Raw genomic sequence first — 106,278 nt, 5'->3', positions numbered from 1 at the left:
GATGCTAGAAAGTACCTGTTTGCGATAGTCTATTGAATAAGTCATCGTTTATTTCATTAAATGCAATTGTTAATAGGATTGTATCGGTTTTATTTGGATTAGACTATATAATATAACTGCAGGCGGAAACCGTGGCTTTGCACTTTATTTATCTTTTCTAACTCGGGACGGACCGATACTTTGACATGCACCTTGCTGTTTAAATACATGTGCTTTGGAGTCTTGGTTGATGACCTTATCACCGCTTAAACGTCGCTTAATTTATGTGACCGCCTTCGAAATTATCGCGATTATCTTATCTACCCTTATATTGATGAAACTCAGTCACAGTGATGCATCAGAATCCTTACCAATCGCCGTAATGATGTCGGTAGCAGCCGTCGTTTGGAACTTTATATATAATACCGCTTTTGAAGCGTGGGAACGTCGCAGGCGCATTGTACGTCGCACGTTATGGATACGCAGTGTTCATGCTTTTGGTTTTGAGGGTGGGCTGGTGTTAATCTGCTTGCCACTTTATATGATTTGGTACGATGTTGGTCTAGTAAAAGCCTTTATGATGGAAGTAGCGCTACTGCTGTTTTTCTTAGTTTATACGTTTACGTTTACTCTGATCTTTGACAAGATATTTACTTTACCTCATCATTCTAAACCCGCTACCGCTTCTTAATTAAAGGCATTGACAAAAAAAGGGCTACCATATTGGCAGCCCTTTTTTGATTGTATCGTTATTTAAGTTATTATTTACCTTGATATACAGGCTTACGCTTTGCTATAAAGGCGCTAACCCCTTCGATAAAGTCATCAGTTTTTGCCATTACTGTCTGTTGCTCTACTTCCGTATCTAACGCTGCGCTCAAACCAGCGAAGGCGTGTACGTTGAAGCTCTCCTTCATAGCAGCCAACGCCTTGCCTGGCAGTTGGCTCAATCGTAGCGCCAACGCTTGTACGGTAGCATCTAGCTCATCAGCACTCACCACGTTGTTTACCAGATTTAAGCGTGCCATATCTTCTGCTTTTAGCTTATCACCTAGCATTACAAGCTCAGTGGCTTTTGCTGCACCAACCAATTGGTTTAATAAGTAAATACCACCTGCATCTGGCACTAGGCCAATATTAACGAACGCTTGTACAAACTTCGCATTGTCTGCGGCAATTCGGAAGTCACAAGTAAGCGCCAAGTTCATGCCAGCACCTGCCACAGCACCTTCTAATTTGGCAATAATCGGCTTATGGATATGACGTAACTTTAAGCTGACTTCGCCTGCGCCTTCTACCATACCTCTTAATTTGTTTGAAACAATATCCTTGTCTAATCCTTCAGACAACATCTCTTTAATATCGCCGCCGCTTGAGAAATTACCACCAGCCCCTTGCAAAATAATCACCCGTACTTGATCATCTGCAGCCGCTTTATCCAGCGCTATCAAGACTTGGTTTTTTAAAGGTGTGCCAAAAGCGTTTAAGCTTTTTGGATCGTTAAAGGTAATGGTAGCAATGTGCTCTGCAACTTGATAATCGACGAGAGACTGTGACATTTGAGATTTCCTTATTTTAAATGACTGTTTTAATATTCTGTATCAATGACAATACTTTGAGATAAAGGTAAAAATGGTTCAATGCTGATTACTATAGCAGCTTGCTACGATTATAAAAGCATGTTTTGTGGGCGCTTAAGACACATCTACATACTGGTAAACTTTACTATTCTATTGTAAAAGCTGATGCTAGCTAATGAGACAAAACGACTGGCTCGTAAAAAGGCTATGACCTAAGGGGTTAATGGATTATGCTAATATGCCAGGTTGAGCGTAAAAGAGTCGTAAAAGACACAAGGGTACGCTCGAACTTTTCATTGATCAAACAAGGATGTGGTTATGCCAACTATCACTGTAAATAACGCTGATATTTATTACGAAGACAGCGCACCGAACGACACACAAAAGCCCGTTATCGTATTTGCTCACGGTCTATTGTGGAGCTCGCAGATGTATGACAAGCAAGTAGAGTATTTTCAAACAGACTATCGTTGTATTGCTTTTGATTTTCGCGGGCAAGGTCAGTCGCAGGTTACCAAATCTGGCTATGATATGGAGACGCTGACAGAAGATACGCTTGGCTTACTTGCAGCGCTTGGTATTGATAAATGTCACTTTGTTGGGCTATCTATGGGCGGGTTCGTGGCTCAACGTATTGCGCTCAAACGCCCTGAGTTGCTGTTGTCATTAACGCTGTTAGAAACCTCTGCTGACCCTGAAGATCCAAAAAACATCCCTCAGTATCGCAAGCTGGTCAAAGCGATTCGCTGGCTAGGTATGAAGCGTGTGAGTAATAAGGTGATGCCAATCATGTTTGGCAGTACGTTCTTGGCAGATAAGCTGCGTAAATCTGACCGTAAGCAGTGGCTAACAATGCTACAAAGCAATCGCAAGGGCGGTGTGGTCAAAGCAACAATGGGCGTTATTGAGCGTACAGGTACTTATGAGCAGTTGGGTGAGATTACAACGCCGACACTGATTGTGGTTGGTGATGAAGATGCTGCCACGCCTTATGCCAAATCTGAACGCATGCATTTTGCTATCGCTGGGTCCAAGCTTGCTATTATCAAAGGTGCGGGTCATACATCGACAGTAGAAGAGCCTGATCAAGTGAACCAAGTACTTCGTCAGTTTTTGGAAAGTTGTGCTTAATATAGATACTGTTCGAGAGCTTTAAAGCCTTATATCTATAGAAAGTCCTAAGCAAATATCTATATAAAAAAGCCGCTACCTGTATTTGATAGCGGCTTTTTGTATGGTGTAAGTTGTTAAATAGCAGACAGCCATTATCGGCAATGAAAGCTACATTCGTGAGCTGTACTGGCTATGTCCATCATCAATGGTTCCAAAGGCTTCTGCACGATTGACAATTTCAGTCGCCCAAGCACGGTGCGTCGCAGGCTCTAGCATCGTATTATTGTACTTAAATACTGCTTTGGCCTCAGTGTGAAGGATCGCTTGGGCTTCATCCAATGTACTCAATGGCACACAGTAAGCTTGCTGTACCAATGCAATTTGGCTTGGATGAATGACAGTTTTGCCCACCATCCCTAAGCTGACATCTCGGTTCAGCTCTTGCATAAACAGTGTCGGCTGATCCAAGTACTCAAATACTGGCGCGGTAAGATAAAAACCATGCGGCACAAAACAGCCCAGCATTTGATAAGCCAACGTACCGATAGGCGAGTCATAGACAATACTGTTTTTTGGGCGACGTAAGCGCAGTGCTGCGAATAAGTCATTACCGCCGATACGCAATGCAAAAACTGGTTGGCTAAACGCTTCTTTAAAAGCGATGGCAAGCTCCTGATTGTGATGCGGATTAAACAGCGCTGCGGTTTCGAGCGTCGGCATAAGTAGTTGATCTACTTTTAGGTTCTGACAAGCCATGCGCCAGTTAGATAAGCTATACATATCAACTTTTGGCATAACGAAACCATCGATAAGATCGATATGGGTATAGTCAGCCAGTTGCTGTAGCATCATCGGGCTACGTGGACGTATAAAAACCAGTGGACGCGTCGGATGCTGAGCATGAATCTTTGCTGATTTAGATGGCGCATTAATGCTATTCACATGCTCAGCCCAAGTATCCAGCAGGGTGCGCAAACGCTCAAGCGCCAACTCTACATCCTGCTGACTGACCGCATCCTCTAGACAGATAATAATACTATTAATCGTCGGTAGTTTGTCCCGCTTGATGACTTGCCAAATATCTTGGCGAGTCGCAGGCATGTATAAGCTAGCACCGAGCTGATATGGATGGTGCGTGTGCGGTTTGACCATCGCATGACGCTCAGTGATCAGATGCGCATAAGATTGGGTATCATTGTAAAGTTCTGACTCGGTTTTTAGCATATCTGACATAATTGGCATCATAAGTAGAGGGTATAAGAGAACGGAAAAGAAAGTATTTAATACCGTTAAATGTATTAAGTGTCTTGGGAGCGCTGCTTGATAAGCGTGATGGCTTGATAAGGCAGTATTTTATCACCTAATACACTGATAGTGATATTTCGTTGTGCACATAAATGGCGTAGCAGTACGGTATCAGGGTGCTCAGCAGTGGCGAGCAATATACGTTCGGGATCACGGCGTAATATGGCACGTGTTGCCTCGGCAATAGTCGGCTTAATACGGTTGCGATTGACGATATGATAATCTGCTGCCAGCGTCTCTATCAATGCAGCCGTCTGGTAGCGTGGCTGCTGGTAAGTCGGTAAACGTGCTGGAGTAGTAGCCAATGATCGTCTCACGGCATCGATACGCTCGATAAATGCCAAGCTATGATCTACCTCAATTAAATCATCATAAAAGACACTGCGATGCAGGCCTGATGACGGCTCTGTATACAAGCTACGTGAAATTAATCCCGATACGGTGCTATTCAACAAACCAGATGGGATTAACCAGTCTTCTTCACTTGCCGCCAGCCAAGCAACGCCAGCCGGATCAGCAAGGGTCAGTAACGGAATGACGTCAGCGCCTTGATGAAAAATGTTGGCAAAATTAAGATGAGTAGAATCACTAAACGTCTCTAGACTACGAGCCAACTCTTGATAAATAGCACCTTTACCTGTCCAACCATCGACGAATACAATCGGACTATTTGGATAAGCCTCCAGTAGCATTTGCAGGGCCACTGGATCAAGACCACGATCCCGAATGATACTGATGCCATAATGTACGCTTGGCAGGTGATAGCTACTGTCTGTATCCGACAGCGCACGCTGCAATAACACACCAATTGGCAGACCAGCTCGCACCAAACTGACCAAAACCAGTGGATGCTCATCACTCACGTCCTGCTGGAACAGCTGATGTAGCGTATGAGACAAATGAGCGATATCAGTCGCGGTCCTTGTTGACCCTTGCTCTAACGCCTGTATGTATAGCTGCTCATGCATTGCAGTAGGTGCTTGCTCTAAGGTCAGCATGTCAGAGTAATGGCGTTGTCCGCTTTGAATAAGCGCTTCTTTTTGACTGACTGGCACATCGGCAACCGCGTCCTTATCCACCATATCGAGTAGGACAGTGACATCGCTTGCAAGATAGCTGCCTGAGCCATAGTTTTTTAAATCGGCTCTTTTGGTCTGTATATTAGGTAAAGTCATAGTATGAATAATAGCACTCTTGATTATAACAGTGGATTTGCGTGGCTGTTGTTTAAGCTGATGGTTTAGCCTGACGATTTAGACGGGTATTGCTCATGCAATTGGCCATGATTGGGCATACCGTACCAGTCCAATAACTGCAAAAAAGGCAGATCAGCTAAGCTATCACCAAAGCCAAAACTGGGACGCTGATGGTCTAAATGATGCTCTAATAAAAACTGTACCGCATGACGCTTATGAACCGCATGGGGCAATATCGCTAGGTTATTGGCATTCACATGTACATAGAAATCTTGATCAAAATCACGTATCAGAGTGGGCAGTTTCTCAGCTAAATCTACGAGGGCTTGATGATCTTTCTGTGCATGTTTGATAGCCAGATAAATGGTGAGCTCTTCATCCGTAGAGCCATTGTTAAAGTTATCGATATGCGGTGTAAATACTAGGTGACTTTGCTCGCTTTGACTATGACTGGCAAACAATTGACTTAACTGATTAAGCTTATCTTGCAATGGCGCGAGTTTACTATACATATGCTGCTGCCACCTGCTCAGAAGTGCTCCGTCAGACGTTAAAATAATCGCTCCATGGGTCAATACTTGCCAGCTATCAAAGGGCAGCTTCACACGTTTTATTTCACTACGATCCCGTGCCGTTACTACGATTAATTCAGTGCTAGCAAGCAACCAATTAAAAAAGGTTGCTTGGCGCTGGCTCATAAAGCTTAGTGGTTCGTCTTGTTTATTGACTGTCGCACAAACTAGAGATTCAGGTTCAGTGGTGGGTAAATCCCAAGCGTCAATTTTACGTTGGGTTTGGAATAACGTGTCATCCAAATCCATCAAGGCATAAGGCTTGATGATATCTGAGTTGGCTTTAAAAAAGGAGGTAGTCATGGTGTCGTCCGTAAATAATAGGTTTGAAAGTTAGAGAGCAGTTTAAAGACTAGGGCTCACCACCAGCACGTTATCCAAACCTCGCCACATAGCATCCACACTATCAGCTGATGTTTCTATACACAACACAATCAAATCCCAATCACTAGGCTCAACGTTATAAGCAAAATTGGTCATACCAAGCCCGTAATTGTCGCTAAAGCTTAGCATCGTAGTAATCGCTCCACCAAGTGCAATCGGTGAGCGGGTTAAAGCGCTAAAATTAACCATGGAGGCTGTATCTTCGCTCAGATTTTTAGACTCTAATTCAAGCCATTCAGCCAATAGAAATGGCAACCAAACAAACTCATTGCTACCCAATACTAGGATTCTTTTTGGTAGCTGAGTAACATCAAAGTTTTCTTGATCATTAAAACGAGTAAATGCAGCCTGAAAACTCGAAAGATAGTTAGCAAACCCATCTGTACTGTCTAGCGTTGGAAATCTGCCCCAATTACCAGTATCACCGAGTGCCTGACTACCAGCGGCAGTAGTATCAACCGATGGCATTGTAATGGGTTCAGGATTGGGTGCATCTGTCCATTGCCAGGCACCAGACAGTAAATGATGGCGATGAAACTCAATACCAGCGAGACGATCGGCCATACGTGCAGGCTTAGCATCTGACTGTGGATTAGATGTTTCTTGATCTAATGACCAGTCGACCAATGTTGTCAGATGCACTTGCTCTAACTGGTTCAATCCTGCTTCACGTAGGGCCGTGACGACATTAACACAGGTATTACCCGTTGAGGCTTCATCATCGACCATAATTAGTGTTTTACTGGCCAGTAGCTGCGCTTGAGTAACGCTATCTTTGCTCTGATAAATCAAATGCTGACTGGCATGACTGTGATCTTCATAAAACGTCGTTAGCAAGGAGTCAGTACCATTTGTATCACTACTTTCATCGTGCTGTGCATGACGCGTAGAGTTCAATAGCAGAGCTTGAGGATAGCGCGTTTGTAGCGCTTGATGGACACCAGCAGATAGACCTACCGCGGTCTCTGCCATACCAATGACTAGAACTGGCTCAGGCAAGTGATTAGGTACTAAATCAGCCAAATCAGTAAATGCGTTTCGCATAGTGCTTGGCGCAACGGGAATATGACGACCTAGCACTTTTGAGACAAACAAAAACGCACGCTTTGGATTAATACGCTGTGCAAATCCAAGCAAATCTTCTAATTGATAATGGTCGCGTTGTTCTGCAACATTTTTATTAGTGGCTGATTTATTGGTGGCTGAGTTGATTTGATAAGTTAGATCTAGCGTACCACGGGGTAGGGTGATGGTCGTACTGTGTTGCTCATTTAACATTCATATTCCTTGGCGCTTTTATTTGTATGTCGTCGTAGATTTTTAACCCTGACAGCCAACCAGCCATAAGGCACTGCGACTTTGCTTGCTTAGCTGAGGTGTTGTAAGAGGCGTAGCACTGGTCAAATCAGTCGTGTTCTCCAAGCTGATGCCAGCGCTCGCCAGTAGGGCAGATAATAACTGAAATTTCACCGCATAGTTCATATTTTGTGCATGTTCATGAACCAGACTTGATGTGACCATACCGACCACCTCTCCAGTCGGCAATAATAAAGGACTACCACTAGATCCAGGCTGAATGGGTGCGGTGAATTGCGTATGACGGATATCGTTATTTAAACCTGTCAGTCCTGATATACAGCCTTGAGTGACTTGCAGTTGGCTACTCAGTCCTGATAACGGAAACCCCAGTGTGGTAATAGTCTCACCCAATATATCAACACATTGCTGCGCCAGTGGGAGGTGGCTAGGCAAAGGGTCGCTAACTCTAATAATAGCTGAGTCGCTTCCGATATCGCTGAGTACGACTTGTGCCTCGCGATCAGGCTGACCTTGCTGACGTATGCCAACCATCGCTGCTGACTCAATTACATGATAGCAGCTCAACAGATGATAGGGATCAATAGCAAACGCTGTTCCTGTCCAAGTCTCGCCTGCTTGTACATGACGGGGAGGGCGAGCTTCGTTATTTAGTTGAATACGCTGCTGCTGTTGCGCTTCTTGAATAAGCGTATGTGTGCTAGGCGGACGAACATTCAGACTAACCTGTACATGATGCTCAAGGCTTGCTAAGCCTTGTGTTGATGCCTCACCAAGTGCCCGACACTTGAACTGTCCATTACGCTGATATATTTCTAATATAATCGCTGCTTTGACATGCCGCTCGTTCGTTGTGAAGTTATAGCGAATATCTCCGTTGTTGAGCGTGAGGCTTACGTCGTTCAACTCTACCGCTGGCAAGTTTAGGCTTGGCTCATGATAAACATAAGCAATCAGTTGTAAGAAACTAACGCCAAGCGTATCAAATAGCTGGGGTAAATCTAACTGCCATGTACTTGGATTATCCTTGTTATCGAGCTGAGCCCAGTCTTTAGACTCATGTAAATAAGCAGGACTACAAACTGCTTTACGATAGGCATCTAATGGCAACCACAATAGTCCAAGCTGCTGTCCAAATCCCAATGGTTTAGTAGTAGAAAATGCGATCGCACACTTTGTATTTTCGATAACCGTATTGGCTCCTAGCACTAATTCGACTTGCTTCGACATCACATTTCCTTAGTTTATTTGCGCGATTATAATTATTTTTATTGTTTAATGATTTTATCTTTGAGACTAAAGTCTGACTATATAAAGGGTTTTGATTTTGTTTTAAACCTACCATTCCAAAAAGAAAAAACGCTAATGGATGTTTTAATAAACAATTAAGATTAATTGCATAATAGATATATCAAGATATATAGGTTTAAATAGTTTCAAAATCCCTTTTAATAATTAATTCCTTTTAGAAAATAATGATGAGGTTTTATAGTCTAGCCATTTGTCGGTTAATGTAGCCACTTATCGGACAAAGCCATGTAGTGTATTGCTACAAAACCAAATTCCAGTGATAATACAATCAAAATCTATTGCTATTTAGTAACTCTACTGTGACCAAGTGTTATCTGTAAAGTTTAAAAATAGTATTTGATTTAAACCTATTAATTCTAATCTTATTTTCAAGCTTATTGCTGTTTCTCGATTAATGAATTTCTAGTAGTTAGAGCACTTGTATGCTTAATAACTATAAAAATCGAAGTTTCATCTACTGAATATAGTTCATTTCTTATAATATAAAAGATATATAAAAACTGTCACATGGTTGATGTCTGCATATCTTTTATATTGTGAGAAAGCCAGTTGGTCGGACCTTTGAAACGTTATTCACATCAGTTTATCTAAATGGCTTGATATAAGAAAGCGTAGCAGTATTTTAAGAAAAGGAGTGCTCTGTGAAATTCTCTTGTGCATTAGAAACGTCTTCTGAACGTATTCGTCTGGTCAATGTTATTTCGCCGCTTATCAAAGCAGGTTATCAGCTGGTTTCCCAAAGACAAGAGGCTTCAGAGAATGGTGGTAATATCATTCATGTAATCGCAAGAAGCCTAGGCTCTAAAACGCAAGCAGATCTAATCGATGACTTGTCTTCAATTGAAGGCTGTACGCTTTTTAATCTAGAAATAGATGAAGAGGGCGGCTCGTCAGCTGCCCCTGCAAAAAAGACATTGGATGAAAAAAGCGTCTTATCAGCCATCGGTGCTTATTACCCTAAAATAGCAGATATTGTCAGCCAGTATGAGGATAGTTTACCTATTGAGCGACGTGTGACTGCATTGCAAGAGTTGGGTCGTAAGGTTGGCGGCGGTATTTACCAGCGTGATTATTCACTTGGTAGCCCACTAAAGATGCCTACTACGATCACTCGTGAGCTTGTGCCAGCACTAAAAGGTCTGTCTAAAGTTAAAGCAAAGAATAATGTGATCTATTTAATCAAATGTCCATTCTGTAAGTCGTCAGATCATACTCACTCAGGATGCCATTTTATTGTGGGCTATATAGAAGGCTTTTTGGCAAGCAACCCTGCTATAGATGTGGTTCAAGTTGAAGAGACTAACTGCGGCGCAGGCAGTACCAATATTTGTGAATTTACCATTGGGTAAGAAAAACTGCGTGTAGATAATTTCATGTCTATGCAAAAAAATCAACGAGCGAATGACGCACCATGTTGCAATAAAAGTAACGTTATTTGACTCAATTCTTATGATAGATAAAAGGCAAAAAAATGATGGAAGTTGAATATAACTTACTTTTGGTGTTGGTCTCATACGCCATTGCAGTATTTGGTTCTTATGTTGGCTTAAACCTTGCCATTCGAGTACCTTCTGCTAAGCCAGGAACGGATTTGTATTTTTGGGTAGCGCTATCATCGATTGCTATCGGTGGTGCGATTTGGTCTATGCATTATATCGGTATGATGGCTGTAGATATGAAGATGCCTGTGACTTATGACTTAGGGCTAACAATTGTCTCAATGCTACTCGCGATTTGTTTCGTTGCAGTTGGTATTGTTATCGTAGGTCGTGGTGAACCAAGCGTTGCTAAGTTAATCGGTGGCGGCGTACTTACTGGACTGGGTGTTGCAGCTATGCATTATACCGGTATGGCCTCTATGCAGATGGACGCTACCATGTCATACAATATACCGCTGCTTATCTTATCGATTGTGATTGCTATTGCAGCTGCTATCGCTGCGCTATGGTTGGCATTCAATCTACGTGGTACATTACAGCGTTTTGGTAGTGCCTTCATCATGGGTCTGGCAGTTTGTGGTATGCATTACACTGGGATAGCCGCGATGGAAATGACGATGACTGATCACTCAATGTCTATGGATTATACGCATGCAGGTGCCATATCTTCATCAATTATGATCTTCATCGGTTCAGCAATCGTATTGAGCTTACTATGGGTCATTGCTTCTAAAAATGCAACTAAGCAAGCGACACTAGCATTTGGCGAGTAATTTTAAACGCTCATTTTTAATACCAATTAAAAATGAAAATAAACAAGGGTTTTTAGATATTAATCTAAAAACCTTTTTTGTGTCTGTTCAAATCATCTGCTAACCACGTGTATGCGTAGCGGATTATTTATTCATCATCCTTTTCAATTTTGACACTCATCATAATAGAGCGTACTTGGCATGGTTCAATATGCTGAATATTGGTCTCTAAGTTAGGTCTCTCTGATAACCCCAACCAATAAGAAAATCCGACTTGCGTCAAATCAATCCCACTATGAGATGTATAACCAATACCACCTGATGGACGACTATTGATCTCAAGAACACGGTGCTGACCGCTATCATCAGCCTTAGTTTGTACACTGACGATGCCATCACAGCCAAAAGCCCTAATCAGTGGGATTACGACATCCATGACAGACTGCTCATAACCAACGTGTTGTATTTTCCCTGTTTTATGACGAGTAACAGCAGCTAGGACTTCACCATATTCACAGACCACATCGATAGAGTATTCTTGCCCTGATAAATAAGGCATAAGCAGCATGGGAATAGGGCGCTCATGTACCATTTGACTGTTAGTATAGGCATTTACAAATTGGGCTGTATTTATTTTTTTCTCTTCAGTGAAATATAAGTGCTCAAAGCTATCGTACTGCTCGTCATATTCTTTACCAGTGTCTAGTCGCCAAAACCCTTGTGCAAAAATACCGACGACAGGTTTCACGCATAGAGGTTGGTCACCATGCTCGGCTAATAAAGCCTCAAGCTCCGCCGTATTATTAAAACGCCATGCGTCTGCCACTGGAATGTTATGAGTGTGACAATGCTGCATAAAAGCAAATTTATCATCGATTGATTCTAGTGCTGTTACGCTGGTTGCGCCCGTCAATAAGCGAATACCAGCAGCGTCAAATTTCTCACGATGCAATTCATAATCAATACCATTGCGTCCAGTCAGCAGTACTTTTACGTTATGCTTTTGAGCTTGTTCCAATACGAACTGCCAGCGTGGTATAGCAGTTTCGCTAGTCGTCTGGACATCAGTATCTACGATCGAGTCAGATGGCTCGCGATAAATTATATCAGCAAATTCAAAAATCTCAGGTCTATCATGACGGTGTGAGGCAATAACTTGAAAAGGGTTGTTTGAAGAACTGCTTGATTTGCTCTTTAGACTTTGTAAGCTCTCTAACATATCACGCTGGCTAGATTGGCCTTCAGCTAACCACGCTGCTACTGGTATTGAAGGGTTACTATTGTCAGCAAGATTATTCATAATTCTCTCAGCGTTATCGTTAGGTGTAGGGGAATGGGCAAGTCAATATTGCTACTGCAAATCTAGTAGTAATATTAGCAAAGGTATACGGTTCAATAGGACGTATTATATACAAATGATATGCGTTATAAACGCCTCTAATAAAATAGTCACAGGGATTTGTAAGGATGACTTTAGCGCTTATATCGCGATTGTCTGGTTCAAAAAATTCATAATATCCATGCTACTATATGACGACAGTCAGCATAATAAATAATCCAAAGGACGTATGATGAGTCAAAACCAACCTCAAAAACTAATTGCAGGTGCCAATGCACCACTACCAACTGACAATATTAGCATTCGTATTTTAAGCCAAAATGCCATCGATTGTGCCGCTTATCGCCTGACTAATGACGGAAAAGTACGCGGTGATGGTGACATGATATTTTATGGTCAGACACGTAGCGATGATGGTAGCGTTAGCTTCCGTGGTCATGACAGTGATGGGTTTTTTGATGTCAATTTGTCTGCACAGCCTGCAAGTATCGAGAAAATTGCCCTAGCGTTCTCTAGTTCGCAAACATTGTCGCAAGTTGGCGATGTGGATATTCAAGTCTTACAGGGCAGTCAGGTGCTGATGACCTGTCAGCTGAGTAGTGCTGGACGTAACGAAAAAGCCATTATATTGGCTGAATGCTATCGCAGACAAGGAAGCTGGAAATTTCGTTTTATCGCCCAAGGATTTGAGGGAGGGTTAAAACCTTTGTCTGAACATTTCGGTGTTGAAATCGCTGATGACGCGCCTGCCCAAAATCATAACCCTGCACAAAGCCAACCTCAACCTATCAACACGCAGCGACCAATCAATACGCAAAAAGCAGGCAACACGTCTCAAGCTAACAACCCGCCACCGATTCCCGCTAACCCTTCGATTAACTTAAGTAAAATAACATTAACTAAAAATCAATCTAGCATTAATCTTAAAAAACGTGATGACTTTGGCAAAATTTCGGTCAATTTAGATTGGAACCAACGCCCCCAAAGTGATAAATCAACACCTAAGAAAGGCATACTGGGTGATTTGTTTAAGCAGCATCAATCAAGCGGTATCGATCTAGATGTTGGCGCTATGATTCATCTAAAAAATGGTGAAAAAACTTTGATTCAAGCGTTGGGCAATCGCTTTGGTAGCTTGCAATCAGCGCCTTATGTTTGTTTACGTGCGGATGATAGAACGGGGCAGGTAAGCGGCGGTGAATGGCTAGATATCAATGGTCAGCAATGGTCGCAGATTGAAGAAGTATTTATCTTTGCGTTTATTTACGAAGGCGCACCTAACTGGGAAAAAACCGATGGGGTTGTGACTATCCATGTGCCAGAGCAATCACCGATTGAGACACGTTTGACCGAAGGTGCTGGTAATCTACCAATGTGTGCCATTGCCCGTTTGGTCAATCAACAAGGCAGTATCAATGTTGAGCGTATCAACCAATACTTCAAAGGTCATCAAGAAATGGACAAAGCGTTTAACTGGGGCTTTAGTTGGAAACGTGGACGTAAATAGTATTCTTAATTATAAGTAATAAATATAAAAGAGCGGCCCAACTATTGATAGATGGGCCGTTCTTTTTTCAAATAAACTATTTAACTAGATTGGTAATAATCCAGTTAAAGTCTCAAGTCAATTATGCATGCGGTGTGATAGCAGGCATTAAGTCGTGGAAGGTGCGGCCAGAAGCTGTCTCGCCAATCGCATGCATTTTCCATTCATTATTGTGACGATAAACTTTTGCCATTACCATTGCTGTGTGTCCACCTTGGGCAGATAAGTTATAACGTGCTACTTCGCTATTGTTATTGGCATTAACGATACGGCAAAACGCATTTTCTACGGTCTCAAACGTTTGACCAGTAAAGCTGTTAACCGTGAATACCAATGAAACCACATTAGCAGGTACTCTTGAGAGATCGACGTTGATGACTTCATCATCGCCATCACCGTCGCCAGTACGGTTGTCACCAGTATGCACGATACTGCCGTCTTTCGATTTTAGCTGACTAAACCAAATGGCATCGACCGCTTGCTTATTAGCATCAAACATAATGCATGAAGCATCTAAATCGATAGAATCGCCGCCAGAACCGCCGCCGAATAATTTTCCTAAGAAGCCACCTTTTTTATCTTGTGGCCCTTGCGCAACATCCCAGCCTAGACCTAGTTTAACTTGAGTCAGCTCGCCACCAGCCTCTTTGCTTAGGGAGATTTTTTGACCTTTTTGAAGACTAACTGCCATGTGAGTATCCTTATAATAATTGTGGGTAAAACCGTTGAAAAATAACGCTAAAAAGTATTATAAATTGCGAAAGGTGTTATAAGATATTGTCTAAAAAGCCACCACCGCCGCCACGTCCGCCTGAGCTACTACCTAGGACGCTTTGTATCCAACCTTGATAACTGTCACGATTGCGTGAACAAATAATGACTTTGCCACTTCCGGAGAAGTTCAGAACCATACCTTCGCCACTAGTAACAGAGTTGATAATATTGCTCATGATGCCTTTTTTCTTACTGGTCGAAACTGACAACTTGTATTCAAGATTCGAGTCCCAGCAGACCACATGACCGTTATCAATAATGACGTCTTTGTCTGGTGTGACATCAATCTCAAACAACGAGCCAAAACCAGATACCACGACTTGACCTTGGCCTTGAGTCTGCATCACCATAAAGCCGCCTGTATCACCGAATACTGCACCGCCTAAATTGCGTTGAATATTGGCTCTGATATCGACGCCAGTTTGAGCCGCGACAAACGCACCATCACTCAATGTATACTGCTGCTTGCCAACTTCTATGATTTGCATATCACCATCGAGCGTGGGCGCAAGCAAACAGTCGCCTTCACCATTAACTGCCTCAATCTGCTGTTGAAACAACGATTCATCGTTTGCAAAGCGGCGCATCAGTGACTGCATCAGCCCACCTTGTAGCTTACCTTTCAGCTCAAGATTGGACTCCATCATCACCATTGCATTGGCTTCACAATAAATTGAATCGCCTTTTTTAAGATTACAATGTAAAAAAGGTTCAATAGTACCGATCAAACTGAATGTTGCGGCCATGGCTTGCAAATCCTTATTCTAATATCTTTGTTAAATGCTCTTAATATGTGCGTGTGCTTTTAGGTGCTTTATAGCTTTTAATGATAAGCCAATTAAATTTAAAGCCATCAAATGCGTTAAAGGGGCACACTTGATGGCTCATTAGATCATAACCAGACATCTGGTTATGTTAATTGGCTTGCTAAACGTTTACGTTGGTCTTAACGTTAAACATTTACGCCATAAGAGGCTGCTAATGGTCCAAGACCACCGCTGAAGCCTTGACCGACCGCACGGAATTTCCAATCACCGCTGTGACGATATAATTCACCGAAAATCATCGCTGTTTCAGTGCTGCCGTCTTCTGATAGGTCATAACGAGCGATTTCAGATTCGCCATTGTCGTTTACAACGCGAATATAAGCATCACCAACTTGACCGAAGTTTTGGTTACGTGCTTGGCCTTCATAGATGATGGCACAGATAGCTACTTTGTTGACGTCAGCTGGAATGCTCGCAAGATTGATTTTGATTTTCTCATCATCGCCATCGCCTTCGCCAGTACGGTTATCACCAGTATGCTCAACAGCGCCGTTGTCTGATTTTAGGTTATTGAAAAAGATAAAATCTTGGTCGTTACGGACTTTGCCTGCTTCGTTGATCAAAAAACCGATTGCATCTAAATCAAACTCTTGGCCGTCAGTGGCACGTGGATCCCAGCCTAGGCCGACTGTAATGTTAGTTAAACCTGGCGCTTCTTTTGATAAGTTTACGTTGCCGCCTTTTGTTAAGCTAATAGCCATACAAATATCCTTTGGATTAATAGTTAAGTGGATTGATTGATAAAAAATAAACTAAAAGTTGTGCAGTGACTGATACCTCAGAGCAAATAATAAAAACTTACCTGTACGCTATGCCCTGCATATCATTACGTTTTACTATACTAAGCGTTTGCTCACTAAGCAAGGCGTATTTTGTGCGCTTACTATATGCTTACTAAGGGACATAATACTTCTGTATCTTTGATAATTTCTAATCAACTTAGCAATAGTCGTTAAGATATTATTATGAAAAGTAATGTTTCATACAAAAAGGGATTTGGCACAAAGGTAGCTTAGATAAAACAATCGCTTTAAAAAGCATCGACTGACTATATAGGCTTAGAACAAACTAACTCATGGCTTAGGTATGCTTCGCAGCTAGTATGAGAGCATGGCATTATATAAAAAACCTATTTAGATAAATATACATGTATCTCTTATTCTGCAAAAACCGACCAGCCAGTTTTTTGTACGAAGCGCTCTAGTGCTTTTAGTCCAAGCTTAGAGTTACCTACATGATCAAGCCCTGGTGACCAGACAGCGATAGAACCTTTACCAGGTGCTATCGTCAAAATACCGCCACCAACACCACTTTTGCCTGGTAAGCCCACACGGTAAGCAAATTCGCCCGAGCCATCATAATGACCACACATCATCATCAATGAGTTAATACGGCGTGCTCTTTTTTCATTGATTACACGTACTCCTGAGTGCTTATCAACTCCGTTAGACACTAAATAAAGACCGGCACTGGCCAACTGTTGGCAGTTCATTGCAATTGAGCACTGATGAAAATACGTACCTAATACATTATCCACATCGTGTCTTAAACGACCAAAGGATTTCATAAAGTGCGCCAGAGAGGCATTTCGGTCCTTGTGCGCCATCTCAGAAGCCGCTACTTTATGATCAAAGCGAATTGACTCATCATCTGCAATGAGGTGGACAAACTGCAGAATTTCACCCAATGTTTCTTTGGGTTTATGCCCCATCATAATAGCATCCACCACGGCAATGGCACCAGCATTGATAAATGGGTTGCGCGGTCGGCCAGACTCATGCTCGAGCATCACAATTGAATTAAAGGGATCGCCAGATGGTTCGCGTCCGACGTGTGTCCAAAGTGTATCGCCTAGCTTGCCAAGACCAATGGTTAAGGTAAATACCTTAGAGATACTTTGGATGGAAAACAGTGTACTGGCATCACCTGCTGCATACATATGCCCATCAGGAGTCGCTACAGCTATACCGAACTGGTTCGGATCAACATGAGCCAATTGCGGGATATAATCTGCTACTTTGCCGCGATCAGTTTCTCTTGCCATCTCTGCGGCAATATCATCAAGAATTTTTTGCATATCGTTTATAGGGTCTTATTTCGACAAGTTATTTAAGGATGAGGATTTTAACTGAAGATAGGGCAATAGTAACAGGACAAACGTAATTTTAACCATTGATTGTCTCAATTGTTGGTTATTCCGATATTTTGGGACTTCGATATGACCTGATAGGGTGGCAAAAACAGTGTGACAAAAACAGTATGACAAAAACAGTATGACAAAAAAACAGGCCATACCTGATGATATGACCTGTTTAGATGTATAACTAGATACAGACTACACTGAGAACACGCCTTAGTTTAAGCTGGCTTTCTCAGCTTTACGATGCTGAAGTGATGCTAGCAGCGCCCAACCAATAAAGGCAATACCAATCAGACCAGTGATAATCTCTGGTACATGGAACTTCACTGACAATAGCATAATCAGTGCCAATGCGCCGATTGCATAATGCGCGCCGTGCTCAAGATAGATGAACTCGTCAAGCGTGCCTTTGTCTACCAAGAAGATAGTCATAGAACGTACAAACATCGCACCAATCGCAAGACCTAACATAATAACAATCACGTCATTAGTAATTGCAAATGCGCCAATCACACCATCGAAACTGAATGAAGCATCTAGGACTTCTAAGTATAGGAAACCAATGATACCGCCTTTCATAATGGCACTGGTCGCCGCAGCGCCCGAACCATTCTCTTCGTTTTCTAAGTCTTCTTCCAGGTCACCCTCAAGCATACCCGATACAACCTGTACGCCAAGATAAACCAAGATACCCCAAACACCTGCGATTAGAACAGCGCTTGACTGCTCTGCATTAGCCCACGATACCGCAATCATCAAGACGATAAGCGCTACAAATACGCTCATGGCATCGACTTTACCTAGCTTGGCTAAACGGCTCTCAAGCCAGTCAAACCAATGTACTTCTTTGTCATCAAAAATAAAGTTCAAGAACACCAATAGTAAGAAGATACCACCAAATGCTGAGATTTCCGCATGGTGTGCCATCAGTCTTGCTGAGTACTCTTCAGGGCTATATAAAGCCAAGTTAATGACTTCCATCATACCAAGGTCAGCAGTAACCGCGACGATGACAATAGGGAAGATCAATCGCATACCGAATACGGCGATTAGGATACCAACGGTTAAAAATATCTTTTTCCAAAATTCGTCCCAGCCCTTAAGGACTGAAGCATTGACCACCGCATTATCAAAAGATAATGAAATCTCCATGACGGCCAAAATAGCGGTAATAGAAAGAGTGGCTATCATGCCACCCATACCACCATGTGAATATCCCCACCATGCTGCTATTGCCAAAGCAATTGCGGTGAAGATAAAGTCTAAATAAAAATGTCTCATGACACATCCTGTATGGTTGCGTAAAGCTAAGGTCTACCTAGTATAGGCATGAACCGCAAAAAAGCGGTTATTACTAACCACTTTTTATGCATAATTTTAAACGAAACGTAAAGCATTACTAGTCATTTGGCCATTAAAAATTGTGACTATTTGCAACGATGGCGGTTTGCTATTTTGGACGTGATATCGGTGACTAATAACAGACTAAATACCAGTAAATAATGGTTTTAGATATCGACACCGTATTGCTGACACATCGCTTGCAAGCCGCCTGAATAGCCTTGACCAACAGCGCGGAATTTCCATTCGCCGTTGTGACGATATACTTCGCCAAACACCATCGCTGTCTCTACAGAGTAGTCTTCTGCTAGGTCAAAACGTACCACTTCAGTACCTGTTTCTTCATTAACGACACGGATAAAAGCGTTGGCTACCTGACCAAAGTTCTGGCTACGAGCAGCAGCGTCATGGATAGTCACTGTCACGACTACTTTATCTACGTCTGCAGGTACTTGAGTGAGATTTACTTTGATAACCTCATCATCACCGTCGCCTTCGCCAGTACGGTTGTCGCCAGTATGCTCGACAGCGCCATTGTCAGACTTCAGTTGATTATAGAAAATAAAGTCATGATCGCCGCGTACTTTACCCGCACCATTTAGCAGAAATACGCTAGCATCAAGGTCGAACTCAGCACCAGAAGTGGCACGCTCATCCCAACCAAGACCGATAAGTAGTTTGGTTAAATTTGGGTCAGTTTTCGTTAGCGATAAATTACCGCCTTTATTAAGTGATAAAGCCATGGTGTTATCCTTTTTATTAGATGTTAGTGGTTTTATAAGGTCATCGAAAAAAGGCGATGCTTACGCAATAACTGCGCAAATCCATCGCCTAGTAACGCTCTATCATAGCAACAAAAAATGACCCAATCAAAGCTGATTGGGCCATTGTTATATTTCATATACATTCGGCAAAAAACAGAAGTTTCAGATACTTATATTGCCCTTATAAATCTAAAACTTCGAATTATAGACTTTGACGATGACGAATCTCAAAGCTTTGATGAATCGGCTTTTTGATATTGAAATCAAAGCCAATGGTTTTTTGCGTGATATCAATGATGTCATAACGCTGAGTCAACTGCTCATCTAACTCAAAACGCGTAAAGTTGTTAGAGAAGTATAAGACGCCATCAGAGGTGAGGCGGTTCATGGCACGATTAATCAGTGCAGCATGGTCACGTTGCACATCAAAAGTACCTTGAAACTTCTTAGAGTTTGAGAAGGTCGGTGGATCAATAAAGATAACATCGAACTGTTCGGTATTGTCTTTAATCCACTCAAAGATATCGGCAGCAACGAATTGGTATTTATTGCGGCTAACGTCCAAACCGTTCAAGACAAAGTTTTGTTTACCCCAATCTAGATAGTTCTGTGACAAATCGACGCTAGTGACTTTTTTCGCACCAGCAAGCGCTGCATGCACACTTGCAGTACAAGTATAAGCGAACAAGTTAAGTACGGCTTTACCGCGGCTGTTGTCCTTGATACGAGCACGCATATTACGGTGATCGATAAACAGACCAGTATCTAAATAATCTGTAAAGTTGACATACAGATAGGCACCATCTTCGCGCGCAACATGAAACTTGCCACGTTTTTCTGTGGTGTTCTGCTTGCTGTACTGATCGTTGCCAGACTGACGGGCACGCGTTTTGATAAAGATCTGTTCACGGTTAATATCAAAGACTTCACGGATACCCATCAATGCCAAGTTAAAGCGCTTTTTTGCAGTCTCAGGTGGGATGGTCTTTGGCGGCGCATATTCTTGCACATGCGCATAATCACCGTATAAATCGATTGCGACTTTGAAATCAGGTAAATCAGCATCGTAAACACGAATGTTGCTTACATGGTCTTTTTTGGCCAGTTTCTTGAGTTTAGCAAGGTTTTTTTGCAGACGATTAATGAAGTCTTGACCCTCTTCTACTTCAATCTCGCGTTTCTCAAAACGACTAACAAGATTGCCCGTTTGTCCAGCGATAAGCGTTCCGTAGCGGAAATAGACGGTGATAGCACCATTATGACAGCGTAACGTTTTTGGTTCTTTAATTGGTAGAATATCTACTTGTTCAACATGAGAGGCCAATATGCCAAGCATCGGGTCAATGCCACTACCGGCAAAGCTGTCTTGCAAGATAAGCCCAATTGCTTGATACAACGGCTTAATCATTTCTTCATCACCCAAACGCTCACCATACGGTGGGTTGGTAATGACCAAAGGATTGCTCAATCGACCATCATTGACTAATGGCTTGAGCACGTTGCTGAGTTGGTCAAGCGCACGATGTTCGATATCGAGTAGCGGTAAAAGGTCTTGTAAACCTGCGGCAATAAGGTTTTTCTCTGTAGCAAGAATCGCACCACTATCAGCATCAAAGCCCAGCATAAGCGGCAATGTATCAGGCTGCTCGTTGGCAATCTCTAATGCTTCGCGGAAACGCGTTTGAGCATCATCGATCATCTCTTGCCATAGCGTCTCGTCATGATGCTGCCACTGGTAAAAGCCAAATTGATTGGCAGCTTTGTCGATACCCACAGCGTAGTCGCAATGCATCAATAGCGCTTCGATAAGGAACGTTCCAGAGCCGCACATTGGGTCAATTAACGCATTATAGAAAGGTGCGTCGCCAGCTTCATTTTTCTTGTGCCAACCAGCGCTATAGAGTAGGGCGGCTGCCAAGTTTTCTTTTAAAGGTGCTTCTGTCATGGCCACACGATAACCACGGCGATGCAAACTGGTACCAGATAAATCTAAATACAACTCAGCTTGCTTATCATTGATGGTTGCAAAAACAGAGAAGTCTGGGTTTTTGCTGTCGACGTTAGGACGGCTGTCGTAAACTTCGTTAAAGGTATCGGCAATTGCATCTTTGATACGTAGCATCGCAAACTGCTGACTGACAGCGACACGCTTATCGACAGACAGACGAATAGCAAAGGTTTGCTCTAGGCTAAATTGCTCAGTCCAATTGACCGATTTTGCCAAGCCGTATAGCTGCTCTGCAACGTCGTATTCTGCATTGATGTTTTTACGTTTAATCAGCATCAATACCCGCGAGGCCACGCGTGACCATAGGCAGATGGTATATAGCTCACGCAAGCCACCAGTTACGGCTAGACGGCCGGTACTTTTGATTTCGCTGTCAATGCCAAAACTGGTTAGCTCAGTTTGCAGTGGTGCCTCAAGCCCATCGGCACAGGTAATAATAAGATCAAGCGACAACTCTGGTGAAGCTGCTGTTAGAGATGCGGGCGCGGTTTGTTCGGTCATACGGGTACCTGTGGGCTAAATTGACAAAAAAGCAAATAATAAGATAATCGGTGTAACCGGCAATTTTACCATAATTCACAGTAGGATGGTTCAAAGTAGCCGTGTTTAAGATTTTAAGATGTGATAGCTAAATACGTAAAAATAAATTCTCTACTCACCCTTCGTCAGCGGTAATTCCTCTGGGACGATTTGAGTGGTGGTCGCAAAGGGTTTGGTTGCGATAGGGTAGTCAACATCCTTTGGCATCAGCAATCGCATATGCGGATAGGGCGTAGAAATGTTGGCAGCATCAAACGCAATTTTAATTTCTTCTTGCAGCACTTCTTTGATTTTGGGGATGCGGGCAACGGCTGCTGGTTTGACCCAAAAACGTACGATAAAGAACACCCCGTACTCGCCAATTTCTGCCACGGTCGCTGAGGTCTCAGGACGATTAAGCACCGCATCGGTATTGCTGAGTACTTGCAAAATTTCCTTACGAGCCGTCTCAATATCATCTTCGAACGCGATACGCACACGAATATCAAAACGGATAAAGTTTTTGGACGTCAGGTTAATCACCTCGGAGGAGGCAACGTTGGAGTTTGGGATAATGACAGTGATATTGTCTCGAGTGAGGATATGAGTGGTGCGCAACGCGATAAGTACTACGCGCCCTTCATTGTCATTGATATGAATCCAATCACCGACTTGAAAAGACTGCTCAAGCAGAATAGTGATACCAGCGATAAAATTGGCAAGCGTCGATTGAGCGGCAAAACCTACTGCCAAACCAACAATACCCAAGCCCGCTACTAACGATACAATGTCAAAACCAAATTGCGCCATGACGCTGGCAAGCCCGAGTACCAATAGTAGTACAGATAAAATATTTTTGAGTAGCTGCTCTATGGAAGCGTTGAGACCATAATGCTGTAGGACTCTGTGAATGATTTGTCCTGATGATGCCCAAAGTACGTAATAGATACCTGCCCAAGTGCTTGCCTTCGCGGTGGCTTTGATGGTCTCTGGTTCAAAGTTTATCTGACTCATAATCGCTATCAGACTGGCGACAATCCAGACATAGCGCAAAACTGAACGGATAATCTTAGTGCGGCGCTCATTTAGTCTAATTTTGGCGCGGCTTTGTCTAAGAATATAATTGGCCAACCAATAAAAAAATCCCAATACCGCAAGCAGTATTAGGATTTTGATGCCAGTGCTCGCCAATTCTACTGCTTGAGAGGACCAATTAAGTGACTCTTCATCTATAGAGCCGCCGAGAGCAAGATATAGGCTAGTATGTAAGTCGCGAACGATCTCTTCAAAAAAGTCGGTAACACTAGCGATTGGCATTTTTTCGTCCATGCAGGATGTGTTTGTACAAAAAATTATAAACGAATATCTATTTATAAATTACCTCAAGTCGTCAAGGTAATCAAATAAAGTAATGGTTAAGACTAGTTACTATTAATTTAAAGGCATTGCTGATTTGAGGAGTTAGCTAAATGGTCGATTAAGAACTATCCTTTTGGGTGTCTAAAGATTGGAAAGGTATCTCCATTTTGTACTGCACATCACGTAACGCCGTACGTAGTCCCTCTAGTATCGTCGGATGATAAAAAGGGGTGTCGAGCATATCTTTGATGCTCAGATCATTGGTAATTGCTGTAGCAAGTATATGACCGATATATTCAGCGTCAGGGCCGACCATACTAGCGCCCAAAATTCTGTCTGTCTTTTTGCAACCATAGATATGTAGTAAGCCGCAGTTGACACCCATCACACGGCTACGTCCTTGATTATCAAAGCTCACACTACCGATAACAAATTCGAGTTCTGAATCTTTTTGAATCTCTGGTAGCGACATACCAACATTGACGATTTGCGGTGAGCAAAATACGATAGAAAACGGAGTCGCAGGTGGGCGAATATAGGCCGCTTCTGTGTTCTCGCAGACCATACTGCCCGCACTATAGCCCTCATCGCTAGCCACATGCAGTAACGGAATATTAGCATTGGCATCACCAACGATATAGACGTTTAAGTTGCCAATTTGGCCTGTTTTTTTACTTAAATCTTTTGGACGGTTCTTATCGTCTAGCTCGACACCTAAGTTTTCAACACCTAGCTGCTTAATATTGTTGCGACGACCAGTAGCAACTAATACGTACTCGCCTTGCCATTGCTGAGACTCACCAGAGCTGTCTTCATATTTGATAAACGCACTTTTATTACCTTCATCTGCTTTTGTTCCTACATCGGTAATTTCGCTGCCTAGATGCATGGTTAATTCATGACTTAAGCAATCCATGGCCTTATTATTAATATCATCATCTTTTAGACCAGCCACTTGTTTGGCACGGTTTAGCAGCGTAACTTCCACACCCAAGCGTGTGAGTGCTTGCGCAAGCTCTAGACCAATAGCACCAGCACCAACGACAGCCATGGTTTTTGGCAAATCTTCAAGCTCAAAGACACTATCAGACGTGAGCATGGTATCACCAAGCTTATCCGCCCACCCATCAGGAATAAACGGCGAGCTACCGGTGGCGACAATGATTTGCTCAGCAACAATCAGCTCATCATTGACTTCGATTAGCCCTTGTTCATTAATAAGAGCACGACCGTCGATTTTCTTATGATCAGGCCAACTGTCTACTTGTTTTTTAATATAGCTGGCAAAATGACTGCGTTCGTCACGCACACGCTCCATGACTCGTTTACCATCTATTTGCGCGGTTGCATAAATACCAAACTCAGCAGAATGGTTGGCATCATGTGCGCGATCCGCCGCTGCAATTAGCAGCTTACTAGGCATACAGCCGACCGCAATACAGGTCGTGGTCCAAAACCCTTCATTAATAATGACTACGTCATCTTTGATTTTACTTGCTTGGCGAAAAGCGTTTTGACCTGCGGTACCCGCGCCGATAATAGCGACAGATACTTTACGCGTGACTTCTTTCGACGTATCGTCGGTGGTCGTGTCAGATTGTTTATTCATATTATTCTCTAATAGGGGCAAAGTTATATTCAGTAATGGACTGAATGCTTGGCTTATATTTTTTATTCGATTTTTATCGTTCTTATTATAAGTATTGATTTAACTATAACGTCAATAATACTGACTTAATTACGGAACCAGTAATTACGGCGCTAATATAGTCAGTAAGCGGCTGGTGTAGTCTTTGGCACGTAGGTTACGCTGTGCATGAGTCAGTTCACTGTTTTTATTGAATACAAATGCCGAACGTACAAGGCCTAGCGTAACTTTGCCGTACATATTTTTTTCTTTGATAACGTCAAAATACTGGCATAGCTTTTCATCAGCGTCACTGATGAGTGGAATCTGTAAGTCATATTTGTCGATAAACTTTTCATGAGATTCAACGCTATCACGAGAGACGCCGATGATATCGTAGCCCAATTCATCGAAGTCATGAAGGTGCGAGGTAAACTCTGTTGCCTGTGTGGTGCAGCCTGGCGTGTTGTCTTTGGGATAAAAATAGAGAATAAGGCCTTTATCGGTATTGGCGACCATTTCTTTTAGATTGATTTCATCATGAATAAAGTTACCAGCAAGTTTGCGTACTATGGTTACTGGAAAATCAGGTAGGTGAATGGTTTCTGTTGTTGGCTTGGCCATTGTAAAATCCTTATTAGTTTTAGTTATGTGTATTGGCTTAATGATGGTTCTATTTATAGTGTTCTTATTATAGGCAGATTAGTAGAAATAAATAATCAGTTTTACACTTTGCCCATTCATTGGCAACAAAAAAGACTGGCAATGGCCAGTCTTTTGTATATCAAACGATTAGAGATTAAGCAGGTTTTTGCGGCTTCTTCAAATCCAAACCAACGGTGCACTGCTGCAAATCTTTTTGCATCGCTTTCACATATGGCAGGCCAGATGGATCTTTCTTGTCTTGTGCGTAGCTTTCGATTTCCCACATTTGACCGATAGTCATGTTGCTGCGCACACCAATAGTACAGTTACATAGTTTGGTTGCGTTGCTTTTGTCAGCGACTTTGTATTTGACTGCGCCATTGACACATGAATTGATATTGTCTTGCTTAATGTCAGCAGCGTTGGCTTGTGGCATGGCAAACAGGGCCGCTAAGGCTAGGGGTAGTACTGGCAACAACTTCATAAATTTCCTCTTACGGGTAGCGTCAATTTTTTATCTTTTGCTCAATGCAAAGTCAACTCATCAATATATGAGTGACCGATATCGTCAGGTACATCTTTCGATAAATATAATCGTTCATACGATAGCAAGTATGTCGATTAGAATACAAGAACGACGTGCTGTGTTAATGCAAGCGAATGTTGCGCGAATGTTGATGGGTGTCACCATTCCACGCAATATTTAGCGTTGATACATAGTCGGTTCGATATGATTTAAACATAAGGAAGGATAGTGGAATAAGCGCGCCTTATACTGTATCCAGTCTATATAGGACCGACTAAAATTAATTAAGACTGATAATGAGTAGGGTCGGTTACGCCAGCTTGGGCAAAGCCCTGACGACGCAGTGCGCAGCTATCACAAACACCGCAAGCAAGACCATTGGCATCTGCACGATAACAAGAAATCGTCTGGCCGTAATCGACACCTAATGACAGACCAAGCTCAATAGTTTGGGCTTTTGATAATTGCTGCAATGGCGTTTGAATCGATAAGCGATGACCAGTAACGCCCGCTTTTGTCGCGAGATTGGCCATATGTTCAAAGGCAGCTATATACTCTGGGCGACAATCAGGATAGCCAGAATAGTCAACTGAGCTGACACCGATGACAATATGATTTGCATCAGCGACTTCGGCGACTGCTAACGCGTACGATAAGAATATTGTGTTGCGCGCAGGCACGTAGGTATTAGGAATAGCGTCGTTATCGATTTCGTCGCGCTTTTTGCTAGGGAATTTGTCCGAATCACCGTCTGGCACGATCATACTGTGGTCTGTTAATGATGAGCCACCCAGTTGTGCGATATCAATATCGATGATTCTATGATTGACGCCTGCTGTCTCAGCGATGGTCTTTGCGGCCACAAGTTCACTATTATGACGCTGACCATAGTTAAAGCTGACTGCTGTCACTGATGCATAGCGTGCTTTTGCCCAATATAAGCAAGTCACCGAATCGAGACCGCCAGATAAAAGGACAACCGCATTTTGGCTTTTGGTAAGGGCAGCTAAATCAGCATCTGATACTTGATTGGGGGTGTTTTGCAAAGTAACGTTAGTCATAGTGATATCTATTATTGGTTTACGAAAACGGCTATTTTAGCAAAAATACGTCTACTACAGAACCACGAAGCGACCAATCACCCGTCACTAAGCTGCTAAAGCAAATTTAAACAGCATCGTAATAAAATAAAGTCGGTATTACTGTCATCTTTTCAATCTGTTAGCAATATTTGTTATAATCGCAGCTTTTAAAGTATCAGTCACATAACATTGGTGATAATGCTTTAAAAGCCTTATCGCAAATCGCTTTATAGTAAAACCACCCTTATAAAGATATTGAGTAACTTATGACCGCAGCAACCTTATTTACGCCAAATATTCCTTCTCAAGCTGATGATGTATCTGATGCAACGAGCTTTGATACTCAGGCTTTAGACATCAGTACTGACAGTAGAGAGTACGATGACGTCTCTGAAGATGGCAATGATGAGGACATGATTGATGAGCAGTTTGCCGATGCGCAAGCACCTACCGAATCAGCGTACTTTCGTAAACTACAAAAGAAGCTGCGTCGCCAAGTCTCTTGGGCAATCCGCGATTTTAATATGATCGAAGATGGCGATGTGGTGATGGTCTGTGTTTCGGGTGGTAAAGACAGCTATACCTTACTCGATATTTTATTGCTGCTAAAACGCATTGCACCGATTCATTTTGATATCGTCGCTGTCAATCTTGATCAGAAGCAGCCAGGCTATCCGGAAGACATTTTACCTGCGTATCTAAACGAGCAGGGCATTGCCCACTATATTTTAGAAAAAGACACATATAGCATCGTCAAAAGTGTGGTGCCAGAAGGCAAGACTTACTGCTCTGCGTGCTCTCGTCTGCGCCGCGGCTCACTATATGGCTTTGCTAAACAAATTGGCGCGACTAAGATTGCCCTTGGCCATCATCGTGACGATATGCTAGCGACCTTCTTTTTGAATTTATTCCATGGTGGTGCGCTCAAATCCATGCCGCCCAAACTGCTGAGTGATGACAAGCAAAATATGCTGATTCGCCCATTGGCTTATGTCGAAGAAAAAGACATCATTGAGTACGCCAAATTAAAAGAATTTCCCATCATTCCTTGTAACCTGTGTGGTAGCCAGACCAATCTACAACGCGCCATCATCAACGATATGCTCCGTGAATGGGATGATGCTCATCCGCAGCGTTTGGCTTCTATCTTTAAGGCCATGCAAAACGTCGCGCCATCACAGTTAGCTGATCGTGAATTGTTTGATTTTGAAACACTCAGTCTTGATCGCGATAATGATGAGCGTTTATTTGAAGGCGACAATATTCAAGCTGGTCAGACAGATAGTTTGGCTGAGATTGGTTTACCTGTATCGCCAAGGACGCAAACGTTCAATCCTAAGTTCGCTAGTGATAAGCCTTATTCAACAGAGACGGATAAAGCCGCACAAAACGAGCGTAAAGCACAGAAAATTCCAACGATTAACCCTGTGATTTAGTAGTTTATGAATTAGGGCTATATTAAATAGCTCAAAAAAAACCAGCCAATCTCTGACGAGTGGCTGGTTTTTTCACGTCTAAGTGCTACTAACAGTATTAACTCTTAGCAAAAACTGGTAGTGGGTCAAAGCTGACCTTTGAACGAGGCAGTTTTGCGACATCTTGCATACGCCAATCATCTTTACCGTCGTTGCTAACCTGTAGGTAATACTTGGCTTTTACAGGATCAATATCGACTTGTGCACTGTATTTATTGCCCTCAACATGCTTAAGGACAACATCGCGGTCTTTTTTGATATCCGTTGCATGAGAAATAGAAAGTTCCAACGTATCAGGATAAGTAAGTGGTGTGCCGTTTAGCAGCTTGCCTGACTGGACGCTTTGCTCAGGGTAGTTAAGATAAAACACAATATCGCCATTTTCTGCAAACTGCATTTGTCCATGCAAGTCTAAGTCATACGTGAGCTTATCACGGGATACATCATGATAGAGCGTTTTGCCATCCATATACCAGTCGTCACGTACCACGCTATCACGGATCTGGTAAGAGTAATAAACAAACCAAATACAAGCGATCACGACCGCAGCAGGCATGCCAATCACAAAGATAACGACCATGTAATTTTTATACCATGGCTGCTTATCTTGATGTTTAAAGTTCGGTGCTGGAGTAGACATAAAATACCTATGCATCAGATACGCATTCAATAGATAGCCGTTCATTAGACATCTATAAATGGTATCAACGGATAATTTGGCGGCTAAGCGCTACCAGTTTAATGGTAAAAAATTTATTCGATAGTCTTTAGCTAGAATAGTTATTTAACTACTTGAACTAGCTAGACTACCGAATGAGATACATAAAACTAAATAATGGATAAGTCAGTAATTTACTGACCTTGGGTCGTAAAGATATTTTGCTTACTTACCTTATACTTGCCATTTTCGCTGCTCACATTTAGCGTGACAGGCGTTTGGCCAAACTCTATCACATCAGGATCACCATAAATACTGACTGGCATATCAAAGCTTTCGCCAGCTTCTAATGGTACATCATTAAAGCGCAGCTCTAAACTCAACCCTTTTTGCGGTGCTAGTGTTATCGTGTAGGTATGAGCATCCTGCGTCTTATTGGTTAGCTTGACGATATAGCTGTTTTCGATCATGCCTTGATTATTGATAGACGACAACTGATTACGGTCACGGCGGATATCAATCTCTAAGGGCACGCGATCGGTCAGCGCATATATAACACCGCCACATAGCACAGCTAATAACGTCAAATAAGCAAATAATCGTGGGCGTAGTACGCGGCTTGGCTCTTTTTCTGCTAACTGACGTTCGGTCGTATAACGAATCAGTCCACGCGGATAGCCGACCTTGTCCATCACTTCGTTACAGGCATCAATACAAGCTGCACACTGGATACAGCCAACTTGCAAACCATCACGAATATCGATACCAGTAGGGCAGACCTGCACACACATGGTACATTCAATGCAATCGCCTAAGTGCTCTGGATTTGTGCCTTTTTTACGGGCACCGCGTGGCTCACCGCGTTCATAATCATAAGATACGATCAATGTGTCTTTATCAAACATCACACTCTGAAAGCGGCCATAAGGACAAATCTGTACACACATCTGCTCACGCATGTAGCCTGCATTGGCATAAGTAGCGAAGGTGAAGATAAACATTGAAACCCATACCCACGTTGGCCAGTCAGGGAATGGAATTACTCCTATTGACTGCCAGCTATGATATAGAGAGTCTGTTCCCGCCACATAACTAACAAAGGTCGCTGCTGTAATCACAGAAAGCAAAAACCAAATTGAATAAACAACCGTACGCTTGAATACCTTGCTCGCACTTAATGGTGCTTTATCAAACTTGATGCGTTTATTACGATCGCCAATTACCCATTTTTCAACATATTGGTATAGATGGGTCCATATCGTTTGAGGACAGGCGTAACCACACCAAACGCGTCCTGCATATACCGTCACCATAAACAGCGTAAACGCGGCAATAATGGCAAATGCAGCAATAAAGTAAAAATCTTGCGTCAAAAACGTCATGCCAAAAATATAGTAATGCTGCGATGGCACATCAAACCATATCGCTTGTCTATCATTATAGCGCAGCCATGGCAAAAGTAAAAAAGCCGCCAAAAGAGCATACATCGTGATGACACGAATATTTTGATAAAAACCTGTTACAAACCTCGGATGCACACGATGCTTGGTTGCATCAAGATCGACTTGTTGTACAGGAATTTTATTGGGTTGTTGTGCTGACATAAACGTGCCTCTTTAAAAAAAGAATCAGTCTGCTGGCATGATGAACAAACACCTCTAGCGTCGAGGTATATGAGTGTATGATGTTATCAATGTCAGTAAATAGCGGATAAAAAATTCGATAAAAAACTTTCTAATCTGCTTACCAAATGATCGATTGTAAATATAGTCGGTTCAACATAACCTTGATACAGGCAAGGGGAGTAAAGGTACTACAAGTAGTAGGCTAAACAAGCCTGTATCTGATTTATGCGAAATTGACTATCGTGTTATGTGATTGAGTCAGAGCGATATAAAGCCATGACCAATAGACTATTTTAAAAAATAGCTATTCTAACATTCTCCCTACTAATAATGGGGTGATAATCGTAAAAAGCAACGAATATATGAGAACGATTTCTAGTGTTGATAGCCACTCATCATTGTCATTTCTAAATAAAAAACAATACCGCTATACGCAAAAGGGAGAACTGCAATAACAGTTCTCCCTTCATTAAATCTCGTCCATATTCAGTACAGTAACAACGTATTAGTTAGCAGTTGCTTCTTCAGTTGCTACAGGCTGAGTAGCAGCAGTAACTGGTGCTGCTTCAGGTGATTTGCCTGTTTTATCTGATAGTGAGTAGATATAAGCAGCAAGTAGCATGATACGCTCGTTACCTAGCTTAGTTTCCCACTGAGGCATAACGCCAGCACGGCCATAACGTAATGTATTACGTACAGTCTCACGCTCACCGCCATATAACCAGATATTGTCAGTCAAGTTCGGTGCACCTGCTGAAATCATACCTTTACCGCTTTCAGAGTGACAAAGTGCACACTGCTGCTTAAAGATAGCTTCGCCTTGATTAACCAAAGTTTGGTCAAGTTCACCGTTACTCTTACTACCGTTGTTTGGAGATAGTGACAATACATACTCAGATGCTGCACGTACACCGTCTTCGCCGATCTGATCGCGCCAAGCAGGCATACCACCGATACGACCATTGTGTAGCGTGGTCAGAATATTGCTAGCTTCGCCGCCGTATAACCAATCATTGTCTGTTAGGTTGGGGTAGCCTGTCGCGCCTTTAGCGTTAGAGCCATGACATACAGAACAGTTCTGTAGGAACAAGCGGCTACCAACTTTTAAAGCATTTGGATTTTCAGACAGTTTTTCGACATAAGGAGCAAGTTCTGCAACTTTTTCGTCAATTTTAGTCTGTAGATCTGCTGGCGGGTTTTCGCTACGACGCATGGTCGCTTGTAACTCGTTTAGCGTACCAAGTGTCGTAGTCGCGCCTGCAGCGTCTGCTTTTACCAAAATGCTTTTTTCAAAGTTATCAGTAAATACTTTGTTGTTCTGTTCAAGTTCACTGAACAACTCGTTTTTAGAGGTCCAAGGTACCGTTTCGCCATCGACTTCTACTGTGGCAATACCGTCCCAATGCTTAGGGAACATGGCTGGGAAAAACACCCAGTAAGCGATGCCCCAGACGATTGAGCCAAAAAATATCACTAACCACCACTTGGGCAGGGGTTTGTCGTATTCTCGGATGCCATCATATTCATGACCTGTTGTACCGTCTTCTTCTACTTCTGGCTTGTACTTTAGAACCATCAAAAGGACGCCAAGAATAAATAGCCAACAAGCAAAACTAAATACAGTGATCCAAGAACTCCAAAAAAATGTCATCGTTTATCCTTATTGCGCTGCTCTTCAGACAGAGATCTAATATCCTCGTCATCAAGCGCAAGTTGTGCATCTTCTTCGAAGCGTTTTTTGTTTTTTGGCGAATACGCCCACCATGCAACGCCTACAAAGGCAACAAAGGCAGAAACGGTCGCAATTGTTTGTAATTCACCAATACCCATTAGCGCTGTCCTTCCATTGCGGTACCTAACTGCTGTAGATAGGCGACCAAAGCGTCAAGCTCAGTAGCGCCAAGCACTGCATCTGGAGCGCCTTCAATATCTTCTTCAGTATAAGGAACACCGAAGCGATCGCGGAATAGACGCATTTTAGCTTGAATGTTTTCGCCATCTACTTCGTTAGTCGCTAACCAAGGGAAACCTGGCATAACTGACTCAGGCACTAGCGAACGTGGATTGATCAAATGTTGCTTTTGCCAATCTTCAGAATAACGGCCACCAACACGTGCTAAATCTGGTCCAGTACGTTTCGATCCCCATAAGAATGGATGATCCCACGTCGACTCAGCGGCACGTGAGTATGGTCCATAACGTTCAACTTCTGCACGTAATGGGCGAACCATTTGAGTATGACAAACGTGACATCCTTCACGGATATAAATATCACGACCTTCAAATTCAAGCGCTGTCCAAGGCTCCATAGCAGGAAGGGGAGCGTTCACCCCACCTTCTTCAGGACCCTTGTTGTCATAGATCAATGGCACGATTTCAACTAGCGTTGCAAAACTAATAGCAATCACGATACCAATGACTAACAAGCCTGTATTTTTTTCAATAATTTCATGCGGTGTACCAGCCATGATCGCTCCTTATACGTTAGCTGTCGAAGGTTTTTCGACACTAGGTTCATGATCCGTTGGATCAGCGACATCTACAGGCTTACCTTCTGGCATTTTGAGTGTTTTATAGCAGTTATAAGCCATAACAAACATACCCGATACATATAAGAAGCCACCAAATGCACGGCCAATATATGGGAAATGCGAGAATTCAACAGTATCAACGAAGCTATATACCAAAGTACCGTCTGGGTTAGTAGCCAGCCACATCATGCCTTGGCCAATACCTGAGATCCACATAGACACGATATAGAAAATCGTTCCTGCAGTCGCAAGCCAAAAATGCGTGGTGATTAAGCTGATAGAGTACATCTTCGGTTTGTTATAAATACGTGGTAGCAGTACGTATAGCGAACCAATGGTAATCATACCAACCCAGCCAAGTGCGCCTGAGTGTACGTGACCAACTGTCCAATCAGTATTATGTGATAGCGCATTCACTGTTTTGATAGACATCATTGGGCCTTCGAACGTCGACATCGCGTAGAACGACAATGCAACAATCATAAAGCGAATGATTGGATCGGTACGCAGCTTATCCCAACTACCTGATAGCGTTAGTACACCGTTAATCATACCACCCCAAGATGGTGCGAATAGGATGATTGAGAAGACCATAGCAAGAGACTGCGTCCAATCAGGAAGCGCTGAATAATGCAAATGGTGACCACCGGCCCACATATATGAAGCAATCAATGCCCAAAAGTGAACGATAGACAAACGATAAGAATAGATAGGACGACCAATCTGTACAGGAACGAAATAATACATCATTCCAAGGAAGGCTGCCGTTAAGTAAAAACCTACCGCATTATGCCCGTACCACCACTGCACCATCGCATCAGTTGCACCGCCAAATAGCGAATAAGATTTGAACGCGCTAACTGGAATCGCCATGCTGTTTACGATGTGTAGTAATGCAATCGTAATGATGAAAGCGGCAAAGAACCAGTTAGCCACATAGATATGTGAGGTTTTACGTTTGATGAGCGTACCAAAAAATACAATGGCATAAGAGATCCATACCAAGGCAATTAGGATATCGATCGGCCACTCAAGCTCAGCGTATTCTTTAGTTGAGGTCAAACCTAGAGGAAGGGTAATAACGGCGGATACGATAACCGCTTGCCAACCCCAAAAGGTAAACCAAGCCAAATATGGCGCAAATAAACGCGTCTTACAGGTACGCTGAACGATGTAGTAAGACGTTGCGAACAGGGCAGAGCCACCGAACGCAAAAATCACCGCATTGGTATGCAGTGGTCTTAAACGACTAAAGGTCAGCCATGGAATGTCAAAGTTGAGTGCTGGCCATGCTAACTGTGAAGCAATGAACACACCAAGACTCATGCCGACGATGCCCCAAACGACAGCCATGATCGTAAAAAATCTTACGATAGTAATTTCATACTCACGGTCAACTGGGGCGACTGCTGTGTTTTGTAAACTCATTGGATGATTCCTTTACAGCCCGAATTATCAACAGAATTAACCAACAATCTATGTTGTCTGCACTATAAACACTCTCAAATTTGTATTTATACTAGCGCCAACACATGTTGTTTTTTGGCTTATTTAGCGCAATGACGTCATTAACTATCGATTTAGGCCCTTACTGTCTATTAGTTAATACTAATAAATAGAAATAGGCATTTCGTACATCTTACTTAAGGTCAATCGATAGTAGGATTGTTAATAGATCATCAAGGTAAATAAGAAGACGCGCCGTTTTGAGCATCAAACATCTCATAAGGCTAAATATGTATCTTAATTATTACGAAAAAATCTGTACTAATGAAGATAGATACCCATATCTATAGGGCTATTAAAACGCATTGACCATAGATGTATGCTAGCGGCGGCTGACAAAAAACACGATTATGTAATGTTTGGTTAAAACTCCCGACTCTGTTTAAGGGTATTGTAACGCAATCCTAATTAAATATCATCAGAACTATGCGCCAAAATACAAACTCTTTGGTATAAATGTTAGCGAGCAACTTATTATTGCTGTGCTACTCCTCTATTTTATACACAATTTTGTCACTATTCTAGATGCTCATTTTGATTGAATAGGGGAGACGCTCGCTAAACATAAGCGTAGACCTGCAAAGAAGTTTTGTAACAATAACATTGCTGAGCCGATAAATAGGTTTTACTTCTTATCAAGTCGCCCTTTATAATGAGGCTGAACGTCATTAATGGCTATGCATCGCATAGGTCTATTGATAGCAATCATTTTAATAACTCTAATAGTTAGGCCAAGAGTGCCTCAAGGGATATTGGTCTGACAGAATATCAATTAAGGATAATATAATATGGCAGTTTTTTTGACAGATGAATGGTTTGAGCAAGTAGAAAAAATGGGCAACGAAGCAGGTGAGTTAAACTTACCGCCAGTACTTGCCAATATGGTCGTCAACTTAAAAGTGGCTGAAGCTGATAAAACTATCGAAGCCAATTTTGCAAATGGTTTGCTGCATCGCGGCTTAAACGATAATGCAACAACGACACTGCTACTAGATCGCGATATTCTACAGTCTATCATCACTGATTTTGATACCAATCAAATCATGGGTGCGTTTATGAGTGGCAAAATCCGTGTCGAAGGTGATATGTCACAGTTGATGGCCGTACAGACTGCACGTCCAAGCGCAGAGCAAAAAGAGCTATACACTCGCATCAAATCAATGACGACGATGGCTTAATCGTATATTTGTACGATTTTTACGTTACGTTTTTGCGTTGTAAGAATCCATAAGACACAAAAAAGCCCCTAATTCATATTAGGGGCTTTTTCATTGGGTAATTACATAAGTAGCAGCATGAAAGCTGTAGAAAGTCTTTCAAAAAGACTAGCTAGCTTTTGATTGCTGCGTCGCATTTGATTGGTTTTCTTTGTATATTGCTGCTTGCAGCCATACGTTTGCTTGGACGTAGTCATGTACTTTGATGCTATTGGTTTCAGCAGTGTTGAGCGCACCGATACGCACTACAAAAGGATCTGCGTCTTGCTCACGTAGCGTCACTACGTCAAACAATATGATAGATTTACCATTGAAGACGGTTTCTTGCTTGCCAAGGACTTGACCTTGACACCAAGCCTCGTCTTCTTGTCCTAGCGTATCACCAAACAAGTAAGCGCACATATGGCCTAAGTTAATCTCGACAGGTGCCATTTGTTCTTTGGTTTCAGGTTTCCATTCGCTGATTTGCTCTTGTAGGTCATCAGGGATTTTTCCGTCATTTGCCGCCACGATGTCGTTAAAGGCACGGTGATAACGGATAGACTCTTGGTCTTCGACCATGATGACTTCGTTTTGCTCGCTTGGCTTAATTTCATGCGCCCAAGCACTAAAGTTGACATAGTAAGAGGTGTCGCGTTGATAGAGATGACGGTTGGTCGTATAAAGTTGATCAAACGCATAAATAATGCTGCCATCAGCAGTACGTAAACGTAACACGGCATCGTGCGAGTTATCATTGGCGATGACACGCTCAATTTTGCAGTTCAATCCGTAAGGACTATCGACACAGGGATAAGCATTGATAAAGCATTCTGGCTTGCCATCTTTCATCGCCAGCACTTGATTAATATGGCATGGCTGATCTTCTGATAAAAGCAGGCAGCTGTCTTTTGCACTGACGTTATTGTTCAGGCCTTTAGGCATCGCGGCGACTTCGATCATTTTTTGTAGCCATTCAGGCACATCATGACTCATATCATCGGTCAGAATACGCCAGTGATCGGCGTGACCTGCAGACTGCTCATCGGTCAACGTGATCTTGGTGGGAGATTGAATGTTTTTGTATTGATAATTTATGGTCATGAAAATACTCAAAATTAAGTCAGCGTGAGGTTTGTATCTAATACTATATTTGCTTGTGTACCATCCAACATTTTAAATGATTGGTTTATGATGGTCAGCAGCCTAGCTAGTAAAAGATCAGAAACCTCAATGAGGGGTTAATGACAATTGTCTTTAGCATATAATATATAGGTATTGGTACAGCTAATAGCAAGCCCCCTATAAAAAATAATAACAAAACCCAGTTTTTTGGTAAAAAATACTCTCAGGTGTTGCTAATGACTGGCACATATCAGCTAGTTTGTGTCAAACTAGCTCCCTTTTGACAGCTGTTATTGGCTCGTCTGACACCCTGTTTTTGTGTTTGATTTATATGTGAGCAGTAGCAACTGTATGATGCATTTACTACTGCTCGTTATGCAACCTATATAAAGTCGCACGTAGATAAGATAAAGAGTTTGAATATGTTTCGTCCTTTAGCGTTATTTATCGGCTTACGATATACCCGAGCAGAACGTAGTAATGGCTTTATCTCCTTTATATCACTCATCTCGATGATTGGTCTGACGCTTGGGGTTGCCGTATTGATTACGGTGCTATCAGTGATGAACGGCTTTGACCGTGAACTGAAAACCCGTATTTTGGGAATGGTACCGCAGGCTACTGTGGTCTCATCAGAAATTATTGGCGACTGGGAACAGCTCGCTGATCAGATCAAAGAAGACCCAGAAGTGGCAGCTGTGGCACCATTCATTCAATTGCAAGGGATGCTGACATCAAATGGTCAGGTCGCAGGTATCATGGTGACAGGCGTCGAGCCTGAATACGAAAAAAACGTCTCCATCATCAACGAGCATATGATTGAAGGTAGTATTGACACCCTGAAGAGTGGTGATTTCAGTATCGTGTTGGGCGAGGAGATGGTGCAGTCTTTAGGTCTGCAAATAGGGGATAAAGTGACGCTGGTATTGCCAGAGGCGTCACCATCACCAGCAGGTGTGATACCGCGATTTAAGCGATTTACTCTGACAGGTATCTTTACGATCAGCCCAGAAGTAGACAGTCTCATGGCGTTTATCCCGATGGGAGATGCGGCAAAGTTACTGCGTTTACCAGAAGGCGCACAGGGCGTACGCATGAAGCTTAACGATATCTTTACTGCGCCGATAGCTGCGGAAAAAGCGGCTGCTATCGCACCTGAAAAGCTATATCCAAATGACTGGACACAAACTCATGGCAATCTGTTTGGGGCAATTCAAATGGAAAAAGCCATGGTCGGCCTATTGCTATTTTTGATTATCTTAGTTGCCGCTTTTAACATTGTTTCAAGTCTGGTCATGCTAGTGACCGATAAAAAAGCAGATATCGCAATCTTAAAAACCTTTGGTGCCTCTCCTCGTTTGATTACGCAAGTCTTTATGGTCCAAGGTGTGGTCATCGGTGTTATCGGTACTATCGCTGGTACGATACTGGGTGTGATATTTGCACTTACGGTCAGCGATATTTTAGGCTTTATTAACCAAGCCTTTGGTCTAAACCTATTTGATGCGTATTTTGTCAATTATTTGCCATCGCAGTTGCGTTTGTTAGATGTGGTATTAATCACAGGTGCATCGTTTGTACTGAGCTTTTTGGCAACGATTTATCCAGCACGCCGAGCGGCTAAGATTCAGCCTGCTCAAACGCTACGCTATGAGTAATCGCAAACGCCTAAATATCGAAATAAATACCGAAATAAATAAAATAAAGGAAGCGCTATGTCTGCCATTTTAGAGGCGACCAATATCAATAAGATATATGATGAAGGCGCGGTCAGTACACAAGTATTGACTGGTCTTGATCTGACTGTTCATGCGGGTGAGCGCATCGCTATCGTTGGAACCAGTGGTTCAGGTAAAAGTACGTTGCTGCATTTGCTTGGTGGTCTAGATACGCCAACCAGTGGTGAGGTTTGGTTGCATGGTCAGCTATTAAATAGCATGAATGAAACTGAGCGAGGTGCAATGCGAAATAAGCATTTGGGCTTTATTTATCAGTTTCATCACCTGTTGGCAGAGTTTACAGCAATCGAAAACGTAGCCATGCCGTTGCTCATGCGTCCAGAAGTATCAACGACTGATGCTCGTAAGCAGGCAGTTGAGATTCTAGAAAATGTCGGTCTTGAGCATCGTCTGATGCATAGACCAGGTGAACTATCAGGTGGCGAGCGTCAACGTGTAGCGATTGCACGCGCGCTAGTGACCAAGCCATCGCTTATTTTGGCGGACGAGCCAACAGGTAACTTGGACTATGATAATGCGCAGAGCGTTTTTGGTCTGTTGTCAGAGCTACAAAGCACCATGCAAACGGCGCTACTTATGGTGACGCATGATCGCAATTTAGCGGCGCTTGCTGACCGTCAGTTGTTGCTACGCAATGGGCATTGGGAACAGTATTAATAGTTTTGTGTATTAGGTCGAAAAACTGACTGAAACGCATCTATTGGCGTCTGTCATGAATGTGGTGGCTGTCATATTGAAGAGTTATTGTTGTATTATTAAGAAAATATATCATAGAAACTAGCGATTAAGCGGTTGTGAGCCAGCCGCCTTATCTATTTTATAAGGATGCGTAAAATGCGTGAAGATGATAATCCAATTGCGGCTTTTGGCAGTGCAGAAGAGGGTGATGAGCCGTTAAAGCCTTACATCGATCCAACTTTGTTCGAAACGCTCGATAGACAGGCGCAAACTGAGCTACTAACACCTGTATTTGATGCCATTACTTTAGCTGGGGTTGATTATGACCTAAAAGTTCAAGACAGCGCGACAGGTAAGCGTTATACGCTCTGCAAAAATGATGAAGTCATTGAGATTGTACCGATGGATAGCAATTTCACTGACAAAGTTTTGAATGCTATAGAGAACAGTAAAGAAGAATAAGCTTTGCTAGCTAAGCTTAGCTAGGGCGTAAGCGTTATAGCTATATAACAAAGATAAATTGCATTATAACTTGTCAGATTCGTCAGAAAGTTTTTGCTGACGTTTCTGCCAGCTCGCTACGGTCTTATAACGCCAAATGGCCTTAAATGCCAAACCGCAAATAAGACTGGTGACTACGGCCAAAATCGTTAATCCGATACAAAATGCAGCAAGTGATACTGTACCGCGATAAGTAATGAACGGATTGGCACCATTTGATAATGCCCATAAGCTAAAATCAGCAATCATTCTACCGATGAATCGCAAGCTAATCACAGGTGCATCAATGATTTTTGCGCCGATATAGTATCCAGCATAAAAGATGGGCAAGCTAGTGACTGGGTTGGTAATCCATGTCAAACCAAGCGCCATAGGGACATTGGCACGAAAAATAAGCGAGCCAATAAGTGCCAGTAACATCTGTCCTGGCAGCGGAAAAAATGCACTTAGTACACCGATATAGACAGCCTTATTTAGGCTGTGTCGATTGAAATGCCATAACCTTGGATCAGCCAAGTGCGGTGCAAACAGCTTTAAAGTGCGACTTTCTAAGATTTTCTCTGGTGTAGGAAGTAGGTCTTTTAGACGTTTTTGGGGCACAGGATCGCCTTTAATCATTAACTACAGTCTACTCAATGGTATTGAGAAGCTGGTATAAAGTAATATATGGTGAGTAGGATAAAGGTTAGAACACACAGAATGGTGGTGTCAGATAGTTACCACCTAATACGTTGCCTCAGTATAGGGTAATATAAATATAAATGCTATTGCATCGCGTGTCATTTGCTATAGTAAGTAACCATATTTGGCCGAATAATATTTAAGTCATCAAGCAAGGAGTGCTGGTGTACTGGTTGATTGGTAGCCTAATAATTATAGTTATGATGGGCGTATTGGCAGTCGCAGATAATGTGATAATGCCAACTGACTTATCCTTGCTAGATATGATTGATCCATCCAATCTGTCGTTGGCGCTGATTGTATTTGCTACGTTTCTGTTGGCTTCTGCTCAACTCAACATACCCTCGATAGACAGCCACAGCGCTGATAACAGTACCTCTAACGACGTATCTTGTCATACTAAACTTCCTTTCCGAATTATTAGACACTTGGTCTTAGCTTTGTTAGCGACTGCGTTAGTGATAGGCAGCGCATTGCAAGCTTTGGTTACTCATCAACGAGCAGAAACCACTGAAATAACTCTCCCGATGCGGGTACAAGCGCTCGTGCGTATCGAAGGGTTGAGTGACAGTGTTTATGATGCCGCTACAGATAGCAATTATAGACAAGTAGCAGTGATAACGAATATCGCCCCGTTAGTCGCTGAGCTAACGCCTCAAGAGTTAGTAACTAAAACATCCGACTACTTACATGCGAATAAAAATAGCCTAAGCATCAATCACGATGTTAATCTCAATGAAGTTATTCTCAAGGTTAGCGAACACAGAATCTTACTTAACGCCTATCCAAAAAAGTCTGCAAATGATAGCCAGTTTGCATCCTTAAACGATTTGCAGCCTGGAGATGAGGTATTCATGAGCCTAGCACTGGCACCGTTGACTACTTCTGAGCAAGCAGTCAATAACCCTACTGGTTTTGACAGTTATCGCTGGTTACGAGGTCGGCATATTGATGGCGTTGCAAATATTTTGGCCGTTAGTCCTATATTGGTAAACAGTAACGAAATCAGCAATGAAATCAGCGATAAAAAATATTCGAAGCAGTCGCTAGACTCTGATTCATATCTTCAGCGCTTTCGTACTCGTATTGATCAAGGGCGTTGGCGATTACGACAGCATTTCTATCAAGACTGGTCAGCGCAAACGACAGCAGAGCAACAAGCAAAAGCCGTGACATTAAGTCTGCTCACGGGTGATCGTAGCTTGATTAATCGTGATACTAAGGACTTATATCAACTGGCGGGCATCTCACATCTGCTCGCTATTTCAGGCACGCACGTACTGTTTTTAGCTATTGTATTGGCAGGCATAGTTGTACTGCTGTTTGATCGTAATTATTCAGCGATTTATCGTCGTATTCCGCGTTGGCAAGTGCGTTGGTGGGTAATGATTGGTGCCGCTTTTATTTATGCGCTATTTACTGGTTTTGACGTGCCTGCTGCTCGTACGGCTTGGATGTTATTAGCGATTGGATTCGTCAGATTGATATTGCTTCCTATCAGTACGATGCGCGTGCTATTGGCTCTAGCTGTGTTGATGGCTTGGCGTGACCCTTACGTATTATGGCAGGCGGGATACTGGCTATCTTTTATTGCAGTGGCGTTATTACTCAAGTATGACGATAAGTCGTATCAGCATCAGACTACTGCTGTAACGAATTTATACAATGATAAGCCACGTACTCATATCAGTAACGCGCTATCTAACCGTGTTTGGCGAATGGTCAAGCATGTGTTTAAATTACAGTTTTGGCTGTTTCTTACTTTATTACCCGTTACGTTGCTTTTATTTGGTAAGGCGTCGTTATGGGGCCTTTTTATCAATTTATTTGCTATTGGGCTATTTGGTTGGGTGATTGTACCGCTCAATCTATTAGCAGGACTATGTTACCTTCTGGTGCCGAGTATTGCTGATATTCTTTGGGTAATTATTAGTACGATAGTTGGTCATCTACACGATTTGATGAGTTGGCTGACGTCATTGCCAGCGCTAACGGATGCGTGGCTCTATACACCAGTTAATATAGCAATACTATCGATGGCTTTGCTAAGTGCATTGCCTTGGCTGTTGCCACGAGGTTTACTCAGTCGTTGGTTGATGTTACCACCATTAACGTTGCTGATGATGACGGTGTATGCCAATCAGCAGTCGCTGGTAACTGTACCGACCCTATATATTCTACCAACGGGTGATTCGTATATAACGGTGGCATTGCTGCAATATCCTACCGTCAATGAAAACAGTACCAATTGGTTGTTCTTAGCTGATCATAGACCAGCATCTACACGAACGATGCCAAGCAGCCTAACAGCAGACAAATTATCTGAAACTTTAAAGCAGCAATTGGGTAGTTTATCTGTCGATAAGTTAGAGAGTATTGTCGTACAAAGCAGTAGTATTGGCCTGACTGATACGTTAATTCCTGACGATAAGAATATTGCTAATACCAAAAATCCTGAATTACTACCGACGACCGTTGCTCAATTAAATGACCGCTTAACCATTAGCCAATATTGGCAAGCAGGGCGTTCTGATCGTTGGTCTACATTTCAGCAAGCCTATAAAATAATTAGGCAATCTGAAAATACGCCTACTATCAGTGCCCAACGTTGTGAGCAAGGCAAAACATGGCAGTCGGCCAACGATGAGTTGTCAGTACAGGCCATCACTGGTTGGACCAAGATAGGTGACACTAGCATTTGGGATTGTACGATTGCTCTTGATACTAATCTGCCTATACGCGTTCTGAGATACAATGCGGCAGACCCACTCAATTCGTTACCTGTCAATTCATCTGTCAGCCCTCAAGCACAAGTAGCATCTAACCAGTTAACTGGCAAACAGTCAGAGTCTTTCCAGTCGCGTTTGATTTTAAATGCTGACACTCATCAACGCGTTTGGCAACTGTGGTCATTACTATGTTCAGTTGAATCGAATAATGATGACATGCTATTCAAAAATACACGTTGGCTTGGTCATAGTACCTCGCAAATTACAGCTGATGCCATAAGTCGTCAAAGAGTCGATGAAGTTATAACCTATGATAATAAACCCTTAGACGCGGCATTATTGCTAAACAACTAAATCGCTAAATAACATTGATAGCACTCCCAATGCCGAAACTACTAACCCTCAAGAATAATGCTGATATTACCAGCGTTACAATATAGTGATATTTCACAGTTATACTATTGAACCATGGTCGAAATACAACCATACTTAGCACCCCATGAATACCGATGACTGATTTGGTAGAGAAACCATTATTTCTAGTGGTATCTGTAAATCTCATCTTTTTATTGTTTAGCTTGTTTCTGACTTAGGAAGTTATATGCCCAACTGGCCACCAGACCCTAACAAACGTCCTGATAATTCGCCACATCAGCCAACACAAATGCAGCAACCAAACGCGCCGAGTGGACAAGAATGGAAGGTGCTAGAAAACACCTTATTGGCTAGTGTGGTCGAGCAGCGCCGCGCTCGTCGCTGGAGTATTTTCTTTAAATTATTAACCTTTGGTTATATTTTATTGATATTTTTGACCCTAGGTCGTGGGTGCAGTAGCGCGCCAACAGGTATGGATGCCGTAGATACTAGCTCGCCGCATTTAGCTGTGGTGGAGTTACAAGGCGTGATCAGTAGTGATGACGTGGCCAACGCCTACGATGTCAATGATGCGCTAAGAAGTGCTTTTGCAAATAGTAACTCCAAAGCCGTTGCGCTAGATATTAACTCCCCTGGTGGTTCACCGGTACAGTCTGATGAGATTTGGCAGACCATGATGGACTTACGCCAAGAGTACCCAGACAAAAAGCTTTATGCGGTGATTGGTGATATCGGTGCTTCAGGTGCTTATTATATTGCGTCTGCCGCAGATGAGATTTATGTCAATCCGTCAAGTTTAGTTGGTTCTATCGGTGTCATTATGCCAAGTTACAATGTCAAAGGCCTAATGGACAAGGTCGGCGTAGAAGATCGTACTATCACTGCGGGTGAGTACAAAGACATCTTGAGTTTGTCGCGTCCATTGACTGACTACGAAGAAAAACATGTCGAAGGTGTGCTTGCTAATACGCACAAGCATTTCATCAATGCCGTCAAAGAAGGCCGCGGTGATCGCTTGAAAAATCCTGAACAAAACAAACTGTTTTCAGGACTATTTTGGACCGGTGAGCAATCTATCGAGTTAGGTTTGGCAGACAAAACGGGCAGTATCACAAGCCTCAGTAAACAATTGGATCTTGATACGATTATCAGCTATAGCCCTACCGATCCGTTCCAAATGTTTATGGATCGCTTTGCGGTACAATTGGGTGCAGGCATTGGCTCTAGCATGAGTCTTGATGGGTTTTTGCCCCAAGAAGAAGGTAATGCAAAAATGCGTTAAGCGTTTAATATTTTAGATATACTGTGTATGATTGTTGGGGCTGAGCATATAATTATGCTCAGCCTTAATTGTATATAGTGCTAAAAACTACCTTAATATGAAATACAGTTGAATTATTAAAAATAATATATAAACCATCCCACGAGAGCCTATTATGAGTGATGAAATCAATTTGCAGACCTTTGCTGCGCTACCTGTCTCCAAGATAACAAAAAAGCCTGTATTACATTTTGCCCATGCCAATGGCATGCCAAGTGCTGTCTATGAGCCGTTTTTTGCAGGATTGTCCGCATTTTTTACGATTGAATATATTGCCATGTTGGGTGATACGCCCGATTATCCAGTGGATAATCATTGGCGCAGTCTGACACAGCAGGTGATCGATAGCGTAAAAACCGCCTGCGAGAAGCATAGCGTCAGTCAGGTGGTGGGCGTGGGGCACTCACTTGGCGCCATGTGTACATTGCAAGCAGCGTACCGTGAGCCTAAGCTGTTTGCTCAAGTAGTGCTTATGGATCCGCCTTGGATCTATGGCAAAGTTAGCTTGTTATGGCATTTGGCAAAGACAGTAGATAAATTGCCTCTAACGAGTAAGCGTTTGATGGATAAATTGTCACCAGCGGGTATCTCTAAGCATCGCCGTGATGTGTGGGACAGCCGAGCAGAAGCGTACGAAAAAATGCGGCACAAAGGATTTTTTAAAAACTTTGATGAGCGCAGCTTCCAAGGATATATCGATCATGGCTTGCATGAGCGCGCGGATGGTAAAGTGACACTGGCCATTCCTAAAGCTAGTGAAGTGGAAGTATTCCGTACCAATCCTTCTTGGTATTGGTTGGCACCGAATCGTGGCCCCAAAGTGCCTGTTACCTTGATTATCGGTCAAGACAGTATCTTTTTAAAACGTCGGTTTCCCCAACAGATAAAGTCGCGCTTGGGTATCCCTTATGAGACTCATGAGGGTGGCCATATGTTCCCACTTGAGCACCCAGAGTCTGTATCGCAGCAGGTACTCGAACTGATTAAGCGGCAACTATCAAAATAAAAGCAACGCATCGTTATGTAGGCTTGTGTCTAATACAAGCTGACAGCGTATTTTTTAAGTGACATATATATGCCAAAAAACGTGATAGCTTTACCAGATATCGCAACCTCGCCTGAGCGTCCGCCGTTATTTTCACGCGTTGGTACATTTATGCTGACGGTAGGGATGGTGCTTGCGTTTTTTATCAGTCAATTGGTAGGCGTCTATAGCGCTGGCAAGCTGGTATTACCTGCGACCAAAAATGCTTCGATGGGCGATATCTTCTTTTTTGGCAGTAACGATGGAACAGTCGTGAGCTTATCAATACTCATAGGCTGCGTGCTGCTGATGACAACCAGTGTTCTCATTATTCGTATAAAAGGCGGGGAATGGCGACAGTATTTAGCATTAAAGCCGTTTTCATTTACGGTAGGTATGGGCATGCTAGGATTGCTGTTGATATTTATGATAGTCAGTCAGGCGCTGACTTATATGCTGGACATGACGCCGCTGGTATTTGTAGATCCGTTGTATCAGTCTGTTAGTTCAGTGTGGCTGCTGGTCTTTGCAATGGTCGTGGTTGCACCTATTTACGAAGAAGTGGTTTTTCGTGGCATATTATGGTCAGCCATCAAAGAGCAGTTCACCGCACCGTCATACTCTGTGCATCACGGTGCGATAGTAGCAAGTATCGTGACCAGTTTGATATTTGCCACTATCCATGTGCAGTATGGCATTTATGAAATCAGTACTATTGTGGTTTTGGCATTCATATTTTGCTATGCACGGATTAAGTCAGGCTCGCTATTACTGCCAATCGTACTGCACATTGTCAATAATGGTGCAGCGATGTGGCAGTATATTGTGCAAGCGGCGTAGATAAAATGCTGACCACAACGATGGCTGGCATGTAAATTCTATCGAGCCAGTTAGATATCAAAATTTGGCTACGTGTTAGAATTATGCATCAGGATTTAACGATAGCACTTCATCGGCCGCTCGCTTAATATCATCAATCGTAAGCTGAGGTTTGCCGCTCAATGCTTGACGCCACTTACGCGCGCCCATCAGACCTTGGAAAAGTCCCAAATAATGTCTTGTCATCGTAGGTAGTGCTTCGCCTTTTGCGAGTTGTTCTTCGAGATAGGGATAAAGCTGCGCTAAAATCTCCGAGCGCTTAGGTATTGTCTCAGGAGTTGCCTCATTCCATAAGCTATTGGCCTCTGCTAATAGATACGGATTGTGATAAAACGCCCGACCAATCATCACGCCATCGATATGTTGCAAATGCATTTTTATATCTTCAATTGTATCGATACCGCCATTGATTTCAATATCCAGCTCAGGGAAGTCCTGCTTTAGACGGTACACATCATCGTAACGTAGCGGTGGTATCTCACGGTTTTGCTTAGGGCTGAGCCCCTGCAACCATGCCGTACGCGCATGTACGATAAAGCGGGTACAACCTGCCGCTGCGACTGTCTGCACAAAGTCCACCATAAACTCATAACTATCAAAGTCATCGATGCCAATACGATGCTTGACCGTCACTGGAATATCGACTGCGGCTTGCATATGCTTGACCAAGTCAGCGACGGTCTGAGGTTCTGCCATCAGACAGGCACCTATCTTATTGTGCTGTACGCGATCTGAGGGGCAGCCAACATTGATATTGACCTCGTCATAGCCATATTGCTGAGCAAACTCTGCGCATTGTGTCATCTCACTGATATCTGCTCCGCCAAGCTGCAATACCAGTGGATGCTCAAGTGTGTCAAAGCGTAGGTGACGTGCGCGGTTACCGTGTATCAATGCACCGGTGCTAATCATTTCGGTATACAGGTACGTGTGCGGGTTAAATAGTCGCGCAAAGTAACGATAGTCTGTCGTTGTCCAATCAATCATTGGCGCAACAGAGAGGCGTTTGTTGGTCATATCAACCATGGTTATCAAGCCTTAATATCTGTGTCTTAAACAAATGGATAAGGTGCAATGAGATATCTCATTGCACCTTAGTTTTAAACATCGTTCGAATTAGTGACTGATCTATTATTTATAAAATAACATGATCAATCTTTTTGAATTCAGGCAAATTATAGAAATAAAGCCCCATAATAATACCGATAGAGCCCACAAAGGCAATATATAGCGCTGGCGAGAAACTGATGAGTGTCGTGGCGTAACCAAGACCAAAGGGTATCAGCACACCCACGATACCGTAGGTAATATTATAACAAAAAGAAATGCCGGTGAGACGTACATTGGTCGGAAATAGCTGCACTAAAATGGCAGGGATCATGCCCACGATACCGGCACAGAACCCTAGCAATGCATACATGATTAAGATATAGTCGCCACCCGCCTGCAGATGATAAAAGAACGCCAGTGTTTGAGCGATAAGTAAAACAGAACCAATGACCAAAATTTTACCAAAGTTCTCATGGGTCGAGATCATGCCATAAAAGACACAGCCAAGAACCATAAATACGATGCCCAAGCTATGAGAAAAGCTAAACAAATCACTGTCTAAAGTAAAGTTGATTTCTATTAGTTCTGGCAGTAGTAGGACAATGACAGAGGTGATACTAGATATCACTATAGTCAGTACCATACTGACAAAGATAGAGTGTTTGCAGCGCTTGAATAATACCGTAAATGGTCTACCTAGATTCTTACCAGTTTTTGGCTTATCTAACGCCAAGAAAAACGGAGTTTCTTTAACCAATCGCCATACCAACAATGGCAGACAGGTTAGTAAGGCGCCAACAAAAAACGGCAAACGCCAGCCATAATCAGTCAGCTGTACGGTGGTCATAAAGTCAGTCAGCCACAGAAAAAACGCATTAGAGAACAGTACACCTACCAAAAAGCTAGCCGTAACGTAGCTACAAGCCACTGACAAATACTGCCGAGGGACATGCTCCGCCACAAATACCCAAGATAGCGGTGCGTAAAGACCAAATGCCATACCTTGTATGATTCTCAGCAATATGAATAACGCAGGTGCAAGCGCACCCCACTGCGCATAAGTAGGCAGACACGCCATTGCGAGCAAGCTACCTGCCGTAACGATTATGCTCAGGAAAAAGGTCGGCTTTCGACCTTTGAGATCACCATAACGCCCGAACAGAATACCACCAAATGGCCGAGCCAAGTAACCAATGACAAACAGCCCCATTCCTTGCAGCTTAGCAACCGTAGGATCGTTATTAGCGGGAAAAATAGCAGCTGAGACAATGTCTGCAATGTACAAATAAATCAAGAAATCAAAAAAGATTACAGCGCTGATAAAGCTTACGAATATGACTGTATTTTTGTCTTTTTTAGACATCAGGGCGTATTGAGAACGAGTCGGCATAATAGATCACGCATCCACGGAGTAAAGTGGTCATTAAGACGATCATCGTTTAGATAATCGGCCATGATAAAAACCGGCAAATCAAAGTATATAAACAATGATTCGCCGGAACAGTAATTTTGTGTATTGTAATAAGAACTTTGATTACAGGATTTGGCTTTTAACAAAAGCAAAACTGCACATCCTGCAATTTTAGGGACTATTTAGAAAAGAGTTTACATATTACAGTAGCCAGTCAATGGGTAACCAAGACATAATAGTAAGCCAGATATGATCACTCATATCGACCCGTGGCTCTGACTCGTAAACGACTTCTTTGCCATCTTCCATGGTGTGCCACTCCAAGCTACCGTTGTCTAGCAGCTTAACTTCATAAGCTTGGTTTAGTAAATCATCACTCAGCGCCCCGTGCAGCTGTCTTGCCAACTCATCATCATTGATGATTACACCCATTTCAGTATTGATATTGGCAGACCGAGGGTCAACGTTGTAGGAGCCGATAAACACTTGATAGTCGTCTACCGCAAACGTTTTTGCATGTAGGCTGGTTGATGACTGACTGCGTGCACGCCAGAGTTTATTGTCACGTTTTTCTTCAGCTGCCGTTGATTTTAGCTCGTATATTTTTACGCCTGACCGCAGCAGGCTAGGGCGCCATTGACTATAACCAGAATGAACAGCGGTCACGTCGGTTGCATCAAATGAGTTGGTTAATATTTTGATATCAACGCCAGATTCGGCGAGCTTCACCAAAGTATCGACCCCATCTTTGGTCGGTACAAAATAAGAAGAAATAATCGTCAATTTCTTAGTTGGGCTACCAAGCAAGTTACGCAGTTGATGCACTAAGTTGGTCTCAGATGAGACGCTTTTGGACAGCTTGCCAACATCGTCACTCAAAAACTGCATGTCTGTCCAACGAAACGGCACGCGTTTGTTGATCAGATCAGTGTCTATCGTCGAGTCTTTGATGGCGGCTTTATAAACCGTCAAGCTACTGCCTTCGTTATTTTCCTCATCTATACCCAGCTTGTCTAATGCCTTCAAAAAATCAGGCGTGACGTCATCGTCGAACTTGGCTAAAGTTTCGATGTCAAACGACAGCGGCGATGACCAGTAACTGGCAAAGCTATCATCAATGTCTGCGACGACTTTACCAATCAGTAAAACATCCAAATCCGCAAACTGGCTGCTTTGATCGTTACTCAGGTACTCATTACCGATATTACGTCCGCCGATAATGGTAATCTGTTTATCAAACGTCATGCTTTTATTGTGCATACGGCGATTGATACGCGGCAAACCTGTGACGTAGTTCAATGTTGAAAACTTACGGTGCATTAATGGGTTGATGATACGCACCGCGATATTAGGGTGGCTCGCAAAACGTAATAGGTGCTGATCAAACTTTGCACTGTTATTAAAATCATCCAACAACAAACGCACGATCACACCGCGCTCAGCCGCTTCCCACAAGTCTTTTAATAGCAGTTGGCCAGCCTGATCATTATGCCAAATATAATACTGCGCATCGATATTGCGCGTGGCCATACCTGTTAACATACTACGGGCGGCAAACGCATTTGCCCCAGTGACGATCGGATGATAGCCTGACAAATCAGGATGAATTTCATTCTGCGCACTAACAGCGGCCACTAGATCAGTATTGTTGGTTGTAGTCGCTGTATTTTGCTCAATCTTTGGGCTGTCTTCTTGTTGGTATAAAGCATTGACTCGCGCTGATAATGCTTGACTCTCAGGCAGGTGAGGCTGTTTGGGTAGGCTCTGGCAAGCGCTCAGACCTAAAGTCAGCCCAAGTGTCAGACTCAACGATAAGCTGCTTGGTTCTATACTGAACATCGACATAACGAATTTACCTTGATGAGCCTAAATATACTGATAAATAAAATGCATGGATAAGTAATTTGCTGAAATTGTTCATCTATTTTTAAGGATGATAGCATCGATTGGACGGTCTATAAAAATATCACCAACGCCAAAATTCAAATCGTCGCTAGCTTAACAGCTGTTGTGATATCTGCCTATTATAAATACGTTATTTTTGTTAGATTTAGCGCACGAAACCATTGTTTTTTAAGTAGTGTTTAACTATATATGTGGCGACATTTAATACGTTAGTATTTGGGGTTTTTAGGTATGCAAAAATAATATTTAGTGGCTATCTGAAACCAGCTGTGCGGAATAAGTCGACATGATATGATAACGCTGATAAATTTGGTCGATAATCAGAAGAATAAGCAGTCATTTTACCTTAATTAAAATATCACCCTATAAAATACTAACCAAAGTAACGGAACGTTTATGAGTCAGTCGCAAAACCATGATGAGAGCAGTTTGAACCAAAAAAAATCAAACGATGGGTTAGATCCAAACTGGCGTAACGATGCGCTAGATTTAGATCTGGACTATGGCATGCAAACCATTGCAGTGCGGGCAGGTCAACATCGCACGGATGAGGGCGAACACTCAGAAGCTATTTTTACCACCAGCTCTTATGTTTACACCTCAGCTGCCGATGCCGCCGCGCATTTCAATGGAGAGAAGACGGGCAATGTCTACTCTCGTCATACCAACCCAAGCGTACGCACCTTTGAGCGCCGTCTAGCAGCATTAGAAAATGGCGCGCGTGCGGTGGCGACTGCTTCTGGTATGGGTGCAATTTTGACCATGTGCTTGGCATATCTTAAAGCGGGCGACCATTTGCTTGCGGCCAACCAGTTATTTGGCTCATCTATCGGTTTATTCAACAACTATATGGCCAAATTCGGTGTTGAAGTCAGCTATGTTGATTGCTTCGACAATGACGCATGGGCTAATGCGGTTCAACCAAATACCAAAGTGATCTATTGTGAAAGTCCAAGTAATCCATTGGCGCAGATTTGCGATATCGGCTATCTGAGTCAGCTATGCAAAGCAAATGACATATTACTCGTCGTTGATAACTGCTTTGCGACGCCAGCATTGCAGCGCCCATTAGATTTGGGTGCGGATGTGGTCATTCACTCTGCGACCAAATATTTGGATGGACAGGGTCGAGTGCTGGGCGGTGCGTTAGTCGGCAGTGATGAGCTGATGCAAGAAGCGTTTACTGTTGTGCGCTCAGGCGGTATCAGCATGAGTCCATTTAATGCTTGGGTATTTACCAAGGGGCTTGAGACACTTAAATTACGTATGCAAGCACACTGCCAAAATGCCAATCAAGTGGCAGAATTCTTGGTCAATCATCCTAATGTGAGCACGGTACATTTCTCAGGCTTGAGTGATCACCCCGCGCATGAGCTTGCCACACGTCAGCATCATATGAAAGATGGCTATGGTGCTATCATGGGCTTTGAAGTTAAGCCATCTGCTAGCCTTGACTCAAAAGCGGCTGCGTGGCACGTGATTGACTCAACTCGAATGGTTTCTATCACCAATAATTTGGGTGATGCCAAAACCACGATTACCCATCCTGCGACGACCACACATTTTCGCCTGAGTGCTGAGGCGCGTGCTGAAGCTGGCGTTAAAGATGGCCTGATTCGTCTGTCGGTAGGTCTAGAAGATGTAGACGATATTATCAAAGACTTAGCACGTGGTTTAGACAGTTTATAAAGATAACGGTATAATCTGCACTAACGCATTGCATTAACTTTACGTTGTTAATTATTCATTACTATACGCACTAGCATAAAATACAAACCATAAATAACAAAAGAGGCAACTATGAACATTCAAGCATTGATGCAACAAGCACAAACGATGCAAAAGAAAGTAGAAGCAAACGTTGAGAACGCTAAAAAAGAGCTTGCTAACAAAGAAGTACAAGCCGAAGCGGGCAGTGGTCTGGTTAAAGTAACGATGACTGGTCGCCATGTGGTTAAGCGTTTGACTATTGATCCAAGTCTGCTAGAAGATGAGCCAGATATGATCGAAGATCTTATCGCTGCTGCTATCAATGATGCGGTTCGTCAAGCAGATGCACTGTATGAAGAAACGATGGCTGGCGCGACTTCAGGTATGGGTCTGCCACCAGGTATGCAAGGCATGTTTTAAGCACTAAATACTTCATACTGAAGACAAAAATGGGGTTGTTATCGACACGATACGACCCCATTTTTATAGCTACGATTTATAAATTCAGTTAGATAAAGTCAACTAAAGGAAGCTACTTTGCTTACAGCCAAATTTGATCAGCTGGTCAAACAGCTGCGTATATTGCCAGGCGTCGGTCAAAAAAGTGCCCAACGAATGGCGCTACATCTGCTCAGTAAAAAACGCCCACAAGGCATGGCACTCGCCCAAGCACTAGATGAAGCCATGCGTGATATTGTTGAATGTCAGCGTTGCCATAGCTTTAGTGATGAGGCTGTATGTCCGCTATGCCAAGATGTTAGACGTGATGACAGTCTGCTATGCGTGGTCGAGACAGCAGCAGATGTGATGGCGATTGAACAGACAGCTGGTTACCGTGGTCGTTATTTTGTATTGGGCGGGCATCTATCGCCAATTGATGGTGTCAGCGCCGACGACTTAAATATTGATCAGCTCGTATGGCGAGTGAAGCAAGAACCTGTCGAAGAGCTGATACTGGCAACAGGTACGACTGTCGAAGGTCAGACTACGGCGCACTTTATTAGTGAGGCTGTCAGTCGTCATGTCAATAAAGTGACGCGTTTAGCACAAGGTGTACCGATGGGTGGCGAGCTTGAGTATCTGGATAGTATGACGCTTGGTCAAGCCATGCAAAATCGTTCTTTTTTATAATGTTTTGATTGCTTCAAAGTCTTACCCAATTCATTTCTTGGAATTGCTATAATTACTTTATTATTGTTTATCTTTTAATTTTATTAAGGCGCGGTTTAGCGTTTTATTTTCTCCTATTTATGCAGGTATCTGCCCGTGTCCAATAACGTTTCAAACGCTTCAGCTCAAACAAATGCTGCTGATATCAATGATGGCTCATTACAAGAAGCCGCTAATACTGAGCCAATGTCAGCAGCCACTTCATCTGAGTCAGTGTCTAATACTCCAGATGCTGAGGTGCTAGATATTGATGCACTATTGGATATTGCTGATGACGTTGCTATTACATGGGTACGTAAGCAAGGCGATTTAGATGAGGTTATTGATGCCTTAGCGACTTGCGGACGCGTGGCCTTAGATACTGAGTTTATCAAGCGTGACACCTATTACCCGCGTTTGGCACTGGTGCAATTAAATACTGGCAATCATGTTTATCTACTGGATGCACCGCAGCTACAACTGGCTGAGCTGTGGGAAGCGCTACGCAAAGTAGATGTGGCTATCTGGCACGCTTGCGGCGAAGATTTGGGCATTTTTTATCTGTTGTCTGGCTGCCCACCGTTGACCAATATCTTCGATACGCAAATTGCGTTGTCTTATCTAACGGACCAATTGCAAATGGGGTATCAGCAAGCATTGGCTGATCAGCTAGATATGCATATTGATAAAGAACACAGCCAGTCTGACTGGCTCCAGCGTCCGTTGACAGATGAGCAAGAGCAATATGCCATCGATGATGTGCGTTATTTGCCAGCGCTGTATCTCAGTATCGAGCATGAGCTTAAGGCGCAAGGTTTATATGATTATGTCTGGGCCGACTGTCAGCTCTATGCCAGTGATTTGTATGATACGCAACACGTCGAAGATGAAGCGATGTATCTAACGATGGCAGATTATCGCTATAACTCGCAGCAAATGGCGATACTCAAAGGAGTGGCTACATGGCGAGAAGAGCTGGCACGTGCGACCAATCAACCCCGTACCTTTGTGATAAAAAAACAAGCAGTACGTGAGATTGTCACTGAAAAGCCAAACAGTATGCGCGAGCTGGCACATAAAACGACCATGCACCGTAGTATGCTGCGACTATATGGCGAAGAGCTGCTGAAAGTAATCAGAGATGCCAAGAGTCTACCCCCTACAGAGCATCCAGACTGTCTAGTGCCACCATATCGCTCAAAAAACAAAGTATTATCGAAAGCAGTGCAGCAAGCGATTGATGAGCATGCGCGCGAAATCGGTATACCTGCTAGCGTATTGATGCGCAAAAAATGGCTAGGGCAATTATATGAAGTGGTTGCTCTTGATAAAGACGTGAGCGAACTGCCGCAAGGGCTAAAAGGTTGGCGTAACGATTGGGTTGTTAAAATCTTAATTCCAGTCATCAAAAAGCATAAAACCGAACTGCAGCAGGGCATGGGTATTCGTGTTCAATAAGGAATCGTTCGATAATACGGTGTTTAATAAGGCACCGTTTAACAAGAAATCGTTCGATAAGACTGAAAACTGACCTTCAAGTATTCATACAGCTCTTAGCGTTTAAATCGTCCATGCTCTAAAAAGTATCGAGTCTGCTCGGCGACCTCTGGATTTACTAGCATGCCAGTATGTGAGACTGGCATGATGATATGATCAGCTGCAGACTCTATTTTCGTCTCCTCTATATATACTGTCCCGTCATGTGCAAGCTGCTCGTTAAGGGGTGGCTTGTCAGATTTGCGCAGTTTGCGATTATGATATTGTAAGAATAGCTGACCTAGACCATAAGGGCGGTTGCCAGCGATAACGCCTAGCGTTACATGTTTGGGCAATGGCGCGACTGTGCCGTCGAGGGCGTCGACATACGAGCGACCTACGACAGCAGGAGTTAATCGCCAGATATAATCTGCACAAACACTACCTATATGTGGTGTCCCTAGCGTCACGCAACGTCCAATTTGCCATTTTGGATACTGAGCGACAAAATCACGAATGATCAAACCACCCAAGCTATGCCCAACCAAATCTATAGGATGATCTGGGTTGTGGTTGGCACTCAGCCATTCATGTAATCGCAGGCTGTTAGTTTTAATACTGTCGCGCATGCTGCGATAGCTGTATTGATGGGTGGCAAAGCCTTGCGCTTGTAAACGCTTCGCTAATGGACGCATCATCCAAGTTGTTTGATGCAAGCCATGTATCAAAATTACAAGGTTTTTTCGTTTAGGCGCTTTTTGTTCCATTTCTTTTTGTTGCATAACGGTGTCCAAGTGAATAATATTACAACTTTTATCAACGCTTGTTTATTATAACAAGCGAATAAGTAGTCTGCTTATATTAGCGCTTTAGGGGTAAGGGTTGTCAAATTATCTAAGTTTATTAATTTCAATGTTAGCTATTTTTTCGCTGTCAGGTTGTACCACTTATAGAGCGGAGAAACTACCAATTGTTCAGATAGAGATGGCAGAAATGATAGTAGTAAACGAACCTATGCCAGCTAAGACACCTCTGCAAATTGCTACTTGGTCACCAACTAAATATAATGGTCGATTTACAGCGATGACAGCGGGATATTTGACAGTTATCAATAACTGCCTTGCTTTGACTAGGGATAGTGACGAGGTGCCGACAAAAGATAATAGTCTTCTGCTAGTATTAGCGGATATGTCTTTTTCATGGGATGACGCTCAGGAAGTATTACTATTTGAAGGAAAGCCTTATAAGATTGGCGATGAGCTTTATCTTGGCGGCGGAGCATTTTTCTACTCTAACCCAAATATCAAAGTAAAAATAAACTGGATAGAATGCGGGCTGAATAAAGGTTGGTTGGGCGGTTAAGTCTCATTAATAGTGTAAAAATTTAACAATGCATGCATAAAACAAAACCGCCAAATCAGTCGCTGATTTGGCGGTTTTTTATAAAATAAACGAGCAATTATCGAAAACGATAATTACATATAGTTTTCGATACTTGGGCAAGAGCACATAAGGTTCTTGTCACCGTACGCATCATCGACGCGTGCCACACTTGGCCAGAACTTGTTTGCACGGATGTACGGCAGTGGGAATGCAGCAGTCTCACGGCTATATGGATGCGTCCACGCTTCACCAGTAATCATAGCTGCGGTATGCGGTGCATTGACCAATGGATTGTCTTCTAGCGTCCAGTTGTCTTCGCCCGCTTTGGCTTTCATCGCTTCAGCTTTGATAGATTTCAGCGCGCTGATAAAACGATCTAACTCTTCTTTTGACTCAGACTCTGTGGGCTCAATCATCAGCGTGCCAGCGACTGGGAAGCTCATCGTTGGTGAATGGAAACCATAATCCATCAAGCGCTTAGCGATATCGCTTTCTGTGATGCCAGTCTCTTCTTTTAGCGGACGAATATCGATGATACATTCGTGAGCTACGCGGCCGTTTTTGCCTGCATACAAGACAGGGTAGTGACCTTTTAGCTCAGCTGCTACGTAGTTGGCGTTCAGTAATGCCAGCTCCGTTGCTTTTAGTAAGCCATCACGGCCCATCATAGCAATATACATCCACGAAATCGGCAAGATGCTCGCTGAACCGTAAGGTGCTGCTGATACTGCTGAGCAGTCCTTTTGTGCATTGTGTACAGGGCTCAAGGTATGGTTGGCCATAAACGTTGCCAAATGCGCCTTCATACCGATAGGACCCATGCCTGGACCACCGCCGCCATGCGGGATGCAGAAGGTTTTGTGCAGGTTCATGTGCAATACATCAGCACCAACGTCTGCAGGCTGCATCATGCCTACCTGAGCATTCATGTTCGCGCCGTCCATATAGACCTGACCGCCATGTTTGTGAGTCAAATCACAGATATGACGGATGCCTTCTTCGAATACACCGTGCGTCGATGGATAAGTGATCATTAGCGCACCTAGGCGATCGCTGTATTCTTCACATTTAGCGGTTAAATCATCGATATCGACGTTGCCGTTTTCATCAGTTTTGACCACGACGACTTTCATACCCATCATCATGGCGGTAGCAGGGTTGGTACCGTGCGCTGACTGAGGAATCAAGCACACATCACGATTGGTCTCGCCCAATGACTCATGATAACGGCGAATCGCTAACAGACCAGCATATTCACCAGAAGCACCAGAGTTTGGCTGCATAGATACATCATCAAAACCAGTAATGGCTTTTAGTTGGTCTTGCAAGCTATCGATCATCGCGATATAGCCGGTGACTTGGTCGCGCGGTGCAAAGGGATGCACATTGGCAAACTCAGGCCAAGTAATCGGTAACATCTCACTGGTGGCGTTTAGCTTCATGGTACAGCTACCCAGTGAAATCATGCTGCGGTTCATCGCCAAATCTTTGTCTTCAAGCGACTTTAGGTAGCGTAGCATTTCATGCTCGGTGTGATGCGAGTTAAATACTGGATGAGTCAAGATATCATCCGTACGCAGGTGTGCGCTATCTAGAGAGACGCGCGCTGTTTCAGGTAGATCGTGTGACTTGTTGACGAATAGCTGAGTCAAGGTGTTGAAGTCTTGTTGATCGCTGGTTTCACTAAAGGCAACGCTCAATTTGGTGTCGCTTAGACGCCATAAGTTATAGCCAACGTTGTCTGCATTTTTGAAAATTTGAGTAGCAAGCTTCTCTGAACCACAATCAACTACAACTGTATCGAAGAATTGATCATGTACCACGCTCAAGCTGCTGTCGTTAGACTCTGTGATAGCATCAGCAAACGCAGTGGCAAAAGCATGAATACGAGTGGCAATACGTTTTACACCGCCTGGACCATGATATACCGCGTACATACCAGCGAGGTTGGCTAGTAATACTTGTGAGGTACAGATGTTTGAGTTGGCTTTTTCGCGGCGGATATGCTGCTCACGCGTTTGTAGAGCCATACGTAATGCAGTATTGCCTTGAGCGTCTTTTGATACGCCAATGATACGACCAGGTGCTGAACGCTTGGCTTTATCAGAGAACGCAAAATAAGCGGCATGTGGACCACCAAAGCCCATTGGAATACCGAAACGCTGAGTACTACCTAGCGCTACGTCAGCACCCATATCGGCTGGTGATTTCAATAACACCAAGCTCATGATGTCACTGACAACACTGACGTAAGTTTTGTTTTCTTTTACTGCACTGATGACGTCTGTTAAGTCTTTAACGTCACCTTCAGCACCGACATACTGGAATAGCGCACCAAAATAATCGCCTGATTTAGCCGTTTCAAAATCACCAACGACCACCTCCCAACCAAAGTATTTAGCACGAGTATTGATAACATCTAGCGTTTGCGGATAGACACGCTCGTCGACGAAATACTGCGTTGATTTGCTTTTGCTCACACGCTTTGACATCGCCATCGCTTCTGCCGCTGCTGTTGCTTCATCAAGCAATGACGCACCAGCCAGCTCAAGACCTGTTAGATCAATACATACTTGTTGGAAGTTCAGCAATGCTTCTAGACGACCTTGAGCGATTTCAGCTTGATAAGGGGTATAGGCGGTGTACCAGCCTGGATTTTCAAGGACGTTGCGCTGAATGACGGCAGGCATACGAACCGGAGAGTAGCCTTGACCGATATAGCTTTTGTTAACAGTGATGTCATCTGCCATCGTGCGTAGTTTGGCAAGTGCCGCATGCTCACTCATCGCCACTGGCAAATCCAGCTCTTTGTGCAGACGTACTGGCTCAGGCACAGTGTCATTGATAAAGCTTTGCATATCTTTATAACCAACAGCGCTGAGTAGGTCAGCTTGCTTGGTTTCGTTCGAACCTAAGTGGCGATAGACAAATTCAGCTTCGTTGAACAATCCTTGAAAGGTATCAAACGATGGGTTTTGAGAGATAGTCATGACAATCCTTGGTTAAGGGAGTAATAAACAAAATAGCAATTAAGGGAATAATGTGAGCGGTACGTTATACGTAATGCACAAACTGTTTTTGATCAAAGCGGAACTGGGTGTTGTAAACGCCACTGTCAGCGCGCTCGCCTGCGCCAAGCATCATAACGATATGATGGTCGTCGCTAAGATTGAGCAACGCTTTCATGGCAGGCTCATCAAAGCCGCCCATAGGACAGCTATCAAAACCATGAGCGCGTAATGCTAGCATCAGGTTTTCGGCGGCAAGCGCGGTGTTATTGGTTGCCCAGTTTTTGGTGTCTTCAAAGGTATAATAAGGCGATTTGATTGGGCCTTTTACGCGTCTGACCACTTGCGTTGCGCCCCATTTTGCAGCCGAAACCACGTTGGCTGGGCCGCGCAAAAAGTCCATTGTGACGACTTTGTTGTAGTAGTCTTTCACTTTCTTTGGCACTGGCTGATCAGGATATTCGCGCAATACTTGCTTAGCGTGATCGTGCCAAACATCAGTACGAGCAACGATGGCAATCAAACGGGCTGATGTTTTTGCGGCGTTTTGATTCATACAGTTTTTGACGGCGCGTTTGCGATTGTCAGCATCATCGATAACATAAAATTCCCACGGCTGTAGGTTGCTAGAGTTTGGTGCTAGCATGGCCAAACGCAGACAGTCTGCCAGTACGTCGTCAGGGATAGGTGTGTCAGTAAAACGGCGCACGGAACGGCGTGACTCTACGATATCGCGAAACGCTTGTAGCTGCGGCGTATGGTTTGGTGTGGCAATGGGGTCTTTATTATCGGTGTTGGCATTCATATTAGGATCCATGCTGAGAATTGGGTTATCAGTTTGCGTCGTTATTGATAGCACGTATTCATTGGGATTCGAATAGGTGATCAATACGAGTCAATGAGATAACGCTTGGTAGCAATAACATCGGACGATAATGATTGTTGGAGATCTATATATAAAGCTGCTTTCAAATAACAAGCATGGTCACTAAGACAATACTTTTAATGAGAAAGGTTTTTAAATCGTTTAAATAGGGAGTATAGATACCAGCTGTTGCCAGTATCTATGTTTAGTCGGGGCTAGTGCTTTGTACGAGCTAATATCTTACAAATGTTAATGTCTTGCGAGAGCATGATTAGCTTACGTGCTTAGCTTATAAGTCGCTTTCGTACTCGTCAGCAGTCATTAGTGCTTCGTAATCAGCGATGTTGTCAGGCTTCATTCTGAAGAACCAACCTTCACCGTATGGGTCAGAGTTAATGATTTCAGGATCATCTTCTAGTGCTTCGTTAATAGCGATGACTTCACCTGAAATAGGGGCATAAACGTCAGAAGCCGCTTTTACTGATTCAACAACTGAGATTTCGTCATCGACAGCGATGATATCGCCCACATCTGGTAGCTCAACGAATACCACATCACCCAATAGATCTTGAGCATGGTCAGTGATACCAACAGTGATCGTACCGTCGTCTTCTAGGCGTAGCCACTCGTGACTCGCAATATATTTTAGCTCTGCTGGGATGTTGCTCATGGTCTCTCTCCTAAGTGATAGAGGTTAATTAACAAAAATAATGGAGGCTAGGCGTGTTGCCATTTTTATAATTGCGTGCAAAATGACAACGCGCTCTAATGATAGAATTTATAAGACCTAAGAGTCAAACTGTTGCTTGCCGTTACGGACAAAAGGTAGCTTCAATACGCGTACATCGACGAACTTACCTTTACCGCGTAGATCGACTTGTACGCTGTCATCTTCTGATAAGCTGGCAGGCACACGGGCAATCGCGATTGAATTTTTTAGGCTAGGGGAGAATGTGCCGCTGGTGATAATGCCAGTTTGCTCGTTATCAGTGCCTTGATTGATAGTCACTGTCATGCCTTCACGCAATACGCCACGCGTGGTCAATAGCAGACCCACTTGCTTCATAGCAGTGTTGTCTTCTTTTGACTGCTTACGTTTGCTGACCAATGCTTCACGGCCGACAAAGGCACGATCGTCTTTTAGTGCAAGCGTCCAGCCCATGTTGCACTCATAAGGGCTAACATTCTCATCCATGTCATGACCGTAAAGATTCATGCCCGCTTCCATACGCAAGGTATCACGTGCGCCAAGACCAGCAGGTTTGATACCATTTCCTTTTAGTTGTTCAAAGAAAACAGGGGCATCATCGGCATGCATAATGACTTCGACGCCATCTTCACCAGTATAGCCAGTACGAGCCACAAACCAATCAGTGCCTTCGATATCGGTCAAATCAGCACCAACGAAAGGTTTTAGTGATGCTAAGGTATCTGTCCAGCTTGGTTTGGCCTGAGCCAGTTTTGCAATAGCATTTGGACCTTGCACGGCAAGCATAGCAAGCTCAGGTCGCTCGGTAATCGTAATATCGAAACCTTCGGCGACTTTATTAAACTGTGCTAAATCCTTGTCACGAGTGGCTGCGTTAGAGACGATGCGGTACTCAGTTTCTTCTGCATTCATCAGGTAGACGATCAAATCATCGATGATGCCGCCTTGCTCATTGAGCATGCCAGAGTACAGCGCTTTACCAGCGGTAGTGAGTTTGTTGATATCGTTTGCGAGCAGTTTTTGTAGCCATGCTTTGGTATCAGCGCCTTTGATATCAGTCACAACCATATGTGAGACATCAAACATACCTGCATCTGTGCGTACCGCTTCGTGCTCTTCGATTTGTGAACCGTAATGAATGGGCAATTCCCAACCAGAAAAATCGACCAGTTTGCCCTCACTATCAATATGAGATTGGTAAAGAGGCGTGCGCTTAGGAGCTGAAGAGTTGGCGTTTTGAGTGTCGGTCATAACAAATCCTTATGTGTACATCAGTCGTACTCGATAGAGTAATGAGCGATGTGCAGTATCATAGTAGCGAGAAGCAACATTGCAGGGTGCAAGTATTGCAACCAAGGGTAGCACAGAAAAAAAAGATAAAGCAGTAAGCCAAACCAACACTGAACGTCGGTTTAAGCAAAAGCCCTATCTGTCCTGTAACCTGAGATTTTCAACACGAATTATCATTATTAATCTTTGAAAGATTACGCTATAAAAGCAAGGATTGATAATGTCGTATTTTCTCCCCTTCGGTGGGTAAGACGTCGTCCGTTCTTACCACTCTCCAGATTTGTTATGCCTTATGCTTGATAAAAAAGTAGTGCGCTATGAGCGTCATGCTACTAAACACTATCAAACAGCAGTGACATGCGTTTTTCAGTCCTTTTACCTGAGCGATTGGCAGGGTGGATGCGCCTTCGGTGGTTATCTAGCAATTGCGATAGTTGTATAACCAATAGGGTTTAATACAAAAATGATGCTGATAAACTCTCTCCTGAAAAACGCTTTTATTATGAAAGGTTCAAAGCGCTTTTACAAGTCATCAAAGCCATTAAAATAAATAAATTTGGCAAAAATAATGTTTTGATAGGGAAGTCTGTCAAATAGGTTATGTTTTACAATGATATTTTTATCGCTCATATCAGCGTTTTGTCTGTGTGTTTTGACAAAAATTACCATAGCAAAACGCAAAGCGACTACTGGTATTTGCCTGAAATATGCTAACCTACGCCCATAGTTTCTGATAGGTGGTTTTTATGCATTGCGATATTTATAAATTTCCCAAACACGACGACATGTATATCTACATTGCGCGTCCTGATTATCCTGATGATACTGATGAAATCAAAGACTGGCTTGGTGTATTACCAAAAGATTTCCGTGCAGGTTTAGGCCGTAGTAAGTTCGTCATGCATCTGGACTTATCAACTAAAGATAAGCTCGCTCGTGTCGACAAAGAAGAAGTACTGGCAAAACTACAGTCTCAAGGTTACTTTGTGCAGTTGCCGCCGCAAGATGTGATGCGCCGCCAAGCAGAACTGCGTGCTCGTGAATCGCAGGACAGCATCTATAATTAATGGATTTGTCAGCAAGTAAGTATGGTAGGAAATATCAGTACGCTACCTTGAAAACAGCGTTAATAAAAACCTACGACACATTTGCTCACATGCATTTGAGTAGAGAGTCGTGATAAACTGACACCCTACGCAATGCATATATAAGCCTACATAATGCACAAGTTCATTATGTATTTGGCCTCATTCTGGTTCTACAGAACGCACATATACCGCTAGACACAGATTGTGTCACCGGCGATAAACGCAGGTAAATAAACACGCATGGACTGGTTAAAAAATATCTTACATAGCTTACCGCTAGAGTCTATCAGTGACATTCTCGGTGAGATTGCTATTTGGTGGGGCCAAATGGTAAAGGATGTCCCGCCCGCTGATTTGCCTATGTATGCTTATCTGGGCGGTGCTGTTTTGGTACTAGTACTATGGATACTCGTTGCTCGTGTACTGCCAAAACCATTGGGCGGTATGAGCTGGATGGTTCTGTTTGCAGTATTACTAGCACCAGGTACAGCGCTTGGTGATCCGAGCGAGCTTGCACCAGCCAGTATTAGCGTCGTCTATGCTGTGATGATGAAAGATTACGCAGGCGCGGTTGCCAATATGCTGCCGATATTGGTGATACTGGTCGCAGGGTTGTTCGTTGGTTTTGTATGGCAGCTGATACGCAGCGCATTTGCATCAAGTTTGGACAAAGCCCGTAGTCGCAGCGCAGAAGATACACAGGCCACATTGCAAATGACCACAGGCAGCTATTTGCCAGAAGGCGCTACCGTAACCGACCAGCCTGACACCAATGTAAACTTAAAAAAAGACAGTACATTGGCTAAAAAAACGGATAGCGATACGTCTGATAAGTGATAAAAATAGGCTAGGCATTAAGATAGTACTATTGTTTTAGAATTTATTTGATACCCGAATAAAAAGACACCATTGCGTGTCTTTTTTTGTGCCAGATTGTTTACTAGGCATATAGATAATAGCTCACTATACATTGCACATAACAATTGTTAATAAATGCGAACGCATGAGTATTTTGGCAATGCATCAGGCTGTGCTAATCTAATTTATTCTTTACCAATTTATTCGTTATTAGTCATTTATGTTTTAGACCTATCCATTTATAACAATTTATCTATAACAACAATCGAGATCTGATTATGACCACAGCTGACAATACTAAGCAAAACTTTACTGGTACCAGTAGTTATATTGCTACCGATGATTTGCAACTGGCCGTAAATGCCGCTATGACCTTACAAAAGCCATTGCTGATCAAAGGCGAGCCTGGAACAGGTAAGACATTGCTTGCCGAAGAAGTTGCTGAGAGTTTGGGTATGCCGCTGATTACTTGGCACGTCAAATCGACGACTAAGGCTGAGCAAGGACTGTATGAGTATGATGCAGTATCACGCCTGCGCGATTCACAGTTGGGTGATGATAAGGTCTATGACATTGCCAACTATATCAAGCCGGGCAAGCTGTGGGATGCGTTTACCAGTACAGAGCGTAGCGTACTGCTGATTGATGAGATTGATAAAGCCGATATCGAGTTCCCAAATGATTTGCTACATGAGCTTGATAAGATGTCTTTTTATGTTTATGAGACGGGCGAAACTATTACTGCCGAGCAGCGTCCAGTGGTTATTATTACTTCAAACAATGAAAAAGAGCTGCCAGATGCATTTTTGCGTCGTTGTTTTTTTCATTATATTGACTTCCCAGAAGAAGAAACCATGCGCCAAATCATCGAAGTGCATTTTCCAGACATTCAGGAAAAACTGGTCAATGATGCATTGGATATTTTCTATAAGCTGCGTGGTATTCAAGGTCTTAAAAAGCCGCCATCAACGTCTGAGTTGGTCGACTGGTTAACCTTGTTACTTGCTGATGATATGGCTCAGGACGAGCTAGAAGAAAATCTGCGCGGTGAGAAATCTATCCCGCCACTATATGGTGCGTTGCTCAAAAACGAGGCAGATGTGAGTTTATTACAGCGTTTTGCCAATATGATGCGTCGCTAATGTTTGCCGCTTGCATTGGCTTTAACCTTTTATATCCAATATCGAATGTCTGATGTAAAAGTCAACGCAAGCGCTCAACCTGTACCAATTAATGATATCAGCAATATCACCAGATAATAATATCAGCCAATAAGTGATACGACTCTTATGTTTATCAAACTATTCTATACCTTGCGTACTTATGGCGTGCCAGTCAGTACGCGCGAGCTGCTCGATCTCAATGCCGCGTTAGATAAAGGGCTGATGATGCAGTCGCATCCTGAAGATCCAGCACTGACTACTTTTGCTAGCCGCGAAGATATGTATCGGCTGATTCGACTGTGCATGGTCAAAGACGAGCGCCATTTTGATAAGTTCGATCGGGCCATGGCGGATTATTTTGAAGGTGTCGATAGTCTCGATATAGATGAGCTATTAGCCAAGCTAACGGACGTGCCCAAAGAGTGGCTAGATTTAAAGCTCGATCCAAAGAATCTAACCGAAGAGCAAAGACGCCTACTGAAAAAGTACGGCTCGCTTGAGGAGCTGATGAAGGCGTTAGAGGAGCGGTTAAAAGAGCAAAAAGAGCGTCATCAAGGTGGCAGTAAATGGGTAGGCACAGGCGGAACTTCGCCATTTGGTGCCTATGGTGACCATCCAGAAGGCGTACGTGTCGGCGGTGAGTCTCGCAAACGCAGTGCAGCAAAAGTCTGGGAGCAGCGAAAATATCGCAATCTCGATGACGACAATCAGCTCGGTACTCGCCAAATTCAAATGGCGCTACGCAATCTGCGTCAGTTTGCACGGACCGGTAGTGCTGATGAGCTCGATATTCATGAGACTATTAAACGCACGGCAAAAAAGGGTGTGCTCGATATTCATATGCAAGCAGAGCGCCGTAACCGAGTCAAAGTGCTGATGCTGTTTGATGTGGGTGGCAGTATGGACATCCATGTCGAAGCGCTCGAGAAACTATTTTCTGCGGCAAAGAATGAATTTAAAACATTAGAGTTCTTTTATTTTCATAACTGTCTATATGACTATGTATGGAAAGATAATAATCGTCGCCATAGCGCACCGATGCCAACGTTTGAGCTACTCAATAAATATGGGCGCGAGTATCGCGTCATCTTCGTCGGTGATGCATCGATGTCACCTTATGAGTTGATGACAGTCGGTGGTAGCGTAGAGTATATGAATAATGAAGCGGGCATCGTTTGGTTAAAGCGTGTACTGGAGCATTTTGATAAAGTCACTTGGCTCAATCCTGAAAACCCGTCGTATTGGCAATATACGCAAACCATCGTTGAAATTAAAAAACTGTTTGAAAATAAGATGTATCCGATGACGCTACATGGTGTTGAAGAAATGACTCAATATATGGCACGGTAATTTTGATATTCAGCCCGATTGATGAATAAATAAAACCTGTTAGCACAGCTTGAATCCTTATAATAACAGCCGTTATGACAACATAGCGGCTGTTATTTTGTTGATGCAAATAAGATCGATATTGATTGTATATTGGTATGTCTAGTAAATTGTGTTAACATTCATTTAAAATGAATGTTATAAATATTCTGAATTGGGCGGTTAAAAATTTTGACGACCACTGTAAAAAGGTCTGCTCATTATTGCCAGTTTAGACGGATTATTTTTAACATTTCAATTTATCAATGCAGTTAATGACTAAGAGAAACAACATGGCCTCACCAAAAACGTTAGAAATCGTCACCGCAACTGTTCCTGTACTTGAAGAACATGGCGTTGCGATTACCACTGTGTTTTACAAAAATATGTTTAATGAGCACCCTGAGCTGTTAGATATTTTTAATGAGACCAATCAAAAATTGGGAAGACAGCAGACGGCACTAGCAATGACGGTATTGGCTGCTGCCAAGCACTTGGACAAGTTGGCTACGCTATTGCCACAAGTGACCCAGATTAGCCATAAGCATAGAGCGTTACAGATATTGCCTGAGCATTATCCGATCGTCGGCAAACATCTGATCGGGGCGATAAAAGAAGTACTAGGTGAGGCGGCTACCGATGACATTATTGATGCTTGGACGGAAGCTTATGATGAGATCGCTTCGGTATTTATTCAGATTGAACATGGCATGTATGAGCAGGCGATGTGGAAAGGTTTTGCGCCTTTTATAGTGACTGAAAAGGTAGCAGCTGCTACGGATATTGCAGCCTTTACCGTGGTACCAGTCGATAAGAGTGAGAACAGTAAAGGCAATAATTTAGCAAACGCTCAAGATATTGATTTAAGCAATTTGACTTTAAATGCTGGTCAATATATCACGGTGAAAACAGACCCAAAAGACAGCGACCATATAGCCTTGCGCCATTATTCTTTATACTCTGCTAGTATTGATGCAGGCATTCAGTTTGCTGTTCGACGTGATAACCGTAATGAGTATCATGGGTTGGTTTCTAACTATATGCATGACCAACTAGAAGTCGGTGATACGGTTCTATTATCGGCGCCAGCTGGTGACTTTGCGCTCAATCAAGATTTGGTACAGCAATATGATATTCCGTTAGTGTTGATGAGTGCAGGTGTTGGGGTTACGCCTGTACTGTCTATGCTAGAGGCGCAAGTATTAGCCAATCCTAAACGACCTATTATATGGGTTTATGCATGTCAAAATATCGCCCATCATGCTTTCTCTGATCAGGTAGAGGCATTACTTGCTAAGGCTGAGAGCGTAGAAAAACATATCTTTTACTTTGAGTCTGGGCAGATATTAGATGAGACATGGCTTGCTACCTTGCCTAAGCCTGCTGATATCTATGTGTGCGGCTCGATGCCATTTATGGAAAGTATGATTGATGGGTTGGTAGCATTAGATCATGGTGCCGATAGCGTTCACTACGAACCGTTTGGCCCTAAAATGAGCTTGGGTGGTTAGTTTTTAGCGATTGTTAGCCATTAATTATTACCAATAACAAAAAAAGCACTTGAATGACAACGTCATTTCAAGTGCTTTTTATTGAACGCAATATAAGAAGCAATAGGAGTTAGATATTAACATTGAAATATAGATGCGTATTACTCTTTATTTTCAACCAATCCAATCATCACGCCCATCTCTTTTTTATCCTGCTTATCGATACTAGGCGCATACAATGCTGAGGCAATACCACCGTCTAAAAACAGCGCGTTTGAACAACCTAACTCATTCTTAAATAGTTCTGCAAACTGATAAAAGGTCACAGGCTCATAGCTATTAACGAGCTGTATACTGCCATCACGGCAAACGCCTGCACCATTACGCAGTTTGATTGAGCTGCTATCAGGGTTGAACTTTGGGTGTATCTCGTCATTGATGACCAGCATAGGACCCGACTGCGTCGCATACCAAGGCTGCACATCACCATTGCTTATCTGCTCATTTAACGCATTACTTTCGGTGATTTGCACGTTGCCAGCTTGGTCCCACCACATAACCCCATTAGGTAATAGATGAAAATTACCGCCACCTTCTTTTGTATTTAGCGATTTGAGTTCTTTGCCTTCGATGACGGTATAGCCAATCGGCGCATAGTTTTCATTATACATGCCTGCATTCATCGCAAATTTGAGGGTCTCATGATTCGGTAATGTGGCCAATAACGCATCAAAGGTCAGCAGAGGCTCATTGTTATCAGAGGATTGCCAAAACAGTTGTAATGAATAACGCTCGCTCGCTAACGCGGTAGCATCGACACGGCAAACACTATAAGCAAAGGGCGTGTCTTTAGTCTGACATGACCAGCTATCGGTATCGCTACTAGTCGCATTGGTATTTGTCTGCTGGCAAGCGCTCAGGCCTAGCGCAAGCACTATCGTTGATAAGAATAAGTTAAAAATAGAACTTGGCATCAATCACGCGTCTTTTAATGTGTAAATTATTTGAGTTTGGTTACTATCTACCGCTTAATTACTCCTTCATCACTACTTTTTAAGAACAACGATTTAGGCACTGATTCAGTCATTAGTAGGCGGAAAGTCACGGATTGTATTGTTCACATTACCAATTAATCGTCCACCATCGGTGAGATTGGTCAAGTGCTCAGAATTATACCCAGCGCTGTGTTCTGTTGGCGCGCCAGTTTCCTTGCCCTTATCACGCGAGTCTTTGTTATAAGCAATGAGTGCGTCATTATTGGCTAAGAAGCTATCAGGGTTTGCCATGACCCACATCTGGTTAAATACATCGGCACGGGCACTATGATCGAGCAACGCGCCTTTATCAGCAAAGTAGAAGAATTTAGATAGCAGCTTAATTTGCCCATCATCTAGACGGCGTGCGATATGGTACGGCTGTAATTGGCTAGGATGCTGTAAACCGACCGCGCCTACGATACTGGCAAGCGATTTTAGCGTGTTTTTGTGGAAACTTGCAACACGCTCAGCCTTACTAGGGACGTCGAGCGCCTTTTGACGATATGGATCTTGGGTTGCCACACCCGTCGGGCAAGTGTTGGTATGACAAGAGCGCGACTGAATGCAGCCGACTGCAAACATAAAGCCACGTGCTGAGTTACACCAATCGGCACCTAGCGCAATCATGCGCGCAATATCAAAGCCTGATACGATCTTGCCACTGACGCCAAGCTTAATTTTGTCACGAATACCTGCACCGACTAAGGTATTATGTACGAGCAAAAACCCTTCAACCATTGGCATGCCGACATTGTCCATAAACTCGACAGGCGCTGCACCTGTGCCGCCTTCTGCACCATCAATAACGATAAAATCAGGATAGTTATCCGTCTCTATCATCGCTTTGACAATCGCCATAAACTGCCATGGCTGACCAATACATAGCTTGAAGCCAACTGGCTTGCCACCAGATAACTCACGCAGCTGCTGCCAAAAGGCGACTAACTCGCGCGGGGTGCTAAATGCGGTATGCGAAGAAGGCGAGATACAGTCTTGACCCGTAGGTACTTGACGTGTGTCTGCAATCTCTTGCGTAATTTTGCTAGAAGGAAGGACGCCACCTTTACCAGGCTTGGCACCTTGTGAAAGCTTGATTTCAATCATTTTAACTTGAGGATCGACGGCTTTTTCAGCAAAAGACTGTGGATCAAAGTTACCATCATTATCACGGCAACCAAAGTAGCCTGTACCCAATTCCCAAATCAAATCGCCACCGAACTTACGATGGTAAGGGCTGATAGCGCCTTCGCCCGTGTCATGAGTAAAGCCGCCGAGTTTTGCGCCTTGATTGAGTGCCATGATGGCGTTGGCTGACAGACTGCCAAAGCTCATCGCAGAGATATTGAATACCGACATATCGTGTGGCTGCTGACAACGCTCACCGCCTACCATAATACGAAAGTCTTTGTTCTCTAGTGGTGCACTGATGGTGGATTGCAAAAACCATTCTTTACCATGAGTATATAAATTATCTAGCGTACCAAAGGCATTAGTATCACTAACGTTCTTAGCACGTTGATAAACTAGCGCACGCTGCTGGCGTGAAAACGGCACTTGTTCTTTATCGTCCTCAAGTAGGTACTGGCGAATCTCAGGGCGGAAATCTTCTAACACATAGCGAATATGTCCAGCGACGGGGTAGTTGCTCAATATCGCGTGCTTGGACTGAATCAAATCATAAATACCAAGTGCCACAGCCAAACCACCGATCACAATCAGCCACCAACTTACCAATAATAGACCCGCTAATAGAATTAAAATCGCCGCGCCGAACGTGCTATAGCGAAGTAATAATCCGATAAAATACGGCGAGCTGGTTTTGGGTTCAGGGTTCAGATTGGTACGAGATTCAGGCATAACGAGGCTCAATAGTAATGATTGATATAGATAAGATGCTTACATTTGTCGCGTACATCATACACGCATGACGTCGTTACGTCGGTATCAATGGGTAACAGGGTTATCCAAATCATTTCTGTTGAGAGCGGCATTAGTTCGATTATGGAAATAAGTAATGACAGTATATGCAATAAAGTGATTAAAAATAGCCCATATGTTACTTTAAACAGCGAAACCGTTGAGCAGGGTAGCCATAATATTTTAAGAAAATATCTAGATGAAGACATGCTGACAACTATTTATCCATTTGATGCGGTGCAACTGGCGTATGTGATTGAGGTATGTATCAGCTATAAAAACCAAGCGGCGGCGGGGCGCTATCTATACGCGAATTCGCGCGATAAATTAAAAAGCCCGAACGATAGCGATAGATTGCGTAAGTATCTAATGAAATTTGGGCTGAGGTTTGATGAGTTGAATCAATCCTTTATAAACTGTTGCAATGAAAGAGCTACTATAATCGATTATTCGAAGTATGTTTCCTTACACCTGTCGGTAAGCTCATTTCTTATACGATTATCAATTTCATCTATATCTTTGATTATAAGACCCATGTCTCGGAGCTTGCTGGTACGTTTTCCCACTAATTGATGAGTAGTATCAATCAAAGCAGATATTTCACCTGCTCTCATTCTTCTCTCCTCATCATTTATGACACTTATAATTTCCAACTCAACAGGTTCTAACATAATTTCTTGATTAAGTCTTTCTACCTCTTTTTTAAAGTCGTCAGAAAGGTTAGTTACTTCACATAATCCTTCTAAGCATGTAGGACATTTCCATTTATATAATTCTAAACTCGGCTTTAGTTCCATTGGATAACAGTTTCCACAACTATTACACTTAATTGTAGAGTTTTTGGAAAGAAACTGATGAACTGCTCTTGTGTACTCAAAACATCTTTGTTGAAAGTAATGTCTGAAAGGTCTGCCTAGAGGATAACCCCAGGCCATACGTTCACTTTCGCATAGACCCAAAAAAAATGCATATACTACAACGTCATCTCCATTTTTATTTCTCATATTTTTATATCTGGATAAGAAGAAGTTAGATTCCAGTGACGAAAACACATCTTCTAATTCAGGGCTAACAGTGAAATGGCTTGTCGGAGGTATACCCTGCAGTTCCGAAAAATAATTACCTCCAATTTCATTACCAGTAATTTTTTTTCTGATGTTCTTAGCTTCGTGAATAAGAGATTTTAAAAGTTCACTTTGATTATGCCTATCTAGTTTATTTTCGAAAGGCTCAAGAGCATACCTATTGAATCTATCAAAATACTTCTTTATAGTACTCTCGTAATATTTTCTTGAAGCCAGTTTGATAGAAGCAGAGGTGATTTTTTGAGATTTCGATACTCGATCTAAGTATAATGTTTGAAGTAAATAACCTATTATTCTAGGAACATTGAATGACGCTTGGAAAATAGCTTTCATTAACTCTGCTCTTTCTTCGTCAGTAGTAAAATCAAAGTAATCTTCTAGCACTACATCAAAAGCCTTGAATCTCGTTTCTAGAAGTCTATAAGCATAGTTAGAGGCCGACTTCTCCATTTCTTGTACTTCAGAAGCTTCATATAGGTCAGAAAAATCCAAACTGATTGTATCTACTTTGCTAGGGTCTATTCTTCCGTAGTAAACCCTACCAGGGTATGCTGCTACTTTTAGTTTCACTTTCTCATTACTTGAGTTGTTTAAAGGTGATAAAACAACATCTACAAACAATCTTTGATCTATAAAACTTAGTTCAGAAAAATCATCAAAGAAGACAACTAGTCTAGACATCCCAGACTCAGAAATAAGAGTTTGAATATCTTCAATTATTTTATTAAAAGGAAATGATTTAAAAACTATATCTGAATATTCATTGTATATTTCATTATCATCCAATGTTTTATCGAAGTCATTATAAGAACTACTAAGATCGCTATTTATTTCGACATTTGTTGGATTGATATTACCACTAGCCTTTATAGAGCTAGCAGTTCCATGAGAGTTTTCCTGTTGTTTTTTCGTTCTGATTTGACTACTGATTTTTTGAAGAATAGGAATTTCGTGTTGTTCTAATTTGGCACTTTTTACCTGCCTAGCTATTTCATTAAGACTAGCCATGAGTTCTTCGTACTGTCGTTTAATCCCTTTCCAACGTTCTAATAGTGTTATTTTTCCACTACTAACTTCAATTTCTTTTAAAAGTTCTGAAATAATTCGTCCAAGTATCTCCTTTCTTAATAAGTGTGAGCGGAATGTGATAGGAGATATATTATAGGTATCTAAGTTCGTAGGATTCGCTTCATTATTATGCAGTACATCAACTAGAGATTTTACATCTATGTACACTGATATTATGTTTTTTTCACTACGTAATACTGATTGTGCTTTGGCAAATACAGTGCTTTTACCAGTGCCCTTTCTGCCTATTAGAAAAGTTGTATTGCTAGACAATACTGAATTAAGTACTGCATTGCCAGGCAGTGCATCGACATAGAGCTGGTCTATAGGTTTGGCTCCTATATCCCTTTCAAAGTCTTTGAGTTCAGCTCTTCTGTATTGTCTTAATGATTCAGCAATTTTAGATAACTTTTCTATATCCATTTTAGGTTCCAAATGTCGGCAGTAGTTGATTATATTTATAATACTTTAAAATTTGTAATATGAATATCCCCTGGTTAATTCTAGTTTATTTTCTTTTAAACCCCACCACCAATCCGCTCCGCTAAGGCCTGCAATTTTGGCACTATCATCGCTGCATACTCATCCGCTTCCCAGTTAGCGCTTGGTACACTGGCATTCAGCGAATACGCGTATTGTCCTGTTGCAACATCATAGACCCCGACCGCGACTGCCAGTATATCAGTAGAAAATTCCCCATCAGACACGGTATAGCCGTATTTTTCATAATGCTCTGCTGCGCTAGCTAGGGCAGTTTGCGCATGGTTATAATCTTCAACAGACAAATTCTCTTGTAGATTACTAATGATGACCGCCTTTCTCGCTTGCGTACTTACCGCATAAAAAGCACGTCCAATGGCAGTGCGTGCGACAGGTACGGCGGAGCCAACCTGCAAGTTGACTGATAGGCGAGCAGGACTACGGCAACAGGCGTGATAGCGCATTTCTCCTTCGACTTCGGTCGCCAAATTCACTGATACTTCATTCTCACTGGCGAACTGCCGTAATAATGGTTCAGCCGCTGCCACCATATCGTGGCGACTCCATGCAGTCGCACTGAGACGTACCGCACTACTGCCCAATTGATACTGTCCGTGCTCAGTGACACGTAAAAACCCAAGCGTGGTTAAGGTATGGATAAGGCGAGTAATGGTTGCTTTTGGCAGATCTGTCATCTGACATAGCTGTTGATGGGTGAGCCGCTCATGGTGCTCAAAAGCTGCCAGTATGATTAGTCCCCGTCCCAATGCCGTCACAAACTGTCGGTCATTCTCTTCCTTGTTTTGACTCATTGTTGCATGCATGCGTTCGAGTAGCGGAGTAGCTTTTGATAAGGGTTTCGTCATTTTATACTCATATTTTTTTGATAAAGGTTTACAGGGCAGCGAAAGTTTGGTTAAATGGTTTTAAATTATGAAACTAAGTTTCGCACAGCGGAATAACGAAGTCAATGACTTGTTAGACCAAATGATGTATCAATCACTATTCGTCAGTCAGGATGACTGATACCAAGGAGATCCACATGGCAACATCTACTAGCCCACGTTTTGATTGGGAAGATCCTTTCTTGTTACGTGATCAGCTCACTGAAGAAGAGCGCATGGTCACCGACAGCGCGCGTCAGTTTTTTCAAAAAGAGCTGATGCCTGGCATTATTGAAGCCAATCGCAATGAGAATTTTGACCGTAATATCATGCGTCAAATGGGTGAAATGGGTCTGCTTGGTGTCACGATTGAAGGTTATGGCTGTGCTGGCTTATCAAGTGTCGCCTATGGTCTGATTGCCAAGGAAGTGGAAGCCGTTGATTCGGGCTACCGTTCAGCGATGAGTGTACAATCAAGCCTAGTGATGCATCCTATTTGGGCGTATGGCACAGAAGAGCAAAGAGAGCGTTATTTGCCTAAGCTTGCCACAGGTGAGTATGTAGGCTGCTTCGGTCTGACTGAGCCAGATTCAGGATCTGATCCTTCATCGATGTCTACTCGTGCGCGCGCTGTGGATGGCGGTTATGAGCTGACTGGCAATAAAATGTGGATCACCAACAGTCCTATCGCTGACGTATTCGTCGTGTGGGCAAAAGATGATGCTGGCGAGATTCGCGGTTTTGTTTTAGACAAAGGTATGAAAGGATTATCTGCGCCGAAAATCGAAGGCAAGTTCTCATTACGTGCATCAGTCACGGGTGAGATTGTCATGGACAAAGTATTCGTCCCTGAAGCCAATGCTTTCCCAGATATCCGTGGTCTAAAAGGGCCATTTGGCTGCTTGAACAAAGCCCGCTATGGTATCGCTTGGGGTTCGATGGGTGCGGCAGAATTCTGTTGGAAAGCCGCTCGTCAGTACACGCTCGATCGTAAGCAGTTTGGTCGTCCGCTAGCCGCAACGCAGCTGGTACAGTTGAAGCTGGCCAATATGCAGACAGAAATCACCTTAGGTCTACAAGCAGCGCTACGTGTCGGTCGTTTGATGGATGAAGACAACGCAGCGCCTGAAATGATTTCACTTATTAAGCGTAATAACTGCGGCAAGGCACTTGATATCGCTCGCATCGCTCGTGACATGCATGGCGGTAACGGTATCTCTGATGAGTTCCATATCATCCGTCACGTGATGAACTTGGAAGCCGTCAATACTTACGAGGGTACACATGATATTCATGCGCTTATCCTAGGCCGTGCACAGACAGGCATTCAAGCGTTCTTTTAAACGTTTTTAGCTAATAGTTTTTGGTACAACTGTATTTTATGACGTACGTTACTGCTTGGCTTTTTATCAAAAGAGCATTAACAGTAGCGTACGTTTTTCAGTTGTTCTTCATGATGTAACGGTTAAATAGCTAAATCATGAATAACAATTTTATGATTAAAAAGTCAAAAAATACGCCACACAATAAGGGATTATTATGACTGTCGATAGTAACAGCAATGACTTGGCAAAGGGCGCATTGCATGGTATCAAAGTGCTTGATTTATCGAGAGTGTTGGCAGGGCCTTCTTGTACCCAAGTACTTGCTGATCTGGGTGCCGAAGTCATCAAGGTTGAGCGTCCTCATATCGGTGATGAGACGCGTCATTGGGCACCGCCAACATTCAGCGATGATACCTCTGCTTATTACGCTACCATTAACCGCAATAAAAAATCACTGACGGTAGATATCACTACGCCAATAGGGCAAACCATTATTAAACAGCTAATCGCTGACAGTGATATTTTGGTCGAAAACTTCAAAGTCGGTGGTCTGAAAAAATATGGCTTGGATTATGACAGCTTAAAACAAGACAATCCGCGTCTGATTTATGCGTCATTGACAGGGTTTGGGCAGACAGGTCCCGATGCCGCGCGCCCTGGTTACGATTATATTATCCAAGGTCTGTCAGGTCTGATGAGTATCACGGGTCCTAGTGATGGCGAACCACACAAAGTTGGTGTCGCAGTGGTTGATTTGTTTGCAGGTTTGCAGTTGACCATTGGTATTCAAGCGGCACTACTGGCACGTCAAAATACGGGTGTTGGTCAACACGTTGATGTGGCATTGCTCGATAGTGCGCTCGCCATGCTGGCTAATGTCGGTATGAATCATTTGGCCTCAGATAAGATACCGCCAAGGTTGGGCAATCAGCATCCTAATATCGTGCCGTATCAAGTATTTGCGGGCGAGGGCGATCAGCACTTTATTTTAGCTTGCGGCAATGACAGTCAATTTGCCAAACTGTGTGACGTACTCGCAGTTGATTGGCATACCGATGAGCGTTTTACGACCAATCCACAACGCGTTGCCAATCGCGAACTGCTGTGCCGTGATCTGACTAAGCATTTTGCCAAGAAACCACGCACTTATTGGTTAGAAGTTTTAGATCAAGCAGGTATTCCATGCGGTGCGATTCATAACGTAGCTGAGGCCTTGGCCATGCCGCAAGCGCAAGCAAGGAATATGATTGTTAATTTCACCGAGCAAGGCAGTCCAGTACGCGCACTTGGTAACCCTATCAAGTTATCCGCATCACCAGTCAGCTATCGCACGCCGCCACCGCAGTTGAGCGAGCATACTGATAGTACACTTGCTAAACTGGGCTATGACAGCGAGATGATCGCAAAGCTAAAAGCCGATGGAATTGTTTAAAGTAGCGTCGGCAGCCGTATATTTACAGCGATAGAGACTAAACACACAAGCTAGAAAATGGAACTTCTTAAAAAAAACAATGTTAAATAAAGCAGTATCCCAATCAATAATGTAAAACCAAGTAGTGTCAAACAAGGAATGTTGAGCATGAAAATATACAGCCATGAAAATCTAAGTCTGCATAGACCGTTACCTTATTTTTCTTATGGGAAAATGCACGAACCGTTAGAAATACCAGAGCGTATGGTTGAGCTGTTGAAAGCACCAGTGGCTTTGGGTCTAGAAGTCACTACTGCTACCGATGTTGGCATCGCACCAATATTGGCGGTTCATGACTTTGGTTATGTTGAGTTTCTTAAGCATGGCTATGATGAGTGGATGGCGGTCGATGAAGATTTGGGCGCGCAGGTGCAGACAGGAATTTATGTGCCGTATGACAACCCCGGTATAGGCATCATGGCAAGAGCGGCGAAGTATCAAGCGGATGACAGTGCGCCCATTAGTGAGCATTCTTGGACATCTATCTATTGGTCGGCGCAAACAGCACTTAACGCAGCCGAAGCACTGCTAAATGATAAGGCAACAGACACCGAGCGTGCTGACAGTCATATACAGCTTTGCTTTTCACGGCCGCCTGGTCATCATGCTCGCAAAAGCGCCGCGGGTGGATTTTGTTATCTGAATAACGCTGCCATCATCGCTGAACATCTACGCCAGAAATATGCAAAAATTGCCATTATCGATACGGATATGCACCATGGACAGGGTATTCAAGAAATATTCTATGACCGTAAAGACGTGCTTTATACTTCAGTACATGGCGACCCCGTTAACTTCTACCCAGCAGTAACAGGGCACGCGTTTGAAAAAGGCATAGGCGAGGGCGAAGGTTACAACATCAATTTCCCGATGCCACATGGCACCGATGAAGTGAGATTTTTTGAGTATATTGATAAGTCTATCGAGGCAATGACCCTATTTGACCCTGATGTTATCGTTCATGTCTTGGGGTTTGATGTTTATGAAAACGACCCAGAAGCGAGATGCGCCGTCAGTACGGAAGGGTTTAAAGTATTGGCGCAAAAGATGAAAGAGCTAAACAAGCCATTGATTGTCTTGGTTGAAGGTGGCTATTATATTCAAAAGCTCAATGACAACCTGCAAGCATTCCTATTAGGACTGATGGACGAGAACAGCAATAGTGGCAGTAATATTTAAATAAAATTGAAAGTAATAAAATAGGTCGCAGAGTGTAGGAGTAAACACTGCGACCTATTTTTTATAGATTCCTATCAATTTGCCGTAAAGCCTAAATGCTGCTCAATTTGCTCCGCCAATTCAATCAATACTGCACTGACCTCAGCCCGTTTAGACTCATACTCTCCTTGCAAAAAACTCACGGCCATACCAGCAACCGCATTGCCTGACGCATTACGAATATAAGTGCCCAAGCAGTACATTCCATCGCGCAATTGTCCATCATCGAGAGACACTCGGCTTTCTTGTATCACCGCAAGCTCAGTTGCCAAATCGGTAAAATTCTTGACCCCATGCTGGGTCATCGGCATTGGAAACGTATCTTTATACAATGATTTGATGCTGTCCATCGACAACGTCGATAGCATGGCTTTGCCTGTCGCCGAAAATACTGCAGGTACACGAACGCCTGCACGAAAAGTAAAGCCAAGCGGCGCAGGGGACTCATGACAAGCCAAAAATACTACCTCTCCCAAGTCCAGTTTTGACAAGGTCACTGTGTGCTGAAGAAGTACCGGATACTGCACAATCAAATCTTTAAACAACTGTACCACGCCTTGCTGCTGCTCGTACTTGCCTGCCCAATACATCAAATATGAACCCAAATAAAAACGGCTTTCAGGGTCTTTATAAATGACATGTTTGGACAATAGACTCTGCAAAATGTTGTGAGTGGAGCTGCGAGGTAGCCCCAGTTCCTTAGCGATATGAGCCGCTGTCAGAGGCTGTGAGCTATCGGTAATCAAGTCCAAAATCTGAAACGTTTTGTCTAGCGCAGGCACGGCAGTCGAGCTCATAAATAACCTATAAAGTGAAATAAAAGAAAGAAGTACAAGATAATTTTTAAAATAATGAGATTAAGGGTTGCAAATCGCGTCATATCGTTCTTATAATGACGTCTCGTATATAGAATACGTGTTCAGTATATTGAACAAATAACGAATTATCAATAATTATTTACGACTTACCATTGTATCCATTCTTATAAATACATCCTATATGACAAGGAGCGTCAACATGTCACACGCGCTGCAGTTATCAAATCCAGATTTACTCAAACAATCTTGCTTCATTAAAGACGGCTGGCATGCTGCTAGTGATGAAGCTGTGCTTGATGTCAACAATCCTTTTAATGGTGAGCTCATTGGTACTGTACCAAGTCTCACCACAGAAGATGTTAACGAAGCCGTTGCTTACGCTCATGATGTCCAAGCAGACTGGGCAGCAAAAACAGCCAAAGAGCGTGCAGAGTTATTGCAAAAGTGGGCTGATCTAATCGATGCCAATAAAGAAGATTTGGCCATAATTATGACCGCTGAGCAAGGTAAGCCACTAACTGAGTCACGTGGTGAAGTAGGTTATGCCAACAGCTTTATCCGTTGGTTTGCTGAAGAAGGCAAACGCGTCTATGGTGATGTGATTCCTGCTAATAGCACACAGCTACGTCATGTCGTTCTTAAGCAGCCAGTTGGTGTTTGTGCCGCTATCACGCCTTGGAACTTCCCAGCTGCGATGATCACGCGCAAAGTCGCGCCAGCGCTCGCCGCAGGCTGTACGATTATCGTCAAACCTGCTACTGAGACACCGTATTCGGCATTGGCACTTGGTGTGTTGGCAGAACAAGCAGGTATTCCTGCTGGCGTCATTCAGGTCGTAACCGGTAAATCTTCTGTCATCGGCGACATCTTAACGGGTGATGCACGCATTCATAAGCTGTCATTTACAGGTTCTACAGAAGTAGGTCGTACGCTGATGGCACAATGCGCACCGACTATTAAGAAGCTGTCGTTAGAGCTGGGTGGCAATGCGCCATTTATCGTCTTTGATGATGCCGATCTAGAGAAAGCCGCTGCTGGTTTAATCGCTTCTAAATATCGTAATGCTGGTCAGACCTGTGTCTGCGCCAACCGCGTATATGTTCAAGACAGTATCAAAGATAAATTCTTAGATATCTTTGTCAAAAAAGTCGCTGAATTAAAAGTAGGTAACGGCTTAGAAGAAGGCGTAGATATCGGCCCTCTTATCAACAAAAAAGCGTTAGATAAAGTCCAAGCCTTGTTAAAAGATGCGCTAGATAAAGGCGCAAAACTGGTCACTGGTGGTAGTATCAATGACTCATCAGAGCTGACTTATAACCCAACGGTTATCACGGATATTAGTAGTGACATGGACATCGCTTCTGAAGAAATCTTTGGACCAATTGCAACCATCTTTACCTTCAAAGACGAAGCAGAAGTTATCCGTGCTGCTAACGATACTATCTATGGCTTGGCCGCTTACTTCTATAGTAGTGACTATGCACGTTCATGGCGCGTTACCGAAGGTCTTGAGTACGGCATCATCGGTCACAACACGGGTTTGATTTCTACAGAAGTTGCCCCATTTGGCGGTGTGAAGCAGTCTGGCTTTGGCCGTGAAGGCTCAAAATACGGCATCGAAGACTATATCACGACCAAATACTGGTGTTCTGATATCACCTAATAGCCATAACCTAATGAGTTGGCTTAATGGTTAGCACAGTAACAATTAAAAAAGTATCAATTAGCGCAAATTTTTGGATATCTGTGGTGTTTTGGGTCAACCAATCACCATTTGATATCTACTAAGTACAAAAACAGACATCAAATGAACCGCCAATCTTTAGATGGCACTTATGTTACGAACAAAGAAAAGGACATTCCCATGACGACTACCAATCAATCATTACTTGAGCGCCGCAAAGCTGTTTTACCAACAGGACTTGGGGTTGCCTTTCCTATCTTTGCAGAAAAAGCAAAGAACTCAGAAATCTGGGACATCGAAGGCAAGCGCTATATCGACTTTGTCGGTGGTATCTCAGTATTGAACACGGGTCACAGCCATCCAAAAATCACCCAACGTGTCCATGAGCAGTTAGACAAATTTACGCATACTGCGGCGCAAATGATTAACTACGAATGCTATGTGGACTTGGCTGAAAAGCTATGCGAAAAAGCGCCTATCAGCGGCGATACCAAAGCATTCTTTTTGACCACTGGCGCAGAAGCCGTTGAAAACTGCATCAAGATTGCTCGTGCTAAAACCCGTCGTCCAGGCGTGATTTCTTTTGTTGGTGGCTGGCATGGTCGTACCATGATGTGTATGAGCCTGACAGGCAAAGTACTACCATACAAAAAGAACTTTGGCCCGATGCCAGGACCTGTATTCCATGCGTTGTTCCCTGCAGAAGAGTTGAACGTAACAGAAGCGCAAGCATTACATAGCCTTGACATGATCTTCCAAGCAGATATCGATCCTAGTGAAGTGGCTGCAATGATCATTGAGCCAGTCCAAGGTGAGGGTGGTTTCCATCAAGTAACGCCGTCATTTGCCAAAGCCTTGCGCGAGATTTGTGATGAGCATGGCATCGTGCTTATTTTTGACGAAGTACAGTGTGGTTTCGCCAGAACCGGTACGTTGTTCGCCACTGAACAGCTAGGCGTTGAGCCTGATCTAATGACTGCTGCGAAGAGTTTGGCGGGTGGTTATCCTATCTCTGCGGTCATCGGTCGTGCTGACATCATGGATGCGCCGCAAGTAGGCGGCTTGGGCGGTACTTACTCTGGTAACCCACTTGCTTGTGTGGCGGCGCTTGCTGTTATGGAAGTGATCGAAGAAGAAAACTTACTTGAGCGTAGTATCGAGATTGGCGATACCATTGCTTCATTCTTAAAAGGCTTGAACCTTAGCAGTATCGGTCATATCCGTCATAAGGGCGCTATGCTAGCGTTTGAATTGATTGATAGCGAAGGCAAACCTGATGCAGCCGCCGCAGCCAATCTAAAAGCAAAATCATTTGAGCAAGGTTTGCTACTAGCGTCTTGTGGTATGTATGGCAATGCCATTCGTGTGATGGTGCCATTGACGGTTGAAGATGAAGTGCTACAAGAAGGCCTTGATATCATCAAAGGTATTCTAACGGCATAAGCAATACTGAGTGTTATTTACTTTAGCGATGGAGCGCTTTTAACCAAGTACAGCTAGTTCAAGTACCGATATTGGTTAAAAGATTGTATGAAAGATAACGGCAAGGTTGCCCTTATAACACTCGCTTTGAGTGAGTTTTTTAACGGCGCCTTGCAAGTCAAGACGCCGTTTTTGTTTTTGCTGTTTGAATACTATACCGACGGCAAAGTTAAACTTTGCGGCGACGCGACAGACACAACAAACATGATGGGTATGATCCCATGAAACAAAAATAGTGTAGCTGTAACAGGCTCACACGGATGAAACACAGACAAGGAGTAGGTTATGTCTGAATTAAAAAAGTCGCTAGGGGTGTTCGATATCATTGCACTGGCATTCGGTGCAATGGTCGGTTGGGGCTGGGTTGTACTGGCAGGTAGTTGGATCATCTCGGCAGGTATATGGGGCGCAATTAGCGCCTTTTTAATAGGCGGTCTGGTAGTCGTATTGATTGGTGTGACGTATGCTGAACTTGCGGCCTCCATGCCAATTACTGGCGGTGAGCATACTTATACCCACCGAGCACTAGGGGTCAATGTCTCCTTTATTTGCTCATGGAGTATTTTGTTTGGTTATTTTTCCGTCGTTGCTTTTGAAGCAGTAGCACTGCCCACCGTCGTCGAATACATTATTCCTAATTATAGCCAAGGGTATCTTTGGAATGTTGCTGGCTGGGATGTTTACGCCACTTGGGTAGGCGTCGGGATGCTTGGCTCAGTGATTGTTACTTGGCTGAACATACGCGGTATGGAAGTCAGCGCGTGGTTTCAAAAAACAGCAGTCGTCGGTATCTTTCTAGTTGGTATATTACTGTTCGTAGGGGCGTTACTGTTCAGTCCTGAAACTTCTAATACCGTACAAGCGCCTAACTTTATTGGCGGTATGGGTGGCATCATGACGGTGATGGTAATGGTACCGTTCTTGTTCGTTGGCTTCGATGTCATTCCCCAAGCGGCAGAAGAAATCAATCTATCTCGTCCGAACATCGGTAAGTTTTTGATTGTCTCTATTATTATTGCGGTGCTGTGGTATGTAGCAGTCGCTTGGAGTGTGGGTAAGACTTTACCGCTATTACAAGCACAAGACTCAACATTGGCAACGGCTGATGCGATGACCAATGCTTGGAATGGTAAGTGGGCAGGCACCTTGCTCGTTATTGGCGGTGTACTGGGTATTTTATCGAGCTGGAATGCGTTTCTTATCGGTGGTAGTCGTCTGCTATATGCTATGGGCAAAACGCACATGTTGCCACAGTTTTTATGCAAACTGCATCCAAAATACAATACGCCCGTTAATGCGATTTTATTGATCGGTGGTCTCGCGACACTTGCGCCATTATTTGGTCGCAAAATGCTGGTATGGATTGTGGATGCTGGTGGGTTCGGTATCGTTATTGCTTATACCTGTGTGGCTCTTTCATTCTTAGTGCTGCGCTACCGTGAGCCTGATATGGTGCGTCCGTTTAGAGTACCAGCAGGTAAATTGGTTGGTATTATCACCATTATCCTAAGTCTTGGCATGTTGGCACTATATCTACCAGGTATGCCCTCGGCACTTGTCGCTATTGAGTGGTGGATTTTCCTTGGCTGGATCGTACTTGGTGGGGTATTGTACGGTTATGCTACGATGAAGAATCCTGGTAAGAGTAAAGATATTATGGATCACGAGCTGCGCGAGCTAAAAACGGCTAACCAGCAATGGTTAAAAGAAAATCCATATAAAAAGTAGACTTACTTTAATTAGCATTCATAAAAAAGCCTAACGTCAAACGTTAGGCTTTTTTTATTTCACTAAGGTTTTAATCTATTAAGACTTATCACGAATCAGCTTATAGTTTAAGAACTCAGTGATACCAAGCGTGCCAAGCTCACGGCCAAAGCCTGAACGTTTAACACCGCCAAATGGCGTATTGGCTTCGGTACCAGACGGCGCGTTGATAGTGACCATGCCCACTTCTAATTTATCAGCGATTTCAGCAGCCAGTGCCGCATCTTGCGTTTGGATAGACGCACCCAAACCGAAAGGCACATCGTTGGCAATCTTGATAGCATGGTCGATATCATTTGCTTTATAGACGACTGCTACAGGACCAAACAGCTCTTCACGATATACATCCATGGATTCAGTTACATCTGTCAGTACCGCAGGCTTAAACCAAGCACCAGGCTTGTCTTTGTCCATGCCGCCTTCTACTAATACTGTCGCACCTGCTTGAATAGCACTGTCTAACTGCGCTTGCAAGTTGACCGCAGCGGCTTTTGATGACATTGGGCCAATAAACGTATCTTCTTTGAGCGGATCGGCCAAAGTCATGTTGCTGACCGCATTGGTAAAGCCTTCGACGAATTTGTCATAGACTGATTCAATGACGATCAAACGCTTGGCTGCGTTACAGGCTTGTCCAGTATTACCAAAACGACCAGAGATAGCGCCTTGTATCGCTTGTTCGATATCGGCATCGGCTGCGACGATAAAGGCATCTGAACCACCCAATTCTAAAACGACTTTTTTGAGTGCGCCGCCAGCTTCTTTTGCCACGGCTTGTCCAGCGCGTTCAGAACCTGTTAGCGAGACACCTTGTACGCGTGTGTCATTGATAATGGTCGCTGATTGCTCATTGGTTGCAAAGATATTGTTATAAACGCCTTCAGGTACGCCTGCATCTTTGAAGATATCGACGATGACTTCTGCGGTGTTTGGACACTGCGGTGCGTGTTTTAGAATAATTGTATTACCCGCCATAAAGTTTGGCGCGACAAAACGGGCTACTTGGTAATGTGGATAGTTCCACGGCATGATACCTAATAGCGCGCCTACAGGGTGTTTTTCTACCGATGCTGATCCTGAATCAACGTCAATGGTACTGGTTGCCAGTAGCTGCTCAGCGTTATCTGCATAGTAGCGATAGATATCAGCCACCAGACCAATTTCGCCTTTTGCTTGGGCAACAGGTTTGCCCATCTCATTTGCAACGATACGTGATAGCTCGTCTTGACGCTCAAGATAGATATCAGCGATTTTATGCAGTAATGCACTGCGCTCATTTAATGGCACTTTACGCCAGTCTTGATAAGCGGTATCTGCTTGCTCAATGACTTGTTGGATATCTTGTTCAGTGGCGGTAGGGTAAGTGGCTTCTAGTTCGCCAGTGGCTGGATTGTTGATTTGATAATCGCTCATACTTTTTCCTTATTTTTAGCGTGTTTTTGGGTTTAAAATCCATTTTTGGGTTTATGCTTATACTTTCAGTTGCTAATAAGTGCGATTTATTATGGTTCACTCTATACCAAGCGGCGTGTTTTAGAGTGACGCTTTGGTTACAGGTTGTTGCTGGGTAATACAATGAATATTACCGCCGCCATAGACAATCTCTTTTGTGCGTACTCCCACTACTTGATGCTGCGGAAAGATTTTTTCAAGCTGCTCGATGGCGAGTGCATCATTTATATCATCATATTGCGGTACGATGACCGCGTCATTACAAATCAAAAAGTTGGCATATGAGGCGATACAAACATCACCCGTTAGGCGAGGTTTGGCATCATCAGACTGCACAATGTCATAATCATCAGGCAAGGTCACTGGCTGTTGGGTACAGCACAGCTTATGGACTTTTAGTCGTCTGCCTTTTACATCGGTCATATTTGAGAGCTGCTTATAGGCTTTTTGTGTTGCTTCATAAAACGGATTTTCAGGATCATCCGTGAATAAGCAAACCACTTCACCAGGGCGCGCAAAGCAAGCGATATCATCGATGTGACCTGTAGTCTCATCTGGGTCGATACCATCATCAACCCAGAGCACTTTTTGGACATTGAGATAGGCTTTTAGCTTATCCTCGATTTGCTGTTCGTTCAGATGTGGGTTGCGTCCTGGGCTTAGCAGGCACATACGCGTGGTCAAAACCGTGCCTTCACCATCGATATGAAACGCGCCGCCTTCCATGACAAAGTCATCCGTTCGATAACGCGGAATATCTAGCTGCTCACACAAGCGTTCTGCGAGCTTATCATCGTCATCCCATGGCGAGTAGAGGCCATCATAGTCTCCGCCCCACGCATTGAATGTCCAATCACAAGCGCGTAGCTCGCCTGCGTCATTGATTAAGAATGTCGGTACAGTATCACGTGCCCACGCATCGTTGCTAGGCATAGAGATAACATCGATATCATCAGGCAAGCTATCGCGGCACTGCTGATAATCGTCAGGATTGACCAGTACGCCAACGTCACAAAACTTGTTAATTGCCAATGCAACATCAGCATAAGCCTTCTTGGCAGGTATCGCTTGTTGTCGCCAGTTATCAGCACGGTATGGCCAGACCATCCATACTTTTTGTATTGGCTCAAACTCTGCTGGCATGTAAAAGCCACCTTGCTGCGGGGTTGCGTCTGTCAGTAATATAGACATAAAATCACCTTATCGTACACGAGCGACTATAAAAATAGTGAGAGTAAACTAAAGAGACGGAAATCAAATTAACCGTGAGTCAGCAGTGTGCCATACATCGATGGACGACGATCACGGAACACACCCCATTGCTGACGATCGATAGCCAGTTGATCTAAGTCAAAGGTGGCGCTAATCACTTCGCTAGTATCTGCTGACGCTTCTTTTATGATGTCGCCGCGGCCGTCAGTAATGAACGAGCTACCATAGAACTGCATCGTGCTGTCATTGCCATTTTGGCTGATGGTTTCTGTGCCAATGCGATTGGCTGCAATAACTGGCATTAAGTTGGCGGCGGAATGGCCTTGCATACAGCGCTGCCAATGGCCTTTTGAGTCGATACCGAGTGTTGGCTCATCACCAATGGCAGTCGGGTAAAACAGCAACTCGGCACCCATCAATGCCATGCTACGAGCGCATTCAGGGAACCACTGATCCCAGCAGATACCGACACCAATCTTAGCGTATTTGGTTTGCCAAACCTTAAATCCTGTATCACCAGGGGTAAAGTAAAACTTTTCGGCATAAGGAATGCCATCTGGTATGTGAGTTTTTCGATAAGTGCCCAGTATCTCGCCATCAGCATCGATCACAGTGATGCTATTAAAGAAAGTATTGCCTGATTTTTCATAAAAGCTAATTGGCAATACCACTTCTAACTCTTTCGCTAGTTGTTTGAAGTGATTGATAGCTGCATTGTCTTCGACTGAAGTTGCCAGTTTAAAATAATCGAAGTCATGAACTTGGCAGAAGTAGGGCGTCTCAAACAGTTCTTGAAGTAAGATAATATTGGCACCATCTTTGGCCGCTTTTTTGACCAAGTCAGTCGCGGTCGCAATGTTTTGCTGGATGTCCCAGCCGCATGTCATTTGCGTGGTCGCCACAGTAACGTTTCGCATGATCTCAATCCTTTTATTGATAGATAAGTAATACTATATGTAAATGATGATTCGTATTTGCTAACGAACAATTTCTCATCATTCGTTAGTGTATAGCGACAATAGTTAAGCTCATATTGGTTAAGTTTTATCGGCTTAAGCCATCATATAGCCCAATCCTAAGAAGGTCACGACGGACAGTCCTGCACCTAACATCGCATACGGGAACTGGGTAAAGGCATGCTGCATGGGTGAGCAGCCAGCACCTTGCGCGGCAAGTAATGATGAGTCACTAAAGAAACACGCATGACTACCGAATGATGAGGCTGATAACAATGCGCCAATCATAAGTGGTGTGCTCACGCCAAGAGCGAGCGATATTGGGAACACGATAGGCATCGCTAACACGTATAGACCCCAGCTTGATGAAGTCGCAAAGGTTAAGAAGGCCATGACCGCAAAGATAACCGCAGGGAAGATGATAATGGTCATATAAGGCGTGATAGCCTCAATCACATACATGGTCATACCAAGCTCATCGTTGATTGCTTTTAGGAAAAAGCCACCAATAACGGTCGAGAGTGGATAGAGCATGACTTTAAAGCCTTTAAAGATAGCTTCAACTTGTGTCTCAAAACTCAAGATACCTTGCATCCAGTAGACAACGACAGTCACAAAACAGGTTAGTAATGCCCCGCGTAACAGGTCGATTTCAAAGTAAACGGTTGAGACAATCAATAGAATCATTGGAAAAGCAAAGTTAGCGATGTTGGCTTTGAACGACAGCTTACGCTTGGCTTTGACGTTTGATATCAGTTGTTCTTCGACAAATGCTTCAGGAACAGGGTTGCCAGCCTTGGCGCGTTTCTCTGCTTTTTTCATTGGTCCCCAATCGCCCAATATGCCATAAGCAACCAAGAATACAATAAGTAAGGCAAACCAAGCATAGGCCATATAAGGGATAGCGCTGATATAAAGCCCGATACCTTCGCCATCTGCTGCCACGCCATTTTCTTCTAGTAGACCCGCAAAGTAAACGGCCCAAGTAGAGATAGGCACGATGATACACATAGGGGCAGCGGTCGAATCGACGATATAGGCGAGCTTTTCACGAGAGACGTTATAGACGTCAGTGAGTTTTTTAACGGAGGTGGATACGGCCAAGCAGTTCAAGTAATCATCGATAAAAACCACAACGCCCAAAGCAAAAGTGGCCAATAAAGACTGACGACGCGACTTGATGATTTTTTGTAGCCATTCACTAAAACCATCTAGGCAGCCACTGATTTCAAGGAGCTGAATTAACCCGCCCATCAGACCGCAGACGAGGACAATCCAAATGATGGTCTCGTTGCCCAAGACCATCGACATATTGTCTGCAAAGGGGGAAACCAGATCAAAGGGGTTGAGCATCACAAGGCCAGCGACGCAGCCTGCAATCATAGACTCAAACGGTCGCCTAGAGACGATGGCGGTGACTAATACTAATAATGTGGGTAATAAAGATAAAGCACCCCAAGATTCATCTGGTCCACGGCTCATGGATAGCCAAGCAAAGGCCAGATAGATGACGACGGCTACTATTACGGTGAGAAAGACTCGCTTGTTATGATAGTGCCCTTCGACAGCATCATTGAGTTTCATGTTCATACTTACGCTCCCTGTAGAACCTCATTTTTTAAAACAAACTCTATTCGGTGGTTGATGCTCGATAGCCAGTAGCGAATCAACTTTCTATCGAGCGTCCTATCACAGCAATCCATTACTGTGATAGGTCAAGGCAACAGTAGTTTTTATGATAAAAGCGATGTCTATGTCGACCGCTCTTATGTACGGTTGGTCATGTATTTACAGGCCAGTGGTGTCTTTTAGTGCATACCACCATGAGCCCATGACCGAGTAAGGGACTCGTAGAGCCCTGCCACCTGGGAATGGAATCCAAGGAATCTGTGCAAAGGTGTCAAACTCTTTGGTTTTGCCATTGATGGCATCAGCCAAGATTTGTCCGAACAGATGAGAGCCTGTTACACCGTGTCCACTATAGCCGTGGGCGAAATATACGCGCTCATGCAGTTTGCCCATTTGCGGGACGCGAGAGAAAGACAGGGCAAAGTTACCACTCCACGCGTAGTCGATTTTCACATCGCGCAGTTCTGGGAAAATCTTATTCATATTGGGTCTGATTTTGGCGGTGATGTCAGCAGGATCTTGACCGCCGTAAACCGTACCGCCGCCGAACAACATGCGTTTGTCTGCTGAGAGGCGATAGTAGTCAAGAATGTAGCGCACATCTTCGACACAGACATCAGTAGGGAGCAGTTGATCGGCCAAATCACCCAATGGTTCGGTCGCGATAATCTGTGTCGATACTGGCATTACGCGATCAGTCAGTTTAGGAATGACTTTATTGAGATAAGCGTTACCGCATAGAACGGCTCGCTCACAGGTCACCGTACCAAACTCAGTAATGACTTTAATAGAGTCGTCAGCGTACTCAATATCTACCACTAAGGTGTTTTCATAAATCGTGCCGCCATTTTTTTCGATAGCCGCCGCTTCACCCAATGCAAGATTTAATGGATGGAAATGTCCACCAGAGTGGTCGATGACACCGCCCACATAAGCATCTGACTTGATATGCTCTTGAATGCCATTTTTGTCTAGCATTTCTCGGTCGTGCATACCGTGGCTTTCCCACAGTGCATGCGTCTCTTGCAAGTCTTTTAACTGTCCGTTATTCAATGCTGCAAAGATGTTTTTCTCTTTCAAGTCGCAGCTGATATCGTAGTCACTGACAAAACGACGAATAATTTTGCCACCGCGAGTCACTAATTGACCGACGAAGTCTGCGCTTTGCTGACCGTAAGATTTTTTGATTTTTTGCAGGCTAGCATTTAGACCGTTGACGATTTGACCACCGTTACGACCCGATGCGCCCCAACCAATCTGTGCGCCTTCAAGCACGACGACTTCATGATCTGTCTCGATAAGGTGCAGGGCAGTTGATAGGCCACTGTAACCGCCACCGACCACGCAGATTTCTACTTGAATATCGTTTTTAAGCGTTGGTCTGTCAGGCTTAGGGTTACGACTGGCTGCATAATAGCTATCAGGGTATTGACCCTTATCCGAGTAATGCGGGATATTGCGCGTGTTGTTAGAAGATGGGTTTTGGTTCGTTGCTATATTGCTACTTTGGTTGCTATTTGACATATCAAACATCCTGTAAATAGGTGAGGTATTCAAGGTTGGTCACTTGCTGAGCAAAGCGTTTGGCCTCTTGCTTTTTGACCGCAATCAATAGCTCAATCATCTCGCTTGGGAATAGTGAGTCAACCACATCGCTGCTCTCAAATTGACGAATGGCTGAGAGCCAGTCCAATGGTAAGGTTTTTAGTTCTGCTGCATCATAAGTAATGCTATTAATCGGCTCAGGTGCTTCAAGCTTGTTTTCGATACCATACAGCATACCTGCCAATACTGCGCTACAAACGAGATAAGGGTTGGCATCTGCGCCAGACACCCGATGTTCGATACGGCGTGCTCTGGTGTCACCGCCAGGGATACGTACAGCTGCGGTGCGGTTTTCATAACCCCATGACACGTTGTTTGGGGCCAATGTACCAGGGGTGAAGCGGCGGTAAGAGTTGACATGCGGTGCAAACAATAAGGTGCAATCTGACATAGTTTTCAATAAGCCAGCCACTGCATGACGCAACATATCTGAGCCTTCATCTGACCCATCATCGAATACATTGTTACCATCTTTATCTAATAAGCTGCAATGCACGTGAAAGCCATTACCAGACTGTAGGCCAAAAGGTTTTGCCATAAAGGTGGCGGTAAGCTTACGACGAGCTGCCACGGCTTTGACCACTTGTTTAAACAAAATAGCGTCATCAGCGGCTTTTAATGGGTCGTCGACGTGTAATAAGTTGATCTCAAACTGACCACAACCATTTTCCGCTAGAGCCGCATCGACAGGAATATCGAGCTTTTCACACTGCGCGTAGACTTCGTCTAAAAATTCATCAAATTGTAATAGGTCATTGATACTTAAAATGGATGTCTTATTTAGTCTTAGGCCGCTCTTGGGGCGGATAGGCGGCTTGGGTGTCTCTCCTTCGGTATAGTCAACCAAATAAAACTCTAGTTCGGTTGCCATCACTGGTGTCAGTCCCAGTGCTTTGAACTTTTTACTGATGTAGTCCAAAACGTGGCGGGCATCACCGTAGTAAGGCTCATTGTCTTCGGTATATAGCCAAATCGGCAGTAGCGATGAAGGGGCACTGGTATTGAGAAGCGGATAAGCAGCACGACCAGTTGGACGGGCAATGGCATCGATATCACCATTGCACTGCGAAGACTCGATGACATCAGCGCCCCATATATCGACACCTAAGATTGACAGAGGTAATCGGATTGCACCGTTTTCTGCTTTTTCCATTTGATCAAAAGGGATGCGCTTACCACGAAGTAAGCCATTGATATCTCCTGCGGCAACATAGACGTACTCTGTGCTGTTTGCAGATTTGACCATTCCATTGGTTGTCATCATGTCTGTTCTTCCTATGAATTTGTAGAATTACTGGGTTTGTTGCTGCTACTACGTTTTGGCTGTGGTGTCTAAAGTCTCTGCTAGTGGCATTTATAACGAACACTTAATAAATAAGCATTTGATAAATGACTGGTTGAATATGAGGTGTTTGTACTACTGCTAAATTTTTTATCAATGATATTAGTGACTTATAGACTGTGCCCTTAGGCGTTTTTATTCAGTCTAAAAGTTAAACTATGTTGGTTATCATTGCTGCTGACTTTTAATATATGGATGAAAAATATAATTGTCAATTTTTATTTAAAATTATCTTAAAATAACTTAAATTCGGGTTTTTAGTATAAATACCGATATTAATGAAGTTTATAGTTTACATTTTACGAGGCGTTGTGTTAAATTTTAGCTAAATAAGGGATTAAACGACATAGACAGCCTAGGTCTAGTTGTTATAACGAGGGAAAATGATATGAAAAATTCCAGACCTATTATTGCTATTGTGTCTTGTCATAAGATGGTTGACGGACAGCCAGCACAGGCGGTATATCAAAAATACATCGATGCAGTAAACTTTTATGGTGGCAATCCTATACTGCTGCCAAATACAGCTGCCGATAGCGAAAATTTCGATGCGCTGCTCGAAATAGCAGATGGAATTTTATTGACCGGTAGTTATAGCAATGTAGCCCCAACTCGTTATGGCGCGACGCATACCGAAGCCAAACAAGACCTAGGCCGTGATGAGCTGAGCTTCAAATTATTGGCTTATGCAGACGAAAAAAACATTCCGCTATTTGCAGTTTGCCGAGGCTTGCAAGAGATGAATGTTCATTTTGGTGGCACGCTATATCCTGATTGGCGTGATATTGATGGGTTTTATGAGCAGCATTTAGAAGACAATACCCAACCGCTTGAAGTGCAGTATCAGCCCATACATGACGTCATCATTCAACCTCAAGGAAGGCTGGCAGCATTCGGTGAAAAGTGGCACGTCAACTCATTGCACAAACAAGCCATCAATAAAGTAGGCGAGCGTTTATTCGTCGAAGCGTTAGCGCCTGATGGTCTGGTAGAGGCTATCAGCTTGTTACAACATCCATTTATGATTGGTGTACAATGGCATCCTGAGTTAAATTATGCGCAAGATAGCTTGTCCAAATTTCTATTCACGGAATTTATTCACCATGCCAGAGAACCACAAACCGAATAGCACGACTAAAAGTAAGGCAGAAACTGCTGTCACTGATAGTGATAACATTGAGAACGATGTCGATAGTGTTGATGACAAAGATGCAGCTGATATTGAAATAGATGATATCGATGATGATGAACTGAATGATTCTGAAGCAGATGAGTCGTTGAAGGAAGACATTGGCAAAAAGATTAACCAGCTGCGTCTAGCAAAAGGTTACTCGCAACGTAAATTGGCAAAACTGTCAGGGTTGACAAACACGTCTATCAGCTCGATTGAGCGCAACAAGGTCAGTCCAGCGGTCAATACGTTAAAGGCGATTTTGACAGTATTGGGTTCTGATCTGACTACGTTTTTTAGTGACGAGTGGAAAGAGCCAAAGGCTAGAGTGATTGTAACGCCAAAGGATCTATTAGAGCTCAATGAACCCAATAGCAAAGTGTCGCTAAAGCAGGTCTATAACTGCAGCAGGACAAGAAACTTAGGGTTCTTGATAGAGACCTATCAGCCAAATAGCTCAACAGAAGAAAAAATCGCTCACGAAGGCGAGGAGATTGGTACGGTCATCGAAGGTAAGATTATTATCCGTATCGAAGACAGTACTTACTTGTTAAATCAAGGTGATAGCTATGTGATTGATACCATTCAGCCGCATACTTTTATTAATCCTACTGATAGCGTCACCCGTATCGTAAGTGCCCATACACCGACGACTTATTAAACCTAAGCTAAATTTCGTTAGGTTTGATATTGCCCAGTGATGATTGAACAAAAAAGGCTACTTCCATTTTAGAAGTAGCCTTTTTTTGATTATAAAATTATCTATCGAATACAACGCTTGGCTTACGGCTGTTAATTGTTTTCAATGGTTTCTGTCGTATCTACCGTATCGACACTATCTGCTGTCTTAGACTTTTCTTTGGTTAGCTTTATTTTTGGATTTTTAGCAACAGGTTCGATATTTTTTACAGCGACATTTAAGGCGGGTTTAGATGCTTTCTTTAGACTGCGTTTGATGCGTCGAACTGCGATAGCATCTGCTTCGGCTTGTTCTTCGGCAAGCGCCGTATCATGTAAGCTTTGATATACTTCAAGCGTTTTTTCAATCATCTCACGCATGGTGAATTTGTTGGTCATTTCAGGACGCGTCACACTCTCTAGCTGATTTCTAACTGCTTTACAAAGCGCATTGGCATTGTACTTTTTTACCAGTCCTTGTGGGTAGAGCGGTTGTAAAATCTCGCTAAAGGCTGCTTGATCCCAGCCAATGACTGGCGTACCTAGATGTATGGCTTGTAGGGCATTGATACCGATTGACTCGGGCTCATTGGCAAGTGCCATGACGATATTGGCCGCCGATAGCCATTCTCGCATATCATTACGCTTGCTACCCACATAGGTAATGCGTTCAGCTAAGCCCAAGCTGTTGGTACGTTGGCGAAAATCTTCATGAGCGACATCACCGTCTTTATAGTCTTCATCCATAATAATGACGTGAATATTGGGGAACTGCTCTTGTAGGTTACCCAAGATATCTATCAGCCACTCTTGCCCGTACTCATTACCGATGACGGTTGGGAATACAAGCCATTTTTTGTGCTCAAGCTCAGGGTATTCAGCAAAGGTATGACGTAACCAATAGACCGACGGATTGTGACGATAAGGGTAGCGCCGAGTGTCGATACCACGATAGATACGCGTGATGACTTTAGGATCTACCTCTTCGATGCGCAGTCCTTTTTTTAAGTATTGCGTGACACTATCAGATACGGTAATTATCGTATCAACATTGAGTAGGGCTTGAGAGTACTTATTAATAGGATAAAAACCATACATGGTCGAGACCAGTTTGGGAAAACGTCTGACGCGAGCGCGGCGCAGTGCCAAATGCAATATCCATGCAGGGGTACGCGAATGTACATGAATGACATCAGGTTCGTACTTTTCTATCAAATGCCGCAGTGCAGAGACTTGCAATAGCGATAGCCAGGACTTTTTATTCACATGTAGCTGATGGTATATATTGCCATCGCGTTTGAGACGTCTAACCAAGTCGTTGTCTTCATCGGCACTAGAGACAATGATAGAGGTATGCTCATTTTTGACCAATGCCCGTCCAAGATGAAAAATGCCGCGCTCGGATTCATCATGCTTTAGAGACGACAGTAAGCGCATAACTTTCATAATAGCGTTGGTCACCAGTTAGTAATATCAATTTGCTATTGTCAGTTAAAAGCGATTAAAACTCAACCATCAAGATAAAAAGATGAGGTCAGATAGGGGGTTTTTAGACTATATGAGCGTAAGATGTGGATTAACAAACATCAAAAGCCGTTAGCGTTTTTTTTGTAAGTGCTCAGCATTGGGCAGTACTTGTTTTTCACTCAAGTATTTCCAGTAACGCTGCGGGAGATATTGCTTATGCAGCTTAGGGTTTTTACGCTCTTTGATATTGACGTTGGTAAAGTAACCTTGCCAAAATTTTTGATAGCGCTGCTCATCAGGACTGTGGATGCTAGCAGGATTGCGTAGTACCGCATCGTCGAGGTCGGTGATGGTTTGCAGCTTTGCTGGACGTGATGGCGTACTATTACTTTTATCATAATAGATGCCATAGCCCCGCGTTAGATCATAGATTGCCCAGTGCTGATCCTGATAGCGCTGCCGAAAGTGCTCTCCGATCAGTGGTAATACATTAAAATCAGGCGCGATCCGTGCAAAATAAATATCATCGGTCGTGTGCTCAAAACGTACAAAGGCCTCCATGCGATGCTTTTCACGGCCGACGGATTTGACCGTTTGCACCAGCTCAAGCACGTCCAAATTACCCAAATCCTGCATGATCTGACGATTGGGATAGTCGATGGCGTATTTGACCACGCGGAACAATGTCGTACCGATATCATCTTTTTCTGATAAAAAACCCCACAAGATATTTCGCATGCCTGAGCGACCCAGTAATGTATTTAATTTGACTAACACACGCTCGGCTTTATCCTCATCAGTTGCCACGCTAGTCGCCTGAGCGATGAGTGAGGGCACATAGCAATCTTGCGCAGTTAGTTTCAGTGACATATCGTTTTGTAGATGATTGGCATAGACATAAAACACAGCACTCAGCCAACCTTCAAAGCTAGGCTCATACAGTACAATGCTAGGCGTCAATTGACCGACAGCGTAAGAGTCATTTTGCATAAGTGCTGACATGTTTTATCCTACATTTCTATCATAAATACAGTAGCGAGATAGCAGGTTTTTTAACACATGCTATCTAGAGCTATTCTAAAATAAAGCCAACTGCCCACTACGCTGATCGTTAAATTTGGTTTGCGTTTGAGCCAATACATACTGACGGAAATTATCGCGTGTTAGATGTGCAAGGTGTTCGTTTTTGCCAGTGGTCGCGATGAAGTATTTAGCACGATTGACCGCAGCGCCCATCTTTTTTAGATGGTATAGCGTCAATTGATTGAATTTACGTGCTTTGACGATTTTTTTAGCAGTCTTTGTACCGATACCTGGGATACGCACAATCATCTCATAAGTCGCTGTCTGAATATTGACTGGGAAATGCTCGCGATGGCGTATTGCCCAAGCCAGTTTTGGATCGCAGTCCAAATCTAAAAACGGTGACTCCGGCTCCACAATCTCATGCGCGTCAAAACCATAAAAGCGCATTAACCAATCCGCCTGATAAAGACGGTTCTCACGTACCATCGGCACGGGCGTTCCAATCGCAGGCAAACGATTATCAGAGAGCATAGGTACATAACCTGAGTAATAGACCCGCTTGAGATCGTACGTCTTGTAGAAGTGACTCGACAGCTGAATCACCTGCAAGTCAGTCTCGTTACTCGCACCGACAATCATTTGACTGGTCTGACCTGCTGGCGTGAACTTAGGCGCTTTTTTATGAGTCTTACGGCTTTCACGAATAGTAATGATTTCTTCTTTTACCGTTTCCATCGGTGCTTTTAATTGGTCATGTGATTTCTCTGGCGCAAGCAAAGCCAACCCTGATTTGGTCGGAATCTCGATATTGACGCTCAAACGATCAGCATATAATCCTGCTTCTAGCAGCAGTTCTTTTGACGCACCTGGAATGGTCTTTAGATGGATGTAACCATTAAAGCGCTCACGCGTACGTAAGAGTTTGGCAACTTCGACCAGTCGCTCCATTGTATAGTCGCCACTCTTGAAGATACCAGAGCTGAGGAATAGCCCTTCAATGTAGTTACGGCGGTAAAACTGCATGGTCAAATCGACGACTTCTTCCACACTGAATGCGGCACGCGGCGTGTCATTGCTTTTACGTGAAGTGCAATAAGCACAGTCATAAATGCAGTGATTGGTCAAAAGAATCTTTAACAAGCTGACACATCGACCATCTTCGGTATAGCTGTGACAGATCCCCGTTGCTGATGCATCGCCTAGTCCGCCGCCTTGGTTTTTACGAGTACCAGCGGAGGATGAGCAAGAGACATCATATTTGGCAGCATCGGCCAAGATATTGAGTTTGCCCTGTAATCTTTCATAATTGATGTTTGCCATAAGTCGGTTATTACCAATTAATTGATGAGCGACTATTTTACCAAAATTATCGCTAAGTCATTGTATTTATAGGTGAAGTTAGAATGGTATGCGACAACGGATGTCGTCACGAAAATCTGAGTTTTTGGATATGATTTGAGTTTATATAAAGATTTTTTCAGCTAATAATCCAACCACCAATCCGCTAACAATACCTGCAATACCGAGTAGTAGGAGAGGAATGACTAGTATCGTGAATATCTGTGCTTGGCTTTTTTCCAAAAAAAGGTCTTGCTGACTAGATAGCTAGTCCACAAGACCTTTTACATATGCCGATAACCGTTAAATAATAGTATGCGACAGTTTAATGTTTATTGAACCTTGGCACGTATGACGACGGTTTTGGCTGCATTGGCATCAAAGTTCACCAAGTTCCATTTTAGACCAGAGTAGTTTTCTTGGACAACCACCGTATTGCCAACTTGCTGAATGGTTTGATAGCTGTCTCCGCCAGTGGTGGCAAGCGTCGGCAGAGGACTATTCAACGAGACTAACTGGACGCCACTTGGTAATGAGATCATGGCGTTGATGTCATTGACCGGCTGTGCCGTGGTATTGGTGTATGTGGTGTGATACTCAATCACATCACCAGGGGCAATATGATTGGCAGGAACGGCAACTTCACGTCCATCAGCATTTTTTAGAATTTTCATGACTTTTGTGTTGGCATTGACTACGCCAGGCGTGCTAAAAGTCGGGGTTAGTTGCAACGTATCCAAAGTTGTCGTCGTGGTCGTTACTTGATTGGGCACTGGCTGCTGCATAATCACTGGCGGGGTGACATTGGTTGCGACAGGTAGTACTTGCGTCACGCTGCTGGCAGGCGTGGTAATCACATCTACTTTAGTGACCTTATTGGTAATAGAGTTAGTCACTGGTACGCTAGTAACGGTCGTCGTACCTTGAACAACAGGAGACTGACGCACGACATAGCGTGGCACAGTGGTCACCTGAGTTACCGCGTACGGCATGCCGTCTTGCATGGTGATACCGTTTGGTGTCGCCGTAATAGTAGCAGTTTTGCCATCAGAGTATTGCTCGACCACCGTGGTGCTACCGCTCGCAGAGGAGCTAATGGCAATCTCAGGGGCAGCATTGGCCGATGATGCGGCCAACATGATACCTGCTAGCATTGCAGACATAGCTGTATTTTTTGCCATAGTCGTTTTAGCAGTTGATGCCTGAAAACCATCGTTCATAATCATAAAAGACTCCTCAAAAATAATAGTAAGTAATACAACAATAGATAATGCTTAGATAAACAAAACCCCCGTTAAATGACACCGAAAAATATGCCAAATAACGAGGGTAGTAGTGCTGATATTAGCCTATGTGTGCAATCAGACCATCATTATTTTTAGTAAGCGCGCAGCAGTGTTAACTTGCATAGAAGTTATTCAATCCTAACTATTTCTTACTGAATAGACTGAATAGACTGAATACTAAAGCTGTCGTGTCCTTAAACTCAAATAATTATGCGCCAAAACAAATCAGGGATAAAAGCAGCATTGTGTAACCGAAATGGTATAAATGCTATTTATGTGTAGTACGGCTTTCATCTATGGAGTCGCATAACTAAGTCGCTAGTCACAATCATTGTCATAAAGACTATTATCTAAAAGTCATTTTTCAAACTATCTACAATGGAGAGTATCAAAATTCTAGATTAGAACGCAGTGTAGCTATTAGTCGTAGATAACTTTCATGACTTCATATTCAACCACACCCTTAGGCGTTTCGATGCGTACTTCATCGCCTTCGAACTTACCAATCAAACCACGAGCGATTGGTGAGTTGACTGAGATTTTACCAGCTTTAAAGTCAGCTTCATCGTCGCCAACGATTTTGTACTGTTTTTCTTCTTCAGTGTCCATGTTTTCGATCACGACGCTAACACCAAACACGATACGGCCTTCTTTTGGCAGTGTCGAAGGATCGATGACTTGAGCGCCACCGAGTTTGGCTTCGATGTCACGAATACGTGCTTCACAAAAACCTTGTTGCTCACGGGCAGCATGGTATTCAGCATTTTCTTTCAAATCGCCGTGTTCGCGTGCTTCAGCAATCGATGCTGTGATGCGTGGACGGTCGACACTTTTTAGCTGTTTTAATTCGGCTTCTAGAGCCGCGTGTCCTTGCGGAGTCATTGGGTAACGTTGCATGTTTTTTCCTTAAACCAATAACACCACACCACCTCATAATGAGATGGTGTCAGTGTTGTTGCAATGGATATAAAATATAAAAGAGTGATAATTAAGACGATGTAATGAATAAGTTGGCCATCATTTATGAGTGTATTTCACCTCAATTCAAGCATAGGCGTACTTAAGCTTACGTAATAAAAAGCATAGTCGCAATTTAGCCACTATGCTTTTTAGGTCTATCACGGTAAAGGTATCGTTCCTCAAGCATGGTTGGCTATATTTAAAGCAAACAACAATACTTGAGTGAGCTTTTAGGCAAGCCTAACGGTTATGCTTAATCTACTGAAATTATTCAGCCACGTCAATAGACTTTGCTTGCTCATGCAAATCTTGTAATTTATAGACATCAAACGGTAAGTCAATCGCGTAAGATTTGCAGACAGCATCAGCGGCACCTAACGTGGTGACGTAGAATACTTTGCCTTGTAGCGCACTACGGCGAATAGAGAACGAATCCTCTTGAGCTTGCTTACCTTCAGTGGTATTGATGATAAGGTCGATTTTGCCGTTTTTCAAGGCATCAACGATATGCGGGCGACCTTCAGTAACTTTGTTGATTTGCTGACTTTCGATACCAGCGTCGCTCAGTACTTTTTGCGTGCCAGTGGTCGAGACAATCTTAAAGCCAAAGTCTGCAAGCTGACGAGCAATCGGAGCGATTTGGGCTTTGTCACTGTCACGAACTGAGATAAAGACGGTTTTTGTCTCGCCTTCAGTCGGTAGACCTGGCAGACGCTCATTACTACCGATAATGGCCTTGTAGAATGCTTCGCCAAAGGTTTTGCCCACGCCCATAACTTCGCCCGTTGATTTCATCTCAGGACTCAAGATTGGGTCAACACCTGGGAACTTAGCGAATGGGAATACCGCTTCTTTGACCGCATAGAATGCTGGGACAATCTCAGTAGTAAAGCCTTGATCTTTAAGCGAAGTGCCAGCCATGCAGCGAGCAGCAACCTGTGCTAACGAAGTACCGATACACTTAGAGACGAACGGTACTGTACGTGCAGCACGTGGGTTCACTTCTAGGATGTATACCGTTTCGCCTTTTACCGCGAACTGTACGTTCATTAGACCGATAACGCCTAGCTCTTTTGCCATGGCGACCGTTTGCGCGCGCATCACGTCACATAACTCTTTAGACAGTGAGTATGGTGGCAATGAGCATGCTGAGTCACCTGAGTGAACGCCAGCCTGTTCAATATGTTGCATGATACCGCCGATGACGACATCAGTACCATCGCATACACAGTCTACGTCAACTTCGATAGCATCATCTAAGAAGCGATCTAGTAGGACAGGCGCTTCGTTCGATGCTTGTACCGCAGTACGTAGGTAATGTCTTAGCTCGTCTTCGTTGTAGACGATTTCCATCGCGCGGCCACCTAATACATAAGATGGACGTACAACCAATGGATAGCCTACGTCTTTTGCTTTAACCAAGCCATCTTCTAAGCTGGTTGCTAGTGCGTTTGATGGCTGTACTAGGTTTAGCTGCTGAATCATATGCTGGAAGCGCTCACGATCTTCGGCGCGATCGATTGCATCTGGGCTAGTACCGATGATTTTAACGCCTGCTGACTCTAGTGCACGAGCAAGTTTCAATGGCGTTTGGCCACCGAACTGTACAATCACGCCATCAGGGTTTTCAATACGGACGATTTCTAGCACGTCCTCTAACGTGATTGGCTCAAAGTATAAACGGTCAGAAGTGTCATAATCGGTGGAAACCGTTTCAGGGTTACAGTTGACCATGATGGTCTCGTAACCATCTTCACGCATGGCAAGCGCTGCATGTACACAGCAGTAATCAAACTCGATACCTTGGCCGATACGGTTAGGACCACCACCGATAACCATGATTTTCTTTTTGTCTGTTGGATTCGCTTCACATTCGCTATCGTACGTCGAGTACATGTAAGCCGTGCTAGTAGCAAACTCTGCTGCACAGGTATCAACACGCTTATAGACTGGATAGACGTTTAGATCCCAACGCTTTTTGCGTAGCTGCTTTTGTGAGATACCAAGCAATTTAGCCAAACGCAAATCTGACAAGCCTTTACGTTTAAAGCTACGTAGGTTGTTTTCGTTTAAGCCACCAAAGCCGAGTGATTTTACCGTCGCTTCAGTCTTAACGATGTCTTCGATTTGTACCAAGAACCATGGGTCAATCTTGGTAAAGTTGAACACCTCATCGACGCTCATACCAACGCGGAAGGCATCAGCAACATAGTAGATACGCTCAGGTGTTGGAATGGTTAGGCGATTGATGATTTCGCTACGAGCCTTCTCAGCACTGACTTTTGATAAGTCAATTTGCTCGTCAAAACCATCTGCACCTGTTTCCATACCGCGTAAGGCTTTTTGCATAGACTCTTGGAAATTACGACCAATTGCCATCACTTCACCAACTGATTTCATCTGAGTCGATAGGATGTTGTCTGCTTGTGGGAATTTTTCAAAGTTAAAACGAGGTATTTTAGTCACGACATAATCAAGCGCAGGCTCAAAGCTGGCTGGCGTTTTGCCGCCTGTGATGTCATTTTGCAATTCGTCTAGCGTATAACCAATGGCTAGTTTCGCTGCGATTTTGGCAATCGGGAAGCCAGTGGCTTTTGAGGCTAGGGCAGACGAGCGTGATACGCGTGGGTTCATCTCGATGACGACCATGCGACCAGTATCAGGGTTGATACCGAACTGTACGTTTGAACCGCCTGTTTCAACACCGATCTCACGCAGTACTGCTAATGACGCATTGCGCATGATTTGGTATTCTTTGTCGGTCAAGGTCTGTGCTGGTGCGACGGTGATTGAGTCACCGGTATGCACACCCATTGGGTCAAAGTTTTCGATGGCACAGATGATGATGCAGTTGTCGTTTTTGTCACGAACCACTTCCATCTCGTATTCTTTCCAACCAATCAATGATTCATCGATGAGTAGCTGATGGTTTGGAGACAAGTCAAATCCGCGCTCGCAGATTTCGATGAACTCATCGCGGTTATAAGCGATACCACCGCCTGAACCGCCCATCGTGAATGATGGACGAATGATACACGGATAGCCCATTTTTTCTTGAGTCGCAAAGGCTTCTTCCATGGTTTCAGCCGTTTCAGCGCGAGGGCACTCAAGGCCGATACGCTTCATGGCTTTATCAAACAAGTTGCGGTCTTCTGCCATCTCGATTGAGTCTTTGGTCGCGCCAATCAACTCGCAGTTATACTTAGTCAATACGCCATGCTTGTCTAGCTCTAGCGCACAGTTTAGTGCTGTCTGTCCGCCCATCGTTGGCAAGATGGCATCAGGACGTTCTTTGGCAATAATTTGCTCAACCGTTTGCCAAGTAATCGGCTCGATGTAGGTCGCGTCAGCCATGACAGGGTCAGTCATGATGGTTGCAGGGTTTGAGTTGACCAAGATGACGCGGTAGCCTTCTTCTTTTAGTGCTTTACACGCCTGTGCGCCTGAATAGTCAAACTCACATGCTTGGCCGATGACGATAGGGCCTGCGCCAATGATAAGAATGCTTTTTATGTCGGTACGTTTTGGCATAGTTGGAGCTACCTTCGTTTGGGTGATAATTTGAGTAATCTTTATTTTTGATAACGCTCATGGCGTTTTATGCTTGCAGTGCTTTATTTAGTACCGCTTGAACCGCTATGGACAATTCAAGCGTTTACTTGTTATGTAGTTATAATCAACCGTTTACGCTTGGGCAGTTTTAGACTGCTCCATCATATCCGCAAACTTATCAAATAATGGCGCGCAGTCATGTGGACCAGGGCTGGCTTCTGGGTGACCTTGGAAGCTAAATACAGGCTTATCGGTCAGCTCGATACCTTGGTTAGTACCATCAAACAGTGAGCGATGAGTAGATTTAACATTGTCAGGTAGTGTGTCTTCATCAACCGCAAAGCCATGGTTTTGACTGGTAATCATAACCGTACCAGTCGCTAAGTCTTGTACTGGATGGTTGGCACCATGATGGCCCGTTTTCATTTTGATAGTATTTGCACCGCTAGCCAAACCAATTAGCTGATGGCCTAAGCAAATGCCAAACGTTGGCACGTCAGTTTGCTCAATGATATGGCGTACCGCATCGATAGCGTAATCACAAGCTGCAGGATCACCAGGGCCGTTTGATAAGAAGATGCCATCTGGATTCATCGCTAGCACGTCTGCGATAGGGGTCTGTGCTGGTACAACCGTCACGTGACAACCGCGGTCGACGAGCATGCGCAGGATGTTTGTTTTGCTACCGAAGTCATAAGCAACGACGTTGTATTTAGAATCGATGTGAGTGCCAAGTTGCTTAAAGAAGCCGCCAGTACCGCTATCATGACTACCATGAATATCACGGTTGAGTAGGGTGTCTGATAAATCCCAGGTACCTGCTGTCCACTCGAAGTTCTCTTTAGTACAGCATTCTTTTGCCAAGTCCATGCCTTTTAGACCTGCAAAGCCTTTCGCTAACTCAATCGCTTTTTGCTCATCGTCGCTACTGATAGTCTCGCCGTTTGAGGCAGTCAT

86 protein-coding genes and 2 riboswitches (1 of these 88 cut by a window edge) are annotated in these 106,278 nt (G+C 43.5%); of the genes, 33 read left to right on the top strand and 53 right to left on the bottom strand.

What is annotated here, in order from left to right; all coding sequences use genetic code 11:
- Positions 1-229: 229 nt before the first annotated feature.
- On the top strand, positions 230-670 hold the full coding sequence (locus tag I3254_RS08140; RefSeq protein ID WP_160020982.1) for a PACE efflux transporter: 441 nt from the start codon (positions 230-232) through the stop codon (positions 668-670).
- Between the two features lie 70 nt (positions 671-740).
- Here the strand turns inward: I3254_RS08140 and I3254_RS08135 are convergent, their stop codons facing one another.
- Positions 741-1,538, bottom strand: a complete 798-nt coding sequence (locus I3254_RS08135; protein ID WP_238052437.1) for an enoyl-CoA hydratase-related protein — start codon at positions 1,536-1,538, stop codon at positions 741-743.
- A gap of 339 nt (positions 1,539-1,877) precedes the next feature.
- Between I3254_RS08135 and I3254_RS08130 the strand changes: the two genes are divergently transcribed.
- Positions 1,878-2,690 carry an alpha/beta fold hydrolase gene (locus tag I3254_RS08130; protein ID WP_238052436.1) on the top strand — a complete coding sequence of 271 codons (813 nt, stop codon included), beginning with the start codon at positions 1,878-1,880 and terminating at the stop codon, positions 2,688-2,690.
- 150 nt (positions 2,691-2,840) lie between these two features.
- On the opposite strand, the gene I3254_RS08125 is transcribed toward I3254_RS08130, so the two are convergent.
- The 5 genes from I3254_RS08125 to I3254_RS08105 form a co-directional block, all read right to left on the bottom strand.
- The gene (locus tag I3254_RS08125) at positions 2,841-3,905 is read right to left on the bottom strand and encodes an HpcH/HpaI aldolase/citrate lyase family protein (RefSeq protein ID WP_238052435.1); all 1,065 of its coding nucleotides are present in this window, start codon (positions 3,903-3,905) and stop codon (positions 2,841-2,843) included.
- Positions 3,906-3,970: 65 nt separating this feature from the next.
- On the bottom strand, positions 3,971-5,152 hold the full coding sequence (locus I3254_RS08120; RefSeq protein ID WP_238052434.1) for a cysteine protease StiP domain-containing protein: 1,182 nt from the start codon (positions 5,150-5,152) through the stop codon (positions 3,971-3,973).
- 65 nt (positions 5,153-5,217) lie between these two features.
- Positions 5,218-6,048, bottom strand: coding sequence for an HAD hydrolase family protein (locus tag I3254_RS08115; protein ID WP_238052433.1), 831 nt, complete (start codon positions 6,046-6,048; stop codon positions 5,218-5,220).
- A gap of 42 nt (positions 6,049-6,090) precedes the next feature.
- Positions 6,091-7,407: a phosphoribosyltransferase domain-containing protein gene (locus tag I3254_RS08110; RefSeq protein WP_238052432.1), complete on the bottom strand. Its 1,317-nt coding sequence runs from the start codon at positions 7,405-7,407 to the stop codon at positions 6,091-6,093.
- A gap of 42 nt (positions 7,408-7,449) precedes the next feature.
- Positions 7,450-8,676 (bottom strand): trypsin-like peptidase domain-containing protein, encoded by a 1,227-nt coding sequence (locus I3254_RS08105; RefSeq protein WP_238052431.1) that lies wholly within the window; start codon positions 8,674-8,676, stop codon positions 7,450-7,452.
- Positions 8,677-9,398: 722 nt separating this feature from the next.
- Here I3254_RS08105 and I3254_RS08100 point away from each other — a divergent pair.
- Entirely contained in the window at positions 9,399-10,106 is a 708-nt protein-coding gene (locus I3254_RS08100) for a hypothetical protein (RefSeq protein WP_165596808.1), read from the top strand.
- A 122-nt stretch (positions 10,107-10,228) separates the two neighbouring features.
- Positions 10,229-10,969 (top strand): MHYT domain-containing protein, encoded by a 741-nt coding sequence (locus I3254_RS08095; RefSeq protein ID WP_238052430.1) that lies wholly within the window; start codon positions 10,229-10,231, stop codon positions 10,967-10,969.
- 127 nt (positions 10,970-11,096) lie between these two features.
- On the opposite strand, the gene I3254_RS08090 is transcribed toward I3254_RS08095, so the two are convergent.
- Positions 11,097-12,248 carry an ATP-grasp domain-containing protein gene (locus tag I3254_RS08090; protein ID WP_238052428.1) on the bottom strand — a complete coding sequence of 384 codons (1,152 nt, stop codon included), beginning with the start codon at positions 12,246-12,248 and terminating at the stop codon, positions 11,097-11,099.
- 271 nt (positions 12,249-12,519) lie between these two features.
- Here I3254_RS08090 and I3254_RS08085 point away from each other — a divergent pair, with 271 nt between their 5' ends.
- On the top strand, positions 12,520-13,794 hold the full coding sequence (locus I3254_RS08085) for a TerD family protein (RefSeq protein ID WP_238052426.1): 1,275 nt from the start codon (positions 12,520-12,522) through the stop codon (positions 13,792-13,794).
- Positions 13,795-13,915: 121 nt separating this feature from the next.
- On the opposite strand, the gene I3254_RS08080 is transcribed toward I3254_RS08085, so the two are convergent.
- From I3254_RS08080 to queC, 12 genes are all read right to left on the bottom strand, one after another.
- Positions 13,916-14,524, bottom strand: a complete 609-nt coding sequence (locus I3254_RS08080; protein WP_057760836.1) for a TerD family protein — start codon at positions 14,522-14,524, stop codon at positions 13,916-13,918.
- Positions 14,525-14,600: 76 nt separating this feature from the next.
- A complete protein-coding gene (locus tag I3254_RS08075) occupies positions 14,601-15,353 on the bottom strand; it encodes a TIGR00266 family protein (protein WP_057760834.1) in 753 nt (250 codons plus the stop codon).
- 206 nt (positions 15,354-15,559) lie between these two features.
- Positions 15,560-16,135: a TerD family protein gene (locus tag I3254_RS08070; RefSeq protein ID WP_057760832.1), complete on the bottom strand. Its 576-nt coding sequence runs from the start codon at positions 16,133-16,135 to the stop codon at positions 15,560-15,562.
- A 455-nt stretch (positions 16,136-16,590) separates the two neighbouring features.
- Positions 16,591-17,511, bottom strand: coding sequence for a glutaminase (locus tag I3254_RS08065; protein ID WP_201606445.1), 921 nt, complete (start codon positions 17,509-17,511; stop codon positions 16,591-16,593).
- Positions 17,512-17,787: 276 nt separating this feature from the next.
- Positions 17,788-18,855 carry a DUF475 domain-containing protein gene (locus tag I3254_RS08060; RefSeq protein WP_238052425.1) on the bottom strand — a complete coding sequence of 356 codons (1,068 nt, stop codon included), beginning with the start codon at positions 18,853-18,855 and terminating at the stop codon, positions 17,788-17,790.
- 227 nt (positions 18,856-19,082) lie between these two features.
- Positions 19,083-19,658 (bottom strand): TerD family protein, encoded by a 576-nt coding sequence (locus I3254_RS08055; protein ID WP_057760825.1) that lies wholly within the window; start codon positions 19,656-19,658, stop codon positions 19,083-19,085.
- 223 nt (positions 19,659-19,881) lie between these two features.
- Complete coding sequence (rlmKL, locus tag I3254_RS08050) at positions 19,882-22,188, bottom strand: bifunctional 23S rRNA (guanine(2069)-N(7))-methyltransferase RlmK/23S rRNA (guanine(2445)-N(2))-methyltransferase RlmL (RefSeq protein ID WP_238052423.1); 2,307 nt, start codon at positions 22,186-22,188, stop codon at positions 19,882-19,884.
- Positions 22,189-22,338: 150 nt separating this feature from the next.
- Entirely contained in the window at positions 22,339-23,523 is a 1,185-nt protein-coding gene (locus I3254_RS08045; RefSeq protein WP_238052421.1) for a mechanosensitive ion channel family protein, read from the bottom strand.
- A gap of 160 nt (positions 23,524-23,683) precedes the next feature.
- Positions 23,684-25,174, bottom strand: a complete 1,491-nt coding sequence (locus tag I3254_RS08040; RefSeq protein WP_238052419.1) for a dihydrolipoyl dehydrogenase — start codon at positions 25,172-25,174, stop codon at positions 23,684-23,686.
- 144 nt (positions 25,175-25,318) lie between these two features.
- Positions 25,319-25,816, bottom strand: a complete 498-nt coding sequence (locus tag I3254_RS08035) for a peroxiredoxin (protein WP_160020998.1) — start codon at positions 25,814-25,816, stop codon at positions 25,319-25,321.
- A 175-nt stretch (positions 25,817-25,991) separates the two neighbouring features.
- Positions 25,992-26,321 (bottom strand): hypothetical protein, encoded by a 330-nt coding sequence (locus I3254_RS08030; protein WP_238052417.1) that lies wholly within the window; start codon positions 26,319-26,321, stop codon positions 25,992-25,994.
- A gap of 326 nt (positions 26,322-26,647) precedes the next feature.
- Positions 26,648-27,424, bottom strand: a complete 777-nt coding sequence (gene queC, locus I3254_RS08025; RefSeq protein WP_101205716.1) for a 7-cyano-7-deazaguanine synthase QueC — start codon at positions 27,422-27,424, stop codon at positions 26,648-26,650.
- A gap of 287 nt (positions 27,425-27,711) precedes the next feature.
- Between queC and ttcA the strand changes: the two genes are divergently transcribed.
- The gene (gene ttcA, locus I3254_RS08020; protein WP_238052415.1) at positions 27,712-28,881 is read left to right on the top strand and encodes a tRNA 2-thiocytidine(32) synthetase TtcA; all 1,170 of its coding nucleotides are present in this window, start codon (positions 27,712-27,714) and stop codon (positions 28,879-28,881) included.
- Positions 28,882-28,978: 97 nt separating this feature from the next.
- Here the strand turns inward: ttcA and I3254_RS08015 are convergent, their stop codons facing one another.
- The 6 genes from I3254_RS08015 to ccoN all read right to left on the bottom strand — a co-directional run bounded on the left by I3254_RS08015 (position 28,979) and on the right by ccoN (position 35,162).
- Complete coding sequence (locus I3254_RS08015) at positions 28,979-29,560, bottom strand: FixH family protein (protein WP_057760810.1); 582 nt, start codon at positions 29,558-29,560, stop codon at positions 28,979-28,981.
- Positions 29,561-29,772: 212 nt separating this feature from the next.
- Positions 29,773-31,182 carry a cytochrome c oxidase accessory protein CcoG gene (gene ccoG / locus I3254_RS08010; RefSeq protein WP_101205713.1) on the bottom strand — a complete coding sequence of 470 codons (1,410 nt, stop codon included), beginning with the start codon at positions 31,180-31,182 and terminating at the stop codon, positions 29,773-29,775.
- A gap of 526 nt (positions 31,183-31,708) precedes the next feature.
- On the bottom strand, positions 31,709-32,854 hold the full coding sequence (locus tag I3254_RS08005) for a c-type cytochrome (RefSeq protein ID WP_238052414.1): 1,146 nt from the start codon (positions 32,852-32,854) through the stop codon (positions 31,709-31,711).
- The gene (locus I3254_RS08000; RefSeq protein WP_238052413.1) at positions 32,851-33,033 is read right to left on the bottom strand and encodes a cbb3-type cytochrome c oxidase subunit 3; all 183 of its coding nucleotides are present in this window, start codon (positions 33,031-33,033) and stop codon (positions 32,851-32,853) included. Before I3254_RS08000 ends, I3254_RS08005 begins: the two co-directional genes overlap by 4 nt.
- Complete coding sequence (gene ccoO, locus I3254_RS07995) at positions 33,033-33,671, bottom strand: cytochrome-c oxidase, cbb3-type subunit II (RefSeq protein ID WP_057760802.1); 639 nt, start codon at positions 33,669-33,671, stop codon at positions 33,033-33,035. The genes I3254_RS08000 and ccoO overlap by 1 nt, the downstream gene beginning before the upstream one ends.
- Before the next feature lie 9 nt (positions 33,672-33,680).
- Positions 33,681-35,162 carry a cytochrome-c oxidase, cbb3-type subunit I gene (gene ccoN / locus I3254_RS07990; protein WP_057760799.1) on the bottom strand — a complete coding sequence of 494 codons (1,482 nt, stop codon included), beginning with the start codon at positions 35,160-35,162 and terminating at the stop codon, positions 33,681-33,683.
- Between the two features lie 866 nt (positions 35,163-36,028).
- Here ccoN and I3254_RS07985 point away from each other — a divergent pair.
- A complete protein-coding gene (locus I3254_RS07985) occupies positions 36,029-36,418 on the top strand; it encodes an SCP2 sterol-binding domain-containing protein (RefSeq protein ID WP_057760797.1) in 390 nt (129 codons plus the stop codon).
- Between the two features lie 147 nt (positions 36,419-36,565).
- Here I3254_RS07985 and I3254_RS07980 read toward each other — a convergent pair whose 3' ends face one another.
- Positions 36,566-37,540 (bottom strand): hypothetical protein, encoded by a 975-nt coding sequence (locus tag I3254_RS07980; protein ID WP_238052412.1) that lies wholly within the window; start codon positions 37,538-37,540, stop codon positions 36,566-36,568.
- 443 nt (positions 37,541-37,983) lie between these two features.
- Between I3254_RS07980 and I3254_RS07975 the strand changes: the two genes are divergently transcribed.
- The 3 genes from I3254_RS07975 (at position 37,984) to I3254_RS07965 (ending at position 40,440) form a co-directional block, all read left to right on the top strand.
- Positions 37,984-39,219 (top strand): lipoprotein-releasing ABC transporter permease subunit, encoded by a 1,236-nt coding sequence (locus tag I3254_RS07975; RefSeq protein ID WP_102092330.1) that lies wholly within the window; start codon positions 37,984-37,986, stop codon positions 39,217-39,219.
- Between the two features lie 57 nt (positions 39,220-39,276).
- Positions 39,277-39,957: a lipoprotein-releasing ABC transporter ATP-binding protein LolD gene (gene lolD, locus I3254_RS07970; protein ID WP_057760792.1), complete on the top strand. Its 681-nt coding sequence runs from the start codon at positions 39,277-39,279 to the stop codon at positions 39,955-39,957.
- A gap of 177 nt (positions 39,958-40,134) precedes the next feature.
- On the top strand, positions 40,135-40,440 hold the full coding sequence (locus I3254_RS07965) for a hypothetical protein (RefSeq protein WP_057760791.1): 306 nt from the start codon (positions 40,135-40,137) through the stop codon (positions 40,438-40,440).
- A 63-nt stretch (positions 40,441-40,503) separates the two neighbouring features.
- Here the strand turns inward: I3254_RS07965 and I3254_RS07960 are convergent, their stop codons facing one another.
- A complete protein-coding gene (locus I3254_RS07960; protein WP_238052411.1) occupies positions 40,504-41,079 on the bottom strand; it encodes a DUF2062 domain-containing protein in 576 nt (191 codons plus the stop codon).
- Positions 41,080-41,324: 245 nt separating this feature from the next.
- Here I3254_RS07960 and I3254_RS07955 point away from each other — a divergent pair, with 245 nt between their 5' ends.
- From I3254_RS07955 to I3254_RS07940, 4 genes are all read left to right on the top strand, one after another.
- Positions 41,325-44,243 (top strand): ComEC/Rec2 family competence protein, encoded by a 2,919-nt coding sequence (locus I3254_RS07955; RefSeq protein WP_238052410.1) that lies wholly within the window; start codon positions 41,325-41,327, stop codon positions 44,241-44,243.
- A 247-nt stretch (positions 44,244-44,490) separates the two neighbouring features.
- Positions 44,491-45,546: a signal peptide peptidase SppA gene (gene sppA, locus I3254_RS07950; protein WP_238052409.1), complete on the top strand. Its 1,056-nt coding sequence runs from the start codon at positions 44,491-44,493 to the stop codon at positions 45,544-45,546.
- A gap of 154 nt (positions 45,547-45,700) precedes the next feature.
- Positions 45,701-46,591, top strand: coding sequence for an alpha/beta hydrolase (locus tag I3254_RS07945; RefSeq protein WP_101205705.1), 891 nt, complete (start codon positions 45,701-45,703; stop codon positions 46,589-46,591).
- A gap of 69 nt (positions 46,592-46,660) precedes the next feature.
- Positions 46,661-47,449, top strand: coding sequence for a CPBP family intramembrane glutamic endopeptidase (locus I3254_RS07940; RefSeq protein ID WP_238052408.1), 789 nt, complete (start codon positions 46,661-46,663; stop codon positions 47,447-47,449).
- Positions 47,450-47,530: 81 nt separating this feature from the next.
- On the opposite strand, the gene dusA is transcribed toward I3254_RS07940, so the two are convergent.
- The 3 genes from dusA to I3254_RS07925 all read right to left on the bottom strand — a co-directional run bounded on the left by dusA (position 47,531) and on the right by I3254_RS07925 (position 51,794).
- The gene (gene dusA, locus I3254_RS07935) at positions 47,531-48,514 is read right to left on the bottom strand and encodes a tRNA dihydrouridine(20/20a) synthase DusA (protein WP_238052407.1); all 984 of its coding nucleotides are present in this window, start codon (positions 48,512-48,514) and stop codon (positions 47,531-47,533) included.
- Between the two features lie 109 nt (positions 48,515-48,623).
- The gene (locus I3254_RS07930) at positions 48,624-49,928 is read right to left on the bottom strand and encodes an MFS transporter (RefSeq protein WP_238052405.1); all 1,305 of its coding nucleotides are present in this window, start codon (positions 49,926-49,928) and stop codon (positions 48,624-48,626) included.
- A 222-nt stretch (positions 49,929-50,150) separates the two neighbouring features.
- Positions 50,151-51,794, bottom strand: a complete 1,644-nt coding sequence (locus tag I3254_RS07925) for a phospholipase D family protein (RefSeq protein WP_238052403.1) — start codon at positions 51,792-51,794, stop codon at positions 50,151-50,153.
- Between the two features lie 456 nt (positions 51,795-52,250).
- On the opposite strand from I3254_RS07925, the gene I3254_RS07920 reads away from it, so the two are divergent.
- From I3254_RS07920 to I3254_RS07905, 4 genes are all read left to right on the top strand, one after another.
- A complete protein-coding gene (locus tag I3254_RS07920; RefSeq protein WP_238052402.1) occupies positions 52,251-53,543 on the top strand; it encodes an O-succinylhomoserine sulfhydrylase in 1,293 nt (430 codons plus the stop codon).
- A 111-nt stretch (positions 53,544-53,654) separates the two neighbouring features.
- Positions 53,655-53,984: a YbaB/EbfC family nucleoid-associated protein gene (locus tag I3254_RS07915; RefSeq protein ID WP_045445429.1), complete on the top strand. Its 330-nt coding sequence runs from the start codon at positions 53,655-53,657 to the stop codon at positions 53,982-53,984.
- A 117-nt stretch (positions 53,985-54,101) separates the two neighbouring features.
- Positions 54,102-54,695, top strand: a complete 594-nt coding sequence (gene recR / locus I3254_RS07910; protein ID WP_057760773.1) for a recombination mediator RecR — start codon at positions 54,102-54,104, stop codon at positions 54,693-54,695.
- A gap of 135 nt (positions 54,696-54,830) precedes the next feature.
- Positions 54,831-56,171, top strand: a complete 1,341-nt coding sequence (locus I3254_RS07905) for an HRDC domain-containing protein (RefSeq protein WP_238052401.1) — start codon at positions 54,831-54,833, stop codon at positions 56,169-56,171.
- Positions 56,172-56,266: 95 nt separating this feature from the next.
- Here I3254_RS07905 and I3254_RS07900 read toward each other — a convergent pair whose 3' ends face one another.
- Complete coding sequence (locus I3254_RS07900) at positions 56,267-56,971, bottom strand: alpha/beta fold hydrolase (RefSeq protein ID WP_238052397.1); 705 nt, start codon at positions 56,969-56,971, stop codon at positions 56,267-56,269.
- 100 nt (positions 56,972-57,071) lie between these two features.
- Here I3254_RS07900 and I3254_RS07895 point away from each other — a divergent pair, with 100 nt between their 5' ends.
- The gene (locus tag I3254_RS07895) at positions 57,072-57,551 is read left to right on the top strand and encodes a hypothetical protein (protein WP_238052396.1); all 480 of its coding nucleotides are present in this window, start codon (positions 57,072-57,074) and stop codon (positions 57,549-57,551) included.
- 113 nt (positions 57,552-57,664) lie between these two features.
- On the opposite strand, the gene gcvP is transcribed toward I3254_RS07895, so the two are convergent.
- The 4 genes from gcvP to gcvT form a co-directional block, all read right to left on the bottom strand.
- Positions 57,665-60,562, bottom strand: a complete 2,898-nt coding sequence (gene gcvP / locus I3254_RS07890) for an aminomethyl-transferring glycine dehydrogenase (protein ID WP_238052394.1) — start codon at positions 60,560-60,562, stop codon at positions 57,665-57,667.
- A gap of 64 nt (positions 60,563-60,626) precedes the next feature.
- Positions 60,627-61,385, bottom strand: a complete 759-nt coding sequence (locus tag I3254_RS07885; RefSeq protein ID WP_102092319.1) for a nitroreductase family protein — start codon at positions 61,383-61,385, stop codon at positions 60,627-60,629.
- 349 nt (positions 61,386-61,734) lie between these two features.
- Positions 61,735-62,115, bottom strand: a complete 381-nt coding sequence (gene gcvH, locus I3254_RS07880) for a glycine cleavage system protein GcvH (RefSeq protein ID WP_057760766.1) — start codon at positions 62,113-62,115, stop codon at positions 61,735-61,737.
- Between the two features lie 117 nt (positions 62,116-62,232).
- A complete protein-coding gene (gene gcvT, locus I3254_RS07875; protein WP_238052392.1) occupies positions 62,233-63,405 on the bottom strand; it encodes a glycine cleavage system aminomethyltransferase GcvT in 1,173 nt (390 codons plus the stop codon).
- Between the two features lie 168 nt (positions 63,406-63,573).
- Positions 63,574-63,732, bottom strand: a riboswitch (glycine riboswitch).
- Between the two features lie 69 nt (positions 63,733-63,801).
- Positions 63,802-63,941, bottom strand: a riboswitch (glycine riboswitch).
- Positions 63,942-64,190: 249 nt separating this feature from the next.
- On the opposite strand from gcvT, the gene I3254_RS07870 reads away from it, so the two are divergent.
- The 5 genes from I3254_RS07870 (at position 64,191) to I3254_RS07850 (ending at position 69,432) form a co-directional block, all read left to right on the top strand.
- A complete protein-coding gene (locus tag I3254_RS07870) occupies positions 64,191-64,511 on the top strand; it encodes a YcgL domain-containing protein (RefSeq protein ID WP_057760762.1) in 321 nt (106 codons plus the stop codon).
- 261 nt (positions 64,512-64,772) lie between these two features.
- Positions 64,773-65,369, top strand: coding sequence for a hypothetical protein (locus I3254_RS07865; protein ID WP_238052390.1), 597 nt, complete (start codon positions 64,773-64,775; stop codon positions 65,367-65,369).
- A gap of 299 nt (positions 65,370-65,668) precedes the next feature.
- Positions 65,669-66,532 (top strand): MoxR family ATPase, encoded by an 864-nt coding sequence (locus I3254_RS07860; RefSeq protein WP_238052388.1) that lies wholly within the window; start codon positions 65,669-65,671, stop codon positions 66,530-66,532.
- 147 nt (positions 66,533-66,679) lie between these two features.
- Positions 66,680-67,903, top strand: a complete 1,224-nt coding sequence (locus I3254_RS07855) for a VWA domain-containing protein (RefSeq protein WP_238052386.1) — start codon at positions 66,680-66,682, stop codon at positions 67,901-67,903.
- Positions 67,904-68,214: 311 nt separating this feature from the next.
- On the top strand, positions 68,215-69,432 hold the full coding sequence (locus tag I3254_RS07850; protein WP_238052385.1) for a globin domain-containing protein: 1,218 nt from the start codon (positions 68,215-68,217) through the stop codon (positions 69,430-69,432).
- Between the two features lie 140 nt (positions 69,433-69,572).
- Here the strand turns inward: I3254_RS07850 and I3254_RS07845 are convergent, their stop codons facing one another.
- The 4 genes from I3254_RS07845 to I3254_RS07830 form a co-directional block, all read right to left on the bottom strand.
- Positions 69,573-70,385 (bottom strand): phosphodiester glycosidase family protein, encoded by an 813-nt coding sequence (locus I3254_RS07845; RefSeq protein WP_238052384.1) that lies wholly within the window; start codon positions 70,383-70,385, stop codon positions 69,573-69,575.
- Between the two features lie 105 nt (positions 70,386-70,490).
- Positions 70,491-72,305: an FMN-binding glutamate synthase family protein gene (locus tag I3254_RS07840; protein WP_238052381.1), complete on the bottom strand. Its 1,815-nt coding sequence runs from the start codon at positions 72,303-72,305 to the stop codon at positions 70,491-70,493.
- 506 nt (positions 72,306-72,811) lie between these two features.
- A complete protein-coding gene (locus I3254_RS07835; RefSeq protein WP_238052380.1) occupies positions 72,812-74,941 on the bottom strand; it encodes a hypothetical protein in 2,130 nt (709 codons plus the stop codon).
- 95 nt (positions 74,942-75,036) lie between these two features.
- On the bottom strand, positions 75,037-75,864 hold the full coding sequence (locus I3254_RS07830) for a helix-turn-helix domain-containing protein (protein ID WP_238052379.1): 828 nt from the start codon (positions 75,862-75,864) through the stop codon (positions 75,037-75,039).
- A 176-nt stretch (positions 75,865-76,040) separates the two neighbouring features.
- Here I3254_RS07830 and I3254_RS07825 point away from each other — a divergent pair, with 176 nt between their 5' ends.
- From I3254_RS07825 to I3254_RS07815, 3 genes are all read left to right on the top strand, one after another.
- Entirely contained in the window at positions 76,041-77,225 is a 1,185-nt protein-coding gene (locus I3254_RS07825) for an acyl-CoA dehydrogenase (RefSeq protein WP_179799224.1), read from the top strand.
- Positions 77,226-77,421: 196 nt separating this feature from the next.
- Positions 77,422-78,639, top strand: a complete 1,218-nt coding sequence (locus tag I3254_RS07820; RefSeq protein WP_238052378.1) for a CaiB/BaiF CoA-transferase family protein — start codon at positions 77,422-77,424, stop codon at positions 78,637-78,639.
- A gap of 147 nt (positions 78,640-78,786) precedes the next feature.
- A complete protein-coding gene (locus I3254_RS07815; protein WP_238052375.1) occupies positions 78,787-79,857 on the top strand; it encodes a histone deacetylase family protein in 1,071 nt (356 codons plus the stop codon).
- Positions 79,858-79,931: 74 nt separating this feature from the next.
- Here the strand turns inward: I3254_RS07815 and I3254_RS07810 are convergent, their stop codons facing one another.
- Complete coding sequence (locus tag I3254_RS07810) at positions 79,932-80,693, bottom strand: IclR family transcriptional regulator (protein ID WP_238052374.1); 762 nt, start codon at positions 80,691-80,693, stop codon at positions 79,932-79,934.
- 220 nt (positions 80,694-80,913) lie between these two features.
- On the opposite strand from I3254_RS07810, the gene I3254_RS07805 reads away from it, so the two are divergent.
- The 4 genes from I3254_RS07805 (at position 80,914) to I3254_RS07790 (ending at position 85,608) form a co-directional block, all read left to right on the top strand.
- Positions 80,914-82,377, top strand: coding sequence for an NAD-dependent succinate-semialdehyde dehydrogenase (locus tag I3254_RS07805; protein ID WP_238052373.1), 1,464 nt, complete (start codon positions 80,914-80,916; stop codon positions 82,375-82,377).
- A 201-nt stretch (positions 82,378-82,578) separates the two neighbouring features.
- Positions 82,579-83,841: a 4-aminobutyrate--2-oxoglutarate transaminase gene (gene gabT, locus I3254_RS07800; protein ID WP_201570042.1), complete on the top strand. Its 1,263-nt coding sequence runs from the start codon at positions 82,579-82,581 to the stop codon at positions 83,839-83,841.
- Between the two features lie 87 nt (positions 83,842-83,928).
- On the top strand, positions 83,929-84,105 hold the full coding sequence (locus I3254_RS07795) for a hypothetical protein (RefSeq protein WP_238052372.1): 177 nt from the start codon (positions 83,929-83,931) through the stop codon (positions 84,103-84,105).
- A 60-nt stretch (positions 84,106-84,165) separates the two neighbouring features.
- Complete coding sequence (locus tag I3254_RS07790; protein ID WP_101205684.1) at positions 84,166-85,608, top strand: APC family permease; 1,443 nt, start codon at positions 84,166-84,168, stop codon at positions 85,606-85,608.
- A 78-nt stretch (positions 85,609-85,686) separates the two neighbouring features.
- Here I3254_RS07790 and I3254_RS07785 read toward each other — a convergent pair whose 3' ends face one another.
- The 6 genes from I3254_RS07785 to I3254_RS07760 all read right to left on the bottom strand — a co-directional run bounded on the left by I3254_RS07785 (position 85,687) and on the right by I3254_RS07760 (position 93,765).
- On the bottom strand, positions 85,687-87,060 hold the full coding sequence (locus I3254_RS07785) for an NAD-dependent succinate-semialdehyde dehydrogenase (RefSeq protein WP_238052371.1): 1,374 nt from the start codon (positions 87,058-87,060) through the stop codon (positions 85,687-85,689).
- A 120-nt stretch (positions 87,061-87,180) separates the two neighbouring features.
- Entirely contained in the window at positions 87,181-88,290 is a 1,110-nt protein-coding gene (gene aguA / locus I3254_RS07780) for an agmatine deiminase (protein WP_238052369.1), read from the bottom strand.
- A gap of 68 nt (positions 88,291-88,358) precedes the next feature.
- On the bottom strand, positions 88,359-89,231 hold the full coding sequence (aguB, locus tag I3254_RS07775) for an N-carbamoylputrescine amidase (RefSeq protein WP_346015380.1): 873 nt from the start codon (positions 89,229-89,231) through the stop codon (positions 88,359-88,361).
- A 132-nt stretch (positions 89,232-89,363) separates the two neighbouring features.
- Positions 89,364-90,857, bottom strand: coding sequence for a Na+/H+ antiporter NhaC family protein (locus I3254_RS07770; protein ID WP_101205679.1), 1,494 nt, complete (start codon positions 90,855-90,857; stop codon positions 89,364-89,366).
- A gap of 198 nt (positions 90,858-91,055) precedes the next feature.
- Positions 91,056-92,420, bottom strand: a complete 1,365-nt coding sequence (locus tag I3254_RS07765) for an FAD-binding oxidoreductase (protein WP_238052365.1) — start codon at positions 92,418-92,420, stop codon at positions 91,056-91,058.
- A 1-nt stretch (position 92,421) separates the two neighbouring features.
- On the bottom strand, positions 92,422-93,765 hold the full coding sequence (locus tag I3254_RS07760; protein WP_238052363.1) for a glutamine synthetase family protein: 1,344 nt from the start codon (positions 93,763-93,765) through the stop codon (positions 92,422-92,424).
- A gap of 466 nt (positions 93,766-94,231) precedes the next feature.
- Here I3254_RS07760 and I3254_RS07755 point away from each other — a divergent pair, with 466 nt between their 5' ends.
- Together I3254_RS07755 and I3254_RS07750 are read left to right on the top strand one after the other, a co-directional pair.
- Positions 94,232-94,972 (top strand): gamma-glutamyl-gamma-aminobutyrate hydrolase family protein, encoded by a 741-nt coding sequence (locus tag I3254_RS07755; protein ID WP_238052361.1) that lies wholly within the window; start codon positions 94,232-94,234, stop codon positions 94,970-94,972.
- Positions 94,947-95,675, top strand: a complete 729-nt coding sequence (locus tag I3254_RS07750) for a cupin domain-containing protein (RefSeq protein ID WP_238052360.1) — start codon at positions 94,947-94,949, stop codon at positions 95,673-95,675. The genes I3254_RS07755 and I3254_RS07750 overlap by 26 nt, the downstream gene beginning before the upstream one ends.
- Positions 95,676-95,806: 131 nt before the next feature.
- On the opposite strand, the gene I3254_RS07745 is transcribed toward I3254_RS07750, so the two are convergent.
- From I3254_RS07745 to carA, 7 genes are all read right to left on the bottom strand, one after another.
- Positions 95,807-97,138: a glycosyltransferase family 4 protein gene (locus I3254_RS07745; protein ID WP_238052359.1), complete on the bottom strand. Its 1,332-nt coding sequence runs from the start codon at positions 97,136-97,138 to the stop codon at positions 95,807-95,809.
- A 150-nt stretch (positions 97,139-97,288) separates the two neighbouring features.
- Complete coding sequence (locus I3254_RS07740; protein ID WP_238052358.1) at positions 97,289-98,161, bottom strand: TIGR03915 family putative DNA repair protein; 873 nt, start codon at positions 98,159-98,161, stop codon at positions 97,289-97,291.
- A gap of 75 nt (positions 98,162-98,236) precedes the next feature.
- A complete protein-coding gene (locus I3254_RS07735; RefSeq protein WP_238052357.1) occupies positions 98,237-99,505 on the bottom strand; it encodes a putative DNA modification/repair radical SAM protein in 1,269 nt (422 codons plus the stop codon).
- A gap of 350 nt (positions 99,506-99,855) precedes the next feature.
- Positions 99,856-100,749: a hypothetical protein gene (locus I3254_RS07730; protein WP_238052356.1), complete on the bottom strand. Its 894-nt coding sequence runs from the start codon at positions 100,747-100,749 to the stop codon at positions 99,856-99,858.
- A gap of 480 nt (positions 100,750-101,229) precedes the next feature.
- Complete coding sequence (gene greA / locus I3254_RS07725) at positions 101,230-101,706, bottom strand: transcription elongation factor GreA (RefSeq protein ID WP_057760725.1); 477 nt, start codon at positions 101,704-101,706, stop codon at positions 101,230-101,232.
- 330 nt (positions 101,707-102,036) lie between these two features.
- Positions 102,037-105,300: a carbamoyl-phosphate synthase large subunit gene (carB, locus tag I3254_RS07720; RefSeq protein WP_179799258.1), complete on the bottom strand. Its 3,264-nt coding sequence runs from the start codon at positions 105,298-105,300 to the stop codon at positions 102,037-102,039.
- A 153-nt stretch (positions 105,301-105,453) separates the two neighbouring features.
- Positions 105,454-106,278: the 3' portion of a glutamine-hydrolyzing carbamoyl-phosphate synthase small subunit gene (gene carA, locus I3254_RS07715; protein WP_238052355.1), read on the bottom strand. It continues 417 nt past the right edge of the window; 825 of the gene's 1,242 nt are visible here — the last part of the coding sequence; its start codon lies beyond the right edge, outside the window; the stop codon is at positions 105,454-105,456.

This window comes from Psychrobacter sp. Ps2, from assembly GCF_022129405.1.
Classification (GTDB): Bacteria; Pseudomonadota; Gammaproteobacteria; order Pseudomonadales; family Moraxellaceae; genus Psychrobacter.
Note: the sequence above shows the minus strand (reverse complement) of the source record. Positions and strands in the feature narration are given on the sequence as shown.

What these genes read in the sequence shown, in the direction of transcription:
- I3254_RS08140 (WP_160020982.1), top strand. Translation starts at nt 230, where the DNA reads ATGACCTTATCACCGCTTAAACGTCGCTTAATTTATGTGACCGCCTTC.
- I3254_RS08135 (WP_238052437.1), bottom strand. Translation starts at nt 1,538, where the DNA reads ATGTCACAGTCTCTCGTCGATTATCAAGTTGCAGAGCACATTGCTACC.
- I3254_RS08130 (WP_238052436.1), top strand. Translation starts at nt 1,878, where the DNA reads ATGCCAACTATCACTGTAAATAACGCTGATATTTATTACGAAGACAGC.
- I3254_RS08125 (WP_238052435.1), bottom strand. Translation starts at nt 3,905, where the DNA reads ATGTCAGATATGCTAAAAACCGAGTCAGAACTTTACAATGATACCCAA.
- I3254_RS08120 (WP_238052434.1), bottom strand. Translation starts at nt 5,152, where the DNA reads ATGACTTTACCTAATATACAGACCAAAAGAGCCGATTTAAAAAACTAT.
- I3254_RS08115 (WP_238052433.1), bottom strand. Translation starts at nt 6,048, where the DNA reads ATGACTACCTCCTTTTTTAAAGCCAACTCAGATATCATCAAGCCTTAT.
- I3254_RS08110 (WP_238052432.1), bottom strand. Translation starts at nt 7,407, where the DNA reads ATGTTAAATGAGCAACACAGTACGACCATCACCCTACCCCGTGGTACG.
- I3254_RS08105 (WP_238052431.1), bottom strand. Translation starts at nt 8,676, where the DNA reads ATGTCGAAGCAAGTCGAATTAGTGCTAGGAGCCAATACGGTTATCGAA.
- I3254_RS08095 (WP_238052430.1), top strand. Translation starts at nt 10,229, where the DNA reads ATGATGGAAGTTGAATATAACTTACTTTTGGTGTTGGTCTCATACGCC.
- I3254_RS08090 (WP_238052428.1), bottom strand. Translation starts at nt 12,248, where the DNA reads ATGAATAATCTTGCTGACAATAGTAACCCTTCAATACCAGTAGCAGCG.
- I3254_RS08085 (WP_238052426.1), top strand. Translation starts at nt 12,520, where the DNA reads ATGAGTCAAAACCAACCTCAAAAACTAATTGCAGGTGCCAATGCACCA.
- I3254_RS08080 (WP_057760836.1), bottom strand. Translation starts at nt 14,524, where the DNA reads ATGGCAGTTAGTCTTCAAAAAGGTCAAAAAATCTCCCTAAGCAAAGAG.
- I3254_RS08075 (WP_057760834.1), bottom strand. Translation starts at nt 15,353, where the DNA reads ATGGCCGCAACATTCAGTTTGATCGGTACTATTGAACCTTTTTTACAT.
- I3254_RS08070 (WP_057760832.1), bottom strand. Translation starts at nt 16,135, where the DNA reads ATGGCTATTAGCTTAACAAAAGGCGGCAACGTAAACTTATCAAAAGAA.
- I3254_RS08065 (WP_201606445.1), bottom strand. Translation starts at nt 17,511, where the DNA reads ATGCAAAAAATTCTTGATGATATTGCCGCAGAGATGGCAAGAGAAACT.
- I3254_RS08060 (WP_238052425.1), bottom strand. Translation starts at nt 18,855, where the DNA reads ATGAGACATTTTTATTTAGACTTTATCTTCACCGCAATTGCTTTGGCA.
- I3254_RS08055 (WP_057760825.1), bottom strand. Translation starts at nt 19,658, where the DNA reads ATGGCTTTATCACTTAATAAAGGCGGTAATTTATCGCTAACGAAAACT.
- rlmKL (WP_238052423.1), bottom strand. Translation starts at nt 22,188, where the DNA reads ATGACCGAACAAACCGCGCCCGCATCTCTAACAGCAGCTTCACCAGAG.
- I3254_RS08045 (WP_238052421.1), bottom strand. Translation starts at nt 23,523, where the DNA reads ATGCCAATCGCTAGTGTTACCGACTTTTTTGAAGAGATCGTTCGCGAC.
- I3254_RS08040 (WP_238052419.1), bottom strand. Translation starts at nt 25,174, where the DNA reads ATGAATAAACAATCTGACACGACCACCGACGATACGTCGAAAGAAGTC.
- I3254_RS08035 (WP_160020998.1), bottom strand. Translation starts at nt 25,816, where the DNA reads ATGGCCAAGCCAACAACAGAAACCATTCACCTACCTGATTTTCCAGTA.
- I3254_RS08030 (WP_238052417.1), bottom strand. Translation starts at nt 26,321, where the DNA reads ATGAAGTTGTTGCCAGTACTACCCCTAGCCTTAGCGGCCCTGTTTGCC.
- queC (WP_101205716.1), bottom strand. Translation starts at nt 27,424, where the DNA reads ATGACTAACGTTACTTTGCAAAACACCCCCAATCAAGTATCAGATGCT.
- ttcA (WP_238052415.1), top strand. Translation starts at nt 27,712, where the DNA reads ATGACCGCAGCAACCTTATTTACGCCAAATATTCCTTCTCAAGCTGAT.
- I3254_RS08015 (WP_057760810.1), bottom strand. Translation starts at nt 29,560, where the DNA reads ATGTCTACTCCAGCACCGAACTTTAAACATCAAGATAAGCAGCCATGG.
- ccoG (WP_101205713.1), bottom strand. Translation starts at nt 31,182, where the DNA reads ATGTCAGCACAACAACCCAATAAAATTCCTGTACAACAAGTCGATCTT.
- I3254_RS08005 (WP_238052414.1), bottom strand. Translation starts at nt 32,854, where the DNA reads ATGACATTTTTTTGGAGTTCTTGGATCACTGTATTTAGTTTTGCTTGT.
- I3254_RS08000 (WP_238052413.1), bottom strand. Translation starts at nt 33,033, where the DNA reads ATGGGTATTGGTGAATTACAAACAATTGCGACCGTTTCTGCCTTTGTT.
- ccoO (WP_057760802.1), bottom strand. Translation starts at nt 33,671, where the DNA reads ATGGCTGGTACACCGCATGAAATTATTGAAAAAAATACAGGCTTGTTA.
- ccoN (WP_057760799.1), bottom strand. Translation starts at nt 35,162, where the DNA reads ATGAGTTTACAAAACACAGCAGTCGCCCCAGTTGACCGTGAGTATGAA.
- I3254_RS07985 (WP_057760797.1), top strand. Translation starts at nt 36,029, where the DNA reads ATGGCAGTTTTTTTGACAGATGAATGGTTTGAGCAAGTAGAAAAAATG.
- I3254_RS07980 (WP_238052412.1), bottom strand. Translation starts at nt 37,540, where the DNA reads ATGACCATAAATTATCAATACAAAAACATTCAATCTCCCACCAAGATC.
- I3254_RS07975 (WP_102092330.1), top strand. Translation starts at nt 37,984, where the DNA reads ATGTTTCGTCCTTTAGCGTTATTTATCGGCTTACGATATACCCGAGCA.
- lolD (WP_057760792.1), top strand. Translation starts at nt 39,277, where the DNA reads ATGTCTGCCATTTTAGAGGCGACCAATATCAATAAGATATATGATGAA.
- I3254_RS07965 (WP_057760791.1), top strand. Translation starts at nt 40,135, where the DNA reads ATGCGTGAAGATGATAATCCAATTGCGGCTTTTGGCAGTGCAGAAGAG.
- sppA (WP_238052409.1), top strand. Translation starts at nt 44,491, where the DNA reads ATGCCCAACTGGCCACCAGACCCTAACAAACGTCCTGATAATTCGCCA.
- I3254_RS07945 (WP_101205705.1), top strand. Translation starts at nt 45,701, where the DNA reads ATGAGTGATGAAATCAATTTGCAGACCTTTGCTGCGCTACCTGTCTCC.
- I3254_RS07940 (WP_238052408.1), top strand. Translation starts at nt 46,661, where the DNA reads ATGCCAAAAAACGTGATAGCTTTACCAGATATCGCAACCTCGCCTGAG.
- dusA (WP_238052407.1), bottom strand. Translation starts at nt 48,514, where the DNA reads ATGGTTGATATGACCAACAAACGCCTCTCTGTTGCGCCAATGATTGAT.
- I3254_RS07930 (WP_238052405.1), bottom strand. Translation starts at nt 49,928, where the DNA reads ATGCCGACTCGTTCTCAATACGCCCTGATGTCTAAAAAAGACAAAAAT.
- I3254_RS07925 (WP_238052403.1), bottom strand. Translation starts at nt 51,794, where the DNA reads ATGTCGATGTTCAGTATAGAACCAAGCAGCTTATCGTTGAGTCTGACA.
- I3254_RS07920 (WP_238052402.1), top strand. Translation starts at nt 52,251, where the DNA reads ATGAGTCAGTCGCAAAACCATGATGAGAGCAGTTTGAACCAAAAAAAA.
- I3254_RS07915 (WP_045445429.1), top strand. Translation starts at nt 53,655, where the DNA reads ATGAACATTCAAGCATTGATGCAACAAGCACAAACGATGCAAAAGAAA.
- I3254_RS07900 (WP_238052397.1), bottom strand. Translation starts at nt 56,971, where the DNA reads ATGCAACAAAAAGAAATGGAACAAAAAGCGCCTAAACGAAAAAACCTT.
- gcvP (WP_238052394.1), bottom strand. Translation starts at nt 60,562, where the DNA reads ATGACTATCTCTCAAAACCCATCGTTTGATACCTTTCAAGGATTGTTC.
- I3254_RS07885 (WP_102092319.1), bottom strand. Translation starts at nt 61,385, where the DNA reads ATGAATGCCAACACCGATAATAAAGACCCCATTGCCACACCAAACCAT.
- gcvH (WP_057760766.1), bottom strand. Translation starts at nt 62,115, where the DNA reads ATGAGCAACATCCCAGCAGAGCTAAAATATATTGCGAGTCACGAGTGG.
- gcvT (WP_238052392.1), bottom strand. Translation starts at nt 63,405, where the DNA reads ATGACCGACACTCAAAACGCCAACTCTTCAGCTCCTAAGCGCACGCCT.
- I3254_RS07870 (WP_057760762.1), top strand. Translation starts at nt 64,191, where the DNA reads ATGCATTGCGATATTTATAAATTTCCCAAACACGACGACATGTATATC.
- I3254_RS07865 (WP_238052390.1), top strand. Translation starts at nt 64,773, where the DNA reads ATGGACTGGTTAAAAAATATCTTACATAGCTTACCGCTAGAGTCTATC.
- I3254_RS07860 (WP_238052388.1), top strand. Translation starts at nt 65,669, where the DNA reads ATGACCACAGCTGACAATACTAAGCAAAACTTTACTGGTACCAGTAGT.
- I3254_RS07855 (WP_238052386.1), top strand. Translation starts at nt 66,680, where the DNA reads ATGTTTATCAAACTATTCTATACCTTGCGTACTTATGGCGTGCCAGTC.
- I3254_RS07850 (WP_238052385.1), top strand. Translation starts at nt 68,215, where the DNA reads ATGGCCTCACCAAAAACGTTAGAAATCGTCACCGCAACTGTTCCTGTA.
- I3254_RS07845 (WP_238052384.1), bottom strand. Translation starts at nt 70,385, where the DNA reads ATGCCAAGTTCTATTTTTAACTTATTCTTATCAACGATAGTGCTTGCG.
- I3254_RS07840 (WP_238052381.1), bottom strand. Translation starts at nt 72,305, where the DNA reads ATGCCTGAATCTCGTACCAATCTGAACCCTGAACCCAAAACCAGCTCG.
- I3254_RS07835 (WP_238052380.1), bottom strand. Translation starts at nt 74,941, where the DNA reads ATGGATATAGAAAAGTTATCTAAAATTGCTGAATCATTAAGACAATAC.
- I3254_RS07830 (WP_238052379.1), bottom strand. Translation starts at nt 75,864, where the DNA reads ATGACGAAACCCTTATCAAAAGCTACTCCGCTACTCGAACGCATGCAT.
- I3254_RS07825 (WP_179799224.1), top strand. Translation starts at nt 76,041, where the DNA reads ATGGCAACATCTACTAGCCCACGTTTTGATTGGGAAGATCCTTTCTTG.
- I3254_RS07820 (WP_238052378.1), top strand. Translation starts at nt 77,422, where the DNA reads ATGACTGTCGATAGTAACAGCAATGACTTGGCAAAGGGCGCATTGCAT.
- I3254_RS07815 (WP_238052375.1), top strand. Translation starts at nt 78,787, where the DNA reads ATGAAAATATACAGCCATGAAAATCTAAGTCTGCATAGACCGTTACCT.
- I3254_RS07810 (WP_238052374.1), bottom strand. Translation starts at nt 80,693, where the DNA reads ATGAGCTCGACTGCCGTGCCTGCGCTAGACAAAACGTTTCAGATTTTG.
- I3254_RS07805 (WP_238052373.1), top strand. Translation starts at nt 80,914, where the DNA reads ATGTCACACGCGCTGCAGTTATCAAATCCAGATTTACTCAAACAATCT.
- gabT (WP_201570042.1), top strand. Translation starts at nt 82,579, where the DNA reads ATGACGACTACCAATCAATCATTACTTGAGCGCCGCAAAGCTGTTTTA.
- I3254_RS07795 (WP_238052372.1), top strand. Translation starts at nt 83,929, where the DNA reads ATGAAAGATAACGGCAAGGTTGCCCTTATAACACTCGCTTTGAGTGAG.
- I3254_RS07790 (WP_101205684.1), top strand. Translation starts at nt 84,166, where the DNA reads ATGTCTGAATTAAAAAAGTCGCTAGGGGTGTTCGATATCATTGCACTG.
- I3254_RS07785 (WP_238052371.1), bottom strand. Translation starts at nt 87,060, where the DNA reads ATGAGCGATTATCAAATCAACAATCCAGCCACTGGCGAACTAGAAGCC.
- aguA (WP_238052369.1), bottom strand. Translation starts at nt 88,290, where the DNA reads ATGTCTATATTACTGACAGACGCAACCCCGCAGCAAGGTGGCTTTTAC.
- I3254_RS07770 (WP_101205679.1), bottom strand. Translation starts at nt 90,857, where the DNA reads ATGAACATGAAACTCAATGATGCTGTCGAAGGGCACTATCATAACAAG.
- I3254_RS07765 (WP_238052365.1), bottom strand. Translation starts at nt 92,420, where the DNA reads ATGTCAAATAGCAACCAAAGTAGCAATATAGCAACGAACCAAAACCCA.
- I3254_RS07760 (WP_238052363.1), bottom strand. Translation starts at nt 93,765, where the DNA reads ATGATGACAACCAATGGAATGGTCAAATCTGCAAACAGCACAGAGTAC.
- I3254_RS07755 (WP_238052361.1), top strand. Translation starts at nt 94,232, where the DNA reads ATGAAAAATTCCAGACCTATTATTGCTATTGTGTCTTGTCATAAGATG.
- I3254_RS07750 (WP_238052360.1), top strand. Translation starts at nt 94,947, where the DNA reads ATGCCAGAGAACCACAAACCGAATAGCACGACTAAAAGTAAGGCAGAA.
- I3254_RS07745 (WP_238052359.1), bottom strand. Translation starts at nt 97,138, where the DNA reads ATGAAAGTTATGCGCTTACTGTCGTCTCTAAAGCATGATGAATCCGAG.
- I3254_RS07740 (WP_238052358.1), bottom strand. Translation starts at nt 98,161, where the DNA reads ATGTCAGCACTTATGCAAAATGACTCTTACGCTGTCGGTCAATTGACG.
- I3254_RS07735 (WP_238052357.1), bottom strand. Translation starts at nt 99,505, where the DNA reads ATGGCAAACATCAATTATGAAAGATTACAGGGCAAACTCAATATCTTG.
- I3254_RS07730 (WP_238052356.1), bottom strand. Translation starts at nt 100,749, where the DNA reads ATGATTATGAACGATGGTTTTCAGGCATCAACTGCTAAAACGACTATG.
- greA (WP_057760725.1), bottom strand. Translation starts at nt 101,706, where the DNA reads ATGCAACGTTACCCAATGACTCCGCAAGGACACGCGGCTCTAGAAGCC.
- carB (WP_179799258.1), bottom strand. Translation starts at nt 105,300, where the DNA reads ATGCCAAAACGTACCGACATAAAAAGCATTCTTATCATTGGCGCAGGC.